Below are 114,946 nucleotides of genomic sequence, written 5' to 3'. Positions count from 1 at the left end.
CCGCGGGCGCCGTCAAGCCAGCCCCGCGCTGCACGCATGGCTGGGCCATATTGCAGCCATGCTCGCCCTGCATGGGCCCCATGCGAGAACTTTTAGCGCTAACAGGCGTTCGTGGTTTCTGCCTATCGGTGTGGCAATCAAACCAAGCGGGTACAAGCTTGACGTCTTCCAATCACAGCCTTCCAAACCGGCGCAGTGTCCTCAAGGGCGCAGCCGCCCTTATCGCATTGCTTTCAACGACATCGCTCACCGGAGCCGCATTTGCCCAGGTCGAGGAGCGCGCCGAATTCGCCTTTGATTTCGAGGCATTCAGCGCCCGCCTGCAGGCCATGGCCGCCGGGCCCTTCCAGCCGCTTGTTGCCACCATTCCAGAGGCTTTCAAGGGGCTCGACTACGACACCTATCGGCTGATTCAGTTCCGTCCCGACCACGGAAAATGGGCTGACCTCGATCTTGGCTATCAGGTGCAGGCCTTCCATCTTGGCTGGCTCTACAATGAGCCGGTCAAGCTGTTCGAGATCGAAGCCGGTACGGCCCGTCCGCTGGTGTTTAGCGCGGCTTCATTTCAGTATCATGACAAGGCGGTCGGGGCCGCTGCCGAAGCCGAGCCGTTCCCCGGCGTCGCCGGCTTCCGCGTCAATCACCCGATCAATGCCCCCGGGGTGTTTGACGAGCTGATGTCCTTCGTTGGTGCCAGCTATTTCCGCGTGCTGGGCCGCGACAACATCTATGGCCTGAGCGCCCGTGGAGCAGTGGTCAATTCCTGGGTCAATCTGCCCGAGGAATTCCCGCGTTTTACCGAATTCTATCTGGAACGCCCGGTGGCCGGCCAGCCGCTGACCCTTTATGCCGCGCTCGATAGCGCCAGCCTGACCGGCGCCTATCGCTTCATCGTCACCCCGGCCAGTTCCAGCGTCCAGGAAACCGTGGTCGATGTCACCGCGCGCCTCTATTTCCGGAGCGATATCCAGGAACTCGGCGTCGCCCCGCTGACCTCTATGTTCCTTTATGCCGAGACCAATCGCGCCGGCTTCGACGATTACCGGCCGCAGGTGCATGACAGCAATGGCCTGCTGGTCGAGCGCCAGGGCGGCGAAGTCATGTGGCGCGCGCTCAACAATGCCGGCGATCTCGGCAATTCCTATTTCTGGGAAGCCAATCCCCGCGCCTTTGGCCTCTATCAGCGCGGTCGCGACTTCGAGACCTATCAGGACGCCGAAGCCCATTACGAGCGCCGCCCATCGGCGCGCGTCGAGCCGGTCGGTGACTGGGGGCAGGGCAGTATCCGCCTGATCGAAATCCCCGCCAAGCTCGAGGCCGACGACAATATCGTGGCCTTCTGGATCCCGTCCGAACCGGCATTGGCCGGCGAGGCGCGCGAATTCCAGTACCGGATGATCTGGGGCAATCTCGATCCCGCGCCCGAGGGCATCGCCTATGTCGCGGAAACGCGGGCGGGCAAGGGCGGTGTTTCGGGCATTGCCGGGCAGGCCAATCTTCGCAAGTTCGTCGTCGACTTCAAGGGTGGTGAGCTCGACGCGCTGCCCCCGGGCACCCCGCTCGATATCCTTGCCAATGTCTCTGGCGGTCTGCTGCGCAATTCAACGCTGTCGCGCAACGAGGCCAACGGCGTCTGGCGCCTGGTGCTCGATGTCGAGCACGACGGCACAACGACCATCGAAATGAAGGCATACCTGATCGGGCTGGGCCGCAAGCTCACCGAGACGTGGTTGTACCAGTGGAGGCCCTCAGCATGAAGCACGAGCCCAATTTTCCCTACGCCATCGCCTTGCCAGACGCGCCACTCGCCATGCCCAAGCAGCAGCTCGAGCGGCACAATTCCGTTTTGGCGACGCTCCGCCGGAAGTTCGCCTCCCTGTCCTGGTTTTAGGTCCTGATGCCCCTTATGCCCAATGCGGGAACCTCTTCGGCTGTGCGACCGATCCTGTTGCGCGGCGCCGCCCTTGCCGTAACCGTTGGGCTCAGCCTGCTGGGCGGATACCTGTTTGTTCGTTTCACCGGCATTGGCGGGCTGACAGCGCTCGACCTGGTGCGCACCGGGCTGGTCGTGGTCAGCGGCTTCTGGCTGCTCTGGGGCGCGGTGGCGGCGCTGATCGGCGTGGTCACCCCGAGTGCGGGTCAGCCTGCGGCAGCGCGCGACAAACCGATCGGCCTCACGGCCATTCTGGTCCCCATCTACAACGAGGACCCGGTTCCCACCTTTTCGCGTATCGCGGCAATGAACCGGAGCCTTTGTGCGCTGGGGCTGGAGGATCGCTTCCACATTGCCGTGCTGTCCGACACCACCGCGATGGACGTGGCCGCCCAGGAAGCGGTGTGGTTTCAACGCCTGATCGCCGAGCCGGGCGGGGAGGGGCGGATTTTCTATCGGCGCCGCGCGCTCAATATCGGCAAGAAGGCCGGCAATGTCGAAGACTTCATCTCCCGCTCCGGCGGCGCCTATGATTATGCGCTGATCCTGGATGCCGACAGCCTGATGGAAGGCGCCACCATTGCCGAGATGGCGCGCCGGATGGATGCCGATCCCGAACTGGGCCTGCTGCAGACCGTGCCGCGTATCATCAATGCGCGCACTCTGTTCGGGCGCTGCATGCAGTTTTCGTCCAATTACCTGTCGCCCAGCTTTGCCCGTGGCGCTGCGACCATGCAGGGGCATGAAGGACCCTATTGGGGCCACAACGCCATCCTTCGCGTCGGGGCATTTGCCGCCAGTTGCGGCCTGCCTGTGTTGACCGGCAAGCCACCCTATGGCGGCCACATCCTGAGCCACGACTATGTCGAGGCCGCCCTGCTTGCCCGCGCCGGCTGGAAGGTCAATGTCGATCCGGCATTGGAAGGCTCCTATGAAGAGGGCCCGGAAAACCTCATCGAATACGCCAAGCGCGACCGCCGCTGGTGCCAGGGCAATATGCAGCATCGTCGCCTGGTCAGGGCGCCCGGCCTGCGCTGGTGGAGCCGCTTCACCTTCGTGCAGGGCATCATGGCCTATTTTGCCGCGCCGCTCTGGCTGGCTCTGCTGTTTGCCAGCATCCTGGCTGCCATCCTGCCCGATCAATCGCCGATCCTGGTTGGCTTCGAGGATCCCAATATCAGCATCTGGACCCTGGGCGTTGCGGTCCTGACGGTTCTGATCCTGCCCAAGCTACTGATCTTCGTGCGGGGCATGTTCGACGGTCACAATCGAGCGTCCGGCGGCAATGCCGTCGCGCTGGCCTCGATCATTGGCGAGATCGTGTTCTCCACCATCGTCGCGCCGGCCATGCTGCTGCTGCAGAGTCGCGCCGTGGCGCAGGTGCTGCTTGGCCTGGATGGGGGCTGGCCCGCGACCAGCCGCTCGCAGGGCTATGTGACCCTGCGCGAGGCATTTGCCGCAACCTGGTGGATCGTTGCGTTTGGCCTTCTCGCTCTCGGCATTACCGCGGCGCTCGCCCCGGCTATCCTGATCTGGGTTGCGCCGACCATGCTACCAGCGGTGCTGGCGCCGGTGCTGATTACCGCCAGCTCCTGCATCTGGCGCGGCCTGCAGGGCTGGGTATTCGTCACCCCGGCCGAACTCCATCCTTCGCCCGTCCTGGTCGAGTATCGGGCCATCATGGAGCGCTGGAGCAGGGCCGAACGAGCCGGTGCAATGATCGACATCGGATCTGCGAATAATGTTGCAGCGTAATCCAGCCATGGCTGGGACGAGGCTCGGCGGCGGCGTCGCCGCCGGCGGCCGCGACCACCGCCTCGACATGTTTCGCGGCATTGCCCTGGTGATGATCTTCATCAACCACGTCCCCGGCACGATCTACGAAAACCTCACCAGCCGCAATTTCGGTTTCTCCGACGCGGCTGAAGCCTTCGTCTTCATGTCCGGCATGGCGGCGGGACTGGCCTATTCCAACCGCTTCCGGACTGGTTCCATCTGGCTTGCCATGACCAGGGTCTGGGCCCGCGCGCGCCAGCTCTATTTCGTCCACCTGAGCATCACCATGCTCTCGCTGGCTGTCTTTGCCGCCGCGGCCCTGTGGTTCGATCGCGCCCAGCTGCTCAACCAGAACAATCTCGCCTCGCTGTTCAGCCGGCCGCTCAGCGCCATGATCGGCATTCCGCTGCTGACCCATCAACTGGGCTATCTCAATATCCTGCCGCTCTACACCGTCCTGTTATTGGCGACGCCGCTGCTGCTGGTGATCGGGCTGCGCCGGCCATGGCTGCTGTTGGGGGCCTCCATCCTGCTTTGGGCGGCGGCCGGGCAGTTCCGCCTCAACTTCCCCAATTTCCCGACACCCGGCGGCTGGTTCTTCAATCCGTTTTCCTGGCAATTGCTCTTCGTCATTGGCCTGTTGGCTGGTGCCGCCATGAAGCAGGGGGAGCGCTTCTTCGCCCTGTCGCGGCCGCTGTTCTGGGCGGCCCTGGGCTTTCTGGTGCTGGCATTGTTGTGGGGCAAGATTGCTGCAGTCGGCGCGGCGGGCGGCAGTGTTCTGCGCTTGCTGCAACAGGCGGGCGTGCCGTTCTATTTCACCGCCTTCGACAAGACCTTCCTGACCCTGCCGCGCCTGCTGCATGCCCTGGCCCTGTTCTATGTATTGGGTTCACTGACTTTCCTGTCGACCCTTGCGGCCAACGCGATGGCTGCGCCCCTGCGCCTGCTGGGTCGGCAGGGGCTGGCGGTCTTCGCGTTCGGCACGGTGCTCAGCATGGCGTTGCAGGCGCTCAAGTCCGGCACCACGCCTGATCCCCTGGTCGATGGGGTGCTGCTTGGCAGCGGCATAGCGGCGATGCTGGGGCTGGCCTGGGTGCTATCGCGCACCGCCGAAATGCGTGCCGCCGCCCGGGCCTGACCGCCCGTTACGGGACACACGATACCTTAACCGCTCTCCCGTTAGCTTTGCTCCCGACTGACCGGGTAAGGGGCACCGGCCAGTCGCGCGCTGGCTGCTGGCCGACGCACGTCGTTCATACCGGCTCCGTGATTGTTTTGCCGCGAGGCAACCCTGCATTGGCAGCGGGGTGGAATGATTCTAACCGGGAAATCCATCGCTATGATCTTTCGATCCTTGTCGGTCAAAACCGCCATCCTCAGTGGATTGGCGCTGGCCGTTGTCTTCGCCATCGGTATCTTCGTTCTGGTTCAGCAGGTGGGTAAGACCATCGATCACCAGACCCGCAACTACCAGGCCGCCAGCACCCGGGCTGTTGCCGACGAAGTCGCAGCCAGCCTGTCGCGTTCGGCGGCAACCGCCGATGGCGTGATCACGGCTCTTGAATCGCTCAAGGAGGCCAGGACGGCCAGCCGTTCGGTCTATAACGCCGTGCTCAAGCATACCCTGGAGCGCAATCCGTCGCTGCTCGGCGTCTGGTCGGGCTGGGAGCCCAACGCCGTCGACGGTCGCGACGTGGATTTCGCCGGCCGTCCGGGCCATGACGATACCGGCCGCTACATCCCATACTGGAACCGTGGCAGCGGCGAGATCGTCAACGATCCGCTCACTGGCTACGAGGATGCCGCCACTGGCTCCTACTACCATCGCCCCAAGACCGAAGGCCGCATGGTCGCCATCGACCCCTACACCTATTCCGTCGGCGGGGCTGACGTGCTGATGATGTCCTTCTCGGCGCCGATCATGGTCGCCGACCAGTTCGTTGGCACCGGCGGCGTCGATCTTTCGCTGGCCGAGCTCAATGCTCGCCTAGCCGAAATTCGGCCAATGGAAACCGGGAGTGTCACCGTCGTGACCGCGTCCGGGATTGTTGTTGCCCACCCCGATCCGACGCTGATCGGCCAGACCCTGCCGGCTGCCGATCCGCTCTTCGGTCTTGCCAGCGCCGCGCTGGCCGATGGCACTGCCGAAAGCGACCTGACCGGCCACGACGGCACCGCCATGCGCGGCGTCGCCTTGCCGATCAGCGTCGGCGGCACGCTCGACCAGTGGGTGGTGATCTCCAACGTGCCCCTGGCCACACTCTCGGCGACCGTCAATGAAACTCAGCTGAACATCATTGGGTTGGCCGCAGGCTGCGTGCTGATTGCCTGCATCGTGATGTTCCTTCTGCTACGCACCATGATCGGTAAGCCGCTCGGCACTCTCAGCGCCACTGTCGATGCCGTTGCCGGCGGGGATTACCACAGCGAGATCAAGGGCACCGAGCGCGTCGACGAAATCGGCACCCTGGCGCGGGCCGTCGAAGTGTTCCGCGATAATGGGCTCAAGATGAGCCAGATGACCGAAGAAGAACGCGCCGCCGTGATCCAGCGCCGGATCGAGCGCACCGACATGATGGTGGCCCTGCAGGCCGCCTTTGGCGAAGTGGTGGATGCCGCCATTGCCGGCGACTTCTCCAAGCGCGTCGATGCCCGGTTCCCAGATGCCGAGCTCAATGCCCTGGCCGGCAGCGTCAATGCCCTGGTGGAAACTGTCGATCGCGGCCTGTCCGAAACCGGCGCCGTGCTGGCGGCCATGGCCGATACCGACCTGACCCGCCGCATGCAGGGCGATTATAGCGGCGCCTTTGCAAAGCTGCGTGATGACACCAATGCAGTGACCAGCAAGCTCACCGAAATCGTCAGTGGCGCCAAGGCAATCTCGGGCACGCTGCGGACCGCCACCAGTGAAATCCTGTCGGGCGCCAACGATCTCAGCGAGCGCACGACCCGCCAGGCCGCGACCATCGAGGAAACCTCGGCGGCCATGGAACAGCTGGCCTCCACCGTGGCAGAAAATGCCAAGATGGCGGAATCGGCCAGCAGCAAGGCGCAGAGCGTCTCCAGCAGTGCCGCCCAGAGTGGCGACACCATGGGCGAGGCCAATGCCGCGATGGAGCGGATCACCCAGTCTTCGGCCAAGATCTCCAACATCATCGGCATGATCGACGATATCGCCTTCCAGACCAATCTGCTGGCGCTCAACGCGTCGGTCGAGGCGGCACGGGCAGGGGATGCCGGCAAGGGCTTTGCCGTGGTCGCGGTGGAAGTGCGCCGCCTGGCGCAATCGGCGGCCAGCGCTTCAAGCGACGTCAAGCACCTGATCGAGCAATCGGCCATGGAAGTGCGTGGCGGCACCAAGCTGGTGTCCAACGCTGCCGAGCAGCTTGCCGCCATGCTGGGCGCCGTCGACGAGAATACCCGCCTGATGCAGGCCATCGCCAAGTCCAGCCTCGAACAGGCCGCCGCGATCGGTCAGGTCAATGTCGCCGTGCGCACGCTCGACGAGATGACCCAGCACAATGCGGCGCTGGTCGAAGAGATCAACGCCGCCATCGAGCAGAGCGAGAACCAGGCCAGCCAGCTCGATATGGCCGTCGACGTCTTCACGCTTGAGGCGAATTCAGACACCCCCCGGGTTCAGTCGGGCCGCGCAGCCCCCAAGGCCGATCCCCAACCCCAGGCCAAGGCCGACCGGGTCCGTTCAGCGTCGCAGTCCTATCTCAGCCAGGGCAATGCCGCCCTCGCCAAGGACTGGTCGGAGTTCTGATCGCGCCGATACGAACCGGCAAAAAAAAGGGCGCCCAATGGGCGCCCTTTTCATGTCGATGGAACAAACGGCATCCCATGCCGCCGCGTTCAGGCGCGGAAAAAGGGCGTGATGTCAGCGCTTTGCGCGACGGGGCAACGCAGTCTTAACCCGTGAACGGCAAGATGACCGCGATGGCCTCGTGGCGGAGCGTTACGCTGGGGATTGCAACTCCCCATACCCTTGGTTCAAGTCCAGGGCGAGGCCTCCATCATCCCAATTCCTACCAGACGATGCTGTGCGTTTCTCCGGTCGCCACGTTGACGAAGCCCTCGGGCGCCAGCGGCGATGGTGCGACCAGCACCCAACGCCAGGGCGCGCAGGTGAGGGTGGCAAAGGCCAGCCGCTCCGGGAAGCCGGGCCACCAACGCGGCGAGAAGGTTGGCTCATACATCCATTCAATGGTTTCGCCCTGCCGATAGAGTTCAGCCATCTCGGCATCCAGAGCTTCCGGCGGGCGGCAGGTCATCAGTCCGCCGACCTCATAGCCCACTGTCGCCACCAGTTCGCCGCCGCGCACCAGCGCCCAGCCGCCCTGGCTCTGGCGCAGGGCATTGACCGCCTTGGCCATGGCCGCATCCGATGAGCCGACCACCCAGATATTGTGCTTGTCATGGCCCATCGAGCAGGCCAGTGCGGTGTCTTCCGTTTTGGGGCCAGTACCGAGCCAGAACATTTTGGCGGTCTTGCCTTCGCCCGAGAACCGGTCGACCACCGCGAACTTGGTGACATTGCGGCTCGCGTCGCGCTGCACCAGCCCATCGCGCACCGGCAATTCCATGGTGATGAAATCATCGTCCCAATGGAACGGCCGCAGCAGGGCGGCCTGCATGCTGTCACGGCCCGGCGCGGCAGCAATGGCGAAATCGTCCGCTGTCAGTTCACGCCCGATATTGACCGTGTGGGTCGCCCAGTCCGGCCAGTCGATGCTGGGCACCGGCTTGATATAGCGCTTGCCCTCGGAAACCTGCTCGCCATCCGCCCACACCTGGGCGATGGAGAGAGTGGCAATGTCGTCCAGCAGCACGATATCGGCAAAGCGGCCCGGCGCAATCGAGCCGACCCATGGCGTCAGCCGCATATGGCGCGCCGGATTGATGGTGACCAGCTGGATGGCGATTTCGGGCGCCAGCCCGCTTTCGATGGCCAGCCGGACATTGTGGTCGGTGGCGCCCATCTTGAGCGTGTCCGAGCAGGAGCGATCATCGGTGCACAGCGCGAACTGCGACCAGTCCTGCTGTCCGGCTGCCAACAGGCCCTTGACGATATCAGGCAGCGAATGCGGCCGGATTTCCATGAACAGGCCGCGCCGCAGCTTGTCCTGCACCTCTTCCAGCGTCCACGCTTCGTGGTCGGACGCCATGCCAGCGGCGGCGAAGGCATTGATGTCGTTGATGGCGCGCATGCCGGCGGCATGGCCCTCGACCACGCCGCGTTGCTCGAAAGTCGCGCGGATCATGCCCCAGAGCCGCTCATAGGAGGGGTTCTCGGGATTCCATACCGCCGGCCAGTCCATGACCTCGTCGAGGCCCGCGACCATCAGCTGCTGCTTGAGAAAGCTCTGCTGCTCGTCATAGCCAAAGTGTCCGCCGCCCCATTCATAGGCGGTTGGCGGCACGGCCGAGCCGGGCAGGGGGAAGATTTTCATCGGCGAACCGGCCAGCCGCGCCGTCAGCCAGAATTCCAGGTTCTTCGGGCCGTTGACGTTGGAGAATTCGTGGCTGGCCTCGCAGGTCCAGGTATTGCCATAGGGCAGCACCAGCGCCGCTTCGTGTTCGGGGGTCAGGTGGCTCGATTCGATATGTTTGTGCACCTCGCCAAAGCCCGGCACCGCGCTCAGGTGGCGCGCATCGAACCGCTCGCCCACTTCGCCGGGATAGGCGCCGGCCGGGCCGACCCAGGCAATGCGGCGGCCGGAGATGACGATCTCCTGGTCATCGTGCCAGTTGCGCCCGTTGACATCGAGCAGCCGTCCGACGCGCAGCGCCCGGTCGGCAGGCAGTTTTCCCAGCGCCACCAGGGCCAGTTTCTGGCGGATGGCGATTTCGTTGGCGGCGTCGATCAACAGGTCGGCAGGTGCGGTCAAGTCAGGTACCTCGTCTTTGGATTTGGGGATAACACGGCAGCATCGCGCGATGAAACAGCGATAATCGCGTGACTTCCCTGCCCATGGCCGCTACATCGCCGACCCAAAGGGCCAGGCTGCCTCGGCAGTTTCGGGCTGTGTTCCACCAATGGGGTGCTTGATTTGACGCATAATCGCCTGATCCTCGATACCGACGGCGGCGTTGACGACGCGCAGGCGCTGTTGATGCTTATCGCAAATGATCGCACCCCCGACGCGATCACGACGGTTTTCGGCAATGTTGGCCTTGAGGCCGCAACCCGCAATATTCTGGCGACCCTGGCGCTGGCCAAGGTCAATCCGCCCGTCCATGCGGGCGCCAGCCGTCCGATGGTTCAGGCCGTGATCGACGCCAAGTACATCCATGGCGAAGACGGTCTGGGCGGCGCGCCGCGCCCGCTGGAAACGGCTGAAATCGCCAGCCATGATGCCGTGGAATTCCTCCGCACCACGTTCCGCCAGGCCGGTGCGCATGGGGAGAAGGTCGATATCCTGATGATCGGCCCGCTGACCAATCTGGCGCTGGCGCTGCGCCTTGAGCCGGCCATCATCAACGGTATCGGCCAGCTGACCATCATGGGCGGCACCGTCTATGGTCGTGGCAACACCACACCCGCCGCCGAGTTCAATATCTATGCCGATCCCGAGGCAGCGGCTGTCGTCTTCGCCGCCGACATCGAGATCGTGGTCGTGCCGTGGGAACCCTGCATGAGCCACAAGATCACCGGCAAGCAGGTCGAAGAGATGTTCGCCGCGCTCGCTGCCGGGCCGGAAAAGGCCTTTTCGCAGGCGCTGGTGCGCCATGCCCGCCAGACCATCGAGGGTTATGGCGGCGGCGACAATTTCCGCTTCGTCGATCCGCTGGCTGCCGCCGTCGTCATCGATCCGTCCATCATCACCAAGTCGATGCGCGGCTCCGTCGATGTGGCGCTGGCACCCGGGATCACCCGCGGCATGACCGTGGTCGATCCATCGGGCCGCCTGGGCACGCCCGCCGTTACCCTGGTCGAGGAAGCGGACCTGGATCGCATCGTCGCCATGTACGCAGCGTCCATCGCCTTCGTCCCGGCCTGATCCGATGGCAGGTGCCCGGCGCGCGATCGCGCCGGGCTTGCCGATTAAGTTCAAAATGCGTTGATAAAGGGCGGCGCTCCGCATTAGCCTAAAGAATGGGCTTGCGTGGCCGGCGCTGCAAAAATAGGCTCAATTGTCAGGGAGGAAGCTGTCGGATACGCGGCTGTTCCCGACCATAAAGGAAAGCCAAATATGCAAAAGACGGTTCTCTCGGCGCTGGTGATTTCGGCTGCCGCATTGTTGTCCGCCATGCCGGCATCGGCACAGGACAAGTCGCTGACCATCTCCTGGTGGGGCTTCAACGGCGACAAGATGGAAGCCATCATCCTCGCCCCCTTCCGTGAGCAGTGTGGTTGCGAGCTGATCTTTGAAACCGGCAATGCCGGCGAGCGCCTCAACAAGCTCCAGGTCCGCAACGGCGAAGGCGTCGATGTCATTTACCTGTCGGACAGCTTCAGCCAGACCGGTATCGAAGCTGGCCTGTTCCAGAAGATCGACCAGTCCAAGCTGCCAAACCTTGAAGGTGTCTACGACATTGCCAAGGACCCGCAGGGCGGTTATGGCCCGGCCTATACGCTGGGCCGCGTCGGCATCGTCTATGACAGCGCCTCCGTCAATCCGCCGATCACCTCGTGGAACGATCTGTGGCGTGCGGACCTGGCCGCGTCGCTGTCGCTGCCGAACGTGACCACCACTGCCGGCCCGATCACCGTGCTCAAGGCCGGCGACCATGCTGGCGTCGACGCGTTTGAAGATGCCGATGGCGCCTTCGCCGCGCTGGCCGAGCTCAAGCCGAACGTGGTCAAGAACTACAATACCGGCTCCGAGATGATCAACCTGTTCTCGACTGGCGAGATCAAGGCTGCCATCGCGCAGGACTTCACGCTCGCCCAGATTCGGGCAGCAATGCCGACGGCCGTCTGGGCTGACCTGTCGGATGGCGCAGTCGCCACCGTCAACACCGTCAACATCCCGACCGGTGCTGCCAATACCGAACTCGCCTATGAGTTCATCAACTTCATCCTGTCGCCCGAAATCCAGCAGCAGCTTGCTGAGCAGGGTGTCGACGCGCCGGTAGTGAAGTCGGTCGAACTGACGCCTGAGCAGGCGTCCCTGTGGACCTATGGCGCCGATACCATCGCCGGTCTGCAGCGCATCGACTACGTCAAGATGAACGCCGCCAAGGGCGGCTGGGTCGATCGCTGGAACGAGCTGTTCGGCATGTAATCGGCTTGGCGCGGCCTTCCGCCGCGCCTTCAGTCATTCCAGTCGGCCTCACGGTGAGCTAGACGAGCCGTGAGGTCCAATACCGTGCCTGGTTCATCCTCGTGGCCGATACGCTGCCATGAGGATGGGCAATAATCCGGGGTCAAACCAAATATGAAGCGTTACTCTGGCTGGACTCTGGCCTCCCCCGGCACACTGCTCGTCGTGGTGTTTCTGATCTTTCCGGTGCTGGCAACGATCGCCACCACCTTCATGACGCCCAACGGCATCTTCGCGCCCTATATCTCGTTTTTCGGCAGCGGCTTCCGTCGCACCGTGCTGTGGCGCACCATCCAGATCTCGTTCATCACCACGGTGATCGCGCTGGCTATCGGTTTTCTCACGGCCTATGTCGTGTCGCGCGCGCCGGGTTGGCTCAAATCCATCCTGATCATCGCCGCGGTTTTCCCGCTGCTGACCGGCGTCGTGGTCCGCTCCTTTGCCTGGATGATCATCCTGGGCAAGAACGGCATCCTCAATTCGACGCTGGTCTCGCTCGGCCTGATCGGCGAGCCGATGACCATGCTCTATACGCAGGGCGCCGTGATCGTCGCCATGGTCTATCTCTTTGTGCCGCTGATGATCCTGACCCTGGTCGGGGTGCTCGAATCCATTCCCGATGACCTCATCCAGGCCTCGGCCTCGCTGGGCGCCAAACCCTCGGCCACGTTCCGCCAGGTCATCTTCCCGCTGGCCGTGCCCGGCCTCATCGTCGGCGCCGTGCTGGTCTTTACCGGCAGCTTCACCGCCTATGCCACGCCGCAATTGCTCGGCGGCGAAAGCCAGATGGTGATGGGCACGCTGATGTATCAGCAGGCCATGGTCATCTTCGACTGGGTCAGCGCTTCCACCATCGCCGCGATCATGGTGGTCATCACCATCGTCGTCGTGCTGCTGATGACCCGTATTGCCCGCCGCCTCAACCCGATGGCCGTTTGATGACCAGCAAGATTCACCCCGCCCTGATCGTCTTCACGGTTTTCGTCTTCATCTTCCTCGTCGGCCCGCTGGTCATCGTGATTGGTTCCGCCCTGAGCAATACCACCTACCTGACCTTCCCGCCGCAGGGCCTGTCGCTGCGCTGGTTCGAAAACATCTTCGCCATCAGTGCCTTCCGCCGCACCATCATCACCAGCCTGCAGATCGCGTTCATCTCGACCTTCATTGCGCTGCTGATCGGCATTCCGGCGGCCTATGCGCTCAACCGCTACCGCATCCAGCTGCCCGGCTGGCTCTCGACGCTGTTCGTGCTGCCAGTGCTGGTCCCTGAACTGGTGCTGGGCTTTGCCCTCCTGAAGAACTTCGCCGCCGAGTTCAGCGCGCCGATCTTCCTGTCGCTGATCATCGGCCATACGCTGCTGGTGCTGCCCTATGTGGTGCGCGTCATCAGCGCCTCGCTGGCCTCGTTCGATTTCTCCATCGAGGAAGCGGCGATCAGCCTGGGCTCGCCGCCGCTGAAAACCTTCTTCACCATCCTTCTGCCCAATGTCCGTTCGGGTGTGATCGCAGCCTTCATCCTGTGCTTCATCACCTCGATCAATGACGTGTCGATCTCGATTTTCATGACCGGCCCGGGCATTTCCACCCTTCCCATCCAGATCCTGGCTCATATGGAGCAGTTCTTCGATCCGACAGTGGCGTCGGTATCGGTGCTGCTCATGGCGCTCACCGTTGGCGTGATGGCCATCGTCGAGCGTACCCTGGGCCTGACCTTCCTTGCCAAGTAGAGACCGCGCCGTGACCCAAAACCTCTCGATCCAGTCGATCACCGCGCACTACGGCAGCACCAAAGTGCTCGAAGACCTGTCGCTCGAAATTGCCGAGGGCGAGCTGGTCTCCCTGCTTGGCGCTTCCGGTTGCGGCAAGACCACCACCCTGCGCCTCGTCGCCGGCTTCCTCGAGCCTACCTCGGGCAAGATCGAGCTGGGCGGCAAGGACCTGACACGCCTGCCGGCGCATCAGCGCAATATCGGCCTGGTGTTCCAGAACTACGCGCTGTTCCCGCACCTGTCGGTGGCGGAAAATGTCGGCTTCGGCCTCAAGCAACGCGGCGTCTCCGGCGATGTCAAAGCCAAGCGGGTCGGGGCCATGCTCGAGCGCGTTGGCCTCGGCCATCTCGCCGACCGTCTGCCCGGCGCGCTTTCGGGCGGCCAGAAGCAACGCGTTGCCCTGGCGCGGGCGCTGGTCATCGAGCCGCCACTGCTGATGTTCGATGAGCCCTTGTCCAACCTCGACGCCAAGCTGCGTGTCGACATGCGCGTCGAGATCCGCCAGCTGCAGCGCGCCAACGGCACCACCTCGGTCTATGTCACGCACGACCAGGAAGAGGCGTTCTCGATCTCTGATCGCGTCGCCATCATGCATGCCGGCAGGATCATGCAGCTCGATACGCCCGAAGTGCTGTACCAGCGCCCGGCAAACGCCTTCGTCGCCCGCTTTGTCGGCTTCGAAAACCTGATCCCGATGGATGTCGTTGCCCGCGATGGCGCCAAGATCACTGCGGAAATGGCAGGCGGTGCGCGCATCACCCTGTCGCTTGAACAGTTCGGCACCATTCCGGATAGCTTCATCCTGGCCTGTCGCGCCGATGGCCTCGCCGTCACCGACAATGCCAGCGTGGAAGGCATCCCCACCAAGCTGGGCCTGCGCACCTATCTGGGCCGCGCCTACCAGTACCAGTGCGAGACCGCCGCCGGCCATCTGCTCGCCAACGGTCCATTGACCCGTCCGCTCGATATCGGTGCCAATGCCAAGTTGGTCCCCGTGCCCGAGCAATGCACCATCCTGGCCCCGGAACCGGTGGCGTGAGCCGACCCCTCGACCTCATGGTGAGCTTGGCGAACCACGAGGTCGCTGCACTGTCCTGCTCCACGCCGACGACCCCCACCCCGACCCTCCTCTCAGGGGGGAGGGGGGCCTTCCCGTCGTCACGTCCTGAACATCACCGTGAGTGCGGCTCCATCATTCCCTCCCCCTTGAGGGGAGGGCCAGGGTGGGGGTCGCTTCGCTTTAATCCAGCACGGCCGACCCCATGACCATTGTCCTGACCAATGCTTGGGTTCTGACCCTCGACGACACCATGACCCAGCACAATCCGGGCTGGGTGCAGATCGACGGCACCACCATCACCGCGCTCGGCAGTGGTACGCCCCCAACCATCGACGGCGCCGAGATCATCGACTGCGGTGGCGATATCGTCATGCCCGGCATGGTCAATCCGCACTGCCATATGGGCATGTCGGTGTTCCGCGGCCTTGGCGAAGACGTCGATGACCGGCTCTACCGCTACATCCTGCCGCTGGAACGCAAATTTGTCTCCGCCGAAATGGTGCGGGCCGGCTCCGCGCTCTCGGCGCTGGAAATGATCCAGGGTGGCGTCACCACCGTCGCCGACATGTATTACTTCGAAACCGAAGTCGGCCGCGTCGCCGAGGCATCGGGCCTGCGCGCCATCGTTGGCCAGACGCTTGCCGATTTCGATCCGCCCGATCACAAGGATTTCGACGAAGGTTTTGCCCGCGTCGGGCAATTGGTCGAGGAATTCGCCGGCCATCCGCTGGTGACGCCCTCGATTGCGCCGCACGCGCCATACTCCACCGGCCTCAAGGTCATGGAGCGCATTGCCCAATGGTCGGCCGATCACCCCGATGTGCCGGTGCAGATGCACCTGGCAGAGAGCACGCTGGAAGTGCAGTGGGCGATGGACAATCACGGCCAGTCCACTGTCGCCGTCACCCGCGATTCCGGGCTACTCAAGCCCAACCTGATCTGCGCCCATTGCCTGCAGCTTGATGGCGCCGACATTACCATGATGTCCGAGCATCAGGTGACCGTGGCCACCAATCCGCGCTCCAATGGCAAGGCCGGGCGCGGCATTGCTCCGGTCGAAAAGCTGCGAAATGCCGGCCTGCCGGTCGGCATGGGCAGCGATGGCGCCATGAGCGGCAACACGCTGGATCTGTTCAGCCAGTTCGCGCCGGTCTCGATGTTCGCCAAGCTGCTGGCCGGATCGCGCAAGCCCCTGCCGGCCGCCGAGGTGATCCGCATTGCCACCATCGAAGGCGCGCGCGTCCTCAGCCTCAATCTCAAGACCGGTTCGCTCGAAGCCGGCAAGCAGGCCGATCTCATTCGCATCAGCCTCGATGCGCCGCGCCTGCATCCGATCTACGACGTCTATTCGGCGCTGGTCTTTGCCACCATGCCCAGCGATGTGACTGACAGCATGGTCGCCGGCCGCTGGCTGATGCGCAACCGGCAGGTCCAGACGCTCGATACCAAGAAGACGCTGCGCGACGCGCTGCAGATTGCCCACCAGTTCAAGGCCGAAATGATCCGGCTTGATGAGGACCGCCCATGACCCGGCTCGATGCCGTTCTTGACCATGTCGATGCCAATCTCGACGCCAGCCTCGACCGCCTGTTCGAACTGATCCGCATCCCCTCGGTCTCAACCGAGCCGCAATACGCTCCCGATTGCCGCCGCGCCGCCACCTGGCTGGCCGATCAGCTGGCCGGCCTCGAATTCGATGCCTCGGTGCGCGACACCGCCGGTCATCCTATGGTCGTGGCCCATGGCCCCGCCACGCCCGGCCCGCATGTGCTGTTCTACGGCCATTACGACGTGCAGCCCGTCGATCCGCTGGCGCTGTGGACCACGCCGCCGTTCGAGCCGTCGCTGGCGCCCCAGCCCGATGGCGAAACCTTCATCCTGGGCCGAGGCGCCTCCGACGATAAGGGCCAGCTGCTGACCTTTATCGAAGCCTGCCGCGCTTTCAAGGCAGTCACTGGCGCGCTGCCCATCCGCGTGTCCATGCTGTTCGAGGGCGAGGAAGAAGCCGGCAGCCCCTCGCTCGGGCCGTTCCTCGAAGCCAATGCGGCTGATCTCAAGGCCGATACGATCTTGGTCTGCGACACCGATATGTGGGATCGCGACACCCCGGCGATCACCACCATGTGGCGCGGCTTCGTCAGCGAGGAGTTCACCATCACCGCCGGTGATCGTGACCTGCATTCCGGCATGTTCGGCAGCGCCGCCCGTAATGCGGTGCAGCTGCTCGGCACCATTATCGGCAAGCTGCGCAATGACGATGGCAGCGTCGCCATTCCCGGCTTCTACGATGGCGTCACCGAATTGCCCGAGGCCATCAAGGCGCAATGGGCGCGCCTGCCATTCGACAGCGAAAAGTTCCTGACCGATGTCGGCCTTTCGGTCCCCGCCGGCGAGACCGGTCGCTCGGTGCTGGAACAGGTCTGGGCCCGCCCGACCGCCGAGGTCCATGGCGTCTGGGGCGGCTATAGCGGCGATGGCTTCAAGACCGTCATTCCCGCCCAGGCCAGTGCCAAGCTGTCCTTCCGGCTGGTGGCAGGGCAGGACCCCGACCGCATCCGCACCATCTTCCGCGAGTTCGTCCAGAGCCTCCTGCCGGCCGATTGCACCGTCAGTTTCCGCGCCTATGCCAGCGCCCCGGCCGAGATGATGCCGCTCGATGGCGAATTGCTCACCAAGGCCCGCGCTGCGCTCACCACCGAATGGAACCGCGAGGCCGCCTTGGCCGGCACCGGCGGGTCGATCCCGATCCTGGGCGAATTCAAGCGCCGTCTCGGCATGGATTCGCTGCTCATCGGCTTTGCCCGCTTCGACAACCGCATCCACAGCCCCAACGAGAAATACGACCTGTCGAGCTTCCACAAGGGCATCCGCAGCTGGGTGCGCATCCTCGCTGCCTTCGGCGACAAGGCTTGACCGCGACAGGTCTTGACCTGCCAATGATCTAAACCACCCACGGTGTCACCCCGGCGAAGGCCGGGGTCCATTCTGAGAGCTCAGCATGGATCCCGGCCTTCGCCGGGATGACACCGAGCGGGATGAAAACTCGGAGTACACCACCATGCCCATCACCCGCTTTTCCGTCGCTCCCCTGTGGCAGCAGACCCAGGCGCTCGCCGCCGTAGCGCGCGGCCAGGCTCCGGCCGATATGGTCATCACCGGCGCCCGCATGCTCTCGACCTATTCCGAGCGCATCGCCAACGACAAGGAAGTCTGGATTTCCGGCGGTCGCATCGCCGCGATCAAGCCGGCCGGCGCCCATAAATCCGCCGCCGCGCCCAAGGCGATCTATGACGCCAAGGGCGGCATCATCGCGCCCGGCCTGGTTGATCCGCATATCCATATCGAAAGCTCGATGGTCACTGCCTGCGCCTATGCCGAGGCGGCCTTGCTCAATGGCACCACCACGATTTTCTGCGACAGCCATGAGATCGGTAACGTCATGGACGTCGCCGGTGTCGAAGCCATGCTTGAAGACGCCCGCATGGCGCCGCTGTCGATCTTCCTTACCGTCCCCTCGACCGTGCCGGCAACTTCGCCCGAACTCGAAACGGCCGGCGGCGACCTGACGCCCGAAAAGATCGGCGCCATGTTCGACAAGTGGCCCGAGGCGCTGGCGCTGGGCGAGAAGATGGACTTCGTGCCGGTCGCCATGGGCGATCCGCGCAGCCACGCCATCATCGCTGAGGCGCTCAAGCGCGGCCGCCCGGTCTCCGGCCACATCTATGGCCGCGAATTCGTTGCGCCCTATGCCGCCTCGGGCGTCACCGATACGCATGAAGCCATCGATATCGATATCTCCGATGATTTCGTCGATGCCGGCATCTGGGTGTTCCTGCGTGGCGGCAACCCGGCGACGCCGTGGAACTCGATTGTCGAGGCCATCCGCCCGATCACCGAGCGTGGCGCCAGCCACAAGCGCTACTGCGTCTGCACCGATGATCGCGATGCCGATGACCTGCTGCATTTCGGCCTCGACTGGGTGGTCCGGGAGGCCATTCGCCTGGGCATGAAGCCCGAACAGGCCTGGGCCATGGGCTCGCTCCACGGCGCCACCCGCTTTGGCCTGGGCGATGAAATCGGCGGCCTCGGCGGCGGCCGTCGCGCCGATCTGGTGTTGCTCGATGACTCGATGAAGCCGGTCAGCACCTGGTATGGCGGCGAACTGGTGGTCGATCACCGCCAGATCACCCCGGTTCTGGAAGAAACCCTCAACCAGCGCTACCGCTACCCCGAGGCGGCCTACAACACCGTCCACACGCCCAAGAATCTCAAGCTGATCCCCGAACTGCCGACCGCCCCGGTCACCGCCAATGCCATCGGCATCGAAATGCCGGGTATCGTGCTGCCGCTGCGCAAGGTGGCGCTGGAGCCGGCCAATGATTGGCCGACCCTGCTCGAAAAGCACAATCTGAGCTTTGTCACCGTCATCGAGCGCCACGGCAAGTCCGATGGTGGCATCGCCCATGGCCTGCTGCAGGATTTCGGCCTGACCAATGGCGCCGTCGGCTCCAGCGTCGGCCATGACAGCCACAACATCCTGCTCGCCGGTACCAATGAGGCCGATATGGCGCTGGCCCTTCAAACCATCCAGGACGCCAAGGGCGGCATTGTCGTGGTGCAGGATGGCAAGGTCACCGCCTTTGTCGGCCTGCCGGTCGCGGGCCTGCTGTCCGACAAGCGCGTGCATGAAGTGGCGGCGGAAAACGTCGCGCTCAAGCGCGCGTGGGAGGCTGCCGGCTGCACCATCCCCTATATGGGCTTCAACCTGATCCCGCTGTCGGTGATCCCCGAAGTCCGCATCACCGACAAGGGCCTGGTCCGCGTCCCCGAAATGGTTCTGGCGCCACTCTATGAGTAATCCCCGCGTTATCATCGACACCGATCCCGGCCTCGACGACGCCGTGGCGATCCTCTTCGCCCTGGGCTCCGGCCGCTTCGACGTGCTGGGCCTGACTACCGTCGCTGGCAATATCGGCCTCGATCGAACCACCGCCAATGCCTTGGGCCTGCTGGCCGTTGCCGGGCGCGGCGATATTCCGGTGCTGATGGGCGCCGAGCGGCCGCTGCGCCGCTGGGGCATCGATGTCGTGGCCATTCACGGCAGCGATGGTCTCGGTGGCATCACCCTGCCGCCGCCACTGGTCACGCCGCAGACCGGGGCAGTGGAGTGGATGGCCCGGCAATTGCGCGACAATCCCGCCGGGACCATCGATATCCTGGCGCTGGGCCCGCTGACCAATATTGCCCGTCTTGTTGCCGATCATCCCGACGCGGCCAAGCGCCTTGGCCGTCTGATCATCATGGGCGGTACGGTCGACGAGCCGGGCAATGTCGGCCCCCGGTCCGAATTCAACTTCGCCTCAGACCCGGAGGCAACGGCCATCGTCCTGCAGGGCGGGCTCACACCGACCATCGTGCCGCTCGACGTCACCCGTCGCGTCCGCGCCGATATGGACTATGTGAACGCGCTCCGCGGCACCATGCATGGCGATGTGACCGCCCAGGTGCTGGAAGCCTATCTGCAGGATGGCAAGCAAAGCCGCCCGTTGCACGACCCTTGCGTCATGCTGCTGGCCTTGGCGCCGGACCTGTTCGACATCGAAACCCGCATGCTGTCAGTCGATCTGAGCGACGGCGCCGATGCCGGTGCCCTGCAGCCAAACCCCAATGGCAGCCCCGTCGCCTGCGCCCTCCGGGTCGACGTCCCCGGCGCGCTGGCCTTGCTCAAGACCGGGTTCGTTTAGTTTTCATAGATCTCGCCCCACTCGCGGTGTCATCCCGGCGCAGGCCGGGATCCATGCTGAAGGCCATCACCACCATCCATCTCGTGGAGAGAGCACAGCATGGATTCCGGCCTGCGCCGGAATAACCCGGTGTATGGGAACCATGTAGGGCAGGGCCACCCTACCGCAATTCCTGCTCCACCAACGCCGTCCAGTATCGCGCGCCGGTCAGGATCGCCTCGTCATTGAAATCGTACCGCGAATTGTGGTGCAGCGCCCCGTCCACTGCCGGACCATTGCCCAGCCACACATAGGCGCCCGGCACTTCGGCGCCCAGAAACGCGAAGTCATCCCCGGCGGTCGAGGGCGGGAAATCCGTCACCACCGGCCGCCCGGTCACCGTCTGCGCCGCCAAGAGCGCCCGCCGCGTCACATCGGCATCATTGACCACCGGCGGTATCCGCCGTTTGAAACTGTAGTCCACCGTGATCCCGAACGTGGCTGCAACACCCTGCGCCAACTGCCCGATTTCGGCCTCCAGCTGGTCGCGCACGGCAGCCGAATAGGCCCGCGCCGTCCCGCCGATCCGCACATCGTCTGGAATGACGTTGAGCGCATTGAAATCGCCCGCCGTGATCGCGCAGGCACTGACCACTGCCGGCTGCAGTGGATCGATCCGCCGCGCCACGATGGTGTGGATGGCCGTCAGAAACTGCGCCGCAGCCGTCACCGCATCACGCCCCAGATGCGGCTTGGCCCCATGCGTGCCGACGCCATGAAACACCACTTCCCAGCTATCCGACGATGCCAGTTGTGGTCCGGCAACCACCGCCATTTCGTCGGGCGCCAGCCCCGGCATATTGTGCAGCCCATAGGCCGCATCCATCGGAAACAGCTTGAACAGGCCATCGTCGACCATGGCCTTGGCGCCGCCCCGGCCTTCCTCGGCCGGCTGGAAAATGAAGTGCACGGTGCCGTTGAAATTGCGCGTCCGCGCCAGATGCCGTGCCGCCGCCAGCAGCATCACCGTGTGCCCGTCATGCCCGCAGGCATGCATCGTATTGGGCGTGCCGGAGCGATAGGGCAGGTCGCCCAACTCGGGCATGGCCAGCGCATCCATATCCGCCCGCAGGCCGATCGAGCGGGTGCCGTCCCCAACCTTGAGCGTCCCGACAACGCCGGTCTTGCCCAACCCGCGATGCACGCTGATCCCCACTTCGGCCAATTGCGCGGCGACGATACCGCTGGTGCGCACTTCCTCGAACCCCAGTTCGGGATGCGCATGCAGGTCCCGCCGCAGCGCGATCATGGATTCGAGTTCAAAAGGGTCGTTGCTGCCGGGTTGCATAGCGTGCCAAGGTCTTGAAAAATATCAGGCGCCAACATCGGCCATGCCTTTTGGCGCAGCAAGGAAAACTTCCACTTTGTCTCTCGCTCCCCACCAGTTCTGGCAGGATATTGCGCCCGCCGGCACCTATGATACCGCCCCGGCGGATGGTTTCACCGATAGCTATCCCGCCGCCCTCGCCGACGGCCGCCAGCTCCTGCTGCCGATTCGCGTCCTGCCCGGCGATGGCAGCCGCGCCGTCGCCTCGATGATCGTCAATCAGGCCAGCTTTGCGGTTGAGGATGCCCTCGCCGAAGTGCTGGTCGAAAGCCTGCGCCCCTATGATCCCGAAGTCATTATCGGCGTGCCGACGCTGGGCCTGCCGCTGGCCGCCAATGTCGCGCGCCGCTTCGGCCATTCGCGCATGGTGGCGCTCGGCACGTCCCGCAAGTTCTGGTACCTCGATGCCCTGTCGGAACCGATGAGCTCGATCACCAGCCCCATGCACGCCAAGACCATCTTCGTCGATCCGCGCATGCTGCCGCTGCTCGAGGGCCGTCGCGTCGTCGTCATCGACGATGTCATCAGCTCCGGAACCTCGATGGCCGCCGTGCTGCGGCTGCTGGAAAAAGCCGGCATTCCACCGGTCGCCATCGCCACCGCCATGCTGCAAAGCACCCGCTGGCAGGAGCCCCTGGCGCCCTGGCGCGATCGCATCGTCGCCGCCACCCACTCGCCGCTGCTGCACAAGACGGCATCCAACCACTGGCAACCCGCCCCAGCCGACCCCGTGCTTGGCCGGCCGGCATAAGCAGAAACCCCGGCCAGGGCCGGGGTTTCATAGGGTGCGGAAGCTTGCCGCCAGGGCATTGGCAATGCGCCGAATGGCTCACGCCGCTTGCTGGCTGACGTTCCGATTGGGAATGAATATCATCTCCAGCAGCGATAGCAGGGCAATGGCGCCGACCATGGCGCCGCTGGTCAGAACGACACGTTGCACCACCACTTCGAACGCATCCCGCGCGCCGAACGTCGCCGACACCAGCATCACCAGCGCCACCGAACAGATATACTGGTAGAACAGCGGGCGGGCCCGGCCAGTGGTCATCTTGTCGATCAGCACAAAGGTGATCAGCGTGATCAGGGCCGCCAGAACCGGAAACTGTGGCACTACATGGTAGATCGCCATGGCGCCGATTGCGACCAGCGCACCGATTATGGTCCCGCCGCCGCGATCCACCAATTGCTCCATCCGCCCACCGCGATCCGGCTCGGCACAGACAAAGGCCAGCATGATCGGCACGATCAACAGGTTCATGTCGCCCGTGGCAAAGGTCGCCAACATTACGGGCACATAAACCGCCAGCCGGATCAGCAGCTCGGCACGCGGATTGGCTCCGGTGAAGGGATCGATCTTTTCGACATGGATACGGCTGGTCTGCGGTGGCAGCAGGATATTGAGCGCCACCATGGCAACGCCCAGGATCACCCCGCCAGATGCCATGCTGTCCCGGATCGCCACCAGGGCCTGATCGCTATACAGCGCCGACATCGACATCATGGCCGGGAACACCGTCAGGATGATGCCGCCGCGCGAGCCCTTGAACAGCATCAGTGCAATGCCGCCTGCGGCGAGCACCACATTGACCAGGATGAACAGGCTGGGCTCGCTCACCGTCGCCGCGGCGATCCAGCTGAACACGAAGGCCATTATCGGCAGCATGAGCGGCCCGGCAAATATCTTGGCATTCAAGGCGCCGCGCTGGTTGGACATCATCGACATCGCAAATACGATCGGCATCATCGGCTGCGTCACGCCCAGCGGTTCCGCAAGGATGACGCAGAGCGCAACGGCCAGCGCGGTGCGCAGGGCAAGGTACGGATCCTCGTTGGGATCGACTCTGGTCAGCTCTTCCATGATCCGTGATCCTTAGTTGAAGCCCGATAGCATGCTGCCAAGGCCCATCAGGGTCCGTGCAATGGTCGGGATCAGCCCATCCTCTGGGATGATGAGGACGCTGGCTTCCGAACCCAGCCGCACGCTGCCCGGCAGCGCCGACATGTCATCGATGGAGACCCGCACCGGCACCTTGCGGGCAGGTGGGAACCAGCGCGTATCGTTAGACGATTGTGCCAGCCCGTTCACCGTGGTGCGGCCGCTATTGATACCCCAGGCAATACTGTCGACAGTCGCTTCGAACTGACGGCCCGGCGCCGCCTCGAAGGCCACGATGGCACGGTCGCCCGGCTGCACATTGACCAGCTGGTTTTCCCGCAGGTCGGCAATGATCATCTGTGTCTTGGGATTGATGAAGGTCATGGCCGGCGTGCCCGCCGCAACAAACTGCCCTTCAGCCAGCGAAAGGTTGGAAATATAACCATCGGCGGGCGCCAGCACAGTCGTGTTGGCCAGCGCAAATTCGGCCTTGTCGAGCACGGCCTGCGCCGTCCGCAAATTCGGATTGTTGCCGTCATTGGTGTTGGCGGTCAGCTTGACCCGCTCGACCTCGGCCCTGGCCGCTTCAACATTGAGCTGCGCTGTCTGGTGATTGGCATCCGCCGTGTTGAACTTGGCCACCGAGACGAGCCCGCTCTGATGCAATTGCGTCGTCCGGTCCAGGTCCTGCTCGGCCGTCAGCAGCGCCACTTCGGCCTGCGCCAGCTTGGCCTCTGCCGCCGGAATTGCCGCGACCCCGGCCGAAACGCTGTTCAGCGCCTGGTCGAGCTGGGCCTGCGCCTGCGCCACATCCATCCTGAAAGTCGAATCGTCGATCTGGAACAGCGGCTGTCCCGCCTTCACCTCGGCATTGTCGGCGATCAGCAGGTGCTGCACCGGCCCGGCCACGCGGGGCGCGATCTGGGTCACCTGCGCGGTGATCGAGGCGCCGCTGGCATAGGGGGCATAATGATCCGATAGCGGATACCAGGCCACCAGGGCACCCAGCGTCACCAGAACGCCGATGCCAAATAGCTTGGCCTTCTTGCGGCTCTTGTTGGTGGCTGGGGCAGGGGGCGGCATTGCATCAGTTTGCGACAACGGGGCTGCCGAGGGCGCGGGCACCGCTTCGATGTCCTTGGCGCGACCGCCCGGCAGCGTCACTACATTGGCATTGGCCGCAACGCCGGTGGTCGCCTCGCCTTTGTCTTCCATCATATCTTTGCCCTGTGTCATAGTCCGCTCCGTTGAGGCTGCCTATATAAGGTACACGAATTAGCTATTCAACAAAGATACTTTATTGCATAGCTACATCCTGAATTAGGAATGCGACGTGACCCAGGAACTTGAACTCGAAAGCGTGCTGCGCGACCTGACCGGGGAAATGACCCATGTTTACAGGTGGTTGGCAGAGAGCGCCGGCATCAATCACACTGATCTGATGTGTCTGTTCTTCGTGCGCTCAGCCGATGGCACGGCCACGCCCAAGGCCGTGTCCCAGCATTTGGGCCTCACCAGCGGCGCCACGGCGATCATGCTCAACCGTCTGGAGGCGGCCGGTTTCATCGTGCGCGGTCCCCATCCCACGGACCGGCGCGGCGTGCTGCTGTCGCTGGGCACGGAAGTCCGGGAATCGGGATTGCTGCAACTGCGCGAAAAGTTCATCGACCTCAACCAGGCCGTCTATGCCGCCTTCTCGGAGGAGGAGCTGGCCGTCGTCCGCCGCTTCATGCGGGCCTTGCTGGTCAATACCCGCGACTCCCTCCGCCGCATGCGCATGGAACACGCCGCCAAGTCCGCCGAAACCGCCAAGGTCGGTTAGCTGTCGCCGTCGGCCACCCCACATTGACGACCAGAAAATCAATGAGGGCGCGCAAACCCTTTAACCCGACGTTCTGTGGTCCCCCTTCGGGTAGCGCCTCCTCATCCGCCTGTGAATGGCGGAACCTAAGATCGACGGTGATGGCCGATGAACTGGATGCGATTATCTGGAATGAAGGCGAGATGAAGGTGGCCGCATAATGGAAAAGTTCGACAACTACCTCGTAACCGAGCTTGTGGTGCCCGGCGTGATTCCGCTGCCTCTTGATCCTGAAACGACCGAAATGCTGCCCGGCAGCTACACGGTCAAGCATCTGGCTAACGGCACGCTCATTGAACGTTCTGACGGCGATGACCTTCCGTTCAGCGCCACTCTCTTCACCTGCGCCGGTTACATTCCCGTGACGTTCTTTGGGTCAAAGACTGCGGGCTATTTGGTGAACGATCCGCCGGAGCCCGGCGTCACCATCGATGAACTTGATGACCATGACCGGGCTATTGTGCGGGTTGAGAAGCCCGCCGCCTAGAACCAGCCCGACCAGACACCAGCGCCGCCAACCTTAGTGGTTTGGCGGCGCTTATTTCGACCAGCTAGTTCGGAGTTTCGTCCGTAAAAGGTCCACCCTCGCTATGGTCCAAATAGATGGTGCCAACCTTCTTGCCGGTATCGTCCCGCAGGTCGATGAAGCCAGTTTCAAGATCGCCGCTTTCCACCATGGCAGCAGCCTTACGCAATACGTCAGCAGTGCGCTTATTGATCGCCGCATCATCCCAACCAGCGATGTTGATAGCCACATCACACTGCAAGTTCGAAATTAATTCATCGTCCATGGTCTTGCCTTCGGTCCAATCGTAGTTTTTCTCCGGTTCGTCAGGCACCGGCTGCATGTTCATAGCTGCACTTGAAACAGAACTTCATATCAGCCGGTTGCCGATGACTGCATTTGATACATGATCGTTTCGGTGCGTCTGGCGAAATGATCTTAATAGCGAGCAGGGCCAAGCCACCCAATACAGCAAGCCCGCCGAAAATCACCACGATCCAAAACATCACCTGAAAAAAGCCAGCACTCCACAAGAGCCAAGTCGGTAGCGCGACGGCTGCGCCCGCCGTGACACCAAGTGCAACCGGGCCTCCGATTATGACGATTAGAATGGCAGCAAGCAGCAATATGATTGGCAATCTGGTCCCCTCCCAAGGCAGCTGGAATCTCTGCATGGTCGAGGCGAGGAAGGCAATGGCGAAGTGCGGCGCAAACAGGCCGACCATTAGCGTGTTTTCCACACGGTGCTAACGAACACTGCTAATGCAGATCGATAAGTGGTTGATCTAAATTAATAAAACCGATTGGCTGGGGAACCTGGATTCGAACCAAGATTGACGGAGTCAGAGTCCGCTGTTCTACCGTTGAACTATTCCCCAGCAGGCCGGTGAGCCGTGGTGGCGCGGAGGAGAAACCGAGGTGTCTCGTCAAGCGCGGGGTCTGAATAGACAATGCCGATCCATATTGCAAGGCATGGTTTGGACAAGTTGTGGGCAAAATCGTTTGGATTGCGCTGAAGCCCCCCTTGCTCTACCGTCGAACCCGACACGCAATGACAGTGCGTCGGGCGCAATCGGCATGTCCGGTTCGGCGACCGCGCACGCAGGAGACTATAGTGACCGATGAGAATCGGTCCGCTGCCGTACAATCGTCTCCAGACGATTCGGCAATCCGTACCCGGAATGGCGGTGGCCAGGCCGGGGGAGGGGCAGGGCCTGCGAGCCCCATAGCTCCGCCACCGGACACGCGGACGGCCAATGCCACAAATCCCCACCGCAAGAACCGCGGCCCCGTTTATGCGGCGCTCGATCTTGGCACCAATAATTGCCGCCTTCTGATCGCCCGCCCGCATGAGCACGGCTTTCGTGTGCTCGATGGCTTCACCCGTATCGTCCGGCTGGGCGAGGGCGTTTCCGTCACTGGTCGCCTCGGCGAAGCGGCGATGGAGCGCACCATGGAAGCGCTGCGCCAGTGCCGCAACAAGCTGCGCGAGCATCAGCCCGCGCGCATGCGCCTGATTGCCACCGAAGCGTGCCGCGCCGCCGAGAACGGTCCGGCCTTTCTCGCCCGCGTCAAGCAAGAGCTGGGGCTGGAGCTTGAAATCGTCGATCGCCGCACCGAGGCAGAACTGGCCGTAACCGGCTGCGCCGACCTGATCGAGGGCGCCGCCCAGGGCGCGTTGATGTTCGATATCGGCGGTGGTTCATCCGAATTGGCCTGGCTGGATTTCCGCGGCGGCCGTCCCAAGAGCCAGGGCCGCATGTCCGCCTCGATTCGCTCCTGGCAGTCATTGCCGGTGGGCGTCGTCTCCATCGCCGAAAAGTTCGGCGGCATCGACGTGACGCCGCAATCCTTCGAGGCCATGGTCAGCTTTGTCTCCGAACATCTGCGCCAGTTTCGTGGCCGCGAAAAGCTGCGCCAGATGATCGGCACCCATCCGGTGCATCTGATCGGCACCTCGGGCACCGTCACCACGCTGGCCGGCCTGCATCTCGGCCTTGAGCGCTATGAGCGCCAGAAGGTGGATGGCCTGTGGATGAAGCGCGGCGAAGTCGATGAGACCATGCGGGTCCTGCTCGGCATGCCGTTCGAGCGCCGCGTCGGCCATCCCTGCATTGGCCGCGACCGCGCCGATCTGGTATTGCCTGGCTGCGCCATTTTTGAAGCCATTCGCCGCGAATGGCCGACCGAGCGCGTCCGCGTTGCCGATCGGGGCTTGCGCGAAGGCATTCTGATCTCACTGATGGACGCCGATCGCGCCCGCACCCGATCTACCCGTTACCCGCCCCGGAGACAGAGCAATGGTTGATAAAGCCCTCGGAACCGGCGGCCGCAAGTCCGACAAGGACCTCAAGATCCGCGTGCGCTCGGCGAAAGGCCGCAAGGTCTCGTCCACCAAGTGGCTGGAGCGTCAGCTCAATGACCCCTATGTGGCCCGTGCTCGCGCCGAAGGCCTGCGGTCGCGCGCCGCGTTCAAGATTCGCGAGATCGACCAGAAGCACAAGCTGTTCCGCAAGGGCATGCGCGTGGTCGATCTGGGCGCTGCCCCCGGCGGCTGGTCGCAGATTGCTGCCACGGCCACTGGCTCCACCGATGCCAATCCGCTGATCGTCGGCATTGATTATCTGGAAATGGACCCGATTCCGGGCGTGATCCTGCTGCAAAAGGATTTCACCGATGAGGACGCGCCGGCCCAGCTGATTGCCGCCATGGGTGGCAAGAAGGCCGATCTGGTCATGTCCGACATGGCCTGGCCCACCACCGGCCATCGCCCCACCGATCACCTGCGCATCGTCCATCTGATCGAGGTCGCTGCCGATTTCGCCATCGACGTGCTGGCGCCGGGCGGCACCTTCGTCGCCAAGGTGTTCCAGGGCGGCACCGAGCATGAGCTGCTGCACATGCTCAAGCGCCACTTCCGCACCACCTTCCACGCCAAGCCGCCCTCCAGCCGCCAGGATTCGGCCGAGGCCTATCTGGTTGCCAAGGGCTTCAAGGGCGACGTGCCCCGCGAAACCCGCGTCGAAGACGACGAGGAATAGGGCGCGGCGCCGCCGCGCCCACAGGCCATTCCCACGCAGCCGGGATTGACCTTCCTGCGGGTGGCGCCGCTCACTCCTTCGCAATCACCGCCGGTTTGTGCCCGGACACATCGCTACCCGCATCGCGCGGCAGCCGGAAATACACGATCCCGGCAATGGCGCTCAGCGCCCCCACGACAAAGAACGCCACCTGGAAATCGATCAGCGTCAGCCCGCCGCCATGGGCGCGGCTGCTGATTTCGATGATAGCCCCGGCAACCGCCACGCCAAAGGCGATGCTGAGCTGCTGCGCCACGGCGTTGATAGCGGTGGCCTGGCTGGCCTCTTCATTGTCGATATCGGCATAGCCGATGGCATTGGAGCCGGTGAAGAAGATCGAGCGCAGGATGCCACCAGCCAGCAATACCCCCATCATCACCGCCGCGGGCGTGCCCTGGGTGAAAAAGCCCTGCGCCGCGATCAGGATGCCGCCAAAGAACGCCGCAAAGCCCAGCACGCGTGGAAATCCAAACCGCGCATAGACCTGCTCGGCCAGGAACTTGCTCATGATCGCGCCGATGGCCGAAACAAAGGTGATGGCCCCCGACTGGAACGGATTGAGGCCAAATCCGAGCTGCAGCATCAGCGGCAGCAGGAAGGGCACCGCACCCACCCCGACCCGGAAAATCGAGCCGCCGATCATTGATGAGCGGAACAGCTTGTGGCGGAACAGGGCAGGGTCCAGCAGCGGATATTTGGTCCGCCGGGCATGCATCAGATAGAGAATGCCCGAGACCACGCCGACGGCCACGGTCAGATAGCCATAAACGATCGGCAGCGCCGGCAGGCTGATGACCGACAGCCCGAAGATTGTCCCGGAAAAGCAGACTGCGGCCAGGATGAAGCCGACCACGTCGATAGGGCGCGGATTGCGCGCGTCGATGACTTTGAGATAGCGCCCGGCCAGCAGTATCCCGGCAATGCCGATGGGAATATTGATCCAGAAAATCCAGTGCCAGCTGAGATAGGTGGTGAGGAACCCGCCGATCAGCGGTCCGGTCACCGGCCCCAGCAGCGCCGGCACGGTCAGCCAGGCCATTGCTGAAACCAGCTCATTGCGCGGTGTCGAGCGCACCAGCAACAACCTGCCCACCGGCGTCATCATCGACGAGCCGATGCCCTGGAAAAACCGCGAGGCCACGAAAGTCTCGAGCGAATAGGAGAACGAGCAGGCGAGCGAGCCCAGCATGAATACGAAGATTGCCAGCCGGAAGATGTTCTTGGCGCCGAACCGGTCGGCCATCCAGCCGCTGATCGGAATGAAAATCGCCAGCGCCACGAAATAGGCCGTCAGCGCCAGCTTCAGCGAGATCGGCTCGGTGCCGATATCGGCGGCAATCGCGGGCAGGGAGGTGGCAATGACGGTCGAATCCATCTGTTCCATGAACAGGGCGACCGCAAGAATAAGGGGCGTAACGCGGACCACGGGACTACCGGGAAACAATCGGAAAGGAATCGGGAGGGGCCGTAACCGGCCGCGCGAACTATGAACCCGCAGCGCGGTGATGCAAAGCCAGCAATGCCTGTTGCGGCAAGACTTTAGGGGAAGAGGCGGAATCGATGCGTGATGCCCCTGGCGCTTCCCAGCAAGAAAAAAAGGCCGGGCTCACGCCCGACCCCTTACTCTCAAAGCCCCGGAAGGCCTTATTCGGCTGCAACCTGCTTGGGCTGCACTTCGGCGCTATAGGCATCGATCAGCGTGCGGCAGCCTTCTGCCGGCGTGAATGAGAACTCGCCGATCTGCGACACCGGGGTCACTTCCGCGGCAGTGCCGGTCAGGAAGCATTCGTCGAAATCGCCCAGCTCTTCCGGCTTCATGTGGCGCTCGGTCACGGTGAAACCATTGGCCTTGGCCAGGGCGATCAGCGTGCGGCGGGTAATGCCGTCGAGGAAGCAATCGGGCGTCGGCGTTACGATGTCCTTGCCCTTGATGAAGAACACGTTGGCGCCGGTGGCCTCTGCCACATAGCCGCGATAGTCCAGCATCAGCGCGTCGGCATAGCCATTGGCCATGGCCGCGTCCTTGGACAGGGTGCAGATCATGTAGAGGCCGGCAGCCTTGGCCTTGCACGGAATGGTGTCGGGCGCCGGGCGACGCCACTTGGACCATTCCAGGCGGATGCCCTTGAGCTTTTCTTCGGTCGAGAAATAGCTCGGCCACACCCATGCAGCAATCGCCAGGTGCACCGTGTTATTGCGCGCCGGCACGCTCAGCTCTTCCGAGCCGCGCCAGGCAACGGGACGCATATAAGCATCGACCAGATTGTTCTTGGCGAGCACTTCGCGGCAGGCCGCGTCGATCTCGTCGGCCGAATAGGGAATCGTGAAGTCGAGCGTCTTGCCCGAGGCAATCAGCCGCTCGGTGTGTTCGCGCAGCTTGAAGACTTCGCCGCCATAGGCCCGCTGGCCCTCGAATACGCAGCTGGCATAGTGCAGCCCGTGCGTAAGCACGTGGATCTTCGCGTCTTTCCAAGGTTTGAGCTCGCCGTCAAACCAGATCCAGCCCTCGCGCTGGTCCATTGGCACGCCTGCCATCATCGTCTCCCGATACAAAAGTATTACGAGGCCTTTTCACGCGGAAAAGCCTGCTTGCGCCGATCATGCCCCACCCTCAAGCCCTTGGCAAACCACATTGGACTTGGGATAAGAAACACTGGCGTTCCTGAAGGAAGACAATGGCAGCGAACCAAAAGAATGTCAACAAAGCTGACATAAATTTCGATCCTCCGACAGACGGCGACTTGCCGCTCGACATCATGGGATTGTTCTTCTTCGCCTATCGCGATTTCGTTGGCGATCCCGACGCTTTGCTGGAGCGCCAGGGCTTTGGTCGCGCCCATCACCGGGTGCTGTATTTCGTCAATCTGCGGCCCGGCATGCCGGTCGCCGATCTGCTTGATATTCTCAAGATCACCAAGCAAAGTCTTGCCCGCGTACTGCGCCAGCTCATCGATAATGGTTATATCGAACAGAAGACCGGCCATTCCGACCGCCGCCAGCGCCTGCTTTTCGCCACCGATAAGGGCCGCGCCTTCTTTGGCGTGCTCTCGACCAGCCAGGCCAGCCGCATCGAGGCTGCCATTGCCGGCCTGCCCGTCGACTCGGCCAACATCGTCCGCCGCTTCCTCGTCGGCATGGTCGACCCCGGCGACCGCCCCGTCCTGGATCGCCTCAACCTGACGGCAGCGCTGTAGGCCGGCGATCCCGGCCTCTCGCCGCCGCCCGGTGCATATCCCGCGCTGGCGGGAATCGCCCTCCTGGCAGCAGGTCTGCGCTATGCGCCGGTCTGCCCCGCAGGGACAAGCATTCCTCTCCCCCTATGCAACAATGCCGCCCGGTGCTATTGACCCTCGCCAACCTGAGCCCGGAATCTCCTCTTTTGCCCGGCTCAAACTCCAACATTTTCTGATTATTCAGAAGGCAGGAAGGGTCTGGCCTTGGCGAAGATTATTACCACCGCAACCGGCGATTATGCGCTGACCTTCGACGACGTGCTGCTCCAGCCCGCGCGTTCCGATGTGCTCCCCACCGAAACCGATATCTCCACTTACGTGACCAAGGATATCGCGCTCAATCTGCCGATTCTGAGCTCGGCCATGGACACCGTCACCGAACACGCCATGGCCATCGCCATGGCGCAGGCCGGTGGCATGGGCGTCATTCACAAAAACCTCACCGCCGAGCAGCAGGCCGAACAGGTTCGCCAGGTGAAGTCCTTTGAGAGCGGCATGGTGGTCAATCCCATCACCATCGGTCCCGATGCGACCCTTGCCGATGCGCTGGCGCTGATGCAGGCCAGCCGTATTTCTGGCATTCCGGTGGTCGAAAATGGCGGCAGCGGTGGTCGCGCCACGGGCAAGCTGGTTGGCATTCTCACCAACCGCGACGTGCGCTTCGCGTCCAGCCCCGGCCAGCGCATTGCCGAGTTGATGACCCATGAAAACCTCATCACCGTGCGTGATGGCGTTTCCAAGGAAGATGCCAAGCGCCTGCTGCACAAGTACCGCATTGAAAAGCTGCTTGTCGTTGACGAGAACTACAATTGCGTCGGCCTGATCACCGTCAAGGATATCGAAAAGGCCCAGCTTAATCCCCACGCCGTCAAGGATGCCCAGGGGCGCCTGCGCGTCGCCGCCGCCTCCACCGTTGGCGATGCCGGCTTCGAGCGTTCCATGCAATTGATTGATGCCGGCGTTGATCTCCTGGTCATCGACACCGCCCATGGCCATTCGGTGCGCGTCGCCGAGGCCGTCGAGCGCGTCAAGCGCGAGAGCAATTCCACCCGCATCGTCGCTGGCAATGTCGCCACCGCCGAAGCCACGCGCGCGCTCATCGATGCTGGCGCTGACTCGATCAAGGTCGGTATTGGTCCGGGCTCGATCTGCACCACCCGCATCGTCGCCGGTGTTGGCGTTCCGCAGCTGGCCGCCGTCATGGCCTGCGCGGAGGAAGGCGCTCGTCACGGCATTCCGGTCATCGCCGATGGCGGCATCAAGTTCTCCGGCGACATGGCCAAGGCCCTGGCCGGTGGCGCATCCTGCGTCATGGTCGGCTCGCTGCTGGCCGGCACCGATGAAGCCCCGGGCGAGGTCTACCTCTATCAGGGCCGCTCCTATAAGTCGTATCGCGGCATGGGTTCGGTCGGCGCCATGGGCTCCGGCTCGGCCGATCGCTACTTCCAGCAGGACGTGCGCGATCAGATGAAGCTGGTCCCCGAAGGCATTGAAGGCCAGGTGCCCTATAAGGGTGCCGCTGGCGCCGTGCTGCATCAGCTCGCTGGCGGCCTGCGCGCCTCCATGGGCTATACCGGCGCGCACAATCTCAAGGATTTCCGCGACAATTCCGTCTTCGTGAAGATCTCCGGCGCCGCGCTCAGCGAAAGCCACGTCCACGACGTGACCATCACCCGCGAAGCCCCCAACTACCGCAGCGGCCGCTAGCCGCCGCTCTAACACCGACAATCTATCAGTCAGGACACCCTCCCCCTCAGGGGGAGGGAAGCGCGATAGGACTTAGCTTCAGCTAAGTCCGTAAATCGAGCAGGGTGGGGGTACGCCTCCGCACACTCGAACCCAAACCTTCCCCCCTCCACCGCGTCATCCCGGCGAAAGCCGGGATCCAGTTTCCTTCTCCTTCGTTCCCCCAACGACGGCTCGTTGATCCACGCCCATTCCTCACGCGTATCCACCCCACTGAGTTATTCCATCCACCCGCACCGGGTCATTCCCGCGCAGGCGGGAATCTCCCGCTCCCGAACACCACCGACCCAAACCCCAACACATTCAACCCCTTGCCGCACTCCCCCGAATCTCAACCAGAGCATCAGTCCCATGACCCTCGTCGCCAAATTGCTGATCCTCGCCATTGCCGGCCAGGTCCTGCTCACCATCATCATCCTGGTCCTGATGGGCCGCGAGCGCGTGCCCCGCGTTATGTCCGGCGAAATCCCGCTTCAGGATATTGCGGTCGAGCGCACCGCCTATCCGCTCAAGGCCCGGCTGCTTTCCAACAATTTTGACAACCAGTTCCAGCTGCCGGTCCTTTTCTATGTGGCGGCGCTGCTCGCCCTCTGGGCCGGCATTACCGGCTGGCCAATCGTCATCGCCGCCTGGGCCTTCGTCGTCCTGCGCTATGTCCATGCGGCCATCCACATCACCACCAATCGCGTGCATCAGCGCCTTGCTGTTTACGCCACCGGCCTTGCGGTCTTGGTCATCCTCTGGCTATTGGTCCTCTTTCCAATCCTGCTGGCCTGAGTACCCCATCCATGCGCCTCCCCGGTCGACTGTCCGCCGCCATCCAAGTTCTGACCGATGTCGAAACCCGCAAGCGTCCGGTTTCCGAAGCGCTCAAGTCATGGGGCCTGGCCAATCGCTTTGCCGGGGCAGGGGATCGTGCTGCCATCGGTAACCTGGTCTATGACGCGCTCCGCCGCCGCGCCTCCCATGCCTTCGCCATGGGCGAGGATAGCCCGCGCGCTTTGGTCCTCGCCGTCGTCCTCCGCGACTGGCAGGAAGATGCCGCCGCGCTCAATGCGAGCTTTGCCGAAGACAGCCACGCCCCCAGCAAGCTAACCGAACAAGAAATCCAGCATGCTGGCTCAGATCTGGCCTCTGCGCCCGATCATGTCCGTGCCGATATGCCCGAATGGTTGGCCCCTTCGCTGCTGCGCGCATTCGGGGATAACTGGATTGCCGAAGGCCAGGCCATGTCCGGCCGCCCCTCGCTGGACCTGCGCGTCAACACGCTCAAATCCACCCGCGAACGGGCCATGAAAAGCCTCGCCCGCTTCTCGCCGCAGGAAACCGCCATCTCGCCCATCGGCATCACCATGCCAGCCGGCCCCCGCGACGCCCGCACCCCCAATGTCACCACCGACGAGGGCTACCTCAAGGGCTGGTTTGAGGTGCAGGATCAGGGCAGCCAGATCGTTGCCGCGCTTTCGGGTGCCAAGCCCGGCGAACAGGTGCTCGACCTCTGCGCCGGCGCCGGCGGCAAGACCCTGGCACTTGCGGCAGCCATGACCAACAAGGGGCAGATCTTCGCCTATGACAGCGACCGCTCGCGTCTGGCGCCCATCTATGATCGCCTCAAGCGCAATGGCGCCCGCAATGTGCAGGTCCGCGCGCCCCAGCCGGACGCGCTCGAAGATCTCGTCGGCAAGATGGATCGTGTCGTCATCGATGCGCCATGCACCGGCACCGGCACTTGGCGCCGTCGCCCCGATACCAAGTGGAAGCTCTCGCCCGAGCTGTTGAATCAACGCACTGGCGAACAGGCCGAAATCCTTGAAAACGCTGTGCGTTTCGTCAAGCCGGGCGGCACGCTGGTCTACATTACCTGCTCGATCCTGCCCGAAGAAAACGACGAGCAGATCGCCGCTTTCCGAGTCACGCATCCCGAGTTCACCTCGGCTGCGCCAGCCGATCTCTGGCAGGCAGCCCTCGGCCAGCCCATCCCCGATGGCGTCGCCACTGCCGGTTCCGGCCTCGCACTGACCCCGCGCCTTACCGGCACGGATGGCTTTTACTGCAACATCCTGACCCGCGCGCTGTAATCGTGAGCCTCGAACAGCAACGCAGCTCCGTCCCCGTCTGGGCCTTCTTGCTGGCGTCCATCGTTCTGGTGGTCGTCGCCTTTGCCGCTGTCTGGTTCGCCATTCCGGGCCCCGATACCAGCAATCATCTGGTGTCGCCCTCCGGCAAGGCCTCCATCGAATTGGGCGAACTCTGCGGTGACGCCGCCTGCACCCGCGTCGCCATCCTCGAGGTCACGGGCTCAGACGGCGCCAAGACCCGCACCGGCTGCCCACTCACTCTGGCCGGTACAACCCCGCTTTTCACCAGCGTTTCCGCTGTCTGGGCTGCCGACGAAACCAGCGTCCAGCTGGCTTATGCCTCTGCCACGGGCACCCCCGGCGTACTGACGATTAACCTCGCCGACTGCACACTCACCGACTAGGTGAACCACTTGCACCGCCATGCGTTAGAGGGGGATAAACCCATCAGCGCAGAGCGTTACAATGAGCGTCCCTTCTCTCGCCGACTACCGCACCCCCGGGCCATGGTTCCTGCTGGCGCTATTCCTTCTTGTCGTCATCTGTGTCGGCGCCCTGATCGGCATGCTATCTATCCCCACCGCTTGGTACGAGGCGCTGGCCAAGCCGCCATTCAATCCCCCCAATTGGATATTCGGACCGGTCTGGTTCACGCTCTATGTGATGATCGCGGTCGCCGGCTGGCGCATCTACATGATCGACCCGCGCGCTCCCGCGATGAAACTGTGGTATATCCAGATGGGGCTGAACTGGATCTGGTCGCCAGTCTGGTTCGTGGCCCAGCTGATCTGGCCCGCCTTCGCCATCATTGCGTTGCTCTGGGTTGTCCTGATCGCCTTCGTCCTCAGCGCCCGCAAGCTCGATCCCTTCGCCGCCTGGCTGTTCGTCCCCTACCTCCTCTGGGTCAGCTTCGCCGCGCTGCTGAACCTGTCGATCGGCGTCCTGAACTAATCGTTCTTGGGCGCGCGGTTGCCCCTCACCCACGGAGTCATTCCCGCGCAGGCGGGAATCCATTCTTGCTTTGCCCAGCCGAAAAGAGTGGATTCCCGCCTGCGCGGGAATGACCCTCGATGCAAATTGCTGTTTCGGCCATCAAACCGCCGCGCCCACAGCCTCCGGCGCGACAGGCCGTTTCTCCAGCGTCCGTGCCCAGGCAATGATCGGCGCCTCCATCCAGCGATAGGACAGGGTGGCAATCACCATAGTGATGCCAATGATCACCGCGCTCCCCAGGAGGAACGCGCCCGGCTCGCCCATCCGCCCATGGCCGATTTCAGGCAGCCAGAACAACCGCACCACTTCCAGCACCAGATAGTGCCAGACGTAAATTCCGAACGAGATTTCAGCGAGATAGCGGATCAACCGGTTATCCAGCACGCGCCCAACCACCAGGCTCGACGGCGTTACCACCAGTACAAAGCCGAGCATCAGCGGAAAGCTCGGAAACAGATAGGGCACGCCGAGCCAGCCAAACCCTTCGGTGCCGCCTTCGTGCAGTCCAAACTCCCAGAGCGTTACCGCCACCAGCGCAATGCCGCCAAGCGACAGCGCATCGAACAGCGCCGAGCGATAGCGCCCCACCAGCAATTGCACCCCGCTGGCCAGTGCTCCCATCGCAAAAATGGCGAAGAATCCGAATGGATTGAACCGCGGCATCCAGCCCCGTGCGCCGCCCTGCAGCCCATAGCCAAAGCCGCGCTGCGTCGTATCCACCGGCACAAATTGCACAAACAGCCAATGCGCCAGCAGCGCCACCGCCAGCACACCCAGCCAGCTGAGCCGCGCCGCCCAGCCGCCATGCCGCCCCCGATACAGCGCAAACAGCGCCACAAACCCCAGCGGCAGCATCACATATGAGCTGACCTCAAACCCGATCGACCACAGTGGTCCGTTGATCTCCACCGGAAACAGCGTCGTCCAATGCCAGTCGCTGATCAGCAGCAGCCCAGCGACGTAGCGCAGCACCAGCCAGCCATCGAGCGCGAAGCCAAACAGGGTAATGCTGAGGATGAAGCTCACCGTCAGCGCCAGCCAGAACCCCGGGATAATCCGCGCCGCCCGCCGCAGTGCATAATTGTGCAGCGAGGGCAGGGGCCGCCCCTGATCCAGCGCCTTCCAGAATGGCCGCGCCAACAGAAATCCGCTGAGCACGAAGAACATGGCGACGCCAAATCCGCCGACCGCATTGAACACCTGCGAAGCATCATAATCACCCAGCGCGCTGCGGGGATTGATCCGCTGCGCGAGGTGGTGAAACAGCACGATGAAGCAGGCACTGGCCCGCACGAAATCGGCGCCGTAGAGACGCCCGTCATCGGCGTTCATAATCCCCCCGATTTACGCATAGGACGTTCCCCCAACGCCCGGCTTGCGGAATCTGCCGAGTGAAGCTAAAGCCTCGCCATGCAGCACCCAGATCAAGCCTCCGCAAACGACACAATTCTCATTGTTGACTTCGGATCGCAAGTCACTCAGCTGATTGCGCGTCGAATTCGTGAGACCGGCGTCTACTGCGAAATCCATCCGTTCCAGCAAGCCGGCGCGGCCGTAAAGGCCCTGCAGCCCAAGGGCATCGTCCTTTCGGGCGGCCCGGCGTCCACGCTGGACGAAAACGCCCCCACAATCGATCCGGCCATCCTCGATGCCGGCGTTCCGATCCTGGGCATCTGCTATGGGCAACAAGCCCTCTGCATGGCCCTGGGCGGCAAGGTCGAGGCGGGACATCACCGCGAATTCGGCCGCGCCGAGGTCAAGGTGGAAAAACGCTCCGCCCTCTATGACGGCGTCTGGGAACTCGGCACCGAGCACCAGGTCTGGATGAGCCATGGCGACCGCGTCGTCGCGCTCCCGGAAGGCTTTGAAGTCGTTGGCACTTCGGCTAATGCTCCCTTCGCCATGATCGCCAACGAAGACAGGCGCATCTGGGCCGTGCAGTTCCATCCCGAGGTGGTCCACACCCCCGATGGCGCCAAGCTCTATGCCAATTTCGTCCACACTATCTGTGGTGTCGCCTCGTCCTGGACCATGGCTGCCTATCGCAGCAAGATGATCGAAAAGATCCGCGCCCAGGTCGGCACCGGCAAGGTCATCTGCGGGCTTTCCGGCGGCGTCGACTCCTCTGTCGCGGCAGTGCTGATCCACGAAGCCATTGGCGATCAGCTCACCTGCATTTATGTCGATCACGGCCTGATGCGCCTCAATGAGAGCGAACAGGTCGTCACGATGTTCCGTGACGAATACAATATCCCGCTGGTCCATGTGGACGCCTCCGAACTCTTCCTGCGCGAGCTCGATGGGCAGTCCGATCCCGAGACCAAGCGCAAGATCATTGGTCGCCTGTTCATTGAAACCTTTGAAGCGGAAGCTGAAAAACTCGGCGGCGCACAGTTCCTGGCGCAGGGTACGCTTTATCCCGATGTTATCGAATCCGTGTCGTTCACTGGCGGTCCTTCGGTCACCATCAAGAGCCACCACAATGTCGGTGGCCTGCCGGAACGCATGAACATGCAGTTGGTCGAGCCCCTGCGTGAGCTATTCAAGGACGAAGTTCGCGTCCTTGGCCGCGAACTGGGCCTGCCGGAAAGCTTTATCGGCCGCCACCCGTTCCCAGGTCCCGGCCTCGCCATCCGCTGCCCGGGCGGCATCACGCCCGAAAAGCTGGATATCCTGCGCAAGGCCGACGCCATTTATCTCGATGAAATCCGCAAGTCGGGCCAATACGACAAGATCTGGCAGGCTTTCGCCGTGCTGCTGCCGGTGCAGACCGTTGGCGTCATGGGCGACGGTCGCACCTATGAGTTCGTCTGCGCCCTGCGCGCCGTGACCTCGGTCGATGGCATGACAGCCGATTTCTACCAGTTCGACATGAACTTCCTCGGCAAGACCGCGACCCGCATCATCAATGAAGTGCGGGGCATCAACCGTGTCGTCTATGACGTGACCAGCAAGCCGCCTGGCACGATCGAGTGGGAATAAGCCGCTATGGTTGCCGCCGGTCACAGTGACTTTGTCATTCGCCCGGCGGCACTTTCAGCTGCTTCATTGCACTGAGCGCGCCGGCGAAAGACTTCGGCCTCGCGCTGTCTGTTGATGCTACTGCGCCGGTTTGCTCGCCGGCACAGTGCGCAGCACCGCCAGGCGGTTCCAACGCCGGCCGATCCAATCCAGCACTGCCATCGCAAACCCTTCCACCGGCTTGCGGAAGCGCCATTCCACCAGATTGGCGAAGACGATGGCGATGCAGAATGTCGCAATCATCACCAGCACCAGGCTGAGCCAGGCAGGCATGTAAAGGTCGAGCGTGGCGAGGAAGCTGATCCCGACATTTTCGTGGATCAGGTACCAGGAAAAGCTCAATAGCCCCACCTTGGCCACCGCCGAGGACAGAAGCGGCACATTGGGGATCGACTTGCCAGCGGCAAAGCGCAGGAACAGCGCCGTCAGCGCGAGGAAGGCGGCGGCGCAGGCCGTGGCGATCACCCAGCCATCATGCAGCTCGAACGAATAGGCTTCGATCCACACCACGGCCGTCGCCAGCAGCACATTGGCAATCATCAAGCCGCGCGTCGGCATGGTCCCGCTCTGGGCCTGTCGGCCAAGAATGCCGATGGCAAAGAACGGCAGATAGGGTGCGATGGTCAGGAATTTCAGCAGCGATTGCGGCGTGATCGGCCCGCTATCCGCCACCGAAAACAGTGTCGACACCGCCCAGATCGGGGCCATTACCAAAGCCAGCACCGCGAACACCCGCGTAAATCGCGCCGGATCGGTGAACATTCCGGCCAGGACCGCCACCAGCAGGTAGAATTTGACCTCGACGGCAATCGACCAGAACGCCCCGTCGACCCACTCGCCGATCTCGCCGACAAACAACAGGTTCATCGCGACATCCGCCAGGTTCGGCGCCACCACATGGAATTTGGCTTCCGGCACGCTGGGCACATGCGCCACCAGCCCGAACACGAATAGCAGCAGCACAGCCGCAAAGAACGCCGGATAGATGCGCGAGAACCGCCGCGCCAGGAACACGCCGACGGTTGCCGAGCGCTCCAGCGTCATGAATATGCAGTAGCCGGAGATGGTGAAGAAGAAATAGACCCCCACCCAGCCGAAGAACACAGGGATGGGAGCGCCTTCGGTGATGTTGAGCGCGCTGGCAGGGAGCCGGGCGGTGAAATGGAACATCACCACCAGCAGGATGGCGATACCGCGGAAAACATCGATGGTTTCGACCCGGCCCTTGGTCATCTGCGCGCACTCTGTAATTTGCGCGCATCATATCCAGATCGGAACGCGCAGGAATTGCTATCCCTTTCATACGCTTAATAGGTAAAGCTTTAGCCTTCCCACTATCGGTTTGCGCCGCGCGGCGCCGCCGCATTTGCAATCCTGAGGTGGCGTGTTAATTGTGCGCGCAATTCAGCTCAAGACCATCAGGCAGGCATGTCCCAGGATAACATCTTTCGCGAAGTCGATGAGGAACTGCGCTCCGAGCGGATGCGCAAGCTCTGGCGCCGTTTCGCCCCCTTCGTGATCGGGGCCGCAGTCGGCGTCGTCGTGCTCGTTGCCGTCAATGAAGGCTGGACCTGGTATCAGAATTCCAATTCTGCCGCCTCCTCGGACAAGCTCTATGCGGCCTTCGATCTGGCCGATGGCGGCGATCTCGCCGCCGCGCAGGCAGCCCTCGATGACCTGGCTGCAACCGGTTCAGGCCAGTACGCGACACTGGCCCAGTTCAGCCAGGCCGGCCTGCTCGCCAAGGATGGCAAGGTCACCGACGCCGTCGCCGCCTATGACGCCCTGGCCAATACCCAGTCCAACCAGCGCCTGCGCGAACTGGCTCTGGTCCTGGCCGGCACGCTGATGGTCGATGCTGGCACAGTCGCCGATGTCGAGGCCCGTGTGGGCACCATTGCCACCGAAGGTCATCCGTTCCGCAATGCGGCGCGGGAAGCCCTTGGCCTCGCTCAATTCAAGGCTGGTGACTTCGCCGCCGCCCAGGCCAATTTCGAAGCCGTGGTCAATGACCCGCTGGCCCAGAGCGCCGTCCGCAACCGGATGGGCTACTACCTGGCCCAGCTGCTTGCCGAAGGCGCCATCGCGCCCGAGGCTGTTGATCAGGCTGGTGCCGACGCCGCTGCTACGCCCGCCGAAGCGTCGGCCCCCGCTGAACCTGCTGCCCCCACCGAGGCTGAACCGGCCGTCCAGTGACGGCCGTTTCCAGCATCGCGACAGATCGGAATACTTTTCTATGACCGTCACCGTAGCCATTGTCGGTCGCCCGAATGTTGGCAAATCGACCCTGTTTAACCGCCTCGTCGGCCGCAAGATCGCTCTTGTCGACGATACGCCGGGCGTTACCCGCGACCGGCGCGAGGCCGAGGGCCACATCGCCGACTTGTCGTTCCGGGTCCTCGATACCGCCGGCTACGAGGATGTCACCGATGGCAGCCTCGAAGACCGTATGCGCCAGCAGACCGAGCTGGCCATCAAGGAAGCTGATGTCATCCTGTTCATGATCGATGCGCGTGCCGGTGTGGTGCCGCTTGACCAGCGCTTCGCCCAGGTACTGCGCAAGGCCGGGAAGGCCGTCCACCTGGTTGGCAACAAGGCCGAAAGCAGCGCTGCTGAAGCCGGGCTGGTCGAGGCCTTCAAGCTGGGCTTTGGCGAGCCTATCGCGCTGTCTGCCGAGCATGGTCTTGGGCTCTCCGAGCTCTATTCCATCGTCTCCCAGGCCATTGACGCTGCGGCGGCCAACAAAGAAGCCCAGGAAATCGCCGATCTCGATGCCATGCCAGAGGTTGATGTCGACATCACCGAGGACATGCTGGAAGGCGAGGGCGACGAGGCCACGCTGCGCTGGAACCCCAAGCGCTACCTCAATGTCGCCATCGTGGGGCGTCCCAATGCCGGCAAGTCGACGCTGATCAACCGTATGGTGGGCGAGGACCGGGTTCTCGTTGGCCCTGAGGCCGGCATTACCCGTGACAGCATCCTGGTGCCGTGGGAGTGGGAAGGCCGGGTGATCAACCTCGTTGATACTGCAGGCATCCGTCGCCGGGCGCGCGTTACGCAGAAGCTCGAAAAGCTTGCAGTGGGCGATAGCCTGCGCTCGATCCAGTATGCCGAAGTCGTCGTCCTGATGCTTGATGCGACCATCCCGTTCGAAAAGCAGGATTTGGCGCTGGCCGATCTGGTTGAGCGGGAAGGGCGGGCGCTGGTCATCGCGGTCAACAAGTGGGACCTCATCGAGGACAAGAACGCTCATCTTGCGGCGCTCAAGGAAGCCTGCGAGCGCTTGCTACCGCAGCTTCGGGGCGTTCCGCTGGTCACGCTCTCCGGGCTGACCGGCAAGAACATCGACAAGCTCATGGCCGCGATCTTCAAGATCGAGCGCAGCTGGAACACACACGTCTCGACAGCGCGCCTCAATCGCTGGCTCGCTGGCATGGTGGAGGGGCATCCGCCTCCGGCGGTCTCCGGCCGTCGCCTCAAGATCCGCTACATGACGCAGGCCAAGACCAGGCCGCCGAGCTTCATCCTGTTTGCCTCACGGCCCGAAGCGCTGCCGACATCCTATCTGCGTTACCTGGCCAATGGCCTGCGCGAGGCATTCGACATTCAGGGGCCGCCGATTCGCCTCTGGGTGCGCGCTGGCAGCACTAACCCCTATGACGACGTCAGCAAGCGCCGCCTGGGCTAAGACGAAGGTCGGGCGCGGCACTTATCAACACCCATGGTGCTGCGCCCGGAATTGCCTTAATAACTACGTCGTCCAAAGCGACCCGATGCTGAGTGCGGGGCCGCAATTCATGATGAGACCTTGTTCGTAGAAATTTTGATTGTCGTCGTTCTCACCATTGTCAACGGTCTGTTGGCGATGTCTGAACTGGCGGTCGTATCTGCCCGTCCCGCGCGTTTGCGCACCATGGCCGACCACGGCAACAAAGGCGCGGCCATAGCCATTCGCCTTGCCGAAGACCCCGGCAAATTCCTGTCTTCCGTCCAGATTGGCATTACCCTTGTCGGCATCCTGTCCGGCGCCTTTTCCGGTGCCACGCTGGGCCTGCGTCTGACCGGCTGGCTGCAGTCCGTCGGCGTGGCCAACAATGTCGCCGACGTGTTGGGCGTCGGTGTCGTGGTGGTGCTGATCACCTATACCTCGCTGATTCTGGGCGAACTGGTGCCCAAGCAGATCGCCCTGCGCGATGCCGAAGGCGTTGCCGCCCGCGTTGCCCCCGCCATGAAGCTCCTGGCCTCTGTCGGCTCGCCTATCGTCTGGCTGCTCGACGTCTCGGGCAAGGCTGTCCTGGCCCTGCTGGGGCAGTCCGGCGAGTCCGAGGAGACCGTGACCGAAGAAGAGGTCAAGACCATCATCGCCGAGGCCACCACGGCCGGTGTTATCGAAAGCGACGAGCATTCGATGATCTCGGGCGTCATGCGCCTTGCCGACCGCTCGGCGCGCGGCCTGATGACCCCGCGTCTGGATGTTGAATTGATCGACCTCTCGGACGATCTGGACGAAATCCGCAAGACCATCGTCACGACCCACCGCTCGCGCCTCTTGGTGCAGGATGGCGATTCCGATTCGATTATCGGTGTCGTCGCCATCACTGATCTGATCAGTGTCTTCGCCAATGGCCAGCCACTTGAGATCCGCAAGTTCGTCCAGCCCGTGCCGGTGGTGATGGATCACGCCGATGCTCTCGACGTCGTCCGCGCCATCCGGAACTCGACTGTCCACATGGCACTGGTCGTGGACGAGTATGGGCACTTTGAAGGTATCGTCACTTCGGGGGACATCCTCGAAGTCATTACCGGCGTGTTCCAGGAAGAGACCGGCGACGATCCAGCACTGGTGCGCCGGGAAGATGGGTCCTTTCTGGTGGCGGGCTGGATGCCCGTCGACGAGTTCAGCGACAAGTTGGGCATTGCCATCCAGCGCGACGCCAAGTTCGAGACCGTGGCCGGCTATGTCCTGTCCATCATCAACCGTCTGCCTGCCGAAGGCGAAACCTTCGTGCATGGCGATTGGAAATTCGAGGTTGTCGATCTCGACGGCCGCCGTATCGACAAGGTGCTGATGACGCGCATCGAATAGCGCGACCGGCCTGAATGCAAAAAGGGCGCGGGTTCCACAGAACCCGCGCCCTAGCTATTTCTTGGAGGTCGCAACCCCATCCACCGTCATTGCCCGGCTTGTCCGGGCAATCCAGCTCTAAAGGCCCTAGAGGTCCTCGAACGCGCCGGTGCGCATATCGAACAGCCGACCGTTTTCCTTCAGCGAGGGGCTGATCATATCGACCAGCTTCGGCGCGATTTCGGATGGGGCCGGCAGCGTCTCGGGATCTTCCCCCGGCATGGCCTTGGCACGCATGGCGGTGCGCACAGCACCGGGATAGAATACGTTGGCGCGCACGCTGGTCGCCTCGACCTCGCCTGCATAGGACTTCACCATGGCGTCCACCGCAGCCTTGCTGGCGGCATAGAGCCCCCAATAGGGCCGGGCCGAGCGTGCCGATGACGAGGACACGAACACCGCGCGTCCTGCATCGGCCTGACGCAGCAGCAGATCGGTCGAGCGCAGCAAGCGGAAATTGGCGGTCACGTTGACGGCCATCACCTTTTCGAAGTCTTCCGGCGCCACATGGGGCAGGGGGGATAGTGTGCCGAGCATCCCAGCATTGGCGATCAGGCCATCGAGGGCGCCCCAGCGCTCAAATATGGCTGCGCCCAGCCGGTCGATGGCATCGCCATCGCGCAGGTCGAGCGGTACCAGGGTAGCCGAGGAGCCCATGTCCTGGATTTCGTCGTCCAGTTCCTCAAGCCCGCCCACGGTGCGCGCGACGGCCACCACATGAGCGCCACGCTTGGCCGCTTCGCGAGCCGTAGCATAGCCAATCCCGCGCGACGCGCCGGTGACGAGGACGACCTTACCGGCCAGATCTTGTGCAAGCTGTGCCTGAGCCATTAACCGGCCTCTCGTAGCAGGGAAATTTGTTTCGGTTCGTTCTTGGAGCGCCCGTTGAGGTCAGTCAACTGCGTCGGATAGTCGCCGGTGAAGTAATGGTCGGTAAACTGCGGCGCCTTGTTGTCGCGTGGCTCGCCGCCCACAGCATCGTACAGGCCATCAATCGACAGGAACTGCAGCGAGTCTGCGCCGATGAACTTGCACATCGAGGCAAGGTCCTTGTGCTGGTTGGCCAGAAGCTTTTCCGGGTCCGGCGTATCGATACCGTAATAGTCGGAAAAGTAGATCATCGGGCTGGCGACGCGGATATGCACCTCGCTGGCGCCGGCCTCCCTGATCATCTGCACGATCTTGAGCGAGGTCGTGCCGCGCACAATCGAGTCATCGATCAGCACGACCCGCTTGCCGGCGATCTCGGCGCGATTGGCCGAGTGCTTGAGCTTGACCCCAAAGGCACGGATCGATTGTGTCGGCTCAATGAAGGTGCGGCCCACATAGTGATTGCGGATGATGCCCAGCTCGAACGGAATGCCGCTGGCCTGCGCATAGCCGATGGCCGCGGGAGTGCCGCCATCGGGCACCGGCACCACCACGTCGGCCTCGACCGGTGCTTCCTTGGCCAGGTTGATGCCCATGTGCTTGCGGGCTGCATAGACGCTGCGCCCGGCCACGACCGAGTCCGGCCGGGCGAAATACACGTATTCGAAGAGACAGATACGTTCCTTCCGCGGCTGGAACGGGTGGTGCGACTCGATCGTCACCGTGCCGTCTGCCTGGATTTCGCAGACAATGACTTCGCCATTCTCGACGTCGCGTACGAACTTGGCGCCGATAATGTCGAGAGCACAGGTTTCCGAGGCGAAGATCGGCTTACCGTCGAGATCGCCAAGCACCAGCGGGCGAATACCATTCGGATCGCGTGCGCCGATCAACTTGGTGCGCGTCATCGCCACCATGGCATAGGCGCCTTCGACCGCGCCGATTGCGTCAACGAACCGGTCCGAAGAAGAGGTGCGCTGCGACCGCGCGATCAGGTGCAGGATGACCTCGGTATCCGAAGTCGACTGGCAGATCGCGCCCTGCGCGATCAGCTTGCGCCGCAGCGTCAGCCCATTGGTCAGGTTCCCGTTGTGGGCGATAGCAATGCCGCCAACTTCCAGTTCGGCGAACAGTGGCTGCACATTGCGCAGGATGGTCTCGCCGGTGGTGGAGTAGCGCACATGGCCCATGGCCATATGGCCTGGAATGCGCTTCAGCGTTGCCGGATCGGTGAAATGGTCACCCACAAGGCCGAGCTGACGTTCCGAGTGGAACTGCCGTCCGTCGAAGGTGACGATCCCCGCAGCTTCCTGACCGCGGTGCTGCAGCGCATGCAGCCCCAGCGCCGTCAGCGTTGGCGCATCGGGATGTCCCAAAATGCCAAACACCCCGCACTCTTCGCGCAGGGTGTCGCCATACATGTCAAAAGAGTCGTCGCTCGGATGGTTCACCGGGCTCTCCATTCCAATGCTGCCTCAACCGCAGGACTGTTGCCGCCGGGGGCGGCGGTCGATGGCGCAGGGCAAGCACCATCGCCAAACTTGTTCGGCCCCATGCCGAGCGTAGAAGGTGGGGCCTGAAGAGGCAAACGCAAGCGCTCGCCGGAATTCTATCAGATCGCCGCCGGGGGCGTCACAGCGTCGGGTGAGCCGTCCTCGGTCGCGTCGGTGCCCTCGTCAAGCGGGATGGCAGTGCCATCGACATCCTCGGTCAGCCCGGTGCCGCCCTTCAGGATCTCGGTAACCTGCTGTTCCAGGCCGGGCGGCAGCATGGAGATCAAGGTGTTCCCCATATTGCTCAGGTGCGGCAGTGTCTGCGATTCCTTGGCCCATGGCGGCAGATTGTTGCCGAGCAGCCACGTGCCGAAAATCGTGATGACGATACCGATCAGCAGGCCGCGCAACACGCCGAACACAAAGCCCAGGGTGCGATCGATCGGGCCGACGCGGCTATCGACGACAAAATCGGCGATGCGCATGGTCAGCAGATGCAGGATGATGAGGGCGACGATGAACGTCACCACCACGGTAGCGATATCGGCCACGACCTGCTCGGCAATATATTGCCGGGCGATCTCAGGGTGGTATTGCCACATGTAAATGGCGATGGCTGCAGAGCCGGCCCATGTGGCAAGCGAAAGCACTTCGCGGGTGAGCCCACGTGCCGTGGCGAGGATCGCCGAAATCAGCACAAGCACCCCGATACCAACGTCGAACGCTGTCAGCATATTCTACTCGCCCGCTCCAATTGTCGCCCCGAGCCCCGTCAGGCGCTTCGTTTAGCCGCTTTGAAGACCGCTGCCAAGGGCAGTGCGGCCCCTCAGGGGCTGATGTTCCCAAAAAGCATGGAAATGAACGCCAGTCTTCGCGCTAGCGGCGGCTTATTCAGCCGCGATGTCTTCTTCCTGCGGCTTGCGCTTGCCATTCGCCGCAATGCGTCCAACCAGTTCGCTCAGTGCCGTATACTCGGAAACCTCGAGGCCGTGGGTCTTGTCAGCTGCGGCCATCCGCCCCGTCGAGACCGATTTGAACCCGAGCTTGCCGGCTTCACGCAGGCGCAAGGAACCATGCACCACCGGCCGGACTCCGCCCGCCAGTGAGATTTCGCCGAAATAGACCGACTCGGGCGGCAGCGGGGAGCCGGTCAGCGACGAAATCAGCGCCGCCGCCACGGCCAGGTCGGCGGCTGGCTCGTTGATTTTCAGCCCGCCCGCCACGTTGAGATAGATATCATTGGCCCCAATCCGCACGCCGCATCGCGTTTCCAGCACGGCCAGCACCATCGACAGGCGCGCCGAATCCCAGCCGACCACGGCGCGCCGCGGCGTGCCGAGCGGGGAGGGGGCCACCAGCGCCTGGATTTCGATCAGGAGCGGACGCGTCCCCTCCATCCCGGCAAAAACCGCTGAACCAGCCGCGCCCTCGTCGCGCTGGTCGAGGAATAGCGCCGAGGGATTGGCCACCTGCGCAAGGCCCAGCGCCGTCATTTCAAAAACGCCGATTTCGTCTGTGGCGCCATAGCGATTCTTCACGCCGCGCAGGATGCGGAAGGTATGGCTGGTGTCGCCCTCGAAATAGAGCACGGCATCGACCATGTGCTCGACCACGCGCGGTCCGGCGATCTGCCCGTCCTTGGTCACATGCCCGACCAGTACGACGGCCGCGCCGCTCTTCTTGGCAAAGCGCGTCAGGGCCTGCGCCGACGTGCGCACCTGGGTGACGGTCCCGGGCGCGCTGTCCACGCGGTCGGTCCACAGCGTCTGGATCGAATCGATGATGACGAGTTCGGGGGCAGGTCCGCTTTCGAGCGTGGCGAGAATGATCTCGACATTGGTCTCGGCCGCAAGCAGCACTTCGGCTTCCCCAAGCCCGAGTCGTTGCGCCCGCAATCGCACTTGCGCCACCGCCTCTTCACCCGAAACATAGATGACGCGCTTGCCCTGCCTGGCGAGCGCGGCGGCGGCCTGAAGCAGCAAGGTGGACTTGCCGATGCCGGGATCGCCGCCCACCAGCAGTGCGGAGCCTTTGACGAAGCCACCGCCGGTCACCCGGTCCAGTTCGGCCAGCCCGGTGACGATGCGGGCCGCGCTCTCGGTTTCGCCCGAGAGGGGCACCAGATTCGCCGCCTTGCCGCCGGCCTTGGCCGATTTTGGTCCGGCGCCGACGCCACTATCGGTCAATTCCTCGACAATGGTGTTCCATTCGCCGCAGGCGTCGCACCGGCCCTGCCATTGCATGGTCACCGCACCGCAGGCTTGGCAGATGAAGGTGGAACGGGCTTTAGCCAAGGTAGGGTCCTAGCATTTGGATTTTGCGGATAGCGTACCGGGTGACGACGTTGCGCCATGCCCGATCATTGCCGCCGTTACAAACTCAAGCCCTGCTTGTCGTCGGGCCACGAGGTTTGCACGATGTCACAGCCGGTATCGGCCCGCAAGAACAAAAGAAGAACGTTAGTCGGCGCTACCGACGTAGTGGCGGCCATATCGCCCTTTGAGCGAAGTCAGAACCTCGTAGCCGATCGTGCCGCCGGCGTCGGCCTGATCGTCGACGCTGATCGTTGGTCCGACAATCTCCGCGCCTTCGCCGGGAGAGGGCAGGTCATGGCCCAGCTCGGTGATGTCGACAACCAGCAGATCCATCGACACGCGTCCTACCACTGGACAGATGCGCCCACGCACCGCCACCTTGCCGCCCGGCCGTACATTGTTGCCGGAGAGGCTGCGGAAGAACCCATCGGCATAGCCATGGGAAATGATGGCCAACCGGCTGTCACGCGACAGGGTATAGGTCGCGCCATAGCCCACCGATTCTCCGGTACGCGCCTCCTTGACCTGCAGGATCGGCACATGCAGCGTCACCACTGGTGCCATCGGGTTCTTGCGACCAGTCACCGCGCGGCCGCCATAGAGGGCTATGCCGGGCCGCACCATCTGGAAGTGGTAGTCGCGGCCGGTCATCAACCCGGCCGAATTGGCCAGCGATGCTGGAATGCCCGGGAATTGCGCCATCACCGACTGGAACAGCGCCAGCTGGGTGCGGTTCTTTTCATGGTTCGGCTGGTCGGCACAGGCCAGATGGCTCATGACCATCTGCGGGGCATAGCCTAATTGCTCCAGCCGCCCGCGCACGATGGCTGCCTCGTTGAGGCGAAAGCCAAGCCGGTTCATGCCGGTGTCGAAATGCAGTGCCGCCGGATAGGCCTCGCTGCGTTCCAGGCACTTGGCCAGCCATTCTTCCAGCATCTCCATCGAGGACAGCACCGGCATCAGGTTCTGCCGCACATAGAGATTGGCCGCGCCGGGATAGAGCCCGTTCAGCACGAAGATATGGGCATCGGGCACCGCGGCGCGGACCGCCATGCCTTCGTCGGGTGTTGCGGCAAAGAAGAAGCGGGCGCCTGCCGTATAGAGCGCTCGGCTCGATTGGGTAATGCCAGTGCCATAGGCATCGGCCTTCACCACGGCGGCGGTCAGCGATCCGGCGCTCACCTTGTCCAGGGCGCGCCAGTTGCGGGCCAAAGCGCCCAGATCGATTGTCAGCTGCCCCCCGAGGCCAGAAGCCAAAGCCATGCTTATTCCATACGCTCCGGCAGATAGTCTGCGCGCGCCAGATTGCCGAAGCGGGTGAATTGCGCTTCAAACGAAACCTGCACGGTGCCGGTAGGGCCGTGGCGCTGCTTTGCGATGATCACTTCGGCCTTGCCGTGAACCTGTTCCATTTCCCCCTGCCAGGCCAGATGGTCGGGTGAGCCCTCCTTGGGCTCCTTGTTCTTGAGATAATACTCTTCGCGATAAACGAAGAGCACCACGTCGGCGTCCTGCTCGATAGAACCCGATTCGCGCAAATCCGCCAGTTGCGGATGCTTGTCATCGCGGTTCTCGACCTGTCGGGACAGCTGGGACAGCGCGATGATTGGCACTTCGAGCTCCTTGGCGAGCGCCTTCATCGTGGTCGTGATCTCGGTCAGTTCCTGCACGCGGTTCTGCTGGGACGACTTGGATGAGCCCGACAGCAGCTGCAGATAGTCCACGATCAGCAGGTCCAGCCCACGCTGCCGCTTCAGGCGTCGGGCCCGCGCTGCCAGCTGGGCCACGCTGATGCCGCCGGTATCGTCGATATAGAGTGGCACCGCCGCCATCAGGTTGGATGTGTCGACCAGCTTGGAAAACTGGCTTTCGTGAATATTGCCGCGACGAATGTCGGATGATGAGATTTCCGCCTGCTCGGCCAGAATACGGGTCGCCAGCTGTTCGGCGCTCATTTCCAGGCTGAAGAAACCAACGACGCCGCCATTGACGGTTTTCTTGTGCCCGTCTGGGGTCACCTCGGTCTTCCACTCCTTGGCAACGTGGAAGGCGATATTGGTGGCCAGCGAGGTCTTGCCCATGGCAGGACGCGCCGCGAGAATGATCAAGTCGCTCCGCTGCAGGCCGCCCATCAGCCGGTCCAGGTCGACGAGTCCTGTGGATGTGCCTGAAAGCGAGCCGTCGCGACCATAGGCCTCGCCCGCCATCTGGATGGCGTCCTTGAGCGCGGCGTTGAAGGACTGGAAGCCGCCGTCATAGCGGCCCTTTTCGGCCAGCTGGAACAGCGCGCCTTCGACTTCTTCGATCTGCTTGTCGGGGGTGGTCTCCACCTCCGATTCATAGGCGGTCGAAACCATCTCCTCGCCGATCAGAATCAGCGAGCGGCGAATTGCCAGATCATGCACCGCACGGCCGTAGTCCGCCGCGTTGAGAACCGTGGTCGCTTCTGCCGCCATGCGCGCCAGATATTGCGGCATGGTCATGTCGGCCAGCAGCTCTTCGGGCAGGTGGGTCTTGATGGTGATCGGGTCGGCAGATTTGCCGGCGCGGACGAACTTACCGATCACCTCGTAGATCTCGCGGTGAATCGGCTCGTAGAAGTGGATCGGTTCGAGGAAGTCGGCGACGCGGTAAAACGCTTCGTTGTTCACCAGAATGGCGCCCAGCAGCGCCTGCTCGGCCTCGACATTGTGCGGGGCCAGGCGGAACGATTTTTCTTCGGCTGAATGAAGCCGTGCGATCTCTGCCATGTCTGCCTCGGATAAAAGTTAACGTGTCTTAACGCACGACGATCAGGAGTCACTCGCTAAAGGGCGCAGGGTTAATACCGCCCCAACACACACTGTGAACACTGTGAATAACGGGGAATGCCGACTCATAGCGTTGCAAAGCACGAAGGCAGCAGGATGGCCGAGTCGGGGGTGGGATGGCCACCATGGACCCCCATATGGGCCCGGCCAAACAAAAAGGCCGGGCATGACGCCCGGCCTTTTCAAATCCAAATTCCGAAGAACCTAGAGTTCGTCGTCGAAACGGTCGTCCTGCTGTGCGTCCTTCTGGCCGGCAGCGAAATCACCGTTCTCGTCGTCTTCATAGACGGTGACGGTAAGGTCTTCGCCGCTGTCCTGGCGGGCAGCTTCGTCGGTCGAGCGAGCAACATTGACGTTGATCGACACGGCGACGTCGGCATGCAGGTTCAGTGCAACGGCGTGCACGCCAACCGACTTGATCGGATCGGCAAGGTCAACCTGCGAACGCTGAACGGTGAAGCCTTCGGCAGCGAGAGCTTCAACGATATCGCGCGAAGCGACCGAACCATAGAGCTGACCGGTTTCACCAGCCTGGCGGATCATGACGACGGTCTTGCCGTTGAGGCCTTCTGCGATGCCGGCAGCGGCATTGCGGCGCTCTTCGTTGCGCTTCTCGATATTGGCGCGTTCGACCAGGAACTTGCCGCGATTGGCTTCGGTAGCGCGCAGCGCCTTGCCCTGTGGCAGCAGGAAGTTACGGGCAAAGCCGTCCTTGACGGTGACTTCGTCGCCGATCGAACCAGTGCGGCCGATACGCTCGAGGAGAATGACTTTCATTGGGGTATTCCTTGTGGCTGTCCCGTGAACATCACGGTTAGAAGCTCCGGACCATCCAGAACCTCAGCGATGCGCCCCGAAGGGCACAGGCCCACCGCTGCGAAGCGGCAGGCCGAGATCATAAGACGTCGGGCCCGCGACGGAGCAGGCCCGGCAGTCTTACTGGACTGCGTAGGGCATGATGCCGATGAAGCGGGCGCGCTTGATCGCACGGGCCAGTTCACGCTGCTTCTTGGCAGAAACGGCAGTGATACGGCTCGGCACGATCTTGCCGCGCTCCGAAACGTAACGCGACAGCAGGCGCACGTCCTTGTAGTCGATCTTTGGTGCGCCTTCACCCGAGAACGGGCAGGTCTTGCGGCGGCGCTGGAACGGACGCCGGGCCTGGGCGGTAGTCAGATCACGAATTGCCATAGCTTTGGGTCCTTATCTTAGAAACGACGCGGACGGCGTTCGCCGCCACCGAAACGATCACCACCGCGATCCGGGCGGCCACCGCCATCGCGGTCATCGCGATCGCGCTTCTGCATCATCGCCGACGGGCCTTCTTCCAGCTCGTCAACACGCACGGTCATGAAGCGCAGGATGTCTTCATTGATGCGCATCTGGCGTTCCATTTCAGCGACGGCCGATGCCGGTGCTTCGATGTTCAGCAGCGAATAGTGCGCCTTGCGGTTCTTGCGGATGCGGTAGGAGAGACCCTTGAGGCCCCAATATTCGTTCTTGGTGACCTTGCCGCCGCCAGAAGCGAGGATTTCGGTCAGGGCAGTGGTCAGTTCTTCGACCTGCTGCTGGGAAACGTCCTGGCGAGCCAGGAAGATATGCTCGTAAAGGGCCATGAATGCGCCTTCCTTCGTGGTTGCGTAACACACAGCATCTTCTGGCGCGGAGCCTCCTTGAAGCCGGAAAGGCGTCAAAGCAGTCTTGCAAAGAGCGGGAACACGGGAGGCCGGGTTTCAAACCCTATCTGCAACAGCAGACCCTCCGTTCAGCCCCCGGCCAAACGAATGCTGGCGGTGCAATAGGACCAAACCAGCCGCAAATCAAGCAAAAATGCTTATCGGTAGCAGGGGAGCCCGGCCGGACAGGCGGCAGCCGGTCAGGCTCGCGCGACATTGGGCTTAGTTGGGTTCGTCACCCACTGCCAGGATATTGCCTTCCGAATCCTTGAACCAGGCCGCGTGGTGCTGGCCCATGGTGGCAATGCCGTTGACGGTCTTTAGGCCCGGCATATCGTACTCCTCGAACTTGACGCCATGGCGGCGCAGGTCCTGAACTTCCTTTTCTACATCATCGGTCGAGAATGAGAGCAGCGTGTTGGGCGCCTTGCCGGCATTGGGCGTGGGATACAGCAGGAAGCTGGTGCCGCCGCCCACCTTATATATGCAGCCCATATCGTCCTCGATGGCGGGCGTCAGGCCGAGCTTGTCCTTGTACCACATTTTGGCGCGGTTCATGTCTGCAGCCGGGATGGTCGCATAGGCACGATGGTCCGTGAGCATATTTCCCTCCTGTTCAGAACTTAAGACTTGTAGAAACTACGCCTGCCGCCGGTCGCTGTAAACGCGATCGCGCTCTGGCCTTCTCCTGGGGTGCCGCTGCTGAAGTTCTGCAAAACCTCTGGTGAAACTGGAGATTTTCCCTGCGCGGCTTGACATCGCGCGTCCCAAGAAGGCATGCGGCAGCACAACTTGCGTGTGCTTAACTCCCTGTCGTAGCTTGGCGGTCAACAAACGGCCGCGATCTCAGGGCCAGAAGCCGCGTATTGCGGACGTAATGGAGGCCTCACATGGCACGCTATGCTTTCACCTTTCCTGGCCAGGGTAGTCAGGCTGTCGGCATGGGCAAGGACTTGGCTGCGGCCTATCCCGAGGCTCGCGCCGTGTTCCAGGAAGTCGATGAGGCCCTGGGTCAACGCCTTTCGGCCATTATGTTTGAAGGCTCCGACGATATCCTGCGGCTGACCGAGAACGCCCAGCCCGCACTGATGGCCGTCAGCCTGGCAGTCATGCGTGTGCTCGAATCCAAAGGCGTTCGCCTCGCCGATCATGCGGCCTTCGTTGCCGGTCACTCGTTGGGCGAGTATTCCGCCCTTGCTGCTGCTGGCACGTTCACTGTGAGGGACACGGCTCGCTTGCTCAAGACGCGCGGCCAGGCCATGCAGAAAGCCGTACCGGTTGGTCACGGGGCGATGGCTGCTTTGCTGGGCCTGGATTTGCCGACAACCCGCGAAGTCGCTGCCGAAGCCGCTGAGGGCGAAGTCTGCGACGTCGCCAATGACAATGCCCCCGGTCAGGTCGTCATTTCCGGGGCCGTGGCGGCCGTCGAGCGCGCGGTCGAACTGGCCAAGGCCAAGGGCGCCAAGCGTGCCCTTCTATTGCCAGTCAGCGCCCCGTTCCATTGCTCGCTGATGCAGCCCGCAGCCGAGGCCATGGCTGCCGCACTCGCCGAAGTGGCGATGCAGGCGCCGGTCGTGCCGCTGGTCGCCAATGTCACCGCGTTCCCGATTTCCGATCCCGCCGAGATTCGGCAGCGTCTGGTCGAGCAGGTTACCGGTGTCGTCCGCTGGACTGAAAGCGTCACATGGCTGACCGGGCAGGGGGGCGTCACCAATCTGCTCGAACTGGGCACCGGCAAGGTTCTGACCGGTCTTGCAAAGCGCATCAATTCCGAAGCCACCGGCATGGCCGTCGGCACACCAGCCGATATCGATGCCCTGGTGGCTGAACTTTCGGCTTAAGCACTTGAATCAGCGTCTCAACGGCCGGATTCACTTCCTTATGGGGAACGACTAAATGTTTGATCTTACTGGAAAACGCGCCCTGGTAACCGGCGCCAGCGGCGGCATCGGGCGCGAGATCGCCAAGGCGCTGGCTGCAGCCGGCGCCACTGTGGCGCTCAGCGGTACCCGCGTTGCCGCGCTGGAAGAGGTGGCCAAGGAAATCGGTGCAGATAGCCCGATCCTGCCCTGCAATCTCTCCAAGCTGGAAGAGGTCGATAAGCTGGTTCCTGCGGCAGAGGCTGCCATGGGCGGGCTCGATATCCTCGTCAATAATGCCGGCATGACCCGCGACAATCTCTTCATGCGCATGAAGGATGAAGAGTGGGACGAAGTCCTCGCCGTCAACCTGACTGCCTCCTTCCATCTGACCCGGGCTGTGTTGCGCGGCATGATGAAGCAGCGCTTCGGCCGTATCATCGGTATTTCGTCCGTGGTCGGCGTCATGGGCAATCCGGGGCAGGGTAATTACGCCGCGTCCAAGGCTGGCCTTATCGGCATGAACAAGGCGCTGGCCCACGAAGTCGCCAGCCGTGGCATCACCGTCAACTCGATCGCTCCCGGCTTCATTGCCTCGGCCATGACCGATGAACTCAACGACAAGCAGCGCGAATCCATTCTGTCGACGATTCCTGCCAATCGGCTGGGAACTGCGCAGGAAATTGCGGGTTGTGCAGTGTTCCTGGCGAGCGATGCGGCGGCCTACATCACCGGCCACACGCTCAACGTCAACGGCGGCATGGCGATGATCTAATCGCCTCTGTCCACCCAAATGCTGGGAAAGCAACGGCTTGGCTTATGGCTATGGGCGGACAAGTGTGATAATCGCCCCCGCTGTCGGCCTAGGCTGGCCACCTTGCTAGGGCTGTGAAGGGCGCATACATTCGTGTTGTGCAAGCCAACACGGCGCTTGAAGATTTGGCTCTGCGCCAATAAGAAGCGAAACGAAACCTCGATTTCGAAAAAGGAAGTTAAACATGAGCGATGTCGCTGATCGGGTCCGCAAGATCGTTGTGGAACACCTCAATGTGGATGCCGAGAAGGTAGTCGAGAAGGCTAGCTTCATCGACGATCTGGGTGCGGATTCGCTCGACCAGGTTGAGTTGGTCATGGCTTTCGAAGAAGAATTCTCGGTCGAAATCCCCGACGACGCAGCTGAATCCATCCAGACCTTTGGTGATGCTGTTTCGTTCCTCACCAAGGCCGTTGGCTAAGCCTTCGTAGAACAGGCTGTTGACCATGGAATTGCGCCGCGTCGTTGTCACCGGATTGGGTCTTGTCACGCCTTTGGGCTGTGGGGTGGAGGCCACTTGGGCCAACATCCTTGCCGGCAAGAGCGGCGCCAAGCGTATTGAAGATTTCCAGGTCGACGATATTGCCTGCCAGATTGCCGCCCAGCTTCCGCCGGGCGACTACGCGGACGGAAAATACAATCCGGACGAATGGATGGACGTGAAGGATCAACGCAAAGTTGACGCCTTCATCGTCTACGCCATGGCGGCTGCCACCCAGGCTATCCAGGATGCGGGCGTCGAGCCCAAGACCCAGGACGAGCAGGAGCGCACCGGTGTTTTGATCGGCTCGGGCATTGGCGGCATTAGCGGCATTTATGATGCCTCGATCGTGCTGCATGAAAAGGGCCCGCGCCGCATCAGCCCCTTCTTCATTCCAGGCCGCCTGATCAATCTGGCGTCTGGCTATGTTTCGATCCGTTTCGGGCTCAAGGGTCCGAACCATTCGGTCGTTACCGCCTGTTCGACTGGCGCCCATGCCATCGGCGATGCTGCGCGTCTGATCGCCCTTGGCGATGCGGATGTGATGGTTGCCGGTGGTGCAGAAAGTTGCATCAACCGTTTGGCGCTGGCTGGCTTCGCGTCTGCCCGCGCCCTCTCGACCGGCTTCAATGATGCTCCTGAAAAGGCCTCGCGCCCCTACGACAAGGACCGTGATGGTTTTGTCATGGGCGAGGGCGCAGGCATCGTCGTGCTGGAAGACTATGAGCGCGCCAAGGCGCGCGGTGCCAAGATTTATGGCGAACTCATCGGCTATGGCCTGTCGGGCGATGCTTACCACATCACTGCGCCAGCTCCCGATGGCGACGGCGGCTTCCGCTGCATGAATGCAGCCATTAAGCGTGCTGGCATTTCGGCTTCCGATATCGACTACATCAATGCCCATGGTACCTCGACCCCGCTCGGGGACGAGATCGAGCTGGGCGCTGTCACCCGCATGCTGGGCGATGCCGCTTCGAACGTGGTTATGAGCTCCACCAAGTCCGCTGTTGGCCACCTGCTCGGTGCAGCCGGCTCGGTCGAAGCGATTTTCTCGCTGCTGGCAATCCGCGATGGTATTGCACCGCCGACCCTCAATCTCGACAATCCATCGGTGGACACGGTCATCAATCTTGCCCCGCACAAGCCGGTCAAGAAAGAGATCAACGTGGCGCTGTCGAACTCCTTCGGCTTCGGCGGCACCAATGCGACCCTGGTCATGCGCCGCGCCGACTAAGGTCGGCCAGCCAGAAGAACCTCGTGTGATCCCGGCGAAAGCCGGGATTTTCGTTTCTGCCCCGCGCTTCACGCCAATCGACGCATAAATCCGTTCACATCGTCACGCGCGACCAGCCGCCCCCTTGTCTTTGCACGGGGTGATGGAAACAATGCGCCCAACCACATGCTGGCGTGCCACAGTTTGGCGCCAATACGATGAAAAAGACCCGGCATGGATGCGTGAACGGGTTCCAGGGGTGACAAGCAGATGAATGATCGCAAGGCCAAGCGCTCGCGCGCCCGCCGCAGCAACGGGTTTGTCGATATTCTCAATGGCCTGCTGTCCCTGCTGGTGCTTGGCCTGTTGGTCGCTGGCGGTATCCTGCTTTATGGCATTTCCCAATTCTACAGCGATGGCCCCGGCAAGGAAGACACCACGTTCCGGGTCGAAACCGGCAGCGGCCTGGCATCGACTGCCGAAAGGCTGGAAAATCAGGGCCTGATTGGGAACCGTTTTATCTTCCAGATGGGCGGGCGTGCGCTGGAGCGTCAGGGCAATATCAAGGCTGGCGACTTCCGCATCCCTGCCGGCGCCAGCATGGCTGACATCCTCAAGGAACTCACCGAGGGCAATCCGATCCGCTATGCGGTGACGATTCCTGAAGGCTGGACTTCCTGGCAGGTCATTCAGCGTGTCAATGCCGATGGCAATCTGATCGGCGAAGTGTCGGCAATGCCGGCGGAAGGCTCGATCCTGCCGGGCAGCTACGACTACGTCCCCGGCGCCACCCGACAGTCCGTGCTCGATGCCATGCAAACTGCCATGGCCACCGAGCTTGCCGCTGTCTGGGAAAGTCGCGCCGCCGATCTGCCGCTCGAAAGCCCGGAGCAGCTGGTGGTTCTGGCGTCCATCGTCGAAAAGGAAACCGGCCTTGCCAGCGAGCGTCCGCAAGTCGCTGCTGTTTTCGTCAATCGCCTCAAGCAGTCCATGCGTCTGCAGTCCGACCCGACGATTATCTATGGGATCACCAAGGGGCAATCCACTCTCGGCCGTGGCCTGCGCCGCTCCGAGATCGAGGAAAAGACCGAATACAACACCTACCAGATCGACGGTTTGCCCCCGACGCCTATCGCCAATCCGGGCGTAGATGCCCTGCGTGCCGTGGCCAATCCCGACACCCACAATTACCTCTACTTCGTCGCCAAGGGCGCGACTCCGGATCAGGGCCACGTCTTCGCCGAGACCTATGCCGAGCACCAGAAGAACGTCGCCCGCTATCGCGAGATAGCGCGTGAGGCGGCTCAGCAGGCCGAAGCCGATGCCGAAGCGGCGCGCCAGGCCATCGAGGCGGCAGAGGCAACCGAGGCCGGTGACGCACCAGCACCTGCACAATGAGCACGAAGAGCACCCCACTCTCCAGTATGACCGGTTACGCCCGCGCCACTGGCGGGTTGCCGGGCGCGTCCTTCACCTGCGAGGTCAAATCGGTCAACGGCCGTGGCCTCGACATCCGCCTGCGCCTTGCGCCCGGTCTCGATGCACTCGAAAGCGATATCCGCCAGCTGATCGGCAGGGCCTTGTCCCGCGGCTCCATCACGCTCAATCTGAGCATCGAGAGGGACGGGGCGGGCGGAGAGCTGCTGATCAATCAGCAGGCGCTCGCCACGGTGCTGGCGGCGCTCTCCGAACTCTCCACCCTGGTCGACGCGGCCAAGCCCAGTCTCGATGGCATTCTAGGCCTCAAGGGCGTGCTGGAGCAGCGCGACCGTCCACTCTCCGCCGACGGTGATGAAAACCTTGCCACGGGGCTCCTGGACGCAGTTGCCGTGGCCCTCAGTGATCTGGTGGTCGCCCGTCGGCAGGAAGGCGAACGCATCGCCGCGGTCCTCTTGGAGCGCATCGACGAGATCGCCTCGCTCGTCGCGCGCGCCGAAGCCCATCCAAGCCGCAAGCGCGACGTGATTCTGGCCCGTCTGCGCCAACAGGTGGCCGAGCTTGCCGGCGAGGTCGGCGGCCTCTCCGAGGAACGTCTGGCGCAGGAGGCCCTGCTGCTGGCCACCAAGGCCGATATCCGTGAAGAGCTCGACCGCCTCGTCGCCCACATTGCCAGTGCCCGCCAGCTGATCGGATCAGGCGGCGCCGTTGGCCGCCGGCTGGATTTCCTGGCCCAGGAATTCAACCGCGAGGCCAATACCCTCTGCTCAAAGTCCAATGCAGTGGAGCTGACCGCCATCGGCCTTGACCTCAAGGCCGCTATCGATCAATTACGCGAGCAAGTGCAGAACATCGAATAAGGGTCTCCCGAATGGACTTACAGCGCCGCGGCGTCATGCTGGTGATTGCTTCCCCGTCGGGGGCAGGCAAGTCCTCCATCTCCCGCTCGCTTTTCGGGCAGGACCCCAATATTCGCCTTTCGGTCTCGGTGACGACACGCGCGCGCCGCACCGATGAGGTAGAGGGCACGCATTATTATTTCGTTGATGTCCCCACCTTCAACCGGATGAAGGCCGAAGGCGAATTGCTCGAATGGGCCCAGGTCCACGATAATTTCTATGGCACCCCGCGCGCCAAGGTCGAAGAGCAGCTGTCCGCCGGCAACGACATCCTGTTCGACATCGACTATCAGGGCACCCTGCAGCTCTATGAAAAGAGCCGCGCCGACATGGTCACGGTGTTCATCCTGCCGCCGACCATCAAGGAACTGCGTGCCCGCCTCGAGCGCCGCGCCCAGGACAGCGCCGGCACCATCGAAAAGCGCCTGCGCAACGCCAAGCTCGAAATGCAGCACTACAGCGAGTACGACTACGTCATCGTCAATGATGACCTCGAGGCCTCAAGCCAGAAGGTCCGCTCCATCCTCGCCGCAGCCCGCCAGTCGCGGCCGCGCCTGACCCAGCTCGATAACTTCGTCAAAGACCTGCAGAACCAGATCGACTCGCTCTGAGCTGAGGCTGGGGCCATCTGAGGACCCATCAACCCACCGGTCATTCCCGCCAGGCGGGAAACCATTCTTTGGTCGTAACGGTCTCTCGCCCGCCAAACCACAGCAATCCCAATAGCTTACGCGGCGCTGTGGAATCACTTCCGCACGCAACTGAATCACTGCACGAAACTCTTGATTCAAGCCTTCGGCGCGCGCCGCAGCTCGGGAAGTGCCCGCGCCATGGCCAGAAACGCCTCAACCGGCAAATCCTCGGCCCGCTCGTCGCCTTTCAGCCCCGCCGCCGCCAGCAGTCCCTCAACGCCCACCCCGAGCGACTTCAGGCTCTGTCGCACCATCTTGCGACGCTGCCCGAACGCCGCCTTGGTGACGTTCTCGAGGTCGCGCACGGCAACGGTCCCGTCTACGGCCCTGGGCTTGAGGTGCACCACTGCGGAGGTCACGTTAGGCTGGGGCGTGAACGCCTCGCGGCTAACATTGAACGCAATGCGCGCATCGCTGCGCCAACCGGCCAGCACGCCCAGGCGACCATAGGGATCTTCGCCGGGGCGCGCGCAGATGCGCTCCGCCACCTCGCGCTGGAACATCAGCGTGAGGCTCTCGAAAAAGGGCGGCCAGGGTTCGCTCGTCAGCCAGCCGGTCAGCAACGGCGTCGCGATATTGTAGGGCAGGTTGGCAATGATCCGCGTCGGCCCATCCGCCAGCATCCGGTAGTCAATCTCCATGGCGTCGCCCGAGATCACCGTCAACCGGCCGGGATAGGCTTCGGAGATCTGCGCCAGCGCCGGCAGCGTCCGCGCATCCCGTTCGATTGCGATCACTTCACGCGCGCCCTCTGCCAGCAGTGCGCGGGTCAGGCCGCCCGGTCCCGGACCCACCTCGATGACCCGCACGCCTTCCAGCGAGCCGCCGACCCGCGCGATGCGCGAGGTGAGGTTGAGGTCGAGCAGGAAGTTCTGCCCGAGTTCCTTCTTTGCGCGCAGGCCGTGCTCGGCAATGACGTCACGCAGAGGGGGCAGTTGGTCGATCTGGGCCATATTTCAGTCCTGGCCGCGCGTCATGGCATCGGCCAGGCGAATAGCGGCGATAAAGCTCTTGGGTGATGCCTTGCCGGTTCCGGCAAGGTCGAATGCGGTCCCGTGGTCTGGCGAGGTCCGCACGATCGGCAGGCCCAGTGTTACGTTGACGGCGTCCTCGAACGCCACGGTCTTGATCGGGATGAGTGCCTGATCGTGATACATCGCTACCACCGCATCATAGCGCTCCCAATAGAGCGGATAGAACAGCGTATCGGCGGGCAGGGGGCCTACTGCGTCGATCCCTGCCAATTGCAGATCCTGCACCGCCGGCGCGACAATCTCGAGGTCCTCGCGGCCAATGGCTCCGCCCTCTCCGGCATGCGGGTTCAGCCCGGCCACGGCGATCCTGGGCTCGGCGATGCCAAAACGCTGCTTGAGATCATGCGCCACCACCCGAACCGTATCGACGATCAATTGCCGGGACAGCAGGCCCGGTACGTCCTTGATCGGCACATGGATGGTCACGGGTACTGCGCGTAGCCCGCCATGGGCCAGCATCATCACCGGCAGTGGCGCCTTGCCGCCCCGCGCGCAAAGCTCGGCCAGGAACTCGGTATGTCCAGGATGGCTGAAGCCGGCATGGTAAAGCGCGCCCTTGTGGATCGGCGCCGTCACCAGTGCCCGGCATGCACCTGTCAGTGTCGCCGTGACTGCCTGCTCAATCGAGGCAATCACCGCTCCGGCAGCAGCCATGCTGGTCTTGCCGGGATGATCCGGAACCAGCCCGTCGATATCAATGACGGGCATGGCATCGACAAATGTTGCAAGGCTCGCCGCGGGATCGACACTGCCGATCTCGATATCGAGCTCCAGCTTTGCCGCGCGCGACTTGAGGAATTCCGCATGTCCGAAAACGCAAAAGGGCGGCAGTTTCAGCTCCGCCCGACGCGCATAGATCTGCAGGATAAGGTCGGGGCCGACGCCCGCCGGCTCGCCCATGCTGATTGCCAGCGGCTTGTCCATCATGGCCCCCGTCGGTGGATAATGCGCCCAGGGGCGCGATCGGCCCGCCCCATGGGAGCGGGCCGATCGATTAGTTGCGGATGATCTTGGCCTGGCTACGCAGTGTCGCCAGATACTTGTCGACTTCGCCGGCCAGTGCCGAATTGCCGACTTCGGCGCGCAGGTCACCCTTGATGAAAGTCAAATCCTGCGCCTGGGTCTTCTGGCAAACCGCCAGCATCGACACACCCTGTTCGACAACACGTGGCTTGGTGATGCCGCCAACATTGAGGCCCGCAAGCTCCTTGGCAATTGCGTCGGGCATCTGGGTCGCGTGACGACGGCCAACATCGATCACAGCCGCGTCGGTATAGGCCAGCGAGAGATCAACGGCGCTGTCACAGCCGGCAAAGCTGGAACGGTAGCGGTTCGCTTGCCCGGTGCGGGCGCCGCTGCCCTGGCCGATGAAAATGACTTCCTTGAGGATATAGTCGAAGCTCTGATATGCGGCGACCTGGCCGGCAGCGCGCTGGTCGAGTTCCAGATCGGAAATCTGCACCTGCGGCATGATTGCGGATTCGGTCACGCCGGCCCAGGCGATGGCGGAGCGCAGACGGTCACGCAGCGTCTCGGGGTTCACCCCGCTCTGCGTCAACATCTGCAGCAGCTTGTCCTTGCTGACCTTGAGGTTGCGCGCAATGTCGAGCATGGCGCCGTCGATCTGGGCATTGCTCACGGAAATGCCGAGGCGCTTGGCTTCCGCCATCTGGATGGCTTCGTCGATCAACTGGTTGGTGGCGCCAGCGGTGCCGCTCTTGTTGCCCTCGAGCGCAAACAGTTTCACGCGCTGGGAGATCTGAACGTCGGTAATCGGCATGCCGTTGACTGTGACCTTCACAGAAGCGGCAAAAGTCGGCATGGCGGCTGCCAGGCTGAGCATCAATCCGAGAACCATGGCGCCGGCCGCGCGCCCCCAAACTCCGTTCGCCATCATTGCATTCCGCCTGTTGTAAATGTACCCGCTCTCAATGGGGCGGGAAGCCCTGCGCTGTCAATTGCCCAAAAATGCGGCCAAAATCCGATTCCGCCTGCCGCGTCGCCGTGAACGGGCAGTTAGAAGCTCGGTACTGGCACCGCGCCGGAATAGCCGACATCAAGACCTGCCGGGGCCCTGATCTTGAAAGTCGCTGTAAACCGGGTCTCATTTGGCGACGTGTGGGTCGCCCCGGTGCGCGTCGCATTGGCGCCGATCACAACATAGCCATCGTCATACTGGAGCCCGCCACTGGCCTGCAGGAAGCTGTTCGCAGACAGGTCCCAATAGGCGCCCGCTCTGGCTGTCCAGTAATCGTCCACCGGCACGCCAATTTCAGCGCCGATCTCGTGCTGGTCGGTTGCCTGCCCGGTCGCCGTATTGCCGGCGATATAGGTGTAGTCGAGCATTGCCGAATAGCCTTCGGCCGAATAGGTCGCGCCAAGCCCGGCACGGGTAATGGCCCCTGCGGTCGGATTGAGCTGCAGCTTGCCGCCAAAGCCAACGCCCTGAATGAACGAGCCATAGGCGCCCAGCACCGCGTAGGACGGGGACACGTCCATGCCCGAACCAACGCCGGTCCTGGCATGGTCGGGCGATGCAAAGGCATTGGCGCCAGCAAGCTGGAACGACTGCCCCGCCACCACTTCGACATAGCTGCCATTGGCGAAATTGGCCAGATAACGCCCGCCGACATTGGCGCGAAGGCCTGTTTCCTGCCGGTCACTGCCCGAAAAACGATTGTAGCTGAATAGGTTGGTGTCATCGAAGACGAAGCTCTGCGCATCGTCATTGGTGATGCCCACCAGCGAGGTATCGCTGCCGCGATACGCCAGTTGGACGATGGGCTCGACCAGATGAACCGTCGAACCATCGCTGCCCGCCATCGGGAAGCGCACATCCATGGCGGCAATCGGGGTTGCGCTCCACAGCGTCGTCTCACCCGGCAAGGTCGGGCTGGTGCCGTCATAGTATGCCACGTCAGCCCGGCCACCCAGATAGGGCGTCGCGACAAATCCGCCGCCGCCGATATATTGATTTTGCCAGCCGGCTTGGAAATTGGCATGCACCTTGTTGCCGGCATAGCCGAATGTGTAGGGCACGCCGTTCACGGTGGTCTTCTGGTCCAGTCCGCGCCGCACGCCCAGGAGGCGCCCGGTGATTTCGACCCGGCCATAACCCGGCGCCAGGTCCTGGATATGGGAGAACCGCGCATTGGGCAGCGCCTGCGCCTGCTGATCCTGTGACGCTGCGGTCACATTGCCCAGCAGATTGAACTGCTGCACGCGCACATCGATGTACGTGTTTGACGTTACATTGGTCGCATAGACCTCGTTAACCGCCGATTTGGCCTTGCTGATCTGGTAATCGTCCAGATAGGCCGCATCGGTGAAGGCCGTGTATGACCAGCCGACAGTCCAGTCCGCAACTGGTGTGAACTGGCCCGATGTCTGCACCGCGCCGCGCCATTCGCGCTGCGCCTCGCTGAACGTGAACGCATTCGGATTGAACTGGTACAGCCCCGACGCCTTGATCTGGAACGAGCCATTGTCAAAGCGCTGGATCCACTCCGCGCCCAGCAGGAAGCCCTGATTGCTGACCAGCGTCGGCGTCAGCACGATATCGGTCCAGCGGCTGGAATAGGCTGTGTAGGGGACTTCGACTTTGACCCCGATCTGCTCGGAATAGGCGGCCGTGGGCATGCGCACATTGGCCAGCGCGGTTTCGCTCGTATCGGGCAGCCAAAGGAACGGCAGCCAGGCCACGGGAATGCCCAGCACTTCAAGCCGCGGCTGCTCCATATAGAGCGAGCCATCCTCTGCATTGTAGGTGACTGTTGCTGCGGTCATCGACCAGCCGATACGACGGCCTTTGGCATCGATGCAATCGCCGCAGGGTGCATAATTGGCATTGGTCAGAAAAGTGCGCAGCGCGGCATCATAATCGGCGCTGTCCGCCGTGATGCGCGAGCCGTCATAGGCATTGATGGTCAGCGCATCTAGAAATGCCTGTTTCAAGCCGCCGGTGAGCTTGAGGTCGTTGGTCGCAAGAACGTTGCCCGATGGATCGCGCACGGTAACCGCGCCGACGAAATGGGCATCCCGATTGTTGCGGTTATACACCAGGGTCTGCCCCGAGACGACATAGCCGCCCAGCGTCACCACCACATCGCCGGTGGCGTTGATCATCCCGGTCGCCGCTTCGAGCGTGAGATCGTTGGCTTCCACGCCGGTAGGTGCGGCGGGATCGATCGGCGCGTTGAAGAAGTCAACGGGAACAAGACCTTGCGCCCATGCGGCAGGCGTCAAGGCGCAGGCAACCAGCAGTCCGGCTGTCAGCAGGCGCAGCGACGATCTAAACTTTCCGCCCCAGCCAGGATACTTCACACGCGCCCGTCTTCTTTGAACAGCAGCACCGTCACTCCAATGACAATTGCCACTAATGCAGGTCCGATCGCCGCGAACGTGGGGTCGAGAACGCCGCCTGACCCGGCCCGGTCAGCCATCTCGGTAATCACGAACACGACGAAACCCAGAACGACCCCATACAGGACCGCTGGACCATATTTATCGGACCTTCGATAACCTGCGGTAAATGCAAAAGCAATCAACAGGGAGCCGGTCAGCACCAGCGGCAGGGCCAGCAGCTTGATCAGCCGCATGGTTGCCGCCGCCTGGATTGCCGGATCGCTTACGCCTGCCTGCAAAAGTGCGGCCAGTTCGAAGAAGGTCATATCTTCTGTGGAAGACAGTTTGAGGTTCAGTTCGGCCGCAGTCGATGAGGTTGGCAGCGTGAAATTGGCTATGTGCTGCGGTGCGCCTTGAACACTGCGCGCGGTCGCCATGGGAAACACCCAGTTGCCATTTTCCAGCCGCGCTTCCTTGGCTTCGATCCTGTTCTGCTCGGCCTCGCTCAGTATGAACACCGTCACCTCATTGAGTACGCTGCCACTTTCGCGCATGGCTGTTGCCATCATCACGTAGTGCAGGTCGCCATTGCGCTGCTCCAGCCAGATTTCGCCCGGCGGGGTCAGCAGCGTTGCCTCACCCGGCGGTGTCGGGTTCAGTTGGCGGTTGACCTGGGTAGTGAAGGTCTCCGCGCCAAGCGAAATCGCCAGGCTGGCCAGAATCAATCCAATGACCGGCGCCCGGACGATCCGCCAGATCGAGATGCCACTAGACTTGATCACAGTCAGCTCATGCCGCCCGCGCAGCTCGATCAGCCCCAGAATGGCGCCGAGCAGCACGGTCACCGGCAGCGTCTTGATCGTCCAGCGCGCGCCGCTGACTGCCACCATCAGCAGCGCCATCGGCAGGCCGTTGTTCTCGGCGACATAGTTGAAGCGCCAGGTATCCAGGGATTCGACCAGCGCGATCAGGCCATAGAACACCAGCACCGTTACGGCGATCCGGCTTCCAATGCGATTGAAGACCAGCCAGTCGATTCTGCTCATGCCAGCGCCTCCAGCACGACCTTGCGCGGCCGTAGCCGCCACACCAGCGCAATGCCTGCAAACAGGATCATCAGCCAGGCACCCGTTGTCTGCCCAAGGGGGCTGTACGAGCTGATTCCGCGCTCACCAAAGGCCAGCAGCAGCACCACCATTTCCGTGGGCAAGGTATAACGCGGCCGTCGCCCGCTCGGAAAACCAGCAATCGCCAGCACCAGCATGCAGATGCCGACCACGCGCAAGCCTTCGCCCATGCGGGTATTGAGTTTCTCGACCACCTCAGGCGCCCAGACACCGGTCGACAAGGCGTTGCCGATCAGCACAAAGCTGTCCGTGGTGGTCAGCGCATCCAGGCCGCCAATCGGCTGAGAAAACTGTTCAACGCCAATGTCATAGCGGGCAAACGATATCTCGGAAAATCGGCCATCGCTTTCTGTGTACTGCAGCGCGCCGTCACGCAGCTCCAGCACATAGCTGTCGCCATCGCCGGTGACGCGGGCCGTTTCGGCAATATAGGTACGCCGGGTCTCAGGATCGCGACGGTCATCGGCGAAGAATTCACTAATCTCGCCATCGCCCTCGCGCCCGCCGATCAGCAGCACCACGCCCGGTGTCACCTGAGTGAAGCGCCTGGGCTTGAGCGTCGAGCTCACCATATCGGCGGCCACCGACGCATTGAGGGCAGCCAAGCGCCGCATGGCATGGGGTTCGAGATAGTTCGACAGCAGCAGTACGGCGACAACGCCAATACCGGCAACCACCATGGTGGCTCGCCACAGCGAGCCAATGCCATTGCCGATGTGAACGATATGGAGCTCATGGTTCGTCTGCAGCGCCCGCAGCGCCCGCGCCAGGCCAATGCCAACGCACACATAGAAGAACACCAAAGCCAGCGGCGGCATGGTCAGCAATCCCTGCAGCGCCAGCGTCAGGATGCCCTGGCCCTTGACCGAGACGACATCGAAGGCGCGCAGGCATTGCACCATCCACATCATGAAGCACGCGATCCCGAACAGGATCAGCGCGTCGGTTGCGAACAAGCGCGCGAGATAGAAGGTCAGTCGCTTCATACGCCGAGAATACCGTGCCCCAGTGCCCGATTTGTGACCGGGCGATTGGGCGCGACCTTGGTTCAGTTCGTCGCGTCACACAAGCCAGAGTGTGCGCGATGACGGCTTTGCCTGGATATGTTGCGGGATTGACGCGGGCGGCAAAGCCAACAATCCTGTGGCCTTCACCCGGCACCGGATTCCGCGCGAAGCCGTCCCGCCATATCTACTGCCCGAAAAGGCTCCCGTTCATGTCGAATAATCTTTTGATCCGTACCGCCGCGCTGCCGGGCGTCGCGGCTGCCCTGACCGTCATTTATGCGGCCGAGGGCGCTGCGCCTGCCGGCGCCGGCGCTGCCCTCTGGTCTGCAACCGGACTGGATTGGACCACCGTCAGTACCGCTGCCAGCTTCAAGGGCAAGCAGGGTCAGGCACTTGACTTGATCGCACCGCAGGGCGTCGATAGCGCCCGCCTCCTGGTTCTGGGCGCGGGCAAGTCCGCCCCCGATACGCCGCTGAGCGCCTGGACCGATCGCGGCGGCTCGCTGATGGCCAAGATTGCCGCCACCCGCGTCGAAAGCGTGGCTGTCATCCTCGATGCCGATGATGCCACGCCCGCAGCCATTGCCGAACTGGTTGCCGGCGTGCGCTTGCGCAATTACAAGTTCGACAAATACAAGACTCCCAAACCCGATGATGCCTCCGGCGATATCACCATCACGCTGTGCATTGCCGATCCCGCTGCCGCCGACAAGGCGATTGCCGATCGCAATGCCGTCGTCGAAGGTACGCTGCTGGCGCGCAATCTCATCAACGAACCCGCCAATGTGCTCGGTCCGGTCGAGTTTGCCGCTCGCGCCGCCGAGTTGCGCCATCTCGGCGTCGATGTCGAAATTCTCGAGCCCGAGGAGCTCTCCCGCCTCGGCATGGCTTCGCTGCTCTGCGTCGCCCAGGGTTCCGCCCGCCCGGCTCGCCTGGTTGTCATGCAATGGCGCGGCTCCGATAAGGACGTTGCCCCCCTGGCCTTTGTCGGCAAGGGCGTAGTGTTTGACACTGGCGGCATCTCCATCAAGCCCGCTGCCTCCATGGAAGATATGAAGGGCGATATGGGCGGCGCCGCTGCCGTCACCGGCCTCATGCACGCACTCGCGACCCGCAAGGCTCCGGTCAATGTCGTCGGCGTCATCGGTCTCGTCGAAAACATGCCTTCGGCCAATGCGGTGCGCCCCGGCGATATCGTCACCGCCATGTCCGGGACCACCATCGAGGTGATCAATACCGATGCCGAAGGTCGCCTCGTGCTGGCCGACGCGCTCTGGTACACGCAGGACCGCTTCAAGCCCCGTTTCATGATCAATCTGGCGACCTTGACCGGTGCCATCGTCGTCGCACTCGGCCACGAACATGCGGGGCTGTTCTCCAACAATGACGAACTGTCGATCCAGCTGCTCAATGCCGGTATCACCGCCAATGAGAAGCTCTGGCGCATGCCGCTGGGTGCGGCTTATGACAAGGTCATCGAGTCCAAGTTCGCCGATATCCGCAACTCTGCCGGCCGCCCGGGTGGCTCGATTCTGGCGGCCCAGTTCCTGCAGCGCTTCGTCAATAACGTGCCCTGGGCACATCTCGACATCGCCGGCACCGCCTTTGGCGCCAGCAACACCGAGATCAATACCTCCTGGGCTCCAGGTTTCGGTGTTGCGCTGCTGGATCGGCTGGTCAGGGACTATTACCAGAGCTAAGTTCGGCGAAACCAGCAGACCCTGTCCCGATAGGGTCTGCGACCACCGGAGCTGCCCTTGGCCGACGTCCTTTTTTATCACCTCGAACAGCGCCCCCTCGAAGCGGTCATCCCGCAATTGCTCGAGAAGACGCTGGAGCGGGGCTGGCGTGCCGTGATCGAGGTGGGGAGCACCGAGCGCGCCGAAGCGCTCGATGCCCATCTCTGGACCTACCGGGACGATAGCTTTCTCGCCCATGGTCTGGCCGGCGATGAAGCCGACCAGCACCAGCCGATCCTCATAACCACCGGCAACGACAATCCGAACGGCGCTGCCGTGCGGTTCTTTGCCGATGGCGCCGTGCCGCAATCCGCCGATGGCTATGAGCGCATCGTTTTCATGTTCTCCGGGCACGATCCGGATGCGGTCGCCGCGGCCCGCCTTGCCTGGAAGAGTCTGCGCGATGGCAATGCCGTGACGTATTGGCAGCAGGATTCCAACGGACGTTGGCTCAAGAAGGCATGATCGCGCGATGACGCCAGATCTTTCGACGCCCAGCCGCCACAAACTGCCCGAGGATCTGTTTGCCATGCTCATCGGCACCATGCTGGTGGCGCTCGGCATCGTGTTCTATTCGGAAGTCACGCTCGCCACCGGCAGCACTGCCGGTCTGGCGCTGTTGCTGCAATATGGCACCGGCATCAGCTTTGGCGTGCTGTTCTTCGTCATCAACCTGCCATTCTATGTGCTGGCGGTGCTGCGCATGGGGTGGCTGTTTGCACTGAAGACCTTCATTTGCGTGCTGCTGGTGTCCTATTTCACTGCAGCCATTCCCACCTGGCTCGATATCTCCGGCATCAACCCGCTATTCGCAGCCATTGTCGGCGGCGGCATGATGGGGCTCGGCATTCTCTCGCTGTTCCGCCACCGCGCCAGCGTTGGCGGTATCAACATCCTGGCGCTGTTCCTGCAGGACAATTTCGGCATTCGGGCAGGCATCTTTCAGCTCTGCGTCGACGGCGTCATCCTCTTCGCTGCCTTCTTCGTCCTGCCCTTTGATCGGGTGGTCTATTCGCTGGTTGGCGCTATGGTGCTCAATCTCATCATTGCCCTTAATCACCGTCCAGGTCGCTATGTCGGCTTCAGCTAAGGAGGGGGCAGGGCGCTACACTTCGCTCACGCCTAGACAGTCAGTGACAGCAAGCGCGAGAATCTCGACCGCCGGCGCGTAGCAAGTGAATCGCGTTTTCGCCTGGCAGCTGGGATCAACTGGGGGCTGAACTGGCGCGTCCCGAACCAGCTGGGCGCGGCAGTGCCGGCGCCGCCGAATTGGCGATACCGCTGGCATGAAGGTCCAGGTAATCCTGCATCAGCTCGTAGCAGAAGATGACTTCGACCGTATCGGCGTCATAAAACGCATTGGCCTCGCCACAGCGCTTGGCGCTGAACGCCACCGGAGTCTTGATGATGAATTTGCTCCGCAGGTCTTGCGCCACCTGATCAAACACGCCGCTGGCCCGAAACGCGTCCGCTGCTGATTTCAGCCGGCCGGAAACATCGTGATAGGTTACCTCGACCTCGGTTCCGACCTTATTGTTCTTGGCAGCGCGCGCGCCGATCAACCCCTTGAGGCTCCGGTCGATCAGCGCATAATCCCAGTGGCAGCTGTCCTGCCGGTCGCGATCCAGCGCATATTCATTGGCAATCGGCTTGAAGGCGCGGTCGTCGCTGCCCACCATCAGGCAGACGATCTGAAAGGCGCGCTGCCGGTCGAGACTGTGGGCCGCGTAATAGTCGCTGTCGTCCGGTTCGCGGTTATAGGCGATGCCCGACAGCACCCAGCCATTGGCCGCATCGGCCAGCGCCCGGTTAGCCTCGGGAGTGCCCTTGTTGAGCAGCATCCAGGTGGCGAAATTGTCGGCCGCGTCTTCTTCCTTGCCCAGAACCGGCAATTGCAGCTGGTCCACCAGCAGGTGCGCCACTTCATGGTAGAGCACGAACAGGCTGTTATTGGCGGCAAAGCGCAGGGCTTCGGCATTGCGCTTCTTGTTGGGGTCCTTGGCTTCGACGCCGCCCACGGCCAGTGTCAGCACCAATAGTGCCAGCAGAAAACTGGTGCCCCACGCGCGCATGACTAACTCTCGTAACTCACTCGTGCCGCCAGCAGACTTTATGACCCCGCCGGTGTCAATTCACCTTGCCGTTGCAGGTTAATCGGCCCTTGGGGCCCAGTCCGGCGCGGCCAGCTCAAATCCCGAAAACAGGAAGCCCGGCGTCACCGTGCAGCCCACCAGCGTCCACCCGCCCGTGCTGGTCGCCGCCTGCCAGGCATGGCGCGGCACCACGGCCTGCGGCCGCTGCCCGGCAGCAATATCGGCGCCCAGCAGGTGCAGCTTGACACTCTTGCCGTCCGAGATCCGCAGTTGCAGCGGCGCTCCTGCATACCAGTGCCACATCTCGACCGCGTCCACTCGGTGCCAGTGCGACGCATCGCCGGCTTCGAGCAGGTAGTAGATCGCTGTCGATTGCGCCCGTCCATCGATCTGGATCGGGTCCTCGAACGTGCGCACATACCAGCCACCCTCGGGATGGCGTGCCATGCCGAGGGTGTTGATAACGTCCTGTGCGCTCATCGCACTCATGCGCGTTCGGTCGCTTCCAGCTCGGCGCTCAGCGCCAGCCAGCTTTCTTCGGTCGCTTCAAGGTCGGCTGAGAACCGCGCCTTGTCCTTGCCCAGAGCGATCATCTTGTCGGCCGGGCCGTTGTAGATCTTGGGATCGTCCAGCTGTGCGTCGATCTTGGCGATCTCGTTCTTGAGCCGCGTGATTTTGGTCTCGGCGTCCTTGATCGAGGCCTTGAGCGGAGCGATCTCGGCCCGGCGTGCTGCGGCCTCGGCCTTGGCCGCCTTGCGCTCATCCTTGCTCATCGAGCCACCGCCGCCACCACCACTGCGACCTTCCTTGCCGCCGGTGATCGAGCGCTGATAGCTGTCCAAATCCTCGTCCAGCACCTTGATCGTGCCGCCCTCGGCGATCCACAGCGTATCGCAGGTCGCCTCGACCAGGTGGCGGTCGTGGCTGATGATCAGCACGGCGCCTTCATAATCGTTGAGCGCATGCACCAGCGCATCGCGGCTATCGATATCCAGATGGTTGGTCGGTTCGTCGAGGATCATCATCCCCGGGCCATTGAAGGTAATGAGGCCCATCAGCAGGCGCGCGCGTTCACCACCCGAGAGGTTCTTCGCCAGCGTATCCATGCGCGACTTGGTCAGGCCCATCTGGCTCAACCGCGACCGGCGCTTGGCTTCGCTGTCGGTCGGCATCATCTCGACCACATGCTCGAATGGCGTCCATTCGGGCTTGAGCTTGTCCATCTGGTGCTGCGCAAAGTGCGCAATCTCCAGCTTCTTGCCTTTGTTGAAAGTGCCGCCCATCGGCTTGATGTCGCCGGCCAGCAGCTTGGCAAAGGTCGACTTGCCGTTGCCGTTGACGCCGATCAGCGCGATGCGGTCTTCCGGGTCGATACGCATATTGATGTTGCGCAGGATGGTCTTGTCACCATAGCCCGCCGATACGCCATCCAGCGTGATCATCGGGGTCGCTGCTTCAGCCTTGGGCTGCTGGAAGGTGAAGGGTGCCGAATATTCGTCGAACATCGCTGCCGGCGGCTTCAGCTTTTCGATCATCTTGATGCGCGCCTGGGCCTGCTTGGCCTTGGTGGCGGAGGCGCGGAACCGGTCGACGAACTTCTGCATATGCGCAGCCTGTTCCAGCGACTTCTCGCGGCTCTTGTTGTTCAGCTCCATCTGCATACGGCGGGTGGATTCGAACGTGTCGTAATTGCCCTTGTAGAAGGTCAGCTTGCGATGCTCGAGATGGATGATCGAGCTGACAGACTTGTTGAGCAGGTCACGATCATGGCTGATCATGAACACGGTGTAGGGGTAGGTGGCGAGATACTTTTCCAGCCACAGCGTGCCTTCCAGATCGAGATAGTTGGTCGGCTCGTCCAGCAGCAGCAGGTCGGGTTGGCTGAACAGCACACCAGCCAGCGCCACGCGCATGCGCCAGCCGCCGGACAATTCATGTGTCGGCGAATTCTGTCGGTCGGTCTCGAAGCCCAGGCCCTTGAGAATGGACGAGGCGCGTGCCTCTGCCGTATGCGCATCGATGTCGGCGAGGCGGATATAGATCTCGCCAATCCGGTCGGGATCGGTTGCGGTCTCGGCTTCCGCCATCAGCGCGGTGCGCTCCTTGTCGGCAGCCATCACCACTTCGATCACAGTCTCATTGCCGGCCGGCGCCTCCTGCGCCACCGCGCCGATACGCGCCTTCCGAACCAGGTCGATTGCACCGGCGTCGGGTGCGAGATGGCCCTGGATCAGGTGAAACAGCGTGGTCTTGCCGGTGCCGTTCTTGCCGACGAAGCCGGTCTTCGAGCCGGTCGGCAAGGTGACGGACGCGTCTTCGAAAAGCTCGCGGCCCTGAATACGATAGGTGAGGTTATTGATGGTCAACATGGCGCGGCGATCTGAAACGAGGAAAACAAGGGGCCTGGGCGCGGCAGAACAACGGGCAGCGCGCCAACACGGCTGTGATGCTGCTGGATAGTGGCAAGTGGGCCCAATGGCAACCGCTGCGGGCACATGGCAGCTTCCAGCGCGCTCGCTTTGTAAGGGCTGTCGACCGCATCGCCGGCCTGTCTGGCCAGCGGGTCGTGGCACCATGTCGCTGAAATGCCCGTCTTGCCTGTGTCGCAGTCTCCCGCTACAAGGCCCCACCATTCCAGACCAATCTCAAGATTCAAGGACCAGATAAATGGCTCTCGAGCGCACCTTTTCCATCATTAAGCCCGACGCAGTCCGCCGCAACCTGATCGGCAAGATCATTGCCAAGTTCGAGGAAGCCGGTCTGCGCCCCATCGCGCTCAAGAAGATCCACATGACCCGCGCTCAGGCCGAAGGCTTCTACGGCGTCCATAAGGACCGCCCCTTCTTCGGCGAGCTGGTCGAGCAGATGATCGCATCGCCAGTCGTCGTTCAGGTCCTGGAAGGCGAAGGCGCCATCCTGAAGAACCGCGAAGTCATGGGCGCGACCAACCCAGCCAACGCTGCTGACGGCACCATCCGCAAGGAATTCGCCCTCTCGATCGGCGAAAACTCGGTTCACGGTTCGGACGCTCCCGAGACCGCTGCCGAAGAAATCAAGTTCTTCTTCAACGACGACGAAATCGTTGGCTAAAGCCTGACGCTTCGGACCTCCGAAGCGACATCATTGTGAAGGCCGCCCGCCGGGCGGCCTTTTTGCTTGTTTGTGCTATAAGGCACTCAATCACGAAACTCCTGAGCTGCCTCCGTCTGAGGGGAGAGGGCTGGATGGGGGTTTTGTCCCCATCGGAAAGTTTCGCCTTGACCCTACCTGAAACCATTATTGCTCCACTCGCACGCGCCCTGGCCGCCAAGGGCTATGAGACGCTGACTGCCGTGCAGAGCGCCGTCATTGCTGACGAAGCCGCTGGCCGCGACCTCCTGGTCTCTGCCCAGACCGGCTCCGGCAAGACCGTCGCTTTCGGCATGGCCATCGCGCCGACACTGCTCGGCGATGAAGAACGCTTCACCTCGGTTGGCGCCCCGATGGCGCTGATCATCGCCCCGACCCGCGAACTCGCCCTGCAGGTGCAGCGTGAACTCGATTGGCTCTACGCCGAAGCCGGCGCCAAGACCGCGTCCTGCGTTGGCGGCATGGATGTGCGCACCGAGCGTCGCGCGCTCGAACGTGGCGCCCATATCGTCGTCGGCACCCCAGGCCGTCTGCGTGACCACATCACCAAGGGGGTGCTCGATATGTCGGCGCTGCGCGCCGTCGTCCTCGACGAGGCCGACGAGATGCTCGATCTGGGCTTCCGCGAGGACCTTGAGTTCATTCTCGACGCCGCTCCCGAAGATCGCCGCACGCTGCTGTTCTCCGCGACAGTGCCAAAGCCGATCGCCCAGCTGGCCAAGACTTTCCAGCATGACGCGCTGCGCATCTCGGCCACCAATTCGGCCGAACAGCATGCCGATATCGAGTACAAGCTGATGCTGGTGCCCGCTGCCGAGCGCGAAAACGCCATCATCAACACGCTGCTCTATTTCGATAGCGCCAATACCATCGTCTTCGCCTCGACCCGTGAAGGCGTCAAGCACCTGTCGGCCCGCCTGCATAATCGCGGCTTCGACGTTGTTACCCTGTCGGGCGAGCTGTCGCAGGCCGAGCGCACTAATGCGCTGCAGTCCATGCGCGATGGTCGTGCCCGCATCTGCGTCGCCACGGACGTGGCCGCCCGCGGTATCGATCTGCCCAATCTGGATCTGGTCATCCACGCCGACATGCCGACCAATCCCGACACTCTTCTGCACCGATCGGGCCGTACCGGCCGGGCAGGGCGCAAGGGCACCTGCGTCCTGATCGTGCCGATGCACCGCCGCAATGCCGTGCAGCGCACCCTCAAGATGGCCAAGCTCGACGTCCAGAACATGGCGCCGCCATCCAGCACCGATATCGAAGCCCGCTATCGCGAAAGCATCCTGACTGCTCCTGATCTCACCAAGGAAATCAGTGAGGAAGAAGCCGCATTCGTGGCCGAACTGCTGTCGCGCTACACCCCGGAAGCCATCGCCGCTGCCTATCTGCGCCAGCAGCTGGCTGCCCGTCCGGCGCCAGAGGATCTGTCGGACAGCGCCCAGATGGGCAAGCCGGGCGATAGCGACCCGCGTGTTCGCGAGCGCTTCGAAGGCGGCACCTGGTTCAAGGTCTCCGTTGGCCGCAAGCACAAGGCCGAGCCGCGCTGGCTGCTGCCCATGCTGTGCAAGGCCGGCAATGTCACCAAGACCGCCATCGGCTCGATCCGCATCTTCGATACCGAAAGCCATTTCGAAGTCGCGGCCCCCAAGGCCGACGCCTTCGCCAAGTCCATCGAGAAAAACGGCTCGGGCGAACGCGGCGTGACCATCTCGTCCATCGAGGGTGTCGGCGATGCTCCGACCCGCACCTTCCCTAAGTCGCCGCGCCGCCCGGAAGGGCCGATCGAGCGCTACGACCCCAATGCACCACGCCCCGAGCGCGCTGATCGCGCCACCCGCTACGACCCGGCCGCTCCGCGCCCCGAGCATGCCCGCGCTGATTTCGACAAGCCACGTCCGGCCAAGGTCGACCACGACAAGCCCCGCGCTCCCAAGGCGGCTGCCGCCAAGGACAAGGGCAAGCCAAAATGGGCTGGTAAGGCCACCGAAGGTGCCGACGGCGCCAAGAAGACCTACAAGCCCAAGGACAAGGACCACAAGGCCAAGCGCAAGCCGCAGGTCTAACGTCCCATCCTTGAGCGCCGCCCGCGGACCTGATCCGCGTGCCAGGTACACAGACCAATAACAAAGCCCGCGGCAATCTCCGCGGGCTTTTCTTGTTTCAGCTGTCCCTCCGGGTCGCCATTGTCGCAGCAGCCCACACCACCGGCTCAAGCCGTCGGCAGGCCTCCGGAGTCGTTACCGCTATCTGCCCGAAACACTGCCGTCGAACAGCACGCGGTGAGGTCCTGCCGGGAAATCGTCTCCGGGCAGTCTTTTTATATCCCCGGAGCTGCACCATCTCTGCTGCATGACTGTCCGTTCCGAAAGTTCCCCCATGCCCACAGCGCCAATAGTCATCACCGGTGCCTCAGGCGGCATGGGTAAGGCGGCCGCACGACAACTTGCCGACGCCGGACTGCCGCTGATCATCCTGGTGCGGGAGGGACAGAAAGGGCGCGATGCCCATGCCGAAATTGTCCAGCTATCGGGCAATCGTGCGGTGGAGATCGAGACCGCCGATCTGTCCTCTATGGCCGAAACCCGAGCCGCAGCGGGTCGCATCCTTGAGCGCTATCCCCGTATTGCCGGCTTCATCGGCAATGCCGGTGCCCATTTTGCCGAGCGTCGCCTTACCCGCGAAGGCATTGAACGTACCTTAGCGGTCAATTGCCTGTCGCCGTTCCTGCTGACCCACCTGCTGTTTGGCGCCCTCCAGGCCCACGCCGCAGGGGCGGGCAACCATGCGCGCGTCGTGCTGACGGCGTCCGCCATGCAGATCCCGTTCGAACGCGACGACTACAACCGTGAGCGGGGCTACGATGGCTGGCAGGTTTATGGCCAGACAAAGTTCGCCAATGTGCAATTCACCCTCGCTCTGGCCCGCCGGCTGGAGGGAACCGGTATCACCGCCAATTGCCTGGCCCCCGGATTCGTCCGCACCGATATCTTCCGGCACAATCCCGCGCCCATGCAATGGCTTCTCGCCGCCACCGGTCGCCTGTTCATGACATCGCCCGAACGCGCTGGCTCCTACATCGCCCGCCTCGCCACCGATCCGGCGCTCACTGAAACCAACGGAATCTATTTCGACCGCACCAAACCCAGGCGGGCCAACGAAGCCGCCTATGACGAAGCCAGCCAGGACCAGCTCTGGTCCCTCAGCGAACGCCTCACCGGGCTTCTCGATCCGTCTTAGTGGCAGAAGCTGAGGCATGCCATTCGCCCCCGGAGCATCTGCTGGTCAGGGGATGCTCTTCACCTTTTGCAGCGGCTGCTCTATCTATCGCAGGCGCTTGGACGACCTCGCGATTCCCATATTTCTGGCCGGGACGACCCGCCACCATCAAGATGAGATGGCTTTCGGCTCACGCACGCCGACGGTTTGTCTCGCTAGGAGAAATCCCATGGCATGGGTCTACCTCGTTATCGCCGGCCTGTTTGAAATCGGCTGGGCAATCGGCCTGAAATATACGGACGGTTTCACCCGCATGGTGCCGACCGCGTTGACCGTAGGCGCAATGGTCATTTCCGTCGCTCTGCTGGGAATCGCTCTCCGCGACCTGCCGGTTGGCACCGCTTACGCGGTCTGGACCGGCATCGGCACCGTCGGCACCGCCATACTCGGCATGTACCTGTTTGGCGATCCGGCAACCGTCGCCCGCATCATCTGCATCGGCCTAATCGTCGCCGGTATTGTCGGCCTCAAGGTGATTTCCTGACCAACCAGCCCGCGGTTTCCCCGCGGGCTTTCAATTCGCGCGCGCCCGCAAATACCAGCGTTCCCAATGCCTTATCGGCGCGATCGGATTCTGCCTGCCAGCCATTTGAATCACTCTCTCAGCCCCCCTGTGGCAAAAAAGCTCGTATCGCCACGCAACCTCCCGCGCTCCCGATTTTGTTAATGGTCATCCCGGCGAACTTTGCTAGCTTCGTTTGGTAATAGCCGAGCCCGCGTCACCGGCCCTCGTAGTTTCGGAGAGCAAATAGTGCCCTTGCGTTGGCAGGAAGTGGCTGTGCCACTTGTCTTGATCGTCACCCTTCTACTTCTCAAGCATATCCCCGCCACTGCCGGTCTGCCGCTTGCGCGCGCTGCGGGCGTCGTTGCATTTGGCTATGCCGCCTTCCTGGCCTTACGGCTGGTGCAGGACCAGGAAGGCATCCAGCGCGATGGCTGGTCCGAGCTGCGTCCCTCAATGGTGGAATACTTCGCCTGCTACGGTGCTGCAGCCCTCGCCGTGGTGCTGATGTCCGCTGTCATCGTCATCGGTGGCACCAAGGTCGTTGATCCCACCCAGATGCTTGCTGCTTTCGCTGCGTCGCTCATGCTGGGGGCAGGGGCCATCGGCATCGGTCTCGGCGGCCTATTCGTCAAGGTGCGCTGGAACAATGCGAGACTGGAACACCGGAACGCCTTCGGCAAGCAGACCATTCTGGCCTGGTCAGACGTACGCAACGTCAGCCCCAATTGGCGCGGCATCGCCATCACCACCTACGACCAGCGCCAGGTAACCTTCTCGCAGTTCCACTCTGGTGCCGCCCAATTGGCCGAGCACGCCAGCACCCGCGCCCGCCGCAACGCCGAAACCGCCACCAAAGCCTTCGCCGCGCTATGACGGTTGTGTAACCTGCCTGCCCTGATACGCCCCAATGCACTGCGCTGCCCTCGGACTTGATCCGGGGGCCATTCTCAGCCCTCACTAATTGCATGGATGGCTCCGACGCGGTGGCGCCCATAACCCCCGTTCATCCCACCCATCACAACAATCACATTGAGCCATTCCACCCCCTCGGATACCCTGCAGCCTCAGCAAGCCCCGAGCCGTTCATGAACAAGCCCGTCATCGCCCGCACCGCCCGTTCGGTCTGCCCGCACGATTGCCCGTCCGCCTGCGCGCTGGATGTGGAGATCATCGACGCGCATACCATTGGCCGGGTCCGCGGTGCCAAGGACGATCCCTACACCGCCGGCGTGATCTGCGAGAAAGTCGCCCGCTATGCGGAGCGCGTCCACCATCCGGACCGGCTCACCCATCCGCTGCGCCGTGTCGGCCCCAAGGGGGCAGGGCAGTGGCAGCAGATTTCCTGGGATGAGGCACTGGACGAAATCGCCGCCCGCTTCACCCAGATCGAAGCCGAACACGGCGCCGAAGCCATCTGGCCCTATTACTATGCCGGCACCATGGGCCACGTGCACCGCGACGGTATCGATCGGCTGCGCGCCGCCAAGGGCTATTCGCGCCAATACGACACCATCTGCACCGGCACCGCCTGGCCCGGCTATATCGCCGGCACCGGCATGCTCGGCGGCGTTAATCCCGAGCAGATGGCCGAGAGCGATTGCGTTGTCATCTGGGGCACCAATGCGGTGCACACCCAGGTCAATGTGATGACCCACGCCATGCGCGCCCGCAAGGAACGCGGCGCCAGGATTGTCGTCATCGACATCTACAAGACTGCCACCATGGACCAGGCCGATCTGGGCCTGATCCTGCGCCCCGGCACCGATGGTGCGCTGGCCGTCGCCGTCATGCATGTGCTGCTGCGCGAAGGCCTCGCCGACCGCGCCTATATGGCCGAGTTCACCGATTTCGGCCCCGATTTCGAGGCCCATCTCGCCACGCGCACCCCCGAATGGGCCGCCGAAATCACCGGCTTGACCGTCGCCGAAATCGAAGCCTTCGCTCGTCTCGTCGGCACCACGCCACGCAGCTATTTCCGCCTGGGCTATGGCTTCACCCGCCAGCGCAATGGCTCCACCGCCATGCATGCCGCCCTCTGCATTCCCGCCATGACCGGTGCCTGGCAGCATCGCGGTGGCGGCGCCTTTCATTCCAATTCGGGCACCTGGAAGCTCGACAAATCCCAGATCACCGGGGCGGCCCTGCAAAAGGGCGATCCGCGCTCGCTCGACATGTCCGAGATCGGCCCCATCCTCACGGGCAACGCCAAGGCGCTCAAGCATGGCGGCCCGGTCAAGGCCATCATCGTGCAGAATACCAATCCGGCCGCCGTCGCCCCCGATCAGAATCTGACCCGGCAGGGCTTTGCGCGCGAGGACCTGTTCCTCGTCGTCCACGAGCAGTTCATGACCGAAACGGCCGAAATGGCCGATATCGTCCTGCCCGCGACCATGTTCCTCGAACACAATGATTATTACACCCGCGGTGGCCACACCCGCGTGCTCTATGGCCCAGCGGTCATCGATCGCCCGGGCGAAACCCGCTCCAACCACGAAGTCATCAACGCCCTGGCTCTGCGCCTCGGCCTCGATGATGCAATCTTCAAGACCATCGACCGCGACGTCGTCGAAGCCACCTTCCGCCGCTCCGGTTATGGCGAACTGGACGAGATCGAAAAGAACGGCTTCGTTGATCGTGAGCGCCCCGACGCCGAGGCCCGTTTTGCCGATGGCTTTGCCTGGCCCGACAAGCGCTTCCGTTTCTCTGCCAATTGGGAGGGCGCCCGTGAAAGGAAGAGCTATCAATGGGTCTGCGATCCTGCGGATCTGCCGCGCTTCGCCGACCATTGGGACATCATCGAAAACGCCGATGCCGAGCATCCCTTCCGCCTGGCCACCAGCCCGGCACGCGCCTTCCTCAATTCGTCTTTCAATGAAACCCCCGGCAGCCAGCGCCGCGAAGGCGTCCCCTCCGTGTTCATTCATCCCGATGATGCTGCCGCCAATGGCGTTGCAGACGGTGCGTTCGTCACCCTCGGCAATCGCCGCGGTTCCGTCGATCTGACCGCCCGCATCCGCACCGGCCTGCCACGCGGTGTCCTCGTCGCCGAAGGCCTGCACGCCAACAAGGCCCACCGCCGCGGCCAGGGCATCAACACCCTCACCAACGCCACCCCCGCGCCCCCCTTCGGCGGCGCCGCCTTCCACGATGCAGCCGTCTGGCTCCGGAAAGCCGAGCAATAAAGACTGGAGCTGGGCGGGGACCGCGGTCTCGCCCACCCACCGCGCGTCACCCTCGGGCTCGACCCGAGGGGGCCTTCAAGCCCGCTAGCAACGCTCCCGCTCGTCCCTAGGCATACGCCACCCAGTAGAAATATCCCGTCATCACCACGCCATAGACCAGCACCGCGCCCCGGATCAGCGCGGTCGGCACATGATGGGCAAACCGCGCCGCGAGGTAACCGCCCACGGTCACACCCACCAGCGCGATTGAGCCGTGATACCAGTCGATCGATCCATTGAAGGCGAACCGCGCCACCGCGACGATGGCGACCACTGCCGAAATCCACAATTTCAGCCCGTTCATCGCGTGGATATCGTTCAGCCCCGCCGTGGCCAGAAACGCCAGCAGCAGGATCCCCAGTCCGGCATTGAAGAAGCCGCCATAGATGCAAACGGCCGCAAGGAACACCAGCAGCACCGCCGCGCCGGCCAGCTTCATACCGCGCCCGGTGCCACCCCGTGCCGCGACAAAGCCATTGATCTGGTTGCCAAAGGCAAACAGCACCACGGCGAACAGCATCAGCCACGGCACCACCAGCGAGAACAGCTCATCCGAGACCACCAGCAGCAGTTCAGCGCCGACATAGCCGAACACCGCAGCGATGATCGTATAGAGCACCAGTCGATCCTTGTATTTGCGGATCGATTTCCAATAGCCGATGGCACCGCTGGCATAACCGGGCAGGGCCGCATAGGTGTTGGACGCATTGGCAATCACCGGCGGTACCCCCGCGAACAGCAGCGCCGGGAACACGATGAACGATCCGCCTCCCGCGAGCGAATTGACCGCGCCGCCCAGAAGGCCAGCCACCAGCAACAAAATCTCAGTCATCGTCTACTCCAAGCGCGGGCAGGGCGCTCGCCCCGAATCCGTCACCCACCTAGCCCTATTCCAGGCGATCCGCCCAATGCATTTGGCTGATGCGGCTCATCACCCCGATTGATCAGCATATCTGCCCTGCAGTTGACAAATTCGCCTTCCGGGATCATTTAGCGCTCAGGTCGCTGGCACCCGCCGCTCGCCGGGATAGTCCCGATGGTCAAGCCAGACACGCCAATAGCGTGACACTTCAGCATGATAGTTCCCCTTTGCGAGGCGCTTCATGGCAATGCGGGCTCCCATGGATCAGATGCCTCACGCAATGTGAGAGAACTTTGTCATGTCTTTTTCCCTCGATACCCCCAGCGCCCTGACCCTCAAGGCGGAGGCCAAAGCCTTGCGCGAAGACCGCGCCAGGGCCGGTGAACCCCTCAGCCATGGTGCGGCCCTCGAAGCCGTTGCCCGGGCCCACGGCTTCCGCGATTGGAACACAGCCCGCGCCATGCTGCCTGAGCGGGTGAGCAGCCCGATGCAGGTCGGCATGCGCGTCAAGGGCACCTATCTCGGCCAGGCCTTCAAAGGCATGGTGATTGGTGTCCTGCTCAAGAGCGACATGCAGCACTATCAGGTGACCATCAATTTCGACGAACCCGTCGATGTGGTCACCTCCGAACTGTTCTCGGCCTTCCGCCACCGCGTCGTCTCGACCGTGGACATCCACGGCGTCTCGCCGGCGCGCACCGGCAATGGGGAACCGCAGATGCGTATCATGCGAGAATAACCCCCCATGCATGCCCGTTATGCGGCCGGAGGGGAACCGATCTCCCTCCGGCCGCCTTGCCATCCATCGTAAAGCGCCGATATTGTTCGTTCGACCTGCCAATGAACGGACCGGACATGACCACCCAGACCAAACCCATCGACCTCTATTTCTTCCCCACGCCCAATGGCCACAAGATCTCGGCCATGCTCGAAGAACTGGGCGTTCCGTATAACGTCCACATCATCCATATCGGCAAGGGCGATCAGTTCACCCCCGAATTTCTCGCCATTTCCCCGAACAACAAGATCCCGGCCATCGTTGATCCCGAAGGCCCTGGCGGCCAGCCGATCTCGATCTTCGAGTCCGGTGCCATCCTGAAATACCTCGCCACCAAGTTCGGTAAATTCTATCCCGCCGATCCGCGTCAGCAGGTGCTGGTCGATGAATGGCTATTCTGGCAGGTCGGCGGTTTCGGCCCCATGCTCGGCCAGAATCATCACTTCGCGCTCTATGCGTCCGAAAAGATCGATTACGCCATCAAGCGCTACCGCGATGAGACTCATCGCCTTTACGGCGTTCTCAACAAGCAGCTCGAAGGCCGCGACTATATCGCCGGCGATTTCTCCATCGCCGACCTCGCCTCCATCGGCTGGGCCCGCGGCTGGGAACGCCAGGGCATGGATATCACCGAATTCCCCCATGTCGCCGCCTGGATCGATCGCACCAGCAATCGCCCCGGCACCAAGGCAGGACTCGCCCTGACTGTTGATAGTGCCACCCAGGTAGATCTCACCAAGGATGACGCCGCCAAGGCAGTCCTTTTCGGCCAGCGTTGATTCCCGATCTGCCCTGTCCTTCCGCTCAAGGCGCTGCGGCGACCTGATTGAGCCGATCCAGCTCTGCGCGAGGGGCTGGATCGAGGGCAGGGGCGCCTGGCACCGCTTTCGCTATTTCCGCAGAAATCCCCCCGTTTCCGCGATGCGCGCCCGCCTTGGGGGAGCCAGTTTGGGGAAAACGACAGGCGCGACCAAAAACCCCTTGCATGCGCGTCGCTTTCTCATGTACCAGCCCGTCTTGGAGAGGTGGCCGAGTGGTCGAAGGCACGCCCCTGCTAAGGGCGCAGACGGTCAAAAACTGTCTCGAGGGTTCGAATCCCTTCCTCTCCGCCATTACCCCTGATTCTTCATGGGGTTGATGGTCGGCAGCGCGAGCGCTATTGCGCCATTCTCGCTGCCGCGGTCGGCGACCGGCACTCGCGCATTCCCCCCATCTAAGCCTCTCTGATCGCTTACGGTACGACCACGCGCATTCGCGTTGACCGCGGTCGACATTGCCAGGGCCCCGAGGGCCTTTGACCTCCAGCAGTCTCGTCGCGGTTTTCCAAATCTGCCTGTCCTGCCCCTCAGGTTTGCAGGCGATTGCCGCGCGGCCGACGCATGGCGAGGTAAGACCAAATTTTCGTCAATTGCCACGTAGGCGCAATATTATGCCTCTAACGGCGATGCCTGCGGCCCATCAGGGCATGGATTCACCCTGTTGCCAGTATCAGATTGCTGGCCTAGGCTCGGTGCTGGTGCCCGTCCGCTTTGATCGGGTGCCGAATTCCCTGTGAGGAGGGCTACATGTCTGGGTTTGAAACTGGAATGAGCCGGCGGCAATTGCTGGCGATGATTGGTACGGCGGCCGGTAGCGTCGCCATGTACAATGCGATGACAAGCCTGGGGTTCGCCCAGGAATCCACCTATTCGGGTCCGATCAAGCTGGAGGGCGACCCCAAGGGCGCCTCGGTGCTGATTCTGGGTGCCGGTCTGGCCGGTATGACTGCCGCGCTCGAATTGCGCGATGCCGGTTACAAGGTGCAGGTGCTCGAATATCGCGAAAAAGCGGGCGGCCGTTGCTGGACGTTGCGCGGTGGCGATAAATATGTCGAGCTCGGTGGCGCCGTGCAGGACGTCAAATTTGCCGAGGGCAATTACATCAATCCCGGCCCGTGGCGCATTCCTCACCACCACTATGGCGTGCTCGATTACTGCCAGCGTCTCGGCGTCAAGCTCGAGCCGTTCATGCAGGTCAACCACAACGCATATCTGCACCGCACGGACGCCTTCGACGGCAAGCCACAGCGTTTCCGCGAAATCGCCACCGATTATCGGGGCCATGTGTCCGAACTGCTCGCCAAGGTCGTCAATCAGAATGCTCTCGACGAGACGGTTACCGCCGACGACGCCAAGCTGCTGCTGGAATCCCTCAAGACCTACGGCGTGCTTGACGAAAACTACGCTTATGTGAAGAGCGACGACACGTCAGAATTCCGGGGCTGGGACAAGCCGCCCGGCGGCGGCGTCGATGGCGCACCGGTTCCGTCCGAGCCGATCGCGCTCAGCGATGTGCTGCAGTCGCGCCTCTGGGCCAATCTGGTCACCGGCGACTCGATCGACCATCAGGGCACCATTTTCCAGCCGGTCGGCGGCATGGACATGATCGCCGTGGGCTTCGAGAAGGTCATTGGCGATCTGATCACTTACAATGCCAAGGTCACCAAGATCGACCAGAACGACACCGGCGTTACCGTCACCTATGTCGACAGCAACGGCGCCGCGGGCGAACAGACCGCGACAGCCGACTACTGCATCTGCACCATCCCGTTCTCCATTCTCGGCCAGATCGAGCATAACTTCTCCGGCGAAATGACCTCGGTCATCGACTCCATGTCCTATGCGGGCTCGGTCAAGTTCGGTCTCGAATTCAAGCGCCGCTTCTGGGAACAGGACGAGCGGATCTATGGCGGTATCACCTATACCAACCTGCCGATTTCGCAGATTTCCTATCCCTCGAACGACTATTTCAGCGACGGCCCGGCCGTGCTGCTGGGTGGCTATGGCTGGGGCGCCACGGCGTACCAGTTCAACGCCCTGCCGCCGGAAGAGCGCGTCGCCAAGGCAGTCGAATACGGCGCCCAGATTCACCCGCAATACACCGAGGAATTCTCCAATGGTGTGGCGGTGACCTGGCATCGTGTGCCCTGGGTCCTGGGTTGCTATGGCATCTGGGCCGACAAGGAAGCCCAATACGCCACCGCTGCCGCCATGGACGGCCGTACCCTGATGGCGGGTGAGCATATCTCCTATCTGCCCGCTTGGCAGGAAGGCGCCATTCTCTCCGCCCTCGACGCCATCACGCGCCTCCACAAGGTGGTCGTCGGCGCCTGATCGCCGCTCCAGGAAAGGATTTTACGATGAAATCTCTCATGATCGTCGCGGCGGCAGCTCTCGCAATGATGGCCACGCCAACCCTTGCTCAGTCGGATGCGGCAATGATGTTCGCCAGCCCGAGTAAGCTCACCCAGACTGATGGCAAGGATATCTACAACGCCATCTGCGCTGGCTGCCATATGGCCGAAGGCCAGGGCGCAGTCGGCGCCGGCATGTATCCGGCGCTGGCGGGCAACGAGACGCTGGAAGCTGCCGGTTACCCGATCTACGTGATCATCCACGGCCAGAAGGCAATGCCCGCGCTTGGTAATGTGCTGAGTGACGAACAGATCGCCGCTGTCGTTGGCTACATCCGAACCAATTTCGGCAACAATTATCCCGAAGAAGTGACGGTTCAGGAAGTCACCGACTCCCGCTGATGCCGCCGGGCGGCTGGCTTAGGCCGGCCGCTCAATTTACTGCCTGTTCAGGAATATCTCTATGATCAAGAAATTTGCCATCGCCCTCGCACTGACCGCCGGTTTGGCTGGCCCCGCGCTTGCGCAGGAAGTGATCCGCCACACCAATCCAGGCTCCAATTTCCCTATTGCCCGCGCTGTCGAAGTGCCCGCTGGCATGACCACGGTTTATCTGAGCGGTGCCGTTCCGTCCGTGGTCGATCCCGCGGCCGATCGCGCCACGACCGCTGCCTATGGCGACATGGAGACCCAGACCGTCAGCGTGCTGAATTCGATCGAGAAGACCCTGGCTGATCTCGACCTCACCATGGGCGATGTGATTAAGATGCAGGCCTTCCTGGTGGCTCCAGAGGGAACCAAACTGGACTTTGAAGGGTTCATGAAGGGTTACACGCAGTTTTTTGGTACCGCCGAGCAGCCCAATCTGCCGTCTCGGTCCGTCATGACGGTTGCTGGTCTCGTCAGCCCAGGGTGGCTGGTCGAAATTGAGGTCACTGCCGTTCGTCCGTAACGCGAAAGGCGATCATAATGAAAACCAGCCTGTTGGCTCTTGCCATTCTCTGCACACCCGTTCTGTCCGCTCATGCCGCAGGCGATGTCGCCAATGGCGAAACAGTGTTCAAGAAGTGCACGGCCTGCCACGCAGTCGGGGAGGGCGCTGTCAATAAGGTTGGTCCCGAGCTCAATGATCTGATCGGCCGGACCGCCGGCTCCGTCGATGGCTATAAGTACTCTAAAGCCATGGTCGACGCCGGTGCTGGCGGCCTGGTGTGGGACGAGGCGAGCCTGACTGAATTCCTCACCGGCCCCAGGGCCAAGGTGCCCGGCACCAAGATGAGCTTTGCCGGGCTCAAGGATGCCAGCGATACGGCTGATGTTATCGCCTATCTCGCCACGTTTGGCGCTGCCCCGTAGCGACGGCGCAATCGAGAAATGGGAAAACGAGGCCGCAGGAGAAACCCTGCGGCCTCGTTCTTTTGTGTTGATGCTCACAGCCCCGGCGGCAGCGTCGTCCGGTTGGTCGAGTTGTTCGACAACACGCGCTTGAACATGAACAGCGGCAGCGTCAGCGCCGCCAACACGCCACTCAGCCACACAATCAGCGTCGATAGGATCCAGGTGTCGATCCCGGTGATCACCAGCCCGTCGGTCAGCCAGGTGGTGATGATCAGGCCCACCAGGGTCGTTACCAGCGCCACGCCACCATTCAGCGCCCGCACATATTTGAACGACAGCTTAAAGAGCAGCGGCGCCATGATGAACTTCACCACCGTGAAAATCCCTACCACCACGAAAAACCCGAATGGCGTGAGCAGGAAGCCCGGCAATATCCAGGCCGCAATCAGCAGCCCGATAGCGTTGGCGATCAGTTCAAGAACTGTAAATGCAATCAACCGCAGCATGAAATCTCTCCCTCGCCAGTAAACCTACTCCCGCCAGCACCCCTGTGCAAGCAGTCGGAACGTCCCCACTAGGTCAGAACGCGCTGCCCATTGCCAGCGCAAAAACTTGCTATACCCTCGGGCGAGGCGAGTGCTGTTGATCGCCGGTCTGGGAGGTGAACATGCGTGTAATACGGAACTTTTTCGCAGTATGTCTGGCGGCAATTGTCATCATCTGGCCCGCCATTGCGTCGGCGCAGGCCCCCTCTGCGCCGCCCGCGATCACCAATGCCATCGCCAACGCGATCACCGCGGCCGGCGAGAGCATTTCGGCGGCGATCACCGCTGAAATCGGCAAGGCGGAAGAGGAGGTGGTTGGCCTCGCGCTCAATATCGGCACGGTCCTGGCCATTGCTGTTGCGATAGCTCTTGCCGTGGGCATGATCATCGGTTCGCTGCTTTCGTCGCTCATTCTGCGCAGCGCCATTAAACGCCTTGCTGCATCGCAATGAAATCTCTGCCCTTTCCGCGGCCGCTCAGCTGTTGCATAAGAGTTGACGACAAGTGGGAAGGGGACTGCCGCGCATGACCGAGGCTTCGTTCTTCACCTTAATGGCCTTTGTGCTCCACATTTCGGCGCAGATATTCTTCATTTCCCGCGCCCTGCTGCGTCCCTATCGCGAACCGGCTTCTCGCCTTGCCTGGGTCGTTGTCATTATCGTCGCTCCACTGGTCGGCATGGCCGCCTATGTGCTGGTCGGCGAAACCAATATCGGCCGCAAGCGCATTACCCGCTTGCGTGCCGCCCTGCATGAATTGCCTCCGCCCACCGAGGATGCCTGTATCGCCCAGGTGCCAGAGCGCTATGTGCCGCTGTTTCGCGCCGGCCAGTCGATCAATGGCTATCCCCCGGTCGGCGGCAATCGCGCCACCCTGCTGCCCGACTCCGAAGCAACCATCACCGCCATGGTTGCCGACATCGATGCCGCCAGCCACCACGTCCATGTCCTATTCTATATCTGGCTGCCCGATACCAGCGGCGTCCGCGTTGTCGATGCGCTGAAGCGCGCCGCTGCCCGGGGGGTCATCTGCCGCGCCAAGGCCGACGATATTGGCTCGCGCGCCATGATCCGCTCGCCCCATTGGCGGGATATGGCCGCCGCCGGCGTGCGCCTGTCCCGCGCCATGCCCGTCGGCAATCCGCTATTGGCTCCGCTCTGGGGGCGCATCGATATCCGCAATCACCGCAAGATCGTCGTCATCGATAACCGTATCACCTATTGCGGCAGCCAGAACTGCGCCGACGCTGCCTTCGAGATCAAGGCCAGGTTCGCCCCCTGGGTCGACATCATGGCGCGGATGGAAGGTCCCATCGTCCGCCAGAACCAGCACCTTTTCGCCAGTGACTGGATGAGCCACGAAGACGAGGACCTCTCCGATCTGCTGCGTGAGCCGCTGACCGATATCCAGCCTGGCTTTGCTGCGCAGGTCATCGGCACCGGGGTCACTGTGCGACCTTCGGCCATGCCCGAAATCTTCGTCGCGCTGATGACTGAAGCCCGTCGCGAGCTGGTCATCACCACGCCCTACTATGTGCCGGACGAATTCATCCAGGCCGCGCTGTGTGCTTCAGCGTATCGCGGCGTCGATACCAAATTCATCGTCCCGCAGCGCAACGATTCCTGGATCGTCGCCGCCGCCAGCCACAGCTATTACGCCGAGCTGATCGAGGCCGGGGTGCAGATTTACGAATATGTCGGCGGCCTCTTGCACTCCAAGACCATGACCGTCGATGACGCCGTCTCGCTCATCGGCTCCGCCAATATCGACCGGCGCAGTTTCGAACTGAATTTCGAGAACAATATTCTGCTCTACGATCCCGATTTCACCGCCCGGATCCGCGAGCGCCAGCAGCATTATATCGACGCCGCAGTCCTCATTGAGCCCGCCTCGGTCGCCTCTTGGTCCCGCCGACACCGCCTCTGGAACAACACCGTCGCCATGTTTGGCCCGGTGCTTTAGCCGGGCAGGGGGCGATGCGGCCGTGTAACCGCCAACCGATAGGATGATCCATGACCCAGCCCCTGCCACCGATCACTGCTCCGCAAAGCCGCGCTGGTCGCGCCCTGGTCGGCTGGTCCGTCGCCGATCTGGCTGAGGCTTCGGGTTTCGCCGCAGGCGAAATCGAACGCTTCGAAGCCGAGGCCGATGACCTGCCGGTCGAGTGCCCGCGGGCCATCCGCGCAGCGCTCGAAGCCAATGGTGTTCTGTTCCTGCCCGAAATGGGCGGCGAAGGCATCGGCGTCCGCCTCAAATTCCCTCGCCAGACGGTCAGGCGCATCCAGACCTGGGAAGACGAGGGCGGCACCCCCGGCGAAGACGATATTGCCTGATTGACCGGGCCTCGAGCACCTGCGGAATCACTGCCGCCTGCGCGCAAAAACCTACCGGCGACCCTGGTGCAACGCCGCCAGCGACGGTCGCAGTCGATCCTGGTGATCCGCCAGCAATTGCTGCGCACTCCGTGCGTTCTCGGCCCCTGCCGCCAGCAGGATCGCCGTCTTCACCGCGCCCTCGGCCTGCTGCAGCGCCGCGTCCGCCCTGGCTTCCGACACAGCAGTCACCGCCATGACGATCCGCCGGGCCCGCGCCTGCAGCTTGATATTGTCGGCCAGCAGGTTGACCATATAGCCATCATGCACATGCCCGAGATGAACCGCCATCTGGGTCGACAGCATGTTGAGCGCGATCTTTTGCGCTGTGCCCGCGCCCATCCGGGTCGAGCCGGCAATTACTTCGGGCGGTGTCGGCAGGCAGATCGCCACGTCCACAATGTCAAACAGCGCAGCGCCCCGATTATTGGCGATGCCGATAGTGCTGGCCCCCACGGCGCGTGCCGCTTTGACCGCGGCCATCGGATAGGGCGTGGAGCCGCTCGCCGTCACGGCAATTACGCAGTCCCTGGGCCCGACGGCGGCGCCGGCCATCGCCGCGCGCGCTTCTTCTTCATCGTCTTCCGCAGCGCCGGGCATGGTCAGCACGGCATTGACGCCACCCGCCAGCAATACCTTGATCCGCTCGCGCGCAATGCCATAGGTGCCCGGCAGTTCCAGCGCATCGGCCAGCGCCATCATCCCGGAGCTGCCTGCCGCCGCATAAACCAGCTGCCCGCCATCGGCCAGGCACGCTGCCGCCAGCTTTGCCGCTGCGGCAATCTCGGGCACGGCGCCCTGAACCGAGGCAGCTGCGTCGACCTGCGCCTGGGCCAGAATCTGCAAAGCCTCCTGCGGTGGCTTCAGATCGAAGCCCTCGGCGCTGTCATGCCTGCGTTCTGTTTGGGTGGCGGTCATGCTTTGCTCCTGTTGCAGCAATAATGCCAAAAAAATACCACTTGTCTAGCGGAGGTCCGATTCAGGCCTGAAACGTCGAGTCATTGACGAGATGGGGCTGATTTTTGTCTGGTCTTGCCAACAAAACGAGGATTTGCCGGATTTTGCTTGGTCAATGGTATTTTATTGGTATCATGTGCTCAACGGGTTCAGATTTGGCTGCATAGCCGATAAGTGGTGATATGAATTGCGCCAGTGAGCGCGCGCGGTGGGTGAGGGATACTTGTGGTTGAGGCGTCCGACGTTTTTTTTGCCGATGAACCTATTGTCCTGCCAGCGGGCGGACCGCTCTATCTCCAGCTCAAGCGCTGGATAGAGGACGCCATTCACCGTGGCGCCATCAATCCCGGCGATGCTCTGCCGTCCGAGCGTGACCTGGCGCTCAAGGTCGATGTCTCCCGCGTTACGGTGCGCAAGGCGGTGCTGCAACTGGTCAAGGATGGCGTGCTCGTCCAGCGCCACGGCTCCGGCACCTTTGTCGCCCCGCAGAATCAGCGCGTCGAGCAATCGCTCTCGCAACTGACCTCCTTTACCGAGGATATGGCCCGGCGCGGCATGGCTGTGCGGGCCGAGTGGCTCGATCGCGGCCTCTATGCGCCATCGCCTGAGGAAACCGTCATTCTCGGCCTGTCGCCCGGCGATAATGTGGCCCGCATTTCGCGCCTGCGCCTTTCCGGCGAAACCCCTCTCGCCATTGAGCGCGCCAGCCTGTCGTCGAGCATTCTGCCTGATCCGATGGCCGTGGGTGACTCGCTCTATATGCTGCTCGACAGGAAGGGGAATCGCCCGGTCCGCGCCATCCAGCGCATTCGCGCCGCCAATCTCGATGGCGAGGATGCACGCCTGCTGGATGTGCCGGTGGGCTCCGCCGGCCTCAATATCGAGCGCACATCGTATCTGGCTTCCGGCCGCGTCATCGAATTCACCCGTTCGATCTATCGCGGCGACACCTATGATTTCGTCGCCGAACTGCGCATTGGCGAAAACCCCACCCCGGGAGGTTCCAAGTCGTGACCCAGACCCACATGCGCCGCGAAATCGGCGAAATCCCTGATGTCGTGGCCAATTTTCTCGACCAGAGTTCGGCTGTTGTCGCCGCCGCTGCTGTCGCTTTGCGCACCAGCCAGCCGGCCATGGTCGCCACCATTGCCCGCGGCTCGTCCGATCACGCCTCGGCCTATCTCAAATATGCCATCGAGCTTACCCTCGGCCTGCCGGTTGCTTCCATCGGTCCATCCATTGCCTCGATCTATGGCAGGGATCTCAAGCTCGATCGCTGCGCCGCCATTGCCATTTCCCAGTCCGGCAAGAGCCCCGATATCGTCGGCATGACCCAGTCGGCTCGTCGCAGCGGCGCTACCGCCATCGCCATCACCAATACGGCCGGTTCGCCGCTCGCCGAAAGCGCCGATTTCACCATCAATCTGCATGCCGGCGTCGAGCAGAGTGTTGCCGCCACCAAGACCTTCGCCACATCCATCGTTGCCGGGCTGGCGCTGCTCGGCCAGTGGAGCGGTGACGAGGCCCTGATCGCCGCCGTCAATGCGCTGCCCGAAACGCTCGCCAAAGCCGTCGCCTGCGACTGGTCCGAAATGATCGGCGCGCTGGATGGCCACACCGCCCTCTACGTGCTTGGCCGCGGTCCCGGTTGGGCCATCGCCAATGAAGCGGCGCTCAAGTTCAAGGAAACCTGTGGCATTCAGGGCGAGGCCTATAGCGCTGCCGAAGTCATGCACGGCCCGGTCTCCATCGTCACGCCCGGCTATCCGGTGCTGGCTCTGGCCGCCCGCGATGCGGCCGAACCATCGGTCGCCGATATGGCGCACAAGCTGGCCGGGCAGGGCGCTCTCGCCTTCCTCACTTCGGATCGCTCAGGGGCCGCCCATCGGCTGCCCTTTGCAGCCACCGGTCACCCGATCACCGACCCTCTGTCGCTGATTGTCTCGTTCTATGGGTTCGTCGAAGCTCTGGCCCGCCATCGCGGGCTCAATCCGGACGCGCCCCGCTTGCTGAAGAAAGTCACTGAAACACTATGAGCGATCTGCTGGCTATTTCCGGCGCCCGTATCTTTGATGGGCATTCCTGGCACGACGACGCGGCTCTCCTGGTCGAGTTCGGCCATGTCAGCGCCATTGTGCGGTCCAACGCCATCCCGGCCCATTCGGAGCGCGTCCAGCTCGATGGCGGCATCCTGGTGCCCGGCTTCATTGACCTGCAGGTCAATGGCGGTGGCGGCATCCTGTTCAATAATGATCCAACCGTTGCGGCCATCCGGACCATATGCTCGGTTCACGCCCAATTCGGCACCACTGCGCTGCTGCCGACCCTGATCACCGACACCGCCGCCATTAACGAGCGCGCCATTGCCGCTGGCGTCGCGGCAACAGCCGAACGCGTCCCGGGCTTTATCGGCCTGCACCTGGAGGGTCCCCATCTCTCCATCGCCCGCAAGGGCACCCATGACCCGGCCCTGATCCGACCCATGGATGACAGCGACCTCGCGCGCCTGCTCGGCGCCGCCCGCGATCTGCCGCATCTGCTGTGCACCGTCGCCGCCGAAACTGTCACGCCGGCCCAGATTTCGGCAATGCGCGATGCCGGCATCATTGTCAGTATCGGCCATTCCGATGCCGATGCCGCAACCGCATCGGCGGCCATCGAAGCTGGGGCCACCATGGCCACCCATCTGTTCAATGCCATGAGCCAGTTGGGCAATCGCGAACCCGGCGTCGTCGGCGCCGTGCTGACTCATGACACTGTCTTTGCTGGCCTGATTGCCGATGGCATCCACGTCCATCCCGGCTCCATCGCGGTGGCGCTGCGAGCCAAGCGCGGCCCTGGCAAGGTTTTCCTCGTCACCGACGCCATGTCGCAGACCGGCACCGATATCAAGACGCTGACCCTCAATGGTCGCACCATCACCCGTTCCAACGGTGCCTTGCGCATTGCCGATGGTACGCTGGCCGGCGCCGATCTCGATATGATCGACGCCGTCACCTATATGAACCGCGAAATCGGCCTGCCTTTCGAGGAAGCCGTCCGCATGGCCTCGCTTTACCCCGCCGAAGCCATGGGCATGCAGGCTACCTATGGTCACCTTGGCGCCGGCGCCCTCGCCAATTTCGTCCACCTGTCAGACGATCACGCCGTGCGCTCCACCTGGATCGACGGCACCAAAGTCTTCAGCGCCTAGCGCTCAACCTGTCAGCCTGCATGCCCTCCCCCTTGCGGGGCTTCCAAGCGGCCCGAAGGGACAAATCGCTCCAGTGGAGCGATTTGAGCGCGGAAGGCCATGAGAGCTGCGCTCGAATGGCTGGCCAGTGCGGGGGGCTGCGCCTGCAACGCGCTCGACGTTCCGCGTTGGATCCCTGATCTTACCCTCTGCCGATATACGGCATCGTGGTCGCCATCACCGTCATGAACTGCACATTCGCCTCCAGCGGCAATTGCGTCATGTAGAGCAGGGCATCCACCACATGGGTCACATCGAATGTCGGCTCCGGCATGATCGTGCCATTGGCCTGCAGCGAGCCGGAATTCATCTGGCTGGTCATATCTGTGGCCGCGTTGCCGATGTCGATCTGGCCGCAGGCAATGTTGAATGCCCGCCCATCCAGCGAAATCGCCTTGGTCAACCCGGTAATGGCGTGCTTGCTCGTCGTATAGGAGGCGGCTCCTGGTCTGGGCGCATGAGCGGAGATCGAACCATTGTTGATGATGCGGCCGCCCTGCGGGCTCTGGTCCCGCATGGCCCGGAAGGCCTCGCGCGCCACATAGAAGGCACCATTGAGATTGGTGTCGATCATTTCGCGCCAGGTGCCGACATCCATGTCGGCGAATGACACCGCCGGCGCAAATCGCCCGGCATTGTTGAACACCACGTCGACTCGGCCCAGCTCTGCCTTCACTCCCGTGAAAAACCTGGCGACGTCGCCGGGCTCTGTCACATCGCATTGCGCCCAATAGGCACCCGTCTGCTGCGCCACCGCCTGCAGGGCATCTGCGCGCCGTCCGCAGATCGCGACCCGATAGCCAGCCTTGGCCATGCCAATGGCCGTTGCGCGGCCAATGCCCGAGCTCCCGCCGGTGACGACGACGACCTTGCTCACTTCACTCATTCCATTCCCTCATTTGATCGCCAATGATCGCATTCATCCCGGCGCCGCCCGCGTTTTCGCCGCATTGCCGCCATCGAACCGATGCGAATGCAAGCATCCGATCGAGGCGTCTCCGCGTGCCGCCCTGGGCCCTCCGCCCCCACAAATCCCCTGAAATCATGCAGATTTAACGCTTCCTTTAGTCGGGTTAACAGGTGGTTTCCAGTTGTGTGCTGAATCTGCAACATCCAGTTCGCAACCATATTGCCCGGACCCCAAAACGGCTTTTGCGTGATTGCGTCCTGATTGGGCGTGCGTAGAGTGGGTCTTGCGAATCCATGCATGGGATCGTTTGTCGGTCGCAACGCGACGGCAACACACTGCACCACGAATAGTGTGGTCGCGTTTCGACAAACCGTCGGGTAACCGGCACCAAGAATGACTGACTTTGGAGGTCAATAATGAAACTCAAGAGCCTTTTCCTCGGCACCATCGCTGCAGCCGGTCTTTCGACCGCTGGCTTCGCTGCTGATCTCGGCGTCCTCACCTCGCTCGACGTCTGCGATGCCCTGGGCATTTCGGGCCTGACCATTTCGTCCGACACCAACTGCCTGCAGATCTCGGGTAGCGTTGACTACCGTCTGCGCTTCGGCAACTTCCGTGGTGGCAACAACGTCGGTGATACCGCTTTCGGTAACGTCGATCCGTTTGGTGCTGATCAGGTCGTTGATATCAATGGCGTCGTTCGTGACCTTGATTGGGATACCCGCGTTCGTGCGTACCTGAAGGCCGTTGCTGCTTCGAGCACTGATTTCGGTACCGCCAAGGCGATCATCGGCCTCCGTCAGGTTGACGAATGGCGCGTCCGTAACGAAGGCTATGCCGCTGGTGGCGCAGCCGCCGGTGCGACTGCTGGTGGTGACAATACCAACGGCCTGCAGCTCGAGGAAGCTTATGTTTCCGTCGGTGATAGCACTGTCCTGATGGCCGGTCTCCGTAAGCGCGGTGCAGCTGGTTCGGTTGCCAACGTTGGTGACGACTCGCCGTTTAGCTTCCTGTTCATGAGCGACAAGGTTGATGGCGGCGGTGTTCTGATTGAATCCGATGACCGTCGTCTTGGTGGTCACTCGATCCAGATGTCGACCGATCTGGGCAATGGTCTCTCGGCCAGCCTTGGCCTGGAAAGCATCGACAGCGGCCTGGGCAGCAATGACCAGAACACTTCGACCACTCGCACCAACGCTGAATCTGCTGGCACCCTGATCGGCGTTCTGCAGTACGGCGGCGAATCCATCAGCGCACACGTTACCGGTCTTGCCTATGGCATCCTGGATGGCAATGTGGAGGCATACGCTGTCCACGCTGGCGTCACTGGCACGTTCGACATGTTCAAGGTCCGTGCGGCTGTCGGCTATGACAGCAATTTCTACAGCACCAAGACTTCGGCTTACACCAACTACAGCTTGGTCAACGCCCTTGCTTCCGTTGAAGCTTCGTTTGACATGTTCAAGGTTGCCGTCTCGGGTGAAGTTGCTAACTTCAACAACCAGACTGATTACAGCATTGGCGCTCGTGTTACCGCACAGGTGACTGATGGCGTGTCGATCAACTTCGATGCCGCTTGGTTCCGTGATGCCGTCAACCCGAATGCACTTGGGGCGCAGACCGACACCACTCGTCTCCAGGCTGAAATCGCTGCCAGCGTGACTGAGACGATCACTCTGACTGCCGCTCTCGGCGGTTACTTTGGTTCGGGCGTCTATAGCACAGACCGCAACGCTGGTCCCGGTGCTGCACTTGTCGCTGTTGACCACCTGTACTTCGGTAAGGCTGGCGTGAAGTGGGCTCCGGGCACTGGTTTCGAAACCGCTGCCAACCTGGAAATCAACAGCCAGGGCGGTTACCGCACCGAATTCACTGCCAAGAAGTCCTTCGAGTAGTCCTCGTCGCTTCTCTGAATATGGAAAGGCCCGGCTCACGCCGGGCCTTTCTGCTTTTCCGGCATGTGCCCCTTGATTCTCATGCACTAGCCGCCATGCCCGGAGCCCTGATCGCTCTCGCAATAAAAGTTGAGTGAACACAACGGCTTAGTGTTCCAGAATCCGTTTCATCAACTTGCGAAATGCTCTAGCTTGCGCCTGTTGCGGACAGCTATGGAACGAGAATGATCAAGGACCTCATGAAGTGGGTTGCGCCTGGACTGGCCACGGTTCTGGGCGGAACAGCGTTGGTTGTTTTGATGACCTCGGCCAATATCGCCGCCGATGGTTTTGCCTGGACCGAACTCGGTTTCGACACTCGCGACGCGCGCCTGCGCGGAGCCACCACCGATCAGTCCATCCGTATCCTCGATAACGAGACTCGCCTGAATAGCGCGCCGGCAACAGTCGAGATTGCCCAGGCTGCCATCAATGACCTGCAGGGCGCCGGCAGCATCGTCGTCCTCGATGCACCCCGAATTGCCGACTACTGGATCACCGCCAGCCGCCAGTCCGGCGGGACTGTGGTCTTCGACGGCTATGTGCCCGATGATGTCACGCGTCAGTCCCTCGCGGAAACCGCTGGCGCCGATACCAGCTACCTGAAGCTGGGGCGCGGCGAGCCCGGGCGCTATGATGCCGGCGTCGAGTTTGGTCTGGCCGCCCTTGACCGGATGAGCGAGGGGCGCTTCGCCCTGCGCAGCAATGTGCTCACCATTGAAGGCATTGCCCGCTCCTCCGCCGATTATGCCATCCTCGCGCAACAGATCGCAGCTGGCGCCCCGCAGGGGATCGTACTGGCGCGCGGCGAAATCGTTGCGCCCCTGGCTTCGCCCTATCTCTGGTCTGCGGTCAAATCGACCGACGGCGTCGTGGCCCTTTCCGGCATGGTGCCCAGTGCCGATGCTGCAAGCCAGTTGTCCACCGTGGTCAGCAACGCCTCCACCGCCGGGCTGACCTACGCTTCGGGCGCGCCGTCCGCCTTCCTTGATTCTGCCGCAGCCGGCCTGTCGCTGCTGGACTGGCTGCAAACCGGTGCGGTCAAGTTCGACGGCACCGGCTGGACCGTCACCGGCACCGCGCCCAGCGTCGCCGACAAGACTGCCATCGAGGCCGATTTCGCCGGTCGTCAACTGGCATCGGCCGGCTGGTCCCTCGCGGTCGACGCCGTTCCGGAGGTCGCAATTGCCATGTCGCCATTGCCGCCCGAACATGCACCTGAAACGCCTGCGCAGCCAGAGGTGCCGGCCGCCGCCGATCCAGCACCACTTGCCCCAGCCGAACAACCCGCGCCGCCCGCGATCACCGCCACTCCCGCGCCGCCGCAGCCGTCTGCCGGCGACACCTGCCGCGCCGATGTCGCTGAATTCTCCGCGCGCAATTCCATCCTGTTCCGGTCGGGCGCGGCGATCATCGCCGCCGATTCCGACCCGGCGCTGGATGAACTGGCGAGCTATCTGTCCGCCTGCCCGCAAGCTGCCATCAACATTGAGGGCCACACCGACGCTTCCGGCGATCCCCAGCTCAATCTGGCGCTGTCGGTTGCCCGTGCCGAGGCCGTCGTCAATGCGTTGATCGCCCGCGATATCGCGCCGTCCCGGCTTTATGCCGTAGGCTATGGTGCTTCGAGCCCTATCGCCGACAACGAAACGCCCCGGGGCAAGCAGCTCAATCGGCGGATCGTTGTGACCATTGTGGAGCCGTAAGACCGGCGCAGGGCAGGGCGTGGGTCAAGCCCGGATCAGCCGGGCTTGCCCAGCCGCTTGGTGCTCACGCGAATGACGAAGTCGGCAACCGCCTCGATCTCCTCGTGCTGGTCAAACAGCGCCGGCGAGCCTTGCCCGGCAATGATCAATGCCAGCGCGTCGGGCCGCCGCCGGGTCATGTCGTCGAAGGTTTCCCGCCGCAGCTGATCGGTCAGCTGCGTCCGCAGCAGCATCAGCGGGGCGCCGGCCAGGGCGTCGAATAGCGGCCATTGCGCCGTCAGCACATCGTCAAAGCTGAAATCGTTCAGCGCCTCGATCAGCCGCGGATCGTGCAGGGGCTTTGCTCGGCCCCGCTTGTCCAGATAATGGCTGCGCCCCATCAGCGCATCGAGCTGGCTTTCGCTGCTGCCCGGATAGTCGCCTGCCAGCATGCGCCGGAAGCCTGCCTTCACCGCGTTGGCACCGCGAACGCTCTCGATATGTCGCAGATTGTTGCGCAGCCGCACGATGCCGCGGGAGTCCGTCACCGGTCCGGCGTCCAGCAGGACCGCGCCGGCAATCAGCAGCCGATGTCTGGCGGCCAGTGCCATGGTTACCTGTCCGCCATAACCCTGGCCCAAAAACACGGCGCTCTCGATCCCGAGCGCTGCCAGGATGGTGGCAATGTCCTCCGCATCCCGCAGCGAACTATAGTCCTCGGCCCGCACGCGGTCGGCGCTGCGTCCGCGTCCCGGCAGGTCGAGCAGCACCACCGGCCAATTGCCGCCGCCAAGACGCTGGAAATACGCATCGAAATCAGTGAAATCGGTCATGTTGCGCTGATAGCCGGGGATGCATACCACCGGCACGCGGCGGCTGGACAATGTCCCGCTCACCTTCACCGCCGCCTGCAGGCGGCCATCGCCCAGCGTCACCATGCGTACGGGCAGCGCGGCAAAGGGCGGGTGATCGGCAGGAATATGGCGCTTGGCAAGCATGGACGAAGGCTACTCGGTGAGGCGGCCATTTAGGGGCAGGGGAGATGACACCTCAAGTCCTAATGTGCCTCACGGAATTTTGCGCAGCGCTTCCGTCATGGTCATGCCCTTGTGTCCCAGCCGTTCGCGATACACCAGGTAATTGCCCAGCACGCGTTGCACATATTTGCGCGTCTCTCCGAACGGAATCAGTTCCACCCACAGCACCGGGTCGACATTGTCCGCCCGCGGATCGCCATAGGCGGCAATCCACTTATTGGCATTGCCCGGCCCCGCATTGTAAGCGGCGGCCGCCAGCAGCAGCGATCCCCCGAAGCGGTCTAGTTGCGCGCCGAGATAGGTCGAGCCGAGCAGCGCATTGTAGGCGGGGTCGCTGGTCAACCGGTTCGGCGAATAGTCGACCCCCGCCTTGCGCGCCGTTTCTTCGGCCGTTCCCGGCATCAGCTGCATCAGACCACGCGCGCCCGCCGAAGAGATGGCGTCCGCCTGAAACATCGATTCCTGTCGCGTCACCGCAAACACCGCCGCGCGGTCGGCTTTCAGCTGCGCATTTGCTGGCAGCCCGTCCTTTGGAAAGCTGAACAGGTCCAGCGCAAATCCCTTGCGATCAGCCGTGTCGGCAATCGAGATCGCTAGGTGATGGGCGCCGATTTCCTGCGCCAGCCGCGCTGCCAGCAGCAATTCGCCGCCAGTCTTGAGGTCCGTGCTGAAATTGCGCAGCAGCGGCACCGCCAGGGTGCCCTTGCCATTGCCGGCCAGCAGCCGCACCGCGCGGACTATCTCATTGCTGTTGAACAGGGTTTCGCTCTGTTGCCAGGCGGGCAGGGGGCGGATGCTGACCCCGGCTTCGCCCAGTTCCGCTCGCGCCAGCTGCCCATAATATACGGTGCCATAGCGCGCTGCGACCTGGTAGGCCGCTTGCGCCGCCGCGCTGTCGCCAATGTCGATATTGGCGCGCGCCAGCCAGTAATTGGACTGCGTGATGGTATCGGGCAGCGTCGACAGAGCCGCCATTTTGGTAAAGTGGCCCTTGGCCGCCTGGGCATCCTTGAGGAAGCTCAGCGCGATCCAGCCAGCATGAAACTGCGCCTCGACCACGCGGCCATCCGGCCCGGCCGTATAGCCCGCTGCCGCCTTGTAGGCGAGGTCCGGCTTGCCCTGGTTGAGCAGCGCCCGCACCAATGCCCGCCGTTCATACCACCACTCGGCAGCATCAGGCAGCTCGCCCTGGGCCTTGGCCAGCCAATCGACGGCGCTGTCCCACAGCTCGAACTGCCGGGCCCGCTGTGCCCGCGAAAAGATAAAGACCGGATGGCCCTGCAGGCTCTTGTCGACGCTGTCGAGCAGCTTCTTGGCATTCGCGTCATTGCGCGATACGGCAGCCCGCGCCACCACCAGGGATTTCTGCGCTGCCGTCAGCTTGGGGATCAGCCGCTCGCTGGCCGTCGCGCGGTCATGCATCATCAGGTGCACGGCGCGCGCCCAATGGGCGTCGCGATCCAGCAGGTCTCCGAGCGTGTCGCTCACCAGCTTTTCCTGGTCCAGCGTCAGGAAATTATCCACCCAGATATCGCGCGCCAGCCGTGCCGCCCGCGCCTTCTGGCCATCCGCCACATAAGCTGTGGCCAGCATTACCTGCGCGTCGACGGTATTGGGCATCGCCCCGCCGAGCAGGGCGATCACTTCGTCCTTGCCCGGTTCGGATCGGGTCAGCGATTGCTCGAGGCGCGTCTTGTAGATTTTGGGCGCGGCGAAATTTGGCGCGTCGGCGGCGAAGCGCTGGACTGTCAGGTAATTGATGTCGCCGCCATGATGGAAGATCGCCGCCCATTGTATGGTCCGGCGTTCGGTATCATTGGGCAGCCCGCGCGCCATTTCATAGGCCGCCGCTGCATCGCCTCCCGCCAGCACGTCCAGCGCGTTGCGGAACGACAGCGAGCCCCTGGAATCAACAGCGGACACATCGGTACGGGCACCGCCAATGGCGCCGGTGGTGGTGTTGTCGATGATGATGTCGTTGGCCGTGGTCGCATGCGATAGGGGGGCAAAGCTCGCCATGCCCAAAACTGCAGCGAACAGGCCTGCCGATAAGCCGCCGTTCATTATGCCGTCCTGCTGGTACTCAATACGTCGCCAGCAAGGGAGCCCCCGCCCTTGCCGTTAACCTGTGGTTACCCCATTTGGGTAAACATCGAGTTGCCGAGCCGATGATCCCCAAGCGGTTCGCCGTGCATTCGGCGCAACTAGAAGTTGTGGTGGCCTACAACAAAAAGTATGGTGCGCCACTCAATTCGGCCGGACCGCGGCCGATCTATGCCATCCTGCCACGGCCGAACTGTGGCATCACGATCAAGGATTATCGGACAATGCTGCGAGGTTCCATTACGGCACTCATGACCCCCTTCGCCAATGGCGTGGTCGATGAGAAAGCCTTCTCCAGCTTTGTTGACTGGCAGATCAATGAGGGCACGCATGGCCTGGTGCCGGTCGGCACCACCGGCGAAAGCCCCACGGTCAGCCATGAAGAACATCGCCGCGTTGTCGAGATTTGCGTCGAGGTCGCCAACAAGCGCGTGCCTGTCGTGGCCGGGGCGGGGTCCAATTCGACCACCGAGGCCGTCTCGCTCGCCCGCTTTGCCGAGGACACCGGCGCCGATGCCGTGCTCTCGGTCGTGCCCTATTACAATAAGCCCAATCAGGAAGGGCTGTTCCAGCACTTCTCGGCTGTCGCTGGCGCCGTCGGCATTCCGGTCATTCTCTATAGCGTCCCCAGCCGCACCATTGCCGACCTCACGGTCGATACCATTGCCCGGCTGGCCGAAGCGCACAGCAACATCATCGGCGTCAAGGATGCCACCGGCAATCTCGAGCGGGCAACCATGCAGCGCAGCAAGCTGGGCAAGGACTTCATCCTTCTGTCCGGTGATGACAGCACGGCTCTTGGCTTCAATGCCCATGGCGGCCATGGCTGTATCTCGGTAACCGCCAACGTGGCCCCGCGCCTCTGCTCGCAGATGCAGGAACTGTCGCTGGCAGGTGACTTTGTTGGTGCCCGCGCCATCAATGACAAGCTGGCTTACCTGCACAAGGATCTGTTCATGGAGCCCAATCCGGCACCGGCAAAGTATGTCGGCCAGCGCCTGGGCCTCTGCCAGAACGAATTGCGCCTGCCGCTGGTCCCGATCAGCAAGCCGACGCAGGACGCAATGGACTTTGCAATGGCCCATGCCGGGCTGATCTAGGTTTTTTATGGCTCCCAGGAACGACAAGGCAAAGAACGGCGTCATCAGCCACGGTCTCGTGGCTGAAAACCGTCGTGCGCGCTACGATTACGAAATCGGGGAGACCCTCGAGGCCGGCCTGGTGCTGACCGGCACCGAGGTCAAGTCGCTGCGCCTGGGCAAGGCGCAGATCACCGAAGCCTACGCCTCGCCCGAAAAGGGCGAGTTGTGGCTGATCAATGCCCACATTCCCGAATACCTGCAGGCCAACCGCTTCAACCATGAAGAAAAGCGCCCGCGCAAACTGCTGGTTTCCAAGAAACAGCTGGCCCATCTCGATCAGGAAGTCTCGCGCGCCGGCAATTCCATCGTGCCGCTCAAGCTTTTCTTCAACGACCAGGGCCGCGCCAAGGTCCTCATTGGCCTGGGCAAGGGCAAGAAAAATTACGACAAGCGCGAAACCGAGCGCAACCGCGACTGGAACCGCGACAAGTCCCGCATCATGAAAGAAGGCGGTCGCGGCTAGAGGTAGCCCCTTCTCGTCCTAGGACCACCAGGTCATTCCCGCGCAGGCGGGAATCCATTCTTCATTGCACGCAACTGCGCCCCGCAGCAAATACCTACTCTTCCTCAGTCCCCGGCGCCGCAGCCCCAGCCACTGGTACCGGCCGCGTTGCCGGTGGTCGACCAACCGTCTTGGCCAGCTCCGCCACATCGAGGAAGAAGTCCGCCTGCCGGCGCAAATCATCGGAGATCATCGGTGTCGAGGTGGTCAGCGTCGACACCACGGTCACTCGCTTGCCCTTGCGCTGCAGCGCTGCCACCAGCGCGGTGAAGTCGCCATCGCCGGAAAACAATACCATGTGATCGTAGAACGGGGCCATTTCGAGCGCGTCGACGGTCAGCTCGATATCCATATTGCCCTTGATCTTGCGACGACCGGAGGCATCCGTGAATTCCTTGGCGGGCTTGGTTACCACCGTATAGCCGTTGTAATCCAGCCAGTCGATCAGTGGCCGGATCGATGAATATTCCTGGTCTTCTACCAGGGCTGTGTAGTAATTGGCGCGCAGCAGATAGGCTTTGCTGTTGAACTCGGTCAGTAGGCGTCGGTAATCTATATCCACGCCAATTGCTTTGGATGTCGCATAGAGATTTGCGCCATCAATAAACAGAACAATCTTCTCGCGTGGGTCTATGGGCATGACAATCTCCTGAAACGGGCGCGCTCAACCGCCCAAATACTACTGTGTTGCCGGAAATGCGCCGGCCCGTGCAGTGATTAAGTTCCGCCGAAAGTCTTAACTTAACTTCGGTATTCGCACATTTTCCGATCCGCACGCAAGCATTCTCGGTGGTGGCTCGGGCCGCTATGCAGTCAGCACGGGGCTGCACACCGCGATTGGTGTGCTGCAAACCTTGTGTATGGGGCAGGGGTCGTGTAAGCAGGCCCTTCATTCCATAAGTGTGGAGACGTTCGTGGCCCGCGTCACCGTTGAAGACTGCATTGAAAAGATCGAAAACCGTTTCGATCTCGTACTCATGGCCGCACACCGCGCGCGCATGATTTCCTCTGGCGCGCAGATTACTGTGTCGCGCGATAACGATAAGAATCCCGTCGTTGCTCTGCGCGAAATCGGTGACGGTGCGATCTCGCCCGAAGACCTGCGTGAAGACCTCATTCACTCGCTGCAGAAATATGTCGAAGTCGACGAGCCCGAGAGCCATGCGGCTCCGTTGATGGAGGGTTCCGGCGACGATGATTCGATGAGTTTCGACACCATCAGCGAAGACGAGCTGCTGCGCGGCATCGAAAGCCTGGCGCCGCCGGAACGCCGCGACGACTAAGCGCGGCAGCCTCAGCTGCTATCAATTGCGCTATGGCGCGATTTACCTATATCAGAGGGTGTCCGGCATGCGTCGGGCGCCCTTTTCTTTTGTTCCTTCCAAGCGGTAAGCTGGCTGTAGGCCAGAGCAACCACCACCATGATGCGTCAGTACGAGCTTGTCGAACGGGTTCAGGCTTATAACCCGAACGTCGACGAGCAGCTTTTGAACAAGGCCTATGTGTATGCCATGCAAAAGCATGGCACGCAGAAGCGCGCCTCCGGCGATCCCTATTTCGCCCATCCGCTCGAAGTCGCCGCCATCCTGACCGAGCTCAAGCTCGATGACGCATCGATTGCGGTTGGCCTGCTGCATGACACCATCGAGGACACCGACGCCACCCGGGCCGAGATCGATCAGCTGTTCGGTGCCGAAATCGGCGCCATCGTCGATGGTCTGACCAAGATCGAACGGCTCAACCTGGTCTCGCGCGAGGAGGCGCAGGCCGAAAACCTGCGCAAGCTGCTCCTGGCCATCAGCCAGGACGTCCGCGTGCTGCTGGTCAAGCTGGCCGACCGCCTGCACAACATGCGCACCCTGCACTATATGCCGCCCGAAAAGCGCGAGCGTATCGCCCAGGAAACCATGGATATCTATGCCCCGCTAGCCGGGCGCATGGGCATGCAGGATATGCGCAGCGAGCTTGAAGATATCTCCTTCAAGATCCTGCAGCCCGACCATTACAACGCCATCACCGCCCGCCTCGATGAGATGCAGGCCGAATACCACGAAACCATCGCTACCATTTCGAGCGAGCTGAGCGAGCGTCTGGCCACCGAAGGCATCACCGCGCGCGTCAAGGCACGGGTCAAATCGCCGTTCTCGATCTTCACCAAGATCGAGCGCAAATCCATTGCGCTGGAACAGCTGTCCGACATGATCGGGTTCCGCGTCATCGTCAATTCCGTCGAGGAGTGCTACCACACGCTCGGCGTCGTCCACACCAAGTGGAAGGTCGTGCCGGGCCGCTTCAAGGACTATATCTCGGTCCCCAAGCACAACGATTACCGCTCGATCCACACCACCATTGTCGGCCCCGGCCGCCAGCGCGCCGAATTGCAGATCCGCACCGAGGAAATGGACAAGATCGCCGAATTCGGCATCGCCGCCCATGCTCTCTATAAGGATGGCGCCTCGGCCGATATGAGCCGCCTCGAGCATGAGAGCCAGGCCTATGGCTCGCTGCGCACCACCATCGCCCATCTGACAGCCGGCTCCTCGACCGAGGATTTTCTCGAATATACCAAGCTGGAGCTGTTCCAGGACCAGGTGTTCTGCTTCACCCCTCGCGGTCGGCTGATTGCCCTGCCGCGCGGCGCCACGCCCATCGATTTCGCCTATGCGCTGCATACCGAAATTGGCGACACCTGCGTCGGCGCCAAGATCAATGGCTCCATCCTGCCGCTGGTGACACAGCTGCGCAGCGGTGACGAAGTCGAGATCATCCGCGACCAGAACCACCTGCCGCCCGCCAACTGGATCGGCATTGCCGCCACCGGCAAGGCCCGCGCCGCCATTCGTCGCGCCGTGCGCAATGCCGCCGCCCAGCGCGCCTATGCGCTTGGCGAACATGTGCTTTCCATGATGCTGGAGCGCGAAGGCGTACTGATCGATGACGCCGAGGCCAAGGCCCTGGCCGAAGCGCTCAACTATACCAACAAGCGCGATCTGCTGATCGCCGTGGGCGAGGGCAAGGTTGGCAGCGAACCGCTGGCCACCGAGCTCGCCGGGGTCAAGGGTCTGCGCAAGCGCCGGCGCAAGCTTGAACTGCCCGTGGCGGAAGCAGCCGACGGCTGGTTCGCCCTGCGCGATACCGATCTGTTCAAGTTCCGCGTGCCCGGCGGGCAGCGGGCAGGCCCGCGCGCTAAGGCGGCGCTCAAGCAGCTCGATTTCCACATGCCGGTGCAGATTTCCAACGAAGGTGTCGTTCCCGGCGACCGGCTCGTTGGCATCCTGCAGCCCGATGCGCCGATCATCGTCTATCCCATCCATTCCGACGCGCTGATCGAAATGCACGACAGCGACGTGGCCTGGGTCGATGTGCGCTGGGATATCGCCGGCCGCGAGGAAAGGCTCTACCCCACCGTCATCACCATGGAATCGGTCAATCGCCCCGGTTCGCTGGCGCAGATCTCCGCTGCCATCGCCACCTGCGAAGCCAACGTCAATAATCTCGTGATGCGGATGATTTCGCCCGATTTCCACCAGATGATCTTCGAAATCGAGGTGCGCGACCTTGCGCAACTCACCGATGTTCTGGCAACGCTCAAGCGCAGCCCCGGCATATCGGCCGTCCAGCGCGCCAATCCCGCCGAAGCCGGGATGATTTCGACGCTGGAATGGGATGGGCGCGTCAACAAAGAGGATAGCAGGTGACAAAAGACGAAGTTCTGGCGATTTTCCGTGATTGCGGGGCCATCCTCGAGGGGCATTTCATCCTCTCCTCCGGCCTGCGCTCGCCGGTCTTCCTGCAGAAGGCCCGGGTGTTCGCCCAGCCCGCCCAGGCCGAAATCCTCTGCCGCGCCCTGGCCGACAAGATCAAGGCTGCCGGCTATGGCAATGCCACCAAGATCGTCTCGCCCGCCATTGGCGGCATCATTCCCGGCTACGAAACTGCCCGCCACATGGGCGTTCCCGCCCTCTATACCGAGCGCGTCGATGGCAAGTTCGAGCTGCGCCGCGGCTTTGAAATCGAGCCCGGCGACAAGGTGCTGGTGGTCGAGGACATCGTTTCGACCGGCCTCTCCATCCGCGAATGCATCGAAGCGCTGCGCGCCATCGGCGCCGACGTCATCGCTGCCGCCTGCCTGATCGACCGCTCCGGTGGCGAAGCCGATATCGGTATCCCCCTGGTTTCGCTGATCGAATACAAGGTCCCCGCTTATCCGGCCGACCAGCTCCCCCCCGAACTCGCCGCCATTCCTGCCACCAAGCCCGGCAGCCGCGGCATCCAGGGCGTCAAGTGAGCCTCTGCCCGGATACCCCCTCCCAACCTCCCCCTGACAGGGGGAGGGGCGTGGCCGGCGTACCGGGCAGTATCTCGCCTCATACCCGATGCAATCCGTCCCCCTGTCAGGGGGAGGCTGGGTGGGGGTATCCGCTGACCAAAGGAGCTCATCCATGATCGTCGGCCTTGGCTCAGACCTCATCCAGATCGAGCGTGTCGCGGACACGCTGACCCGCTATGGCGATCGCTTCGTGCAGCGCTGCTACACCGATATCGAGCAACGCAAGTCCGATGGCCGCGCCAACCGCGCTGCATCCTATGCCAAGCGCTTCGCCGCCAAGGAGGCCTGCTCCAAGGCCCTGGGTACCGGCATCAGCTGGGGCGTCTATTGGCGCGACATGGGCGTGGTCAACCTGCCATCGGGCAAACCGACCATGGCTCTGACCAATGGTGCGGCAAAAGCACTGGCCCGCCTTGTGCCGCCGGGGCACGTTCCCCACATCCACCTGACCATCACCGACGATGCTGGGCTTGCTCAAGCCTTCGTCATCATCGAGGCTCTTCCCGTTGACCAGCCGGGGCGAACCTCGTAACCGTCTGCCTGCACCTTTCCGGGGATACCCAATGAGCCAGTCCGCCAACAAAGCCGCCAAGACCCAGACCAATGAGTGGTGGGACACCATCGTCGTGGTCGTCGAGGCGCTGCTGATCGCGATCGTGCTGCGCTCCTTCCTGTTCCAGCCCTTTTCCATCCCGACGGCGTCGATGCAGCCGACCCTGATGATCGGCGACTATTTCGTCGCCAACAAATTCGTCTGGGGCTACGGCAAGCATTCGTTCTCGCTGGGCCGTTACGGGGATTTCACGCTGCTCGACTTCGAGCTGCCGATCAATAACCGCATTCTCGGCCGTGACCCGGATCGTGGCGATATCGCCGTGTTCCGTCCGGTCCCCCAGAATATCGAGTACATCAAGCGTGTCGTCGGCATGCCGGGCGATCGTATCCAGATGAAACAGGGCCGCCTCTACATCAATGGCGTGATGGTCGAGCGCGAGGAAATCGGCAAGGCTATCGATACTGATAGCGAAGGCGATTCCCGCGAAGTGACCGTCTATCGCGAGACCTTCCCGGATGGCTCGGTGCACACCATCCACGAAATTTCCGACAATGGTCCGCTCGACAACACGCCTGAATATGTGGTGCCCGCCGGCCATTTCTTCATGATGGGTGATAACCGCGACCGTTCCGCCGATAGCCGCGTGCTGTCCTCGGTCGGCTACGTCCCGGCCATCAACCTCATCGCCAAGGCCGAGGCCCGCTTCTTCTCGATCAAGGACAATATTCCGCCCTGGCAGGTCTGGCAGTGGCCCGCCAATGTCCGCTGGGACCGGATGTTCCAGTCCGTCTATCAATGAGCGGACGCGCCCGAAACCACGATAAGCTGCAAGTCCGGCTCGGCTACCGTTTTGCCGATCCGGACCTGCTCGACCGCGCACTGACCCATTCCAGCGCCATCTCGCCGGCCAAGCGCATCGAGCGCTCCTATCAGCGACTTGAATTCCTGGGCGACCGGGTACTCGGCCTGGTTGTCGCCGATATGCTCTATCGCCGCTATCCAAAGGCCAATGAGGGCGAGCTGAGCCGCACGCTCAATACCCTGGTCCGCAAGGAAACCTGCGCCGTCATCGCCCGCCAGCTCAATCTCGGTGCCGAGATGAACCTGGGCGAGAGCGAAGCGCGCACCGGCGGCGCCGACAAGGAAGCCATTCTTGGCGACATCACCGAGGCGGTGATCGGCGCCATCTATTGCGATGGCGGCCTGGGCAAGGCCTATGAATTCGTTGAGCGCATGTTCGAGGAGTTCCTCGAAGGCGGCAATGCCAACCGCGCCGACGCCAAGACCACACTGCAGGAATGGGCCCAGGCCCGCGGCCTCGAGCCACCCACCTATACCCAATCGGCGCGCACCGGCCCTGACCACGCGCCCGAATTCACGATCTCTGTTACACTTGGCGATTACGACGCCCTCAGCGCCACCGGCCCGTCCAAGAAGATTGCCGAGCATAAGGCCGCTGAAGCGTTCCTGATTCGTCAGAAGGTCTGGCAGGAAAACCGATGAAAGCCCCCTCCGAATGACCGAACCTACCAATCCCGCCGAACTCGCCGATACCGCCTGCGGCTTCATTGCGCTGGTGGGTGCGCCCAATGCCGGCAAGTCGACGCTGCTCAATTCCCTGGTCGGCACCAAGGTCTCCATCGTCACCCACAAGGCCCAGACCACGCGGAGCCAGGTGCGCGGCGTCGTCACGCTCGAAAAGGCCCAGCTGGTGTTCATCGACACCCCCGGCATTTTCGCACCCAAGCGCCGGCTTGATCGCGCCATGGTCGATAGCGCCTGGGGCGGGGCAGGGGATGCCGACCTCGTCGCCTTTATCGTCGATGCCGAAAGGGGTTTGACCCCCGATCTTGAATCACTTCTCGAAGGGCTGGGAAACGTCCGCCACCCGAAAATCCTGATCCTCAACAAGGTGGACACGGTCAAGCGCGAGCACCTGCTCAAGCTCTCCGAGATCCTCAACAGCCGCCTGCGCTTTGAAGCCACCTTCATGATTTCGGCGCTCAAGGGCGACGGCGTGCAGGACTTCATGGATTGGTGCGTCAAGCACATCCCGCCCGGTCCCTGGCACTTCCCCGAGGATCACCTGACCGATCTCACCATGGCCATCACCGCCGCCGAGATCACTCGCGAAAAGCTGTTCCTGCGTATCCACGACGAGATTCCCTATAACTCGACCGTGGAAACCGAGAGCTTCAAGATCCAGAAGGACGGCTCCTACAAGATCGACCAGGTCATCTACGTCACCCGCGACACGCACAAGAAGATCGTGCTCGGCGCCGGCGGCCAGACCATCAAGTCCATCGGCGCCGAAGCGCGCAAGGAATTGATGGAAATGTACGAGGTGCCGATCCACCTGTTCCTCTTCGTCAAGGTCCGCGAAAAGTGGGGCGACGACCCCGAACGCTACCGCGAAATGGGCCTCGACTACCCCCACAACAAGCCCTGACCACCGGGCTTGCGGTTTACTATCCACCGGGTCATTCCGGCGCAGGCCGGAATCCATTCTGTGCTCCATCAGCACCCCGAATGGCCGGGTGGTCCTCAGCCTGGATCCCGGCCTGCGCCCGGATGACATCCCGATTGATCAACCAAACTAGGTCGACCCAGAAGGCTCGAAATGGAATGGACCGGTGAAGGCCTCTTGATCGGTGTGCGCCGCCACGGCGAGGGCGGCGTTATCGCTGAAGCCATGGTCGCCGGCCGTGGCCGCTGCCTGGGCCTGGTCCGCGGCGGCCGCTCGCCCCGCCTGGGCGCCATCCTGCAGCCCGGCAATACCATCCAGCTGGTCTGGCGCGCCCGCCTGGAAGATCACCTCGGCGTCTTCACCGTCGAACTGCTCACGGCCCGCGCCGCCAATCTCATTGTCGACCGCACCAAGCTCTATGCCAGCCAGCTGCTCTGCGACCTCCTGCGCCTCTTGCCCGAGCGCGACCCGCATGACCGCATCCTGGGCATGGCCCTTAACATCCTCGATCAGCCCATCGACGGCGCCGCCATCGCCCGGTTCGAGCTGGCCATCCTCGACGAACTCGGTGTCGGTCTCGACCTGACTTCCTGCGCAGCCACCGGCGTTACCACCGACCTGACCCACGTCTCCCCAAAATCCGGCCGCGCCGTCTCCCGCGCCGCCGCTCAGCCCTATCTCGATCGCCTTTTGCCCCTCGCCACCTGCCTCACCCAGCGCGGCAATGCTTCTCCCGACGACCTCGCCAAGGCCTTCCGCCTCACCGGCCATTTCCTCGACCTGCACATCTGGCACCCTCGCCAGATCCCCCCTCCCTCCACCCGCGCCGCCCTCATCGAAATCCTCAGCCGCGACGAGCACTAGGGCAGGGCGCGCCCTCAACTCGCCCAGAAATCCTCACTCCCGCCCAAGCTCATTCTCTGCAAAATCACCGGCGTCATCCCGGCGAAAGCCGGGATCCAGTTTCCCTTGCCCGCCGCCCCAATCCTCCTATGTCTCCACACCCATCGGGCTGCCCACGGGCTTGACCCGTGGGCCACTATCCTCCCCACAGAACTGCGCTTGTGACCCGAGACCCGCGGGCCAAGTCCGCGGGCAGCGCGGTGAGGAGGATGGTATTGAGCACGAACAAATTCCATCTCGCTTCAGGTGAGAGCAGACAACTCTCGTTCCCCATTCCTCCACTCCTACCCCACCCACGGGGCTGCCCACGGGCTTGTGTGGAGGGAATATGGTTTACTTGGCGCATCAGCCGGGATGCGCATCCCGGCTGATGCAGGCAGGAGGCCGTCTTTACGGGCTGGTTTTTGACAGCCGCGGTCAAGCAAGGCCCTGCCTGCTCCCTTTGACCCCGAACGGTTGATTGGGCTCTCGCCCGCACCACAAGCCTGGGAGCAAGGCCATGTTAGTACACTCCGGCTTCGTCGGCATCGACGTTTCCAAAGCCCATCTGGACATCCACATCCATCCAGCCGGCACGCATCTGCGCTGCGGCACTAGCCCCGGCGAGCTGGCTGATCTGGCGCGGCGCCTGGCCAGGCTTGGGCC

The 114,946-nt window shown here is 62.7% G+C and carries 105 protein-coding genes and 2 tRNA genes; 70 read left to right on the top strand and 37 right to left on the bottom strand.

Going from position 1 to position 114,946, the window contains the following annotated elements; translation table 11 throughout:
* The first annotated feature begins 158 nt into the window (after positions 1-158).
* The 5 genes from BUA69_RS00530 to BUA69_RS20680 all read left to right on the top strand — a co-directional run bounded on the left by BUA69_RS00530 (position 159) and on the right by BUA69_RS20680 (position 7,478).
* Complete coding sequence (locus BUA69_RS00530; RefSeq protein ID WP_046134368.1) at positions 159-1,757, top strand: OpgD/OpgG family glucan biosynthesis protein; 1,599 nt, start codon at positions 159-161, stop codon at positions 1,755-1,757.
* Entirely contained in the window at positions 1,754-1,891 is a 138-nt protein-coding gene (locus BUA69_RS20855; protein WP_160300109.1) for a hypothetical protein, read from the top strand. Before BUA69_RS00530 ends, BUA69_RS20855 begins: the two co-directional genes overlap by 4 nt.
* A gap of 6 nt (positions 1,892-1,897) precedes the next feature.
* The gene (mdoH, locus tag BUA69_RS00525) at positions 1,898-3,688 is read left to right on the top strand and encodes a glucans biosynthesis glucosyltransferase MdoH (RefSeq protein WP_201777433.1); all 1,791 of its coding nucleotides are present in this window, start codon (positions 1,898-1,900) and stop codon (positions 3,686-3,688) included.
* Entirely contained in the window at positions 3,675-4,847 is a 1,173-nt protein-coding gene (locus BUA69_RS00520; RefSeq protein WP_244468710.1) for an OpgC family protein, read from the top strand. Before mdoH ends, BUA69_RS00520 begins: the two co-directional genes overlap by 14 nt.
* Before the next feature lie 201 nt (positions 4,848-5,048).
* Positions 5,049-7,478 carry a methyl-accepting chemotaxis protein gene (locus tag BUA69_RS20680; RefSeq protein ID WP_052950416.1) on the top strand — a complete coding sequence of 810 codons (2,430 nt, stop codon included), beginning with the start codon at positions 5,049-5,051 and terminating at the stop codon, positions 7,476-7,478.
* A 262-nt stretch (positions 7,479-7,740) separates the two neighbouring features.
* Here BUA69_RS20680 and BUA69_RS00510 read toward each other — a convergent pair whose 3' ends face one another.
* On the bottom strand, positions 7,741-9,603 hold the full coding sequence (locus BUA69_RS00510; RefSeq protein ID WP_244468709.1) for an adenine deaminase: 1,863 nt from the start codon (positions 9,601-9,603) through the stop codon (positions 7,741-7,743).
* 162 nt (positions 9,604-9,765) lie between these two features.
* Between BUA69_RS00510 and BUA69_RS00505 the strand changes: the two genes are divergently transcribed.
* From BUA69_RS00505 to BUA69_RS00465, 9 genes are all read left to right on the top strand, one after another.
* A complete protein-coding gene (locus BUA69_RS00505; protein WP_072866450.1) occupies positions 9,766-10,716 on the top strand; it encodes a nucleoside hydrolase in 951 nt (316 codons plus the stop codon).
* Between the two features lie 192 nt (positions 10,717-10,908).
* Complete coding sequence (locus tag BUA69_RS00500; protein WP_046134364.1) at positions 10,909-11,943, top strand: ABC transporter substrate-binding protein; 1,035 nt, start codon at positions 10,909-10,911, stop codon at positions 11,941-11,943.
* Between the two features lie 153 nt (positions 11,944-12,096).
* Positions 12,097-12,921 (top strand): ABC transporter permease, encoded by an 825-nt coding sequence (locus BUA69_RS00495; RefSeq protein ID WP_046134363.1) that lies wholly within the window; start codon positions 12,097-12,099, stop codon positions 12,919-12,921.
* Positions 12,918-13,709 (top strand): ABC transporter permease, encoded by a 792-nt coding sequence (locus tag BUA69_RS00490; protein ID WP_046134362.1) that lies wholly within the window; start codon positions 12,918-12,920, stop codon positions 13,707-13,709. Before BUA69_RS00495 ends, BUA69_RS00490 begins: the two co-directional genes overlap by 4 nt.
* A gap of 10 nt (positions 13,710-13,719) precedes the next feature.
* Positions 13,720-14,790 carry an ABC transporter ATP-binding protein gene (locus BUA69_RS00485; RefSeq protein ID WP_046134361.1) on the top strand — a complete coding sequence of 357 codons (1,071 nt, stop codon included), beginning with the start codon at positions 13,720-13,722 and terminating at the stop codon, positions 14,788-14,790.
* A 223-nt stretch (positions 14,791-15,013) separates the two neighbouring features.
* Positions 15,014-16,339 (top strand): amidohydrolase family protein, encoded by a 1,326-nt coding sequence (locus BUA69_RS00480; RefSeq protein WP_046134360.1) that lies wholly within the window; start codon positions 15,014-15,016, stop codon positions 16,337-16,339.
* A complete protein-coding gene (locus BUA69_RS00475) occupies positions 16,336-17,724 on the top strand; it encodes a M20/M25/M40 family metallo-hydrolase (RefSeq protein WP_046134359.1) in 1,389 nt (462 codons plus the stop codon). The genes BUA69_RS00480 and BUA69_RS00475 overlap by 4 nt, the downstream gene beginning before the upstream one ends.
* A gap of 145 nt (positions 17,725-17,869) precedes the next feature.
* On the top strand, positions 17,870-19,669 hold the full coding sequence (locus tag BUA69_RS00470) for an adenine deaminase C-terminal domain-containing protein (RefSeq protein ID WP_046134416.1): 1,800 nt from the start codon (positions 17,870-17,872) through the stop codon (positions 19,667-19,669).
* On the top strand, positions 19,662-20,555 hold the full coding sequence (locus BUA69_RS00465; protein WP_046134358.1) for a nucleoside hydrolase: 894 nt from the start codon (positions 19,662-19,664) through the stop codon (positions 20,553-20,555). The genes BUA69_RS00470 and BUA69_RS00465 overlap by 8 nt, the downstream gene beginning before the upstream one ends.
* Positions 20,556-20,715: 160 nt before the next feature.
* Here BUA69_RS00465 and BUA69_RS00460 read toward each other — a convergent pair whose 3' ends face one another.
* On the bottom strand, positions 20,716-21,882 hold the full coding sequence (locus BUA69_RS00460) for a M20 aminoacylase family protein (RefSeq protein ID WP_046134357.1): 1,167 nt from the start codon (positions 21,880-21,882) through the stop codon (positions 20,716-20,718).
* Positions 21,883-21,925: 43 nt separating this feature from the next.
* Between BUA69_RS00460 and BUA69_RS00455 the strand changes: the two genes are divergently transcribed.
* Positions 21,926-22,672, top strand: a complete 747-nt coding sequence (locus BUA69_RS00455; protein WP_046134356.1) for a phosphoribosyltransferase — start codon at positions 21,926-21,928, stop codon at positions 22,670-22,672.
* Positions 22,673-22,750: 78 nt separating this feature from the next.
* On the opposite strand, the gene BUA69_RS00450 is transcribed toward BUA69_RS00455, so the two are convergent.
* Complete coding sequence (locus BUA69_RS00450) at positions 22,751-23,779, bottom strand: FUSC family protein (protein WP_046134355.1); 1,029 nt, start codon at positions 23,777-23,779, stop codon at positions 22,751-22,753.
* A gap of 12 nt (positions 23,780-23,791) precedes the next feature.
* Positions 23,792-25,033, bottom strand: coding sequence for an HlyD family secretion protein (locus tag BUA69_RS00445; protein WP_052950415.1), 1,242 nt, complete (start codon positions 25,031-25,033; stop codon positions 23,792-23,794).
* A gap of 97 nt (positions 25,034-25,130) precedes the next feature.
* Between BUA69_RS00445 and BUA69_RS00440 the strand changes: the two genes are divergently transcribed.
* Both BUA69_RS00440 and BUA69_RS00435 read left to right on the top strand, forming a co-directional pair.
* Entirely contained in the window at positions 25,131-25,619 is a 489-nt protein-coding gene (locus BUA69_RS00440; RefSeq protein WP_052950414.1) for a MarR family winged helix-turn-helix transcriptional regulator, read from the top strand.
* 199 nt (positions 25,620-25,818) lie between these two features.
* A complete protein-coding gene (locus tag BUA69_RS00435) occupies positions 25,819-26,145 on the top strand; it encodes a hypothetical protein (protein ID WP_046134354.1) in 327 nt (108 codons plus the stop codon).
* A gap of 64 nt (positions 26,146-26,209) precedes the next feature.
* Here the strand turns inward: BUA69_RS00435 and BUA69_RS00430 are convergent, their stop codons facing one another.
* The 3 genes from BUA69_RS00430 to BUA69_RS00420 form a co-directional block, all read right to left on the bottom strand.
* Positions 26,210-26,512, bottom strand: coding sequence for a hypothetical protein (locus tag BUA69_RS00430; protein WP_143154365.1), 303 nt, complete (start codon positions 26,510-26,512; stop codon positions 26,210-26,212).
* Positions 26,490-26,888: a hypothetical protein gene (locus BUA69_RS00425; protein ID WP_046134352.1), complete on the bottom strand. Its 399-nt coding sequence runs from the start codon at positions 26,886-26,888 to the stop codon at positions 26,490-26,492. Before BUA69_RS00425 ends, BUA69_RS00430 begins: the two co-directional genes overlap by 23 nt.
* Before the next feature lie 79 nt (positions 26,889-26,967).
* Positions 26,968-27,041 (bottom strand) — tRNA-Gln (locus BUA69_RS00420).
* A gap of 236 nt (positions 27,042-27,277) precedes the next feature.
* Here BUA69_RS00420 and BUA69_RS00415 point away from each other — a divergent pair.
* Together BUA69_RS00415 and BUA69_RS00410 are read left to right on the top strand one after the other, a co-directional pair.
* Positions 27,278-28,471, top strand: coding sequence for a Ppx/GppA phosphatase family protein (locus BUA69_RS00415; RefSeq protein ID WP_072866426.1), 1,194 nt, complete (start codon positions 27,278-27,280; stop codon positions 28,469-28,471).
* On the top strand, positions 28,464-29,204 hold the full coding sequence (locus tag BUA69_RS00410) for an RlmE family RNA methyltransferase (RefSeq protein ID WP_046134351.1): 741 nt from the start codon (positions 28,464-28,466) through the stop codon (positions 29,202-29,204). The genes BUA69_RS00415 and BUA69_RS00410 overlap by 8 nt, the downstream gene beginning before the upstream one ends.
* A gap of 70 nt (positions 29,205-29,274) precedes the next feature.
* Here the strand turns inward: BUA69_RS00410 and BUA69_RS00405 are convergent, their stop codons facing one another.
* Together BUA69_RS00405 and BUA69_RS00400 are read right to left on the bottom strand one after the other, a co-directional pair.
* Positions 29,275-30,669, bottom strand: a complete 1,395-nt coding sequence (locus BUA69_RS00405; RefSeq protein ID WP_072866425.1) for an MFS transporter — start codon at positions 30,667-30,669, stop codon at positions 29,275-29,277.
* 218 nt (positions 30,670-30,887) lie between these two features.
* The gene (locus tag BUA69_RS00400; protein ID WP_046134349.1) at positions 30,888-31,778 is read right to left on the bottom strand and encodes a branched-chain amino acid aminotransferase; all 891 of its coding nucleotides are present in this window, start codon (positions 31,776-31,778) and stop codon (positions 30,888-30,890) included.
* A 140-nt stretch (positions 31,779-31,918) separates the two neighbouring features.
* Between BUA69_RS00400 and BUA69_RS00395 the strand changes: the two genes are divergently transcribed.
* From BUA69_RS00395 to BUA69_RS00370, 6 genes are all read left to right on the top strand, one after another.
* Positions 31,919-32,437 (top strand): MarR family winged helix-turn-helix transcriptional regulator, encoded by a 519-nt coding sequence (locus BUA69_RS00395; protein ID WP_046134348.1) that lies wholly within the window; start codon positions 31,919-31,921, stop codon positions 32,435-32,437.
* A 243-nt stretch (positions 32,438-32,680) separates the two neighbouring features.
* Positions 32,681-34,183, top strand: a complete 1,503-nt coding sequence (gene guaB, locus BUA69_RS00390) for an IMP dehydrogenase (RefSeq protein WP_046134347.1) — start codon at positions 32,681-32,683, stop codon at positions 34,181-34,183.
* A 390-nt stretch (positions 34,184-34,573) separates the two neighbouring features.
* The gene (locus BUA69_RS00385) at positions 34,574-34,999 is read left to right on the top strand and encodes an MAPEG family protein (protein WP_046134346.1); all 426 of its coding nucleotides are present in this window, start codon (positions 34,574-34,576) and stop codon (positions 34,997-34,999) included.
* A gap of 11 nt (positions 35,000-35,010) precedes the next feature.
* Positions 35,011-36,300 carry an RsmB/NOP family class I SAM-dependent RNA methyltransferase gene (locus BUA69_RS00380; RefSeq protein WP_046134345.1) on the top strand — a complete coding sequence of 430 codons (1,290 nt, stop codon included), beginning with the start codon at positions 35,011-35,013 and terminating at the stop codon, positions 36,298-36,300.
* A 2-nt stretch (positions 36,301-36,302) separates the two neighbouring features.
* The gene (locus tag BUA69_RS00375; RefSeq protein WP_046134344.1) at positions 36,303-36,704 is read left to right on the top strand and encodes a hypothetical protein; all 402 of its coding nucleotides are present in this window, start codon (positions 36,303-36,305) and stop codon (positions 36,702-36,704) included.
* A 61-nt stretch (positions 36,705-36,765) separates the two neighbouring features.
* Positions 36,766-37,251 (top strand): TspO/MBR family protein, encoded by a 486-nt coding sequence (locus BUA69_RS00370; protein WP_046134343.1) that lies wholly within the window; start codon positions 36,766-36,768, stop codon positions 37,249-37,251.
* Positions 37,252-37,392: 141 nt separating this feature from the next.
* Here the strand turns inward: BUA69_RS00370 and BUA69_RS00365 are convergent, their stop codons facing one another.
* The gene (locus BUA69_RS00365; protein ID WP_046134342.1) at positions 37,393-38,625 is read right to left on the bottom strand and encodes an acyltransferase family protein; all 1,233 of its coding nucleotides are present in this window, start codon (positions 38,623-38,625) and stop codon (positions 37,393-37,395) included.
* A gap of 78 nt (positions 38,626-38,703) precedes the next feature.
* On the opposite strand from BUA69_RS00365, the gene guaA reads away from it, so the two are divergent.
* A complete protein-coding gene (gene guaA / locus BUA69_RS00360; protein WP_046134341.1) occupies positions 38,704-40,275 on the top strand; it encodes a glutamine-hydrolyzing GMP synthase in 1,572 nt (523 codons plus the stop codon).
* Between the two features lie 117 nt (positions 40,276-40,392).
* Here guaA and BUA69_RS00355 read toward each other — a convergent pair whose 3' ends face one another.
* The gene (locus tag BUA69_RS00355; protein ID WP_046134340.1) at positions 40,393-41,547 is read right to left on the bottom strand and encodes an acyltransferase family protein; all 1,155 of its coding nucleotides are present in this window, start codon (positions 41,545-41,547) and stop codon (positions 40,393-40,395) included.
* Positions 41,548-41,742: 195 nt separating this feature from the next.
* Here BUA69_RS00355 and BUA69_RS00350 point away from each other — a divergent pair, with 195 nt between their 5' ends.
* The 3 genes from BUA69_RS00350 (at position 41,743) to BUA69_RS00340 (ending at position 45,400) form a co-directional block, all read left to right on the top strand.
* Complete coding sequence (locus BUA69_RS00350; protein WP_052950412.1) at positions 41,743-42,510, top strand: tetratricopeptide repeat protein; 768 nt, start codon at positions 41,743-41,745, stop codon at positions 42,508-42,510.
* 40 nt (positions 42,511-42,550) lie between these two features.
* Positions 42,551-44,002: a ribosome biogenesis GTPase Der gene (gene der, locus BUA69_RS00345; protein ID WP_046134339.1), complete on the top strand. Its 1,452-nt coding sequence runs from the start codon at positions 42,551-42,553 to the stop codon at positions 44,000-44,002.
* 135 nt (positions 44,003-44,137) lie between these two features.
* A complete protein-coding gene (locus tag BUA69_RS00340; RefSeq protein ID WP_046134411.1) occupies positions 44,138-45,400 on the top strand; it encodes a hemolysin family protein in 1,263 nt (420 codons plus the stop codon).
* Positions 45,401-45,526: 126 nt separating this feature from the next.
* Here BUA69_RS00340 and BUA69_RS00335 read toward each other — a convergent pair whose 3' ends face one another.
* From BUA69_RS00335 to BUA69_RS00290, 10 genes are all read right to left on the bottom strand, one after another.
* On the bottom strand, positions 45,527-46,270 hold the full coding sequence (locus tag BUA69_RS00335) for an SDR family NAD(P)-dependent oxidoreductase (protein ID WP_046134338.1): 744 nt from the start codon (positions 46,268-46,270) through the stop codon (positions 45,527-45,529).
* Positions 46,270-47,730 (bottom strand): amidophosphoribosyltransferase, encoded by a 1,461-nt coding sequence (gene purF / locus BUA69_RS00330; RefSeq protein WP_425283926.1) that lies wholly within the window; start codon positions 47,728-47,730, stop codon positions 46,270-46,272. Before purF ends, BUA69_RS00335 begins: the two co-directional genes overlap by 1 nt.
* A 191-nt stretch (positions 47,731-47,921) precedes the next feature.
* Entirely contained in the window at positions 47,922-48,536 is a 615-nt protein-coding gene (locus BUA69_RS00325; RefSeq protein WP_046134336.1) for a CvpA family protein, read from the bottom strand.
* Positions 48,537-48,689: 153 nt separating this feature from the next.
* Positions 48,690-50,096, bottom strand: a complete 1,407-nt coding sequence (radA, locus tag BUA69_RS00320; RefSeq protein WP_046134335.1) for a DNA repair protein RadA — start codon at positions 50,094-50,096, stop codon at positions 48,690-48,692.
* A gap of 165 nt (positions 50,097-50,261) precedes the next feature.
* Positions 50,262-51,380 (bottom strand): alanine racemase, encoded by a 1,119-nt coding sequence (alr, locus tag BUA69_RS00315; RefSeq protein WP_046134334.1) that lies wholly within the window; start codon positions 51,378-51,380, stop codon positions 50,262-50,264.
* Between the two features lie 2 nt (positions 51,381-51,382).
* Positions 51,383-52,867 carry a replicative DNA helicase gene (locus BUA69_RS00310; RefSeq protein WP_046134333.1) on the bottom strand — a complete coding sequence of 495 codons (1,485 nt, stop codon included), beginning with the start codon at positions 52,865-52,867 and terminating at the stop codon, positions 51,383-51,385.
* Between the two features lie 264 nt (positions 52,868-53,131).
* Positions 53,132-53,704 (bottom strand): 50S ribosomal protein L9, encoded by a 573-nt coding sequence (gene rplI / locus BUA69_RS00305; RefSeq protein ID WP_046134332.1) that lies wholly within the window; start codon positions 53,702-53,704, stop codon positions 53,132-53,134.
* A gap of 159 nt (positions 53,705-53,863) precedes the next feature.
* On the bottom strand, positions 53,864-54,118 hold the full coding sequence (gene rpsR / locus BUA69_RS00300; protein WP_046134331.1) for a 30S ribosomal protein S18: 255 nt from the start codon (positions 54,116-54,118) through the stop codon (positions 53,864-53,866).
* A gap of 17 nt (positions 54,119-54,135) precedes the next feature.
* Positions 54,136-54,543 carry a 30S ribosomal protein S6 gene (gene rpsF / locus BUA69_RS00295; protein WP_046134330.1) on the bottom strand — a complete coding sequence of 136 codons (408 nt, stop codon included), beginning with the start codon at positions 54,541-54,543 and terminating at the stop codon, positions 54,136-54,138.
* Positions 54,544-54,825: 282 nt separating this feature from the next.
* Entirely contained in the window at positions 54,826-55,206 is a 381-nt protein-coding gene (locus BUA69_RS00290; RefSeq protein WP_046134329.1) for a VOC family protein, read from the bottom strand.
* 287 nt (positions 55,207-55,493) lie between these two features.
* On the opposite strand from BUA69_RS00290, the gene fabD reads away from it, so the two are divergent.
* The 7 genes from fabD to gmk all read left to right on the top strand — a co-directional run bounded on the left by fabD (position 55,494) and on the right by gmk (position 61,917).
* Positions 55,494-56,444, top strand: coding sequence for an ACP S-malonyltransferase (fabD, locus tag BUA69_RS00285; protein ID WP_046134328.1), 951 nt, complete (start codon positions 55,494-55,496; stop codon positions 56,442-56,444).
* 55 nt (positions 56,445-56,499) lie between these two features.
* Positions 56,500-57,237 (top strand): 3-oxoacyl-[acyl-carrier-protein] reductase, encoded by a 738-nt coding sequence (fabG, locus tag BUA69_RS00280; protein WP_046134327.1) that lies wholly within the window; start codon positions 56,500-56,502, stop codon positions 57,235-57,237.
* 223 nt (positions 57,238-57,460) lie between these two features.
* Positions 57,461-57,697 carry an acyl carrier protein gene (locus tag BUA69_RS00275; protein ID WP_035100440.1) on the top strand — a complete coding sequence of 79 codons (237 nt, stop codon included), beginning with the start codon at positions 57,461-57,463 and terminating at the stop codon, positions 57,695-57,697.
* A 31-nt stretch (positions 57,698-57,728) separates the two neighbouring features.
* Positions 57,729-58,991: a beta-ketoacyl-ACP synthase II gene (gene fabF / locus BUA69_RS00270; protein ID WP_046134410.1), complete on the top strand. Its 1,263-nt coding sequence runs from the start codon at positions 57,729-57,731 to the stop codon at positions 58,989-58,991.
* Positions 58,992-59,240: 249 nt separating this feature from the next.
* Positions 59,241-60,368, top strand: coding sequence for an endolytic transglycosylase MltG (gene mltG, locus BUA69_RS00265; RefSeq protein ID WP_046134326.1), 1,128 nt, complete (start codon positions 59,241-59,243; stop codon positions 60,366-60,368).
* Complete coding sequence (locus tag BUA69_RS00260) at positions 60,365-61,267, top strand: YicC/YloC family endoribonuclease (RefSeq protein WP_046134325.1); 903 nt, start codon at positions 60,365-60,367, stop codon at positions 61,265-61,267. Before mltG ends, BUA69_RS00260 begins: the two co-directional genes overlap by 4 nt.
* An 11-nt stretch (positions 61,268-61,278) precedes the next feature.
* Positions 61,279-61,917 carry a guanylate kinase gene (gmk, locus tag BUA69_RS00255; protein WP_046134324.1) on the top strand — a complete coding sequence of 213 codons (639 nt, stop codon included), beginning with the start codon at positions 61,279-61,281 and terminating at the stop codon, positions 61,915-61,917.
* A gap of 176 nt (positions 61,918-62,093) precedes the next feature.
* On the opposite strand, the gene rsmA is transcribed toward gmk, so the two are convergent.
* The 6 genes from rsmA to BUA69_RS00225 all read right to left on the bottom strand — a co-directional run bounded on the left by rsmA (position 62,094) and on the right by BUA69_RS00225 (position 69,489).
* Positions 62,094-62,951, bottom strand: coding sequence for a 16S rRNA (adenine(1518)-N(6)/adenine(1519)-N(6))-dimethyltransferase RsmA (rsmA, locus tag BUA69_RS00250; RefSeq protein WP_072866424.1), 858 nt, complete (start codon positions 62,949-62,951; stop codon positions 62,094-62,096).
* A 3-nt stretch (positions 62,952-62,954) separates the two neighbouring features.
* The gene (gene pdxA / locus BUA69_RS00245) at positions 62,955-63,956 is read right to left on the bottom strand and encodes a 4-hydroxythreonine-4-phosphate dehydrogenase PdxA (protein WP_082093742.1); all 1,002 of its coding nucleotides are present in this window, start codon (positions 63,954-63,956) and stop codon (positions 62,955-62,957) included.
* A gap of 70 nt (positions 63,957-64,026) precedes the next feature.
* The gene (locus BUA69_RS00240; RefSeq protein WP_160300108.1) at positions 64,027-64,926 is read right to left on the bottom strand and encodes a peptidylprolyl isomerase; all 900 of its coding nucleotides are present in this window, start codon (positions 64,924-64,926) and stop codon (positions 64,027-64,029) included.
* Positions 64,927-65,048: 122 nt separating this feature from the next.
* Complete coding sequence (locus tag BUA69_RS00235; protein ID WP_046134320.1) at positions 65,049-67,355, bottom strand: LPS-assembly protein LptD; 2,307 nt, start codon at positions 67,353-67,355, stop codon at positions 65,049-65,051.
* On the bottom strand, positions 67,352-68,422 hold the full coding sequence (locus BUA69_RS00230; RefSeq protein WP_046134319.1) for an LptF/LptG family permease: 1,071 nt from the start codon (positions 68,420-68,422) through the stop codon (positions 67,352-67,354). The genes BUA69_RS00235 and BUA69_RS00230 overlap by 4 nt, the downstream gene beginning before the upstream one ends.
* Positions 68,419-69,489, bottom strand: a complete 1,071-nt coding sequence (locus tag BUA69_RS00225; RefSeq protein WP_046134318.1) for an LptF/LptG family permease — start codon at positions 69,487-69,489, stop codon at positions 68,419-68,421. Before BUA69_RS00225 ends, BUA69_RS00230 begins: the two co-directional genes overlap by 4 nt.
* Positions 69,490-69,719: 230 nt before the next feature.
* Between BUA69_RS00225 and BUA69_RS00220 the strand changes: the two genes are divergently transcribed.
* From BUA69_RS00220 to BUA69_RS00210, 3 genes are read left to right on the top strand one after another with little or no spacing between them, the layout of a single operon-like run.
* Positions 69,720-71,210, top strand: a complete 1,491-nt coding sequence (locus BUA69_RS00220) for a leucyl aminopeptidase (RefSeq protein ID WP_046134317.1) — start codon at positions 69,720-69,722, stop codon at positions 71,208-71,210.
* 57 nt (positions 71,211-71,267) lie between these two features.
* Positions 71,268-71,714 (top strand): DNA polymerase III subunit chi, encoded by a 447-nt coding sequence (locus BUA69_RS00215; protein ID WP_046134316.1) that lies wholly within the window; start codon positions 71,268-71,270, stop codon positions 71,712-71,714.
* 7 nt (positions 71,715-71,721) lie between these two features.
* Positions 71,722-72,339, top strand: coding sequence for a YitT family protein (locus BUA69_RS00210; RefSeq protein ID WP_046134315.1), 618 nt, complete (start codon positions 71,722-71,724; stop codon positions 72,337-72,339).
* A gap of 115 nt (positions 72,340-72,454) precedes the next feature.
* Here the strand turns inward: BUA69_RS00210 and BUA69_RS00205 are convergent, their stop codons facing one another.
* The 3 genes from BUA69_RS00205 to BUA69_RS00195 form a co-directional block, all read right to left on the bottom strand.
* A complete protein-coding gene (locus BUA69_RS00205; RefSeq protein WP_046134314.1) occupies positions 72,455-73,321 on the bottom strand; it encodes a DUF4344 domain-containing metallopeptidase in 867 nt (288 codons plus the stop codon).
* 78 nt (positions 73,322-73,399) lie between these two features.
* Positions 73,400-73,831, bottom strand: coding sequence for a cupin domain-containing protein (locus tag BUA69_RS00200; RefSeq protein ID WP_046134313.1), 432 nt, complete (start codon positions 73,829-73,831; stop codon positions 73,400-73,402).
* Positions 73,828-75,711 (bottom strand): ABC-F family ATP-binding cassette domain-containing protein, encoded by a 1,884-nt coding sequence (locus BUA69_RS00195; RefSeq protein ID WP_046134312.1) that lies wholly within the window; start codon positions 75,709-75,711, stop codon positions 73,828-73,830. The genes BUA69_RS00200 and BUA69_RS00195 overlap by 4 nt, the downstream gene beginning before the upstream one ends.
* Before the next feature lie 298 nt (positions 75,712-76,009).
* Here BUA69_RS00195 and ndk point away from each other — a divergent pair, with 298 nt between their 5' ends.
* The 6 genes from ndk to BUA69_RS00165 all read left to right on the top strand — a co-directional run bounded on the left by ndk (position 76,010) and on the right by BUA69_RS00165 (position 83,437).
* Positions 76,010-76,432 (top strand): nucleoside-diphosphate kinase, encoded by a 423-nt coding sequence (gene ndk, locus BUA69_RS00190; RefSeq protein ID WP_046134311.1) that lies wholly within the window; start codon positions 76,010-76,012, stop codon positions 76,430-76,432.
* A gap of 167 nt (positions 76,433-76,599) precedes the next feature.
* Positions 76,600-78,537 (top strand): DEAD/DEAH box helicase, encoded by a 1,938-nt coding sequence (locus tag BUA69_RS00185; protein ID WP_046134409.1) that lies wholly within the window; start codon positions 76,600-76,602, stop codon positions 78,535-78,537.
* Positions 78,538-78,850: 313 nt separating this feature from the next.
* A complete protein-coding gene (locus BUA69_RS00180; protein WP_046134408.1) occupies positions 78,851-79,711 on the top strand; it encodes an SDR family NAD(P)-dependent oxidoreductase in 861 nt (286 codons plus the stop codon).
* Positions 79,712-79,919: 208 nt separating this feature from the next.
* On the top strand, positions 79,920-80,234 hold the full coding sequence (gene sugE / locus BUA69_RS00175) for a quaternary ammonium compound efflux SMR transporter SugE (RefSeq protein ID WP_046134310.1): 315 nt from the start codon (positions 79,920-79,922) through the stop codon (positions 80,232-80,234).
* A 294-nt stretch (positions 80,235-80,528) separates the two neighbouring features.
* Complete coding sequence (locus BUA69_RS00170) at positions 80,529-81,128, top strand: hypothetical protein (RefSeq protein WP_152663418.1); 600 nt, start codon at positions 80,529-80,531, stop codon at positions 81,126-81,128.
* A gap of 212 nt (positions 81,129-81,340) precedes the next feature.
* Positions 81,341-83,437, top strand: coding sequence for a molybdopterin-containing oxidoreductase family protein (locus BUA69_RS00165; protein WP_046134308.1), 2,097 nt, complete (start codon positions 81,341-81,343; stop codon positions 83,435-83,437).
* A 106-nt stretch (positions 83,438-83,543) separates the two neighbouring features.
* On the opposite strand, the gene BUA69_RS00160 is transcribed toward BUA69_RS00165, so the two are convergent.
* Complete coding sequence (locus BUA69_RS00160) at positions 83,544-84,308, bottom strand: sulfite exporter TauE/SafE family protein (RefSeq protein ID WP_046134307.1); 765 nt, start codon at positions 84,306-84,308, stop codon at positions 83,544-83,546.
* A gap of 328 nt (positions 84,309-84,636) precedes the next feature.
* On the opposite strand from BUA69_RS00160, the gene BUA69_RS00155 reads away from it, so the two are divergent.
* The 7 genes from BUA69_RS00155 to BUA69_RS00125 all read left to right on the top strand — a co-directional run bounded on the left by BUA69_RS00155 (position 84,637) and on the right by BUA69_RS00125 (position 89,644).
* Entirely contained in the window at positions 84,637-85,077 is a 441-nt protein-coding gene (locus BUA69_RS00155; protein WP_046134306.1) for a glyoxalase superfamily protein, read from the top strand.
* 116 nt (positions 85,078-85,193) lie between these two features.
* Positions 85,194-85,895, top strand: a complete 702-nt coding sequence (locus BUA69_RS00150) for a glutathione S-transferase N-terminal domain-containing protein (protein WP_046134305.1) — start codon at positions 85,194-85,196, stop codon at positions 85,893-85,895.
* Positions 85,896-86,135: 240 nt separating this feature from the next.
* Positions 86,136-86,228: transfer RNA gene (locus tag BUA69_RS00145), tRNA-Ser, on the top strand.
* Between the two features lie 453 nt (positions 86,229-86,681).
* Positions 86,682-88,268, top strand: a complete 1,587-nt coding sequence (locus tag BUA69_RS00140) for an NAD(P)/FAD-dependent oxidoreductase (RefSeq protein ID WP_072866423.1) — start codon at positions 86,682-86,684, stop codon at positions 88,266-88,268.
* Positions 88,269-88,294: 26 nt separating this feature from the next.
* The gene (locus BUA69_RS00135; RefSeq protein ID WP_046134303.1) at positions 88,295-88,690 is read left to right on the top strand and encodes a c-type cytochrome; all 396 of its coding nucleotides are present in this window, start codon (positions 88,295-88,297) and stop codon (positions 88,688-88,690) included.
* A 61-nt stretch (positions 88,691-88,751) separates the two neighbouring features.
* Positions 88,752-89,240, top strand: a complete 489-nt coding sequence (locus tag BUA69_RS00130) for a RidA family protein (RefSeq protein WP_046134302.1) — start codon at positions 88,752-88,754, stop codon at positions 89,238-89,240.
* Between the two features lie 17 nt (positions 89,241-89,257).
* A complete protein-coding gene (locus BUA69_RS00125; protein WP_046134301.1) occupies positions 89,258-89,644 on the top strand; it encodes a c-type cytochrome in 387 nt (128 codons plus the stop codon).
* A 74-nt stretch (positions 89,645-89,718) separates the two neighbouring features.
* On the opposite strand, the gene BUA69_RS00120 is transcribed toward BUA69_RS00125, so the two are convergent.
* Complete coding sequence (locus BUA69_RS00120; protein ID WP_046134300.1) at positions 89,719-90,132, bottom strand: phage holin family protein; 414 nt, start codon at positions 90,130-90,132, stop codon at positions 89,719-89,721.
* 161 nt (positions 90,133-90,293) lie between these two features.
* Here BUA69_RS00120 and BUA69_RS00115 point away from each other — a divergent pair, with 161 nt between their 5' ends.
* The 3 genes from BUA69_RS00115 to BUA69_RS00105 all read left to right on the top strand — a co-directional run bounded on the left by BUA69_RS00115 (position 90,294) and on the right by BUA69_RS00105 (position 92,504).
* Positions 90,294-90,623: a hypothetical protein gene (locus BUA69_RS00115; protein ID WP_046134299.1), complete on the top strand. Its 330-nt coding sequence runs from the start codon at positions 90,294-90,296 to the stop codon at positions 90,621-90,623.
* Positions 90,624-90,696: 73 nt separating this feature from the next.
* Positions 90,697-92,133: a cardiolipin synthase gene (gene cls, locus BUA69_RS00110; protein WP_046134298.1), complete on the top strand. Its 1,437-nt coding sequence runs from the start codon at positions 90,697-90,699 to the stop codon at positions 92,131-92,133.
* 50 nt (positions 92,134-92,183) lie between these two features.
* Positions 92,184-92,504: a hypothetical protein gene (locus BUA69_RS00105; RefSeq protein ID WP_046134297.1), complete on the top strand. Its 321-nt coding sequence runs from the start codon at positions 92,184-92,186 to the stop codon at positions 92,502-92,504.
* A 51-nt stretch (positions 92,505-92,555) separates the two neighbouring features.
* Here BUA69_RS00105 and BUA69_RS00100 read toward each other — a convergent pair whose 3' ends face one another.
* Positions 92,556-93,461 carry an N-acetylmuramic acid 6-phosphate etherase gene (locus BUA69_RS00100; protein WP_046134296.1) on the bottom strand — a complete coding sequence of 302 codons (906 nt, stop codon included), beginning with the start codon at positions 93,459-93,461 and terminating at the stop codon, positions 92,556-92,558.
* Positions 93,462-93,725: 264 nt separating this feature from the next.
* Between BUA69_RS00100 and BUA69_RS00095 the strand changes: the two genes are divergently transcribed.
* Genes BUA69_RS00095 through nagA form a run of 3 tightly spaced genes read left to right on the top strand, consistent with a single transcriptional unit; the run spans position 93,726 to position 96,693 of the window.
* A complete protein-coding gene (locus BUA69_RS00095; RefSeq protein WP_046134295.1) occupies positions 93,726-94,514 on the top strand; it encodes a GntR family transcriptional regulator in 789 nt (262 codons plus the stop codon).
* A gap of 11 nt (positions 94,515-94,525) precedes the next feature.
* Positions 94,526-95,536, top strand: a complete 1,011-nt coding sequence (locus BUA69_RS00090; protein ID WP_046134407.1) for an SIS domain-containing protein — start codon at positions 94,526-94,528, stop codon at positions 95,534-95,536.
* Complete coding sequence (nagA, locus tag BUA69_RS00085) at positions 95,533-96,693, top strand: N-acetylglucosamine-6-phosphate deacetylase (protein WP_046134294.1); 1,161 nt, start codon at positions 95,533-95,535, stop codon at positions 96,691-96,693. The genes BUA69_RS00090 and nagA overlap by 4 nt, the downstream gene beginning before the upstream one ends.
* Before the next feature lie 181 nt (positions 96,694-96,874).
* Here the strand turns inward: nagA and BUA69_RS00080 are convergent, their stop codons facing one another.
* Positions 96,875-97,618 (bottom strand): SDR family oxidoreductase, encoded by a 744-nt coding sequence (locus tag BUA69_RS00080; RefSeq protein ID WP_046134293.1) that lies wholly within the window; start codon positions 97,616-97,618, stop codon positions 96,875-96,877.
* A gap of 440 nt (positions 97,619-98,058) precedes the next feature.
* On the opposite strand from BUA69_RS00080, the gene BUA69_RS00075 reads away from it, so the two are divergent.
* Entirely contained in the window at positions 98,059-99,537 is a 1,479-nt protein-coding gene (locus BUA69_RS00075) for a porin family protein (protein WP_046134292.1), read from the top strand.
* A 224-nt stretch (positions 99,538-99,761) separates the two neighbouring features.
* Positions 99,762-101,282 carry an OmpA family protein gene (locus BUA69_RS00070; protein ID WP_046134291.1) on the top strand — a complete coding sequence of 507 codons (1,521 nt, stop codon included), beginning with the start codon at positions 99,762-99,764 and terminating at the stop codon, positions 101,280-101,282.
* Positions 101,283-101,317: 35 nt separating this feature from the next.
* Here the strand turns inward: BUA69_RS00070 and BUA69_RS00065 are convergent, their stop codons facing one another.
* Together BUA69_RS00065 and BUA69_RS00060 are read right to left on the bottom strand one after the other, a co-directional pair.
* The gene (locus BUA69_RS00065) at positions 101,318-102,259 is read right to left on the bottom strand and encodes an alpha/beta fold hydrolase (protein WP_046134290.1); all 942 of its coding nucleotides are present in this window, start codon (positions 102,257-102,259) and stop codon (positions 101,318-101,320) included.
* Between the two features lie 69 nt (positions 102,260-102,328).
* The gene (locus tag BUA69_RS00060) at positions 102,329-104,362 is read right to left on the bottom strand and encodes a lytic transglycosylase domain-containing protein (protein WP_052950409.1); all 2,034 of its coding nucleotides are present in this window, start codon (positions 104,360-104,362) and stop codon (positions 102,329-102,331) included.
* Between the two features lie 263 nt (positions 104,363-104,625).
* Between BUA69_RS00060 and dapA the strand changes: the two genes are divergently transcribed.
* Both dapA and smpB read left to right on the top strand, forming a co-directional pair.
* Positions 104,626-105,501 carry a 4-hydroxy-tetrahydrodipicolinate synthase gene (dapA, locus tag BUA69_RS00055; RefSeq protein ID WP_046134405.1) on the top strand — a complete coding sequence of 292 codons (876 nt, stop codon included), beginning with the start codon at positions 104,626-104,628 and terminating at the stop codon, positions 105,499-105,501.
* A 7-nt stretch (positions 105,502-105,508) separates the two neighbouring features.
* The gene (gene smpB / locus BUA69_RS00050) at positions 105,509-106,006 is read left to right on the top strand and encodes an SsrA-binding protein SmpB (protein WP_046134289.1); all 498 of its coding nucleotides are present in this window, start codon (positions 105,509-105,511) and stop codon (positions 106,004-106,006) included.
* Between the two features lie 94 nt (positions 106,007-106,100).
* On the opposite strand, the gene BUA69_RS00045 is transcribed toward smpB, so the two are convergent.
* Positions 106,101-106,685, bottom strand: coding sequence for a LabA-like NYN domain-containing protein (locus tag BUA69_RS00045; protein WP_046134288.1), 585 nt, complete (start codon positions 106,683-106,685; stop codon positions 106,101-106,103).
* A gap of 274 nt (positions 106,686-106,959) precedes the next feature.
* On the opposite strand from BUA69_RS00045, the gene rpoZ reads away from it, so the two are divergent.
* The 8 genes from rpoZ to recO all read left to right on the top strand — a co-directional run bounded on the left by rpoZ (position 106,960) and on the right by recO (position 114,262).
* Positions 106,960-107,328, top strand: a complete 369-nt coding sequence (gene rpoZ, locus BUA69_RS00040; protein WP_046134287.1) for a DNA-directed RNA polymerase subunit omega — start codon at positions 106,960-106,962, stop codon at positions 107,326-107,328.
* 138 nt (positions 107,329-107,466) lie between these two features.
* Positions 107,467-109,743 (top strand): RelA/SpoT family protein, encoded by a 2,277-nt coding sequence (locus tag BUA69_RS00035; RefSeq protein ID WP_046134286.1) that lies wholly within the window; start codon positions 107,467-107,469, stop codon positions 109,741-109,743.
* Positions 109,740-110,333, top strand: coding sequence for an orotate phosphoribosyltransferase (gene pyrE / locus BUA69_RS00030; protein ID WP_046134285.1), 594 nt, complete (start codon positions 109,740-109,742; stop codon positions 110,331-110,333). Before BUA69_RS00035 ends, pyrE begins: the two co-directional genes overlap by 4 nt.
* A gap of 154 nt (positions 110,334-110,487) precedes the next feature.
* Complete coding sequence (gene acpS, locus BUA69_RS00025; protein ID WP_046134284.1) at positions 110,488-110,907, top strand: holo-ACP synthase; 420 nt, start codon at positions 110,488-110,490, stop codon at positions 110,905-110,907.
* Positions 110,908-110,938: 31 nt separating this feature from the next.
* Positions 110,939-111,730, top strand: a complete 792-nt coding sequence (lepB, locus tag BUA69_RS00020) for a signal peptidase I (protein WP_046134283.1) — start codon at positions 110,939-110,941, stop codon at positions 111,728-111,730.
* A complete protein-coding gene (gene rnc, locus BUA69_RS00015) occupies positions 111,727-112,434 on the top strand; it encodes a ribonuclease III (protein WP_046134282.1) in 708 nt (235 codons plus the stop codon). The genes lepB and rnc overlap by 4 nt, the downstream gene beginning before the upstream one ends.
* Before the next feature lie 13 nt (positions 112,435-112,447).
* Complete coding sequence (gene era / locus BUA69_RS00010) at positions 112,448-113,380, top strand: GTPase Era (RefSeq protein ID WP_046134281.1); 933 nt, start codon at positions 112,448-112,450, stop codon at positions 113,378-113,380.
* A gap of 171 nt (positions 113,381-113,551) precedes the next feature.
* Positions 113,552-114,262 carry a DNA repair protein RecO gene (gene recO / locus BUA69_RS00005; protein WP_046134280.1) on the top strand — a complete coding sequence of 237 codons (711 nt, stop codon included), beginning with the start codon at positions 113,552-113,554 and terminating at the stop codon, positions 114,260-114,262.
* Positions 114,263-114,946 lie beyond the last annotated feature (684 nt).

It is taken from the genome of Devosia limi DSM 17137 (genome assembly GCF_900128975.1).
In the GTDB taxonomy this organism is placed as follows: domain Bacteria; phylum Pseudomonadota; class Alphaproteobacteria; order Rhizobiales; family Devosiaceae; genus Devosia; species Devosia limi.
This window is presented reverse-complemented; position numbering and strand designations above follow the sequence as displayed.

Excerpts from the sequence above, each read along its gene's own strand:
- BUA69_RS20855 (WP_160300109.1), top strand. The coding sequence starts at position 1,754 with ATGAAGCACGAGCCCAATTTTCCCTACGCCATCGCCTTGCCAGACGCG.
- mdoH (WP_201777433.1), top strand. The coding sequence starts at position 1,898 with ATGCCCCTTATGCCCAATGCGGGAACCTCTTCGGCTGTGCGACCGATC.
- BUA69_RS00520 (WP_244468710.1), top strand. The coding sequence starts at position 3,675 with ATGTTGCAGCGTAATCCAGCCATGGCTGGGACGAGGCTCGGCGGCGGC.
- BUA69_RS20680 (WP_052950416.1), top strand. The coding sequence starts at position 5,049 with ATGATCTTTCGATCCTTGTCGGTCAAAACCGCCATCCTCAGTGGATTG.
- BUA69_RS00500 (WP_046134364.1), top strand. The coding sequence starts at position 10,909 with ATGCAAAAGACGGTTCTCTCGGCGCTGGTGATTTCGGCTGCCGCATTG.
- BUA69_RS00495 (WP_046134363.1), top strand. The coding sequence starts at position 12,097 with ATGAAGCGTTACTCTGGCTGGACTCTGGCCTCCCCCGGCACACTGCTC.
- BUA69_RS00480 (WP_046134360.1), top strand. The coding sequence starts at position 15,014 with ATGACCATTGTCCTGACCAATGCTTGGGTTCTGACCCTCGACGACACC.
- BUA69_RS00475 (WP_046134359.1), top strand. The coding sequence starts at position 16,336 with ATGACCCGGCTCGATGCCGTTCTTGACCATGTCGATGCCAATCTCGAC.
- BUA69_RS00470 (WP_046134416.1), top strand. The coding sequence starts at position 17,870 with ATGCCCATCACCCGCTTTTCCGTCGCTCCCCTGTGGCAGCAGACCCAG.
- BUA69_RS00465 (WP_046134358.1), top strand. The coding sequence starts at position 19,662 with ATGAGTAATCCCCGCGTTATCATCGACACCGATCCCGGCCTCGACGAC.
- BUA69_RS00460 (WP_046134357.1), bottom strand. The coding sequence starts at position 21,882 with ATGCAACCCGGCAGCAACGACCCTTTTGAACTCGAATCCATGATCGCG.
- BUA69_RS00455 (WP_046134356.1), top strand. The coding sequence starts at position 21,926 with ATGCCTTTTGGCGCAGCAAGGAAAACTTCCACTTTGTCTCTCGCTCCC.
- BUA69_RS00450 (WP_046134355.1), bottom strand. The coding sequence starts at position 23,779 with ATGGAAGAGCTGACCAGAGTCGATCCCAACGAGGATCCGTACCTTGCC.
- BUA69_RS00445 (WP_052950415.1), bottom strand. The coding sequence starts at position 25,033 with ATGACACAGGGCAAAGATATGATGGAAGACAAAGGCGAGGCGACCACC.
- BUA69_RS00435 (WP_046134354.1), top strand. The coding sequence starts at position 25,819 with ATGGAAAAGTTCGACAACTACCTCGTAACCGAGCTTGTGGTGCCCGGC.
- BUA69_RS00430 (WP_143154365.1), bottom strand. The coding sequence starts at position 26,512 with ATGAACATGCAGCCGGTGCCTGACGAACCGGAGAAAAACTACGATTGG.
- BUA69_RS00425 (WP_046134352.1), bottom strand. The coding sequence starts at position 26,888 with ATGGTCGGCCTGTTTGCGCCGCACTTCGCCATTGCCTTCCTCGCCTCG.
- BUA69_RS00410 (WP_046134351.1), top strand. The coding sequence starts at position 28,464 with ATGGTTGATAAAGCCCTCGGAACCGGCGGCCGCAAGTCCGACAAGGAC.
- BUA69_RS00400 (WP_046134349.1), bottom strand. The coding sequence starts at position 31,778 with ATGGCAGGCGTGCCAATGGACCAGCGCGAGGGCTGGATCTGGTTTGAC.
- BUA69_RS00395 (WP_046134348.1), top strand. The coding sequence starts at position 31,919 with ATGGCAGCGAACCAAAAGAATGTCAACAAAGCTGACATAAATTTCGAT.
- BUA69_RS00385 (WP_046134346.1), top strand. The coding sequence starts at position 34,574 with ATGACCCTCGTCGCCAAATTGCTGATCCTCGCCATTGCCGGCCAGGTC.
- BUA69_RS00380 (WP_046134345.1), top strand. The coding sequence starts at position 35,011 with ATGCGCCTCCCCGGTCGACTGTCCGCCGCCATCCAAGTTCTGACCGAT.
- BUA69_RS00370 (WP_046134343.1), top strand. The coding sequence starts at position 36,766 with ATGAGCGTCCCTTCTCTCGCCGACTACCGCACCCCCGGGCCATGGTTC.
- BUA69_RS00365 (WP_046134342.1), bottom strand. The coding sequence starts at position 38,625 with ATGAACGCCGATGACGGGCGTCTCTACGGCGCCGATTTCGTGCGGGCC.
- guaA (WP_046134341.1), top strand. The coding sequence starts at position 38,704 with ATGCAGCACCCAGATCAAGCCTCCGCAAACGACACAATTCTCATTGTT.
- BUA69_RS00355 (WP_046134340.1), bottom strand. The coding sequence starts at position 41,547 with ATGACCAAGGGCCGGGTCGAAACCATCGATGTTTTCCGCGGTATCGCC.
- BUA69_RS00350 (WP_052950412.1), top strand. The coding sequence starts at position 41,743 with ATGTCCCAGGATAACATCTTTCGCGAAGTCGATGAGGAACTGCGCTCC.
- der (WP_046134339.1), top strand. The coding sequence starts at position 42,551 with ATGACCGTCACCGTAGCCATTGTCGGTCGCCCGAATGTTGGCAAATCG.
- BUA69_RS00335 (WP_046134338.1), bottom strand. The coding sequence starts at position 46,270 with ATGGCTCAGGCACAGCTTGCACAAGATCTGGCCGGTAAGGTCGTCCTC.
- purF (WP_425283926.1), bottom strand. The coding sequence starts at position 47,730 with ATGTATGGCGACACCCTGCGCGAAGAGTGCGGGGTGTTTGGCATTTTG.
- BUA69_RS00325 (WP_046134336.1), bottom strand. The coding sequence starts at position 48,536 with ATGCTGACAGCGTTCGACGTTGGTATCGGGGTGCTTGTGCTGATTTCG.
- alr (WP_046134334.1), bottom strand. The coding sequence starts at position 51,380 with ATGGCTTTGGCTTCTGGCCTCGGGGGGCAGCTGACAATCGATCTGGGC.
- BUA69_RS00310 (WP_046134333.1), bottom strand. The coding sequence starts at position 52,867 with ATGGCAGAGATCGCACGGCTTCATTCAGCCGAAGAAAAATCGTTCCGC.
- rplI (WP_046134332.1), bottom strand. The coding sequence starts at position 53,704 with ATGAAAGTCATTCTCCTCGAGCGTATCGGCCGCACTGGTTCGATCGGC.
- rpsR (WP_046134331.1), bottom strand. The coding sequence starts at position 54,118 with ATGGCAATTCGTGATCTGACTACCGCCCAGGCCCGGCGTCCGTTCCAG.
- rpsF (WP_046134330.1), bottom strand. The coding sequence starts at position 54,543 with ATGGCCCTTTACGAGCATATCTTCCTGGCTCGCCAGGACGTTTCCCAG.
- BUA69_RS00290 (WP_046134329.1), bottom strand. The coding sequence starts at position 55,206 with ATGCTCACGGACCATCGTGCCTATGCGACCATCCCGGCTGCAGACATG.
- fabD (WP_046134328.1), top strand. The coding sequence starts at position 55,494 with ATGGCACGCTATGCTTTCACCTTTCCTGGCCAGGGTAGTCAGGCTGTC.
- fabG (WP_046134327.1), top strand. The coding sequence starts at position 56,500 with ATGTTTGATCTTACTGGAAAACGCGCCCTGGTAACCGGCGCCAGCGGC.
- BUA69_RS00275 (WP_035100440.1), top strand. The coding sequence starts at position 57,461 with ATGAGCGATGTCGCTGATCGGGTCCGCAAGATCGTTGTGGAACACCTC.
- mltG (WP_046134326.1), top strand. The coding sequence starts at position 59,241 with ATGAATGATCGCAAGGCCAAGCGCTCGCGCGCCCGCCGCAGCAACGGG.
- BUA69_RS00260 (WP_046134325.1), top strand. The coding sequence starts at position 60,365 with ATGAGCACGAAGAGCACCCCACTCTCCAGTATGACCGGTTACGCCCGC.
- gmk (WP_046134324.1), top strand. The coding sequence starts at position 61,279 with ATGGACTTACAGCGCCGCGGCGTCATGCTGGTGATTGCTTCCCCGTCG.
- rsmA (WP_072866424.1), bottom strand. The coding sequence starts at position 62,951 with ATGGCCCAGATCGACCAACTGCCCCCTCTGCGTGACGTCATTGCCGAG.
- pdxA (WP_082093742.1), bottom strand. The coding sequence starts at position 63,956 with ATGGACAAGCCGCTGGCAATCAGCATGGGCGAGCCGGCGGGCGTCGGC.
- BUA69_RS00240 (WP_160300108.1), bottom strand. The coding sequence starts at position 64,926 with ATGGCGAACGGAGTTTGGGGGCGCGCGGCCGGCGCCATGGTTCTCGGA.
- BUA69_RS00230 (WP_046134319.1), bottom strand. The coding sequence starts at position 68,422 with ATGAGCAGAATCGACTGGCTGGTCTTCAATCGCATTGGAAGCCGGATC.
- BUA69_RS00225 (WP_046134318.1), bottom strand. The coding sequence starts at position 69,489 with ATGAAGCGACTGACCTTCTATCTCGCGCGCTTGTTCGCAACCGACGCG.
- BUA69_RS00220 (WP_046134317.1), top strand. The coding sequence starts at position 69,720 with ATGTCGAATAATCTTTTGATCCGTACCGCCGCGCTGCCGGGCGTCGCG.
- BUA69_RS00210 (WP_046134315.1), top strand. The coding sequence starts at position 71,722 with ATGACGCCAGATCTTTCGACGCCCAGCCGCCACAAACTGCCCGAGGAT.
- BUA69_RS00205 (WP_046134314.1), bottom strand. The coding sequence starts at position 73,321 with ATGCGCGCGTGGGGCACCAGTTTTCTGCTGGCACTATTGGTGCTGACA.
- BUA69_RS00200 (WP_046134313.1), bottom strand. The coding sequence starts at position 73,831 with ATGAGTGCGATGAGCGCACAGGACGTTATCAACACCCTCGGCATGGCA.
- BUA69_RS00195 (WP_046134312.1), bottom strand. The coding sequence starts at position 75,711 with ATGTTGACCATCAATAACCTCACCTATCGTATTCAGGGCCGCGAGCTT.
- ndk (WP_046134311.1), top strand. The coding sequence starts at position 76,010 with ATGGCTCTCGAGCGCACCTTTTCCATCATTAAGCCCGACGCAGTCCGC.
- BUA69_RS00180 (WP_046134408.1), top strand. The coding sequence starts at position 78,851 with ATGCCCACAGCGCCAATAGTCATCACCGGTGCCTCAGGCGGCATGGGT.
- sugE (WP_046134310.1), top strand. The coding sequence starts at position 79,920 with ATGGCATGGGTCTACCTCGTTATCGCCGGCCTGTTTGAAATCGGCTGG.
- BUA69_RS00165 (WP_046134308.1), top strand. The coding sequence starts at position 81,341 with ATGAACAAGCCCGTCATCGCCCGCACCGCCCGTTCGGTCTGCCCGCAC.
- BUA69_RS00160 (WP_046134307.1), bottom strand. The coding sequence starts at position 84,308 with ATGACTGAGATTTTGTTGCTGGTGGCTGGCCTTCTGGGCGGCGCGGTC.
- BUA69_RS00155 (WP_046134306.1), top strand. The coding sequence starts at position 84,637 with ATGTCTTTTTCCCTCGATACCCCCAGCGCCCTGACCCTCAAGGCGGAG.
- BUA69_RS00150 (WP_046134305.1), top strand. The coding sequence starts at position 85,194 with ATGACCACCCAGACCAAACCCATCGACCTCTATTTCTTCCCCACGCCC.
- BUA69_RS00140 (WP_072866423.1), top strand. The coding sequence starts at position 86,682 with ATGTCTGGGTTTGAAACTGGAATGAGCCGGCGGCAATTGCTGGCGATG.
- BUA69_RS00135 (WP_046134303.1), top strand. The coding sequence starts at position 88,295 with ATGAAATCTCTCATGATCGTCGCGGCGGCAGCTCTCGCAATGATGGCC.
- BUA69_RS00130 (WP_046134302.1), top strand. The coding sequence starts at position 88,752 with ATGATCAAGAAATTTGCCATCGCCCTCGCACTGACCGCCGGTTTGGCT.
- BUA69_RS00125 (WP_046134301.1), top strand. The coding sequence starts at position 89,258 with ATGAAAACCAGCCTGTTGGCTCTTGCCATTCTCTGCACACCCGTTCTG.
- BUA69_RS00120 (WP_046134300.1), bottom strand. The coding sequence starts at position 90,132 with ATGCTGCGGTTGATTGCATTTACAGTTCTTGAACTGATCGCCAACGCT.
- BUA69_RS00115 (WP_046134299.1), top strand. The coding sequence starts at position 90,294 with ATGCGTGTAATACGGAACTTTTTCGCAGTATGTCTGGCGGCAATTGTC.
- cls (WP_046134298.1), top strand. The coding sequence starts at position 90,697 with ATGACCGAGGCTTCGTTCTTCACCTTAATGGCCTTTGTGCTCCACATT.
- BUA69_RS00105 (WP_046134297.1), top strand. The coding sequence starts at position 92,184 with ATGACCCAGCCCCTGCCACCGATCACTGCTCCGCAAAGCCGCGCTGGT.
- BUA69_RS00100 (WP_046134296.1), bottom strand. The coding sequence starts at position 93,461 with ATGACCGCCACCCAAACAGAACGCAGGCATGACAGCGCCGAGGGCTTC.
- BUA69_RS00090 (WP_046134407.1), top strand. The coding sequence starts at position 94,526 with ATGCGCCGCGAAATCGGCGAAATCCCTGATGTCGTGGCCAATTTTCTC.
- nagA (WP_046134294.1), top strand. The coding sequence starts at position 95,533 with ATGAGCGATCTGCTGGCTATTTCCGGCGCCCGTATCTTTGATGGGCAT.
- BUA69_RS00080 (WP_046134293.1), bottom strand. The coding sequence starts at position 97,618 with ATGAGTGAAGTGAGCAAGGTCGTCGTCGTCACCGGCGGGAGCTCGGGC.
- BUA69_RS00075 (WP_046134292.1), top strand. The coding sequence starts at position 98,059 with ATGAAACTCAAGAGCCTTTTCCTCGGCACCATCGCTGCAGCCGGTCTT.
- BUA69_RS00070 (WP_046134291.1), top strand. The coding sequence starts at position 99,762 with ATGATCAAGGACCTCATGAAGTGGGTTGCGCCTGGACTGGCCACGGTT.
- BUA69_RS00065 (WP_046134290.1), bottom strand. The coding sequence starts at position 102,259 with ATGCTTGCCAAGCGCCATATTCCTGCCGATCACCCGCCCTTTGCCGCG.
- BUA69_RS00060 (WP_052950409.1), bottom strand. The coding sequence starts at position 104,362 with ATGAACGGCGGCTTATCGGCAGGCCTGTTCGCTGCAGTTTTGGGCATG.
- dapA (WP_046134405.1), top strand. The coding sequence starts at position 104,626 with ATGCTGCGAGGTTCCATTACGGCACTCATGACCCCCTTCGCCAATGGC.
- smpB (WP_046134289.1), top strand. The coding sequence starts at position 105,509 with ATGGCTCCCAGGAACGACAAGGCAAAGAACGGCGTCATCAGCCACGGT.
- BUA69_RS00045 (WP_046134288.1), bottom strand. The coding sequence starts at position 106,685 with ATGCCCATAGACCCACGCGAGAAGATTGTTCTGTTTATTGATGGCGCA.
- BUA69_RS00035 (WP_046134286.1), top strand. The coding sequence starts at position 107,467 with ATGATGCGTCAGTACGAGCTTGTCGAACGGGTTCAGGCTTATAACCCG.
- acpS (WP_046134284.1), top strand. The coding sequence starts at position 110,488 with ATGATCGTCGGCCTTGGCTCAGACCTCATCCAGATCGAGCGTGTCGCG.
- lepB (WP_046134283.1), top strand. The coding sequence starts at position 110,939 with ATGAGCCAGTCCGCCAACAAAGCCGCCAAGACCCAGACCAATGAGTGG.
- rnc (WP_046134282.1), top strand. The coding sequence starts at position 111,727 with ATGAGCGGACGCGCCCGAAACCACGATAAGCTGCAAGTCCGGCTCGGC.
- era (WP_046134281.1), top strand. The coding sequence starts at position 112,448 with ATGACCGAACCTACCAATCCCGCCGAACTCGCCGATACCGCCTGCGGC.
- recO (WP_046134280.1), top strand. The coding sequence starts at position 113,552 with ATGGAATGGACCGGTGAAGGCCTCTTGATCGGTGTGCGCCGCCACGGC.